Genomic DNA, 112,602 nt, shown 5'->3' with positions numbered 1-112,602 from the left:
CAGAGACGATGCATGCCACTCCAGAGGCGGGTGAACTCAGCGTCGACACAGAAACAGGGGTCTTACGAGAAGCGTCCCTGCGGTATCAGCTGACCAATGCGTCATCGTACGGGGAATCTCTGCTTCGATTAGGCGAAACAACGACGATAGACGTACGATACGAGTACGACCCCGATCCCACTATTGATGACATCGAGACGCCCGCGTGGGTAGATCAGTGTGTCGAGAACGATCGCTGTGAGTTCTAACCGAAACCGAATCGGCTCTCCCGACGGCAACGACTCTGGTTTAGAGGCCGAAACTGAACTCGTACCCAATAGCCACCTCCGGTTCAGACGGCCTCTGCCAAGCGGAGCGGGGTTGTGTAGATATCTCTCGCAAATATCTAAACGAAAAGCAGCGCGAGTTCCCCGCCCTTCCGAAAACCGCAGGTTTTCGGCTTTCGCAAATCTTTGATTTGCGTCAACACCGTGGGCGGGGTTGAAGCGCGTCACTCCGGCGCGTGTTCCGCCTCTTCGATATACCGTTCAACCACTTCCTCCGACACCGAACCTGTCGTTCCCACATAGTACCCAACCTTCCAAAATCCGCCACCCCAGAAATACGACTCCTGAATCTCGGGATACCGCTCCAGCAAGTGCTTACCCGAGTACGACTTGAACTGCCGGGCGAGGTCGGCTGGACTGTGTTTTGGGTCGCACTGGACGAACAGGTGTACGTGGTCGTCTGCAATCTCCAACGCCAGAATTTTGTGCCCGAAGTGGTCGGAAGTCTCATCAAACAACTCTCGTATATCGTCTTCAACCACGTTGAGAACCGGGTGTCGGTACTTGGGACACCAGACAAAATGATATTTACAGGAACTAACCGAATGTGCGTGACTGCGGTACTCTTCCATCCCTAATCCCTACATTTATGATAATCTGGGACGATTGTCAATGCATGGGTGAAGAAGCCACGAAGACGATCCAGACGCGGCTCCACATAGCGTCTGGTGAACGATCGTGGCTTCACGACGCCCGCCTCGCCTCACGCGAAATCTTCAACCAAACCATCCGCCTCAAACAACAAGGGGACAATCGCACCGAGATACAGAAGGAGGTTGACCGCGACGACTTCCTACGGAACAACAAGTGCGCGGTCGTCGGCAAAGCCCTCCAAACATGGGACTCCTACCAATCACTCAAAGACTGGTGGGAGAATCAAGACGACCCCGACCGAGGGAAGCCGACGCCGCCGAGTACGGACAAATCTAGTGCCTACCCGCTTGTGATGGCGCACACGGAAGGCTACCGCCTCACCGTGAACGACAACACGAACCGCGTCCAGTTCCGCATCAGCCCGAAACCCTACAAGAAGGTGAAGGGCCATCTTCGCGGTGAGCCGGACGCAATGGACGAACTTCGAGACGCCCTCACGTCGAATGAGGTGGATATAGGACAGGCCGAACTCCTGTCTCGAAAATCAAAGATTTTCGACGAGTCGTCGAAGTGCTCCCGCACTTCGAGATACCGCGATGGCGTGTACTACCTACACGTCACGGTTACACGCGAGTTCGACGTACCCGAACCCGACACCGCCGATACTGTGATCGGCGTGGACATCAACGAGCGCAACGTCGCACTCACCGCCCTTGACCGCGAGACGATGCAGACGAAAGGTACACTCGCCCTCGATTACGGACGAGTCAAGCAGGAACGCCAACGCTACCACACTATCACCACTCGCTGTCAAGAACACGGCAAAACGAGCATCCACCATAGACTCGGTGACAAGGAGGAGCGGTTCACCGAGTGGGTGTTGCATCGACTTTCCCGTGCTGTCGTGGAGTTCGCAGCGCAGTTCTCGAATCCGGTTATCGTGTTCGAGGATATGAGCGGCATCCGCGACGAAATCAAGTACGGGGCGTATATGAACCGCCGATTGCACAAACTGCCGTTTCACAAGTTCGAGACGTTCGTCTCGTACAAGGCGACATGGCGGGAGGTTCCTACGGACACGGTTGATGCCTACTACAACTCGAAGACGTGTTCGTGCTGTGGTGAGCGTGGGTATCGGCAAGGACGGCGGTTCCGCTGTACGAACGACAAGTGTAATCTGGCGCAAGATCACGCTGACCGGAATGCGTCGGTGAACATCGCGTGGCGCGAGAAGACGAAGCTCGACGGTAATACGACGAATTACCGGACTCACAAAACCCAACCGCAGGTGCGGGTGGTGCGTCTGTCCGGGTCGGGGCGCGTAAGCCGCCCAACCTCATCCCGTTTCCTCGCGGAACAGGGAGTGCTAGCGCACGGCTGAGGGAACCTAGAAAAGCCTCGGGCCACCGCGCCCGAGGTTGTTTACTTGGGGTACCGAATTGCGTTACTGATGAATCCTCGTAGGCACATCCGACAATCAGGGTTATCAGGGGCTTCAGTATCTCTATCAGTATTATATCGTCCCAGTACGCTCTGTACCGACCGACGTAATAGACGAACAGGTAACAGGTGGCTCGTCCGGCGGGCAGGCACATACAGGTGCCAGTGGCAAACGCGCGACAGCCGTAGCGGACGGTGTCCGACACAGAGTACTATGAACGAGAGATCACGGAACGAGACACTACGGGTACCGTCACCGGGTGGCCCTTCCACGCCAACTGTACCGGGTAGCCAAACAGATACGTCGCGACCGGGAACACCATGAAACCGGAGCTACGACCAATCTCGGAGCAGGTCATCGTCATTACCGGTGCCTCGTCCGGCATCGGACTGACGACGGCCCGCATGGCGGCCGACCGCGGCGCGCGACTGGTCCTCGCGGCACGGAGCGAAGACGCCCTGCAGGAACTCCACCAGGAGCTGACGGAGCAGGGTCACGACGTAGAATACGTCGTCGCCGACGTCCGCGAACCCGAAGACATCCGAACCATCTCACAGACTGCACAGGACGCCTACGGCGGCTACGATACGTGGATCAACGGCGCAGCCGTCTCCATCTACGGCAAACTGCGAGACGTTCCACTCGAGGACCTCAAGTCACAGTTCGACACCAACGTCTGGGGACTGCTCTACGGCTCCTTCGAGGCGGCCGAACACCTGCGGGACCGCGAGGGCGGCGGCGCGATCATCAACATCGGCAGCATCGCCTCCGAGCGCGCGTTTCTCATGCAGGGGAGCTACTCGGCGTCCAAACACGCCGTCAAGGGGTTCACCGACGCGCTGCGGATGGAACTCGAGGAGGAGGGTGCGCCGATTTCAGTCACACTGATCAAACCGGGCGCGATCGACACACCGTATCCGGAACACGCGAAGAACTACATGGACCAGGAGGCGACGGTTCCAGCACCCGTCTACGCGCCGGAGACAGTTGCGAGAGCGATTCTCCACGCGGCCGAAGAGCCACAGCGCGAGGTGACCGTCGGCGGCGGTGGCAAGGCCCTCACCGTCGCGAGCCAGTACGCACCACGGATCCTCGACCGCGTTATGGAGTCGCTGTTCATCGACCAGCAACAACGGGATCGACCGGCTAGCGAGGGGACCGAAGCCGAGTCGGACAGCGGCCTCGAGGAAGCCTCCGCGGGCGACGAACTCGCCGAACGCGGCGAGTACGAGGGCCACGTCGCCGAGACGAGTCTGTACACGAAACTCACCCAGCGGCGGTCGGTTCCGACCTCGGCGCTCGCCGGTCTGGGTGCAGTTGCTGGGTACGCGCTCTATAGAGCCATACGCGGCGTAACGTCGGCAGAAACGAACCCGGAATCGCCAGGAGAAGTCGCCGAAGCGGACGACGGCATCACCTCACGTCTCCGATCCCGTACTCGAGTCCGCGAGTAATCGCTCCATCGCCACGTGCGGAATCCCCGCCTCCTCGAATTCGTCGCCGTACGTCTCGTAGCCGAGTCGCTCGTAGAACCCTGCAGCGTGCGTCTGTGCGTGTAATTTGAGCGTCTCGAGTGACTGCTCGCGCGCTTCCGCTTCGAGTGCGTCCATGAGCGCACGGCCGACACCCGTGCCGCGGTGGGACTCGAGTACCGCGACGCGTTCGACCTTCCCGGTGGCCTGGTCGACGGTGCGGAGGCGGGCAGCGCCGATGGGGGTTGCTGTGCTCGAGTCGTCTTCGGACTCGTCATCGCTGTCGGCGTACGCGACGAAGTGCACCGCCGCCGCATCCGGTTCGTCGTGCTCGTCGTACTCGAGTTCCTCGTCGACGTCCTGTTCGTCGACGAAGACATCGTAGCGGACGTCGAAGGCGTCCTCGAGTTCGGTCTGTGCGGTAGCAACGCGGACAATTGGTGTTCCGTCGCTTTCTGCGTCTGTGTTCGACTCCATTGTGTTGCTGTTCCGCCTGTGATGTGGAGAGCGTTACGGGACGCTGTGGCTGGCTGGTGGGGACAACCGTGAGCGTGTCTCGAGCGAGAGACGTGACAAAAAATCGAGTTCCGAACGGTGGAGACGTTCTCCGAGAGCGTTGGAATGTGCTGACGGCTTCGCCGCCAGCGTCCGGGAAGCGAGCTTATGCGAGCTTCTCGAAAGCGTCAGACCGCTTCGCGGCCTGACTGTCCGAAAAACTGGCTTATGCCAGTTTTTCGATGTTGCTGACGACTTCGTCAGCGAACTCGCTCGTTGCGAGCTTCTCGGCGTCCTCGAGCTGGCGCTCTAAGTCGTACGTGACCTTGCCCGAGGAGATGGTCTCCTCGACGGCGTCGCGGACGAGGTCTGCGGCGTCGTTCCAGCCCATGTACTCGAGCATCATGCGGCCCGAGAGGATCATCGCGGTCGGGTTGACCTTGTCCTGGCCCTCGTACTTCGGTGCGGAGCCGTGGACGGGTTCGGCGAGCAGGCGACCGTCGCCGAAGTTGGCGCCGGGTGCGATACCGAGACCACCGATCTGTGCGCCGGCGGCGTCGGACATGTAGTCACCGTTCAGGTTCATGGTGGCGATGACGTCGTAGTTGTCCGTTCGGGTCAGTAGCTGCTGGAGCATGTTGTCCGCAATGCGGTCGTTGACGACGAGCGTGTCGTCGTCGGCTTCGCCGTCTTGCTCCTCCCAGAGGGTGTCCTCGGTGATGACTTCGTCGCCGTACTCCTCTTCTGCGACCTCGTAGCCCCAGTCACGGAACTGGCCTTCGGTGAACTTCATGATGTTACCCTTGTGGACGAGGGTAACGGAGTCACGGTCGTGTTCCAGAGCGTAGTCGATTGCACGGCGGACGAGGCGCTTCGTTCCGAATTCCGTGATCGGCTTGACGCCGATGCCGACGGGGCCGTCGTGGATGATGTCGGTTTCGCCCATCTCGTCCTCGACGAACTCCTTGACCTGCTCGACTTCGTCGGAGCCGGCTTCCCACTCGATGCCGGCGTAGACGTCTTCCGTGTTCTCACGGAAGGTGACCATGTCCATCTGCTCGGGTTCGGAGACAGGAGACGGAACGCCGTCGAGGTGGTAGGTCGGACGAACGTTCGCGTAGAGATCGAGAAGTTTGCGCAGACCGACGTTCAGCGAGCGGAAACCGGCGCCGACGGGCGTCGTGAGCGGGCCTTTGATGGCGACGCGGTGTTCTTTGATCGCCTCGACGGTCTCGTCCGGGAGGTTCTCGTCGTACATCTCGCGGGCGGACTCGCCGGCGTAGACGCGCATCCAGTTGATCTCGCGGCCGGTCGCCTCGGCGGCGGCCTCGAGGACCTGCTGTGCGGCTGGGCCGACGTCGCTACCGACGCCGTCGCCGTGGATGATCGGGATAATCGGGTTGTCAGGGACTTCGAGTTCGGTCTCGCTTCCCTCTTTCAGCGTGATCTTTTCTCCCTCGTCAGGGACCTCGATCTTGTCGTAGCTCATCTCGTCTGTACGGTTCTTCGACTGGGGTAAAAGGGCTACCATTTCTATCGGAGAACGGCAAATATTGCACAGGTCGGGCCGCTGCCGGGAGTCGGCCGACTTGGTCGTCTCGAGTACGATCGGAGCTGTCGGTACCGCTGACAGCCTGTCGTGTCAGAACCGCTTCGGCAGTCAGGATTGGAGATCGTCGGAGCCGCTGTCTCTCTCCCGGTCTCTGTCGTCGTGTTCCGGACGTGATCGGCCGCTGTTCGACCCGCGAATCGGCGTCGTATCGTGCCAGTACCGGGCGATCAGTCCACTACCGGCGGCGAGAGTTCCCAGCCCGAGTATGCCGAGCAGGAACTGAAACTCAGTCGAGAGCCACCCTTCCCGATACGTTGCCCAGAGCGTCGCGAGAATCGTAATTCCGCAGACGACGACAGTCGACCCGAGGTCGACACGGTCCGCCTCGTCGTCGAGCGCCAGCCGCCCGGCTGCGAGAAGCGACAGCAGCGCACAGAACCCGGCGAGCAACACGGCTGGCGTCATCGTCGTCATCCGTTCTCAGGCGTCGGCCGTAAGTGTGTGGGTTTCGGCCGGTCTGGGGATCCGATTCGGATCCGTGATGACCGGTCACCGGCCTGCCGTGCCTGGATCGCTGAAACCCAAAGGTCGTTATAATCCGTCTGTGAAAGCCCGCCTATGCAGGTACTCGTTCACGGTGGAGCCGGTAGCGACCCCGACGAACCAGCCCCGAGACAGGCCGTCCTCGACGAAGCGGCCGAAACCGGTGCAGCGACGAGCGACCCGGTCGACGCCGTCGAGGCTGCGATTCACGTCCTCGAGTCCTCGCCACGGTTCAACGCCGGCGTCGGCAGTGCCGTCCAGAGCGACGGCGCGATCCGCACGGATGCAGGCATCATGACCGACGACCGCGCCGTCGGCGCAGCCTGCTCGATGCCGAACGTCGAACACGCCGTTAGTGTCGCCCGCGTCGTCATGGAGGAAACCCCCCACGGGTTCATCTCCGGCGAGCACGCCGTCACACTCGCCGAGGCGTTCGACATCGAGACCGGCGTCGACCTCTGGTCCGAACGCACGCGCGAGAAGTGGGCCGAGACCGAGCAGGATCGGCCGACCGGTGGTGCGGCGAGCGAACTCGAGTGGATCCAGGATCAGTACGGACAGACGGATCCGGGTGGGCGTGACGAGGAGGCCGGCGAAGACGGTGGCGCAACTCGAACAGACCAGACGGAGACCGGCGCACGCGACGGCGATCTGGACCACGACACCGTCGGTGCGGTGGCGTTCGACGGTGAACACCTCGCCGCGGCGACCTCGACCGGCGGACGCTGGCTCGCGCTCGCGGGCCGGGTCGGCGACGTCCCACAGGTCGGCTCCGGCTTCTACTGCTCGCCCGCTGCTGCGGTCAGCGCGACCGGGGCCGGCGAGGACATTGCCCGCGTCACGCTCTCTCGGCGGGTCGCTCGTCACGTCGAACGCGGACTCGACGCCGACGCAGCGGCCGAACTCGCGATCGACGAGTTCGCCGAACTCACCGGATCGACGGCCGGCGTGATCGCAGTGGACTCGAGTGGAACGCTCGGATCGGCGTTCAACAGTTCGATGATGCAGACAGGGCGGGCGACGACGCGGTGACGGTCGATACCGCGGGTCGGGCACGGCGTGCTGAGTAGCTGTTTCCGGACGGCTACGGCGAGCCGAGGCGGAACCTCTTTTTGTCGACCGATCCAATCCGGAGGCATGGCCGAATCCGAGGACGTGGATCTCCAGTCCGAGCAGTACGAGAAGCACCGCGAAGCGGGCGACATTCTCGCCCAGGTGCGCGAAGAGACAGTCGACCGCGTCGAGGTTGGTGCGAGCCACCTCGAGGTCGCCGAGTACGCCGAAGACCGCATCCGCGAACTGGGTGGGAAGCCGGCGTTCCCGGTCAATATCTCGATCGACGAGGAGGCAGCTCACGCGACGCCCTCGATCGACGACGACTCGACGTTCGGCGAGGAGATGATCAACCTGGACATCGGCGTCCACGTCGATGGCTGGCTCGCGGACACTGCGATCACTGTCGACCTCTCCGGTAATCCCGAACTGGCCGAAGCCTCAGAGCAGGCCCTCGAGGCCGCCCTCGAGGTCGTCGAACCCGGCGTCGAGACCGGCGAAATCGGTGCGGAGATCGAGGACGTGATCAACGGCTACGGCTACAATCCGGTCGTCAACCTGACCGGTCACGGCCTTGGTCACTGGGAACAGCACACCAGTCCGAACATCCCGAACCGCGCGGTTTCGCAGGGAACGACGCTCGAAGTCGGCGACGTCGTCGCGATCGAACCGTTCGCGACCGACGGCGGCGGCAAGGTCACCGAGGGTGCGAGCGAGGAGATTTTCGCACTCGAGCGTGAGGGAACTGTCCGCAACCGACAGGCCCGCGAGGCGCTCGATCAGATCTCAGAGGAGTTCCGAACGTTGCCGTTTGCGACCCGCTGGCTCGAGACCGACCGCGCTGAGATGGCGCTGCGGCGACTCAAGCGAAACAACATCGTCCACGGCTACCCGGTATTGCAGGAAGACGAGGGCCATCTCGTCAGTCAGAAAGAACACACCCTGATCGTCACCGAGAACGGGTGTGAAGTAACGACGGAGTAGTCACTCACGTCCGGTTGCTGTACGTGTCAGTGGCGGGTTGCGGGTGGCGGAATTGGGAGGACAGCGGTGCGGTCGTCACGTCCAACGAAGGAGACATACCGCAGACGGGGAGCACTTCGGCAGCGATTCGCTCGGTCGAGTTCGAATCGACAGGTTAGGCGTTGTTCATCCGCTGGCTCGACCGATTGCCACAGCGCTGGCACTCACAGACGCGGTACGGTTCGCGGGAGAACTGTGCGTTTTCCTTTTTGACGCTTTCTGTGCGAATCTGTACGGAAACCTCATGAAGCGTATTCAGTTCGCATTCGTCGCAGTATTCGGTAAGCCCGTTTATAGAGTCGTCCGTCGTTGCCATTGAGGAAAGAGTAGCTACAGTGAACTCTTAAATGCGCGTCTCATTTCGAACGCTGAGTCATAACATCTGATATATCTAACGACGCCCTCAGAGAAGCGGAAACCGTTTATACGACGTCCAGCAACCTCCAATCGAATTCGAGCTACCCGTTACCAAGACAAGAGTCAACAACCATCTATAAAAGCGTTACTGATTTCCATTGCACACAGAAATATAGTAGCCACTGCAAGTCACTGCACACCTGATCGCACTTCCGCGGTTCTCACTCACTTCGTTCGCTCACGGGTCACGTTGCTCCCCGCTCGCTGTTCCGCGGTTCTCGCTCACTTCGTTCGCTCCGAACCGCGCTCGCTCCGAACCGCGCTGCGGTCGTGCGATCAGTGTGTACCTAGTTACAGTTGTTACTATCGCAGGTAACAGCGCTCGCGAGGCACAACCAGTAAGGAGTGTCACGCGCTAGCTCCGCCATGGAACAGGTGTTTGCCCCGTGGCGAATCGAGTGGATCAAACGGGACAAGGAAACCCCCGATGTCGACGGCTGTGTCTTCTGTGCGTTCCCCGAGCAGGACGACGACCGGGAGAACCGCATCGTCGCCCGCAGCGAACACGCGTTCGTCCTCCTGAACAACTACCCCTACAATCCAGGCCACGTCATGGTGATTCCGCACCGTCACACCGGCGACTACGCCGACCTCACTGACGAGGAACTGCTCGATCACGCCCGACTGAAACAGCGAACGTTCGATGCACTCGAGTCCGCCCTGCAGCCGGACGGGTTCAACGCCGGGCTCAACCTGGGGGAGGGTGCCGGCGGCTCGATCGGGGATCACCTCCACACGCACGTCGTCCCGCGCTGGCAGGGCGATACGAACTTCATGCCGGTGATCAGCGACACGACGGTGATCGTCGAAGCGCTCGCGGAGACGTACACACATCTGCACGAGGCGTTTGCCGACCAGGAGGGGGCGACCGTTCCGGACTCGAATCGAGCCGTTGTCTTCGAGTGAGATTGCGCTACGGGTCCCGTGGTCCGTACGTTTTTGCTCCAGTGTCTCGTGGTCACAGATAGCATGGAGTACGACGTAGTACACACCGACGACGTGCCGCTGACGGACCTCTCTGAGATCGACGAGGTGCCACCCGATCTCCAGATCAGGGCCATCGACGACTTCCTGCCGAGTGACCACCTCCAGCTCAAACTCTGGTACTTCCAGCCCGGCGAGGAGATCCAGTACCACGCCCACGCGGAACAAGAGGAGCTGTACTACGTCCTGGAGGGCGAGTTCTCGCTGAAGCTCGGCCGATCCGGCGAGGAGGAGTACGTCGAGGCCGGACCGGGCACGTTCTGGGTGGCGAAACCGGAAATTGGCCACGGCCATCGGAACGTCGGCGACGAGGAAGGTGTCGTGCTCGCGATCGGTGCGCCAGCGGTAGAGGACCCGGGGCTCGATCCGCACGAACTGGACGACGCTGACGACTGATCGGTACCGCGTCGTCGGACGGTATCGGCGGACGTATCCACCCACCTGCGCTCAGGCGTACGTCGACTCGAGGTACTCGAGTATCCGCTCGGATTCGGCCATCGTCACCCCGTACTCGTCGTCGACGACGACGGGAACCTGGCGCTGGCCCGAGACGCGCTTGACTTCGTTTCGCTTCGAGTGTAATCCCTCGACCCAGACGCTGTCGAATTCGATGTCGAGTGCCTCGAGTTCGTCGACGATGATCTCACAGAACGGACAGCCCTCGAGTCGGTAGAGTGTAACCATACGCCCGCGTTCGTGGCGCTGTCCTAAAAGCGTAGGTGGCGGTGCCAATCGTCTCCTGGCAGTTGCGAGTGATCGAATAGGGCGACCAGGGCTTTTTGTCACCCGCGGCCAACGTCAGGCCATGGCACCGACCGAGGGTGATGTCGTCCCGAACTTCGAGGCCCCGCTGTGTGACGGTGAAACGTTCCGCTCGACCCCGCTCTCCGAGGCGCTCGGCCCACGCGGCGGCGTCCTGGTCTGTACCGGCTTTGCGTTCAGCGCAATCGCTCGAAACTGGTGGACGCGCCTCGTCCGCGCCGGCTGGGCGGAGTTCGACGACGTGGCGGTCCTCGGCATCAGCCGCGACGGTCCCTACGCCCAGAACGAGTTCCTCCGCTGGCTCGGCAGCCCCGACGTTCGGTTCGTCGCCGATGTCGACGGCGCGGCGAGCGATGCACTCGAGTTACGCACGTCTCGGGACGGGATGGCGAACGTGTCGACGCCGTGGCGGGCAGCGGTTGTAATCGATTCGGAGCGACGAGTGCAGTATGCGTTCGTTGCGGATGACTGGATTTCGCCGTTGCCGCAGGAGGAGATTGAGGCGGCGATCGACTCGGTGGCGTGAGTGAAGAGTCGAGAGAGAGAAGCCGAGTGGGTGGTGAGCCGTCCGTTTGGCTGCAGTGCAGCGCATGGGGTGGTTGTGGATTTGGTTGCGATGTGGGAGACACAAACTCCCCACCGACGGCAGTCCTGAGCACAGATCGGTATGTATTTCTACACGACATTATAACGCGGAACACATGTCCCCTCCATCTTCACCGCCCTCCCCACCATCTGACGGCTCGTGGCCGACGGACGACTCGGGTTCCCGCTCTCGCTCGTCGTCGCGGTCGAACAACGGTGTTCCACTCGGACTGTGGATTATCGTCGGTATCGGCTTTCTCGGCGTTCTGGTCGGACTGTTCGGCTCGCTCGCACTCATCGGCGAGGGGGCAGGCGGTCTCGGCATGATAGTGCTCGTGCTGACCGTACTCGAAGCCGTCGTGCTCGTTGGGCTGCTCGGACTGCGCTACTGGGCACTTGTGGTCGCGCTCGTGGTCTACAGTTTCGGTGCACTGTTCGACCTGCTTACGGGTTCGTTGCTGGGGCTCATTATGAGTATCATCATCGTCGGCTACTTGCTCTCGATTTCGGGGCGATTCGAGTGAGTCTGGCTAGTATCGGTGTCTCAGTGCCTGCTGTCTAAAAAGAGGAAGTTCGCTGTGGTCTGGCCGCTCACCCCAACACGAACGACTGTAGCGAGTCGAGTGCGGAGTTGACGGCTGCGGAGATGCTCGATGCGTTCTCGTTTTCGTCGTCATCGTCGTCGCTGTCGTCCTCATCCGCCTCGTCTGCATCGTCTTCGTCAGCCTCGTCATCTGCATCCGAATCCGCTGCTGCGCCTGACTCGTCGTCGCCGTCCGAACTGGCATGGCCGCAGTTCGAGTCGTAGGACTCGACGAAGCTGCTCTCGTCGGACTCCGTCTGGAGCGTCGTGCGTTCGGAGTCAGCATCGGAGTCGCTGCGGGTGCTTTCCCGGTTGTCGACATCGCTCTCACTGTCGTGCTGATCGATGCTGTGCTCGCGTTCGCTGTCGTCGCTGCTCTCGCTGCGGTCGCTCTCGCTCAGGTCGCTGCTAGCGTCCTCGTCGCTGCTGGATTCGGTCTCGATATCGTTGTTCTCGACCGTATCGACGCCCGTATCGCTCTCGCTGGCGGTCTCGCTTTCGGACTCGCTGGATTCACTCAGGCTGCTTTCGGTGAGGTCGCTCTCGTCGCTGTGCGTACTCAGATCGCGCTCGCTCACGGTCCGGTCGCTCGAGACCTCGCTTTCGTCGAACTCGCTGCTCGATTGTTCGTTGTCGTTGTCCGTCGTCTCCAGACTGTTCTCATCCTGCGTGCGCTCACTGTCGGCGCTCGTGCTGTCACTTTCGTCGCTCGCGGACTCGCTGTGGCTCCGGTCGCTGTCGGCATCACTGGCGTCGCGCTCGCTCTCGTCGAAGGTGAGTTCGGCACCGTGGCGCTCGGTCTGACTCGCGTCGAACTCGAGGTCGCCTTCTTCGGAGTGGTCGTGCTCGCTGTCAGCGCTGGTGGCGTCCTGCTGGGAGACGTCGCGCTCGCTGGCGTCCCGTTCGGATTCGTCCGTGGAGTGCTCGCTTGCCTCGCTGTCACTCTCGCTTGCCTCGCTGTCGCTCTGCGTGTACTCCTCGGAGTCGCTGTCGCTGGTGCTTTCGATCCGGTCGAAGGTATCGCGGTCGTTTTCGCCGCGATCGGTCTCGTCGCGCTCGTCGTGGTCGGATTCGCTGTCGCTCTCAGAGTGTTCGCTCTCGTCGCTTGCACTCTCCTCGGACTCGCTGTCGTACTCGTCGAGTGACTGCTCGCTGAAGTCGCGGTCCGATGCGTCGAGGGTCTGCTCGTCGTGATCGCTTTCCTCGAGTTCACTCTCGATTTCGCTCGTATCGATCGAGTGGGAGTCGCGCTCGCTCACCTCGAGGTCGGCGTCGTCGTAGTCGATGTCGCTCTCGCTGCGGTCGCGTTCGCTCTCTTCGGATTCGCTGTCGCTCTCGTCAGTGGCGACGTCGCTGTCGCTCGCGCTCGACTCGCTCTCCTCGGACTCGCTATCGCTTGCACTCGCGTTCTCCTCGCTGTGCGTGCTGTCGCGGTCTGCCGTGCTGTCCTCGCGCTCGCTGACGGTGCGGTCCACGTCGCTCTCGCTTTCGTCGAGTTCGACATCAGCGTCGTCGATCTCGCTCTGGCTCTCCGAGCGCTCTTCCTCGTCGACGGTGCTGACGTCGTAGTCGCTGCTCGCGTCGCGCTGTTCGTCGCGATCGCTCACGTCGGAACTGCTCTGATCGGACTCGGTACTCGAGTCGCTCGCGCTGTCGCTGTCGCTCTGTTCGCGCTCGGACTCGTCGACGGTGGTCGAACTGTCGTTCTCGCTGTCGAGTTCACTCAGTTCGCTTTCGGTGCTCGATTCGCGCTGGTCGCTACTGGTTCGTTCTCGGTCACTACTGCTGTCGCTCTCGCTGTCTTCTGCCTCGTCGACGGTTGCCGTACTGTCGTCGACGGATTCGCCTTCGTCACAGCGGTCGTCAACCTGCATGGCCGCGCCGGGGCTTGCACCGGCGGCGCCGCTGACGGCAACGACGCTGGCAAGCAGCAGGAGACCGACTACCGTGATGACTGTCAGTTTTCGGGTCATGTGCTCTCGAAACCTATCCCGTAGGCCACTGCTGTCTTCGCCACTGGGTCTTAAGAACGGGAGACGAAGAACCGGGAAAGGACGGGCGCGTTGGGGGCTGGGGACGCCGATCTGACGACGAACGGATTGCCGAGATGGTGTGTTCGGGTGGCCATTGTGTCGTACTCGTTCGGGCGCTTGTGCTCGTGCAGGTGCCTCGTTGCTCGTACGGATGTCTTGCGTTGTACGCAGACGTACTGCACTTCCATCTGTCACCCAGTTTGGCGATGAAAAACAGTTGCAGCGTCGGACACCCACCGACCCGGTTCGTGGCCAGCCTCTACTCGAGTTCACTCACGTCGACGTCGAAGGTGCCGTCGTCGTTAGGTGTGATGATGCCCTTACGCTCGAGTTCCTGGATGCTGTCGCCGGTGACGATCAGCCGTTCGGAGATCGTCTCGCAGTCGGAGTCGGTCGTCTGTTCGCGCTCGGATTGATCGCGTTCGGTTTCGCTTTGTTCGCGCTCGGCGTCGCTGTCGGACTCGCTGCGGTCGCTGTCGCGGGTTTCGAGGTCGTGCTCGTGTTCGCGCTCGCTGCGTTCGTGTTCGCGTTCGGATTCGTCGGCACGCTCGCTGCGCTCGCGTTCGGATTCGTCGCGCTCGTGCTCACGGTCGCTGTTGCGCTCGCGTTCGGTATCCCGGTCCTCGTACTCGTCCCTGCCGCTGTCGCGTTCGCGTTCGGTGTCGCGCTCGGACGCGGTGGTCTCGCTGGCGTCGCGCTCGCTCTCGTCGAGGTCTGCGGCGTACCGGCTGCCGTCGCGTTCGCTCAGGGAGCGGTCGCTCGTTTCGTCGCGCTCGGTCCGCTCGCGCTGATCGTGCGCTGAGTCGTTGTCCGTGGTCTCGAGGCTGCGGTCGTGCTGATCACGTTCGGTCTCGCTGCGGTCGCCCGCGACCGATTCGCTATCGAACTCGCTGCGGGAACTGTCGCGTTCCGCTGCGCTCGCGTCGCGGTCCGACTCGTCGGTGGTCCGCTCCGCACCCTGCTGACTGCGCTCGGTGCTGTCGAGGCTCGAATCGAACTGCTCGCTGCGGATGAACTCGCTGTCGAACTCGTGGCGGTCGCGCTCACTGCTGACGTCGTCGCTCTCCGTCTGCTCGCTTTCTGCGCGCTCGCCGTCGGTGCGCTCTGTCTCGCGTTCGCTTTCCGTCTCGTCGCTCGATTCTTCGTGGTCGTCTTCACTCTCACGCTCACTCTCGCGGTCGCGCTGTTCGTCCGCACCTGCCGACTCACTCTCTCCACGCTCGAAGCGATCCGCATCGAACTGGATCGCGTCGCGATCACTCGTCGACGCCACGTGATCCGCGCTCGTACTCGAGTCCCGTTCGCTGTCGCGGTCCGTGGTGTTGCGCTCGGCGTCGGTGCGCTCGCGCTCTTCGGTCGACTGCTCGTCAGCGTCTGTGTCAGTCGACTCGGTTTCGCGGTCGTCACTTTCAGTGTCGTGCTGTACCTGTTCGGTCACCTCACGGTCCACATCGTCGGAGTCGACCTCGGCCTCGCTGCGGTCGCTCGTACGCTCGTCTGCGGCCCGTTCGCTCTCGTCGCTGTCGCTGCGTTGCTCAGCGTCGCGTTCGTCGCTCTCGTCCGCCGTGCGTTCGCGCTCGCCTGCGTCGTGCTCGCTGTGCGTGCTGTCGGCGTCCGACTCGCTCTCCTCGCGTTCGGCCGTCTCGCGCTCGGCGTCGGATTCGCGCTCGTCGGTCTCGACGTCCGTGTCGTCGACCTCGCGCTCGCTGCGGTCGCGGTCGCTTTCGTCGCGCTCCTCGGCGGTGCGCTCGCTGCTCGCGTCGCGCTCCTCGTCGCGGTCGTTCACTTCCGACTCGCTATTGTCGCGGTCGTACTCGCTGTCCTGACTGCTGTCGCGCTCACTTTCGTCGCGCTCGTGCTCGTCGAGTGCACTCGAGTTGTCACGGTCGTGCTCGCGCTCGCTTGTGTCGGACTCGCGTTCGTTCTCGCGATGATCGGCGTTCGATCGGTCGCGTTCGCTCTGGCTCTGGCTCTCACGCTCGTCGGTTTCGGTCGTGAGATCCATGGTTTCGTCGAGGTGTTCGCTCACGTCGCATCGCTCGTCGTCGAGACTGTAGACGACGGTTTGGTCGTCGCCGTTGGTGACGGAGCCGGTTGCGGCGACAACGCCGCCTAACACCAGCAAAGCGATCACCGCGAGGACACCCACGTGGTCTCTCATGGTTTTGGTCCCATCCTGATTCTGTGCGCTGATCTAGTGCGTTGCGCCCGTTCGGCGGTCGAGATGAAAGGGGGGAGCGGGTCTGAACTGAGAGGAGACGAGAGGGGCCAGCCGAACGGTGCAGACGGATCGCTAGACGGGACGTGTTTCGCCGCTTGCGGTCAAAAAGAGGCGATGAAGGGTGGGGAAGGATCGGGGTGAACGCCGCTCGTTCGGGCCGTCGCTGGGCGGTTCGCTCACGAGCAAGTCGGTCCTGACATTCCGAGCGAGTTGGGCGTGGGAAGCCGGCGCTCCGGCTCCGTGCTACATCTTTCCCTCACGGTTGTCGCCGGCCGGAATCGGACGGCAGTCGGTGCAGTAGTAGCCGTGGTACTCCTGCTGGCGTTCGTACGTCACCCCGCAGGCGATGCACAGCGAGCCGGTTCGATGGAAGCGATAGCTCATCATATCGGTCCGGACGCGGGCACCGGTCGTATAGAATCGGTGAACAATAGGGGTGAATCGGGCGTCTGCTCCCCGTCGGCGGTGTACCCACGCCAACACAGGTCCTGAAACTGCGACTCAGCCACCCGATTCGGCCACGATTTCGACGTTGTCACCCGCGCCAGCCTGCGCGTCAGCGACCGGGCCGGCACCCTCGAGGACGTACTCCTGTGGATCGACCTCGACGCCGTCGACGGTGACACTGACCGCGTCGCCATCGGCTTCGGCGTACTCCTGCTCGCCGATCGCGAACCGATCCGCGGTGACCTCCATCCCGAGCGTCTCGAGTGCGTACTCGATCGTCACGTCCTCGCAGTGGGCGTGCCAGACCGTCGCGTCGTCAGTCGCGTGGAAGTGGAAGCACTCGTCGGCCTCGATGTACTGCGGCTCGTCGAAGTCGACGACGGTGTCGTCGTACTGGACGGTTAGCTGCCCGTGCTCGTGGATCTGCGCCGTCGGATCGGGCTGGACGGCCGCCGCGCTGGCGGGATCATCGATGTCGAGAAAGACCAAACCGTAGCCGACCGCGACCAGCAGCAGGACGAGACCGACGCTGGCGTACACCGCCGCCGTTCGAATCCGAGGGGTACTCGAGTTCGAGTTCGAGTTCGAGTTCGAGTTCGAGTTCGAGTTCGCGTTCGCGCTCGTGCGTGCGCCAGACACCGACCCAGTTGGCTCGAGGCCGACGCGCCGCTGGTCGATTCGTGAGAGGCCGTCTGCGTGGGCTCGGAGGAGGTGGTCCTCGTACTCGTCGTCGGGGATGGTGGCCGCACAGTAGGAACACTGGGTTGGCATCGTGACAGCTCACTGCTGACTGTCGGGGGACGCAGGCGCATGAAGAGTGGTCGAAGAATCGGGTGGCACAGTCTGCCTGTCTTGGTCTGTCCGAGCCATGGACGTTCGTCACCAGTGGGTGCCGTCGTCCGCTTACCACCGGACATCATGGTCGGCTCACCACCGGACGCCCTGGTTCGCTCACCACCTGGCTTGTGGTCTGTTGGACCGTCGACGACTGGCACTCACCGAACCGTCGCACCATCGGCACCACCCGCTTTCCGTCCTCTCATCGGCACCACCCGTTCCCCATCCGCGGTCGATCTTCACCCACCGTACTTGCTGTGACGTGACCGCTCCTTCGTATGGAGCGACCCGACCGTCGAACGTACCTCGCTGCGGTCGCTAGCAGTGCGGTTGCCATCGCCGGCTGTTTCGGCGACGGCCCGGACGAGCCCTCCCCAGCCGACGCCGATGCGGAGAACGCGACCGACGATTCCGAGAGAGGTGCGTCCGGCCGAGACGAGGACGAGAACACGACGAACGGCGATGTTACTGACGACGCGGATGATACCGACGACACCGACGACACTGACGAAACAACAACCACACTCGAGTTCGAGCGCGGCCAGCAACTCGAGATCGGTGACCTCGCGGTCGTCGTCGCCGACAGCAACGTGACGGGCGATATCGTCGATGCTGACGGCGACGCCCTCGAAGTGGGAAGCGGCGCGGCGGTCGCGGTTGTCGATGTTGCGGCACAGTACACAGATACTGACACCGACACTGGAGCGACGGCCGTCGAAATCGTCAGCGATGTGCTCGAGATGACACTCCTGGCCGATGAGGAGCCTGTAGAGCCGCTTGCGACCCCACTGTCGCCACCGCCCGCCTTCGAGGCGGCCAGACTCGCACCCGGAGAGGTTATCCGTACGACGGCTGGCTACGCGGTCGACGCCGACGTGGATACCAACGCACTCGTGCTCGAACTCGAGCCGGTTGAGACAGGTGATACAGTGACGGACCCGAACGGCGATGCGGATTCGGGTAACGGCAGCGATGAGAACGGTGACGACGACAGCGACGACACCGACGAAAGCGCGTCTGCGCTCGTCGATCTCGGTACCGAGCGTGACGAGTCAGACATGACGGTCCTCGAGCAGGAGCTGCCCGACTCGCTCGGGTTCTCGGAAGCAGTCGAACACGACGGACTCACAGTCACCGTCGACGGCCTCCAGCACGGAAACAACCTCGGCGGGTTCATGCAGTCCGACGAGGGCCACGAAACCGTCGCCGTCAGTGCGACGGTCGAAAACACGAGTACTCGAGACCGCGACCTCACGCCAGCGCAGGTCAGACTCACGGACGAGTTCGGATGGAGCCAGGCGGCCGCGCCCGGCGTGTTGCGCGCGCTCGCCGATTTCGACGGTGTGACGATCGATGCCGGCGAGACGTACGAGGGGACGATCACCTACCAGATCGAGACCGGTATCGACGCGCTGTACTGGGTGTTCGACTTCGGCGAGTGGGGGACGGATCGACGCGAGAGTTGGCAGTTACGGTAGATAGCAACTCGAGTTCTCGGCGGATGATGGCCCGGTTTCGGGATCGGAAATCGGAGTCGGAATCGATAGCAAATCGCCGATTTCAGACCCTGTGTGGTGTCTCTACTCTAGCAGATCAGTTTACTCTGCTTCGTTCAGTTAGTGGTCATCCATAGCAGCAGTTTTGACTGTCTGTTCATGTGGGAGTTCCTCCCCGCAGTGCGGACAGTGGTTGTACTGCGTAATATCGTCCTCATCGAACTCAAATTCGTCACCGTCATTGTCAGCTTCAGTTGCTTCTTCGATGAAACCGCTGGCCAGTATTGAAGCAGGAAGTGCAAATAGTCCAATTCCGAGGAATGCGACGATTCCACCCAACAGTTGTCCCGCCTGCGTGACTGGTGTCACATCGCCGTATCCAACGGTAGTCATGGTCACAACTGCCCACCAGAACGCAGCAGGGATACTGCTGAACGCATCAGGCTGGGCCTCATGCTCAACATAGTAGATCCCACTCGATGCCAAGACTAAGAGGATCGCAGTCACGACGACGCTAATCACGAGGTCTGGCTTCTTCTTTCTCAAGACATGCCCCATCGTCTGAATTGAGGTCGAGTAGCGAGCGAGTTTGAATACCCGGAAGACCCTGAACAGACGAATGACACGCAAGAACCGAAGGTCAACGATGCCGCCCAAAAAGAACGGGATGATCGCCAAGAAGTCGATAACCATGTACGGGTTTCTCGCATACCGGAGACGTCCTCTAATACCGCTGTATCCTTCGTGACTCGTGATCGACCATAGTCGCAATGAGTACTCGATCGTGAAGATCGTCACAGATATCAGTTCAAAACCCCGGAATACACTCCCATACTGCTGTTCTATCGGGTCTACAGTTTCCAGGATAATGGCGATGACCGAGAGCATAATCAGTGCCATAATGAAGAGATCGATCGCCTGGCCTGCACGCCCTCCTTGGTCTGCATCTAGTAATTCGAAAACCCGTTTCCGAATCTCAAAGTACGGCATGGCTTCCACGAGACAGTATTGTTGTAAAGAATTATCGGCAATACACACAGATATTGAAGAGCGTATTTACCGGCTAAAAGCCACGTCTGTTGTGTGATAGGGTTAGATATTCTCTACAAAATTCTGATAACTATGCCTTTGACAGCGTGTACTAATTCCCCCAGTAGGGAGTGAACCGTATGGAAACGCGATATTTGTAATTGGAAGCGCTATTGTGGAACTAGGGAATCTTTGATGAACGGCCTTTCGTAACCGAGTCCTCAGTCGTCACGATCGGTGTTCATCGCATGCTAATTGCCGGTCGACAGCCATTGATTGCCCATCATCATTACAAATCAGCCACCACTCGAGTAGGTCTCCATCGCTGGACACAATACCGCGTCACAACAGTAGTAGTTGATTTGAACGGCGCTCTCGTCGACGAACACGAAGGTCTGCGTTGGGGGATTTCCCCGAAAGCACTACAGGAGCGCGTTATCGACGCGGAGCGCGTTCGTTTCATCGGTTTCGTAGGCCGCCATGATGAGGCCGACCACTTCTGGGTTCGACGGCTCGTATCCGAGTTGCTGTTCCATACTGGCTTTGATCTCCTCGAATCGATCGCTCTTCGATCCGTAGAGTTTGATGTGTGAGGTCATGGGAATCGCTTCCGTTGGCTTCCGTTGGGCAGAGTGTGATGGGCGTCTGTGGTGGAGTGGGGTCTGTGGACTCGAGTACACTCGACGAACACGAGGTGAGTGGGTATCCCTCGTGTGCGCTTGTGCGCTGGTAACGGCCAGTCGCAAACGTGGACTATGACTCCTTGCTACTGGCTTTGCTACCGTGTTCTTCGGCGCTCCGCGCTGCCGACATCACCGGCTGTTCCGTCTCGGTTCGCCGTGGGCGATCGATTACGTGGGAATCGACGGCACTGCCGGTTGGAGTCGCCACGCAGTCACGCAACAGCCTCGGACCCGGCACCACGACGCGATCGTGTGGGATAGCAGCATCCGCGTCTCGGTATGCAGCTACGCATTCGGACCGGTGTAGCGGTTTTGCGAGTAGTGCGCCGATGGAGCGGCGACAACCGGCACAGAACGACAACGGACCGTCACACACCACGGCGGATCGCTGCTATAGGTGCACAAACGACACGCTGTGGGGTGAGTTGTCTGCCTATGTGGTTGGATGCTGGCGGCCCTAGATCCGTCGGCTCCATCGCTTCGCGCCCCGCGAGTGCTCGCATCCGATCTCACCGATCCACGTGTATCACCCAGTTTCACCTTCCAGCACGCTCCTCGTCGCTGCCCTCGTCCCGAGCAAACACCAGCTCCAGCAGCTTCCGCTCTGCAACGCGGAGATGCGTGTTGAACGTCGGCTGCGTAATCTCTAGCATCTCGGCGACCGCCGCGCCACTCGTCTCCCGCGGAATGTCGAAGTAGCCGCTCACGAACGCCGTCTCGAGTGCCTCGTGCTGGCGCGCCGTTAGCACCGACTCGAGTTCCGCCCGGAACCCATAGCCGGGTCTGGCGTCGCCTTCTCGCTCGCGTCGCCGCACGAGCGTCGAATCGGGATAGAGCCGGCTGACGAACTCGACGAACTCCCGGACGTCCGTCTGTGCGGGCAGCGAAACGACCAGTCGGCCCGCCTCCTCGCTCGCCTCTTCGCCCGCCGAAATCCGCCGCGGGACGACGCCGTACTCGAGTAGCCGTGCGACGAGCGTCTCCTCGGTGAGCGTACACTCGAACAACTGTCTGTCGCCGTGGGTGGTGACGAGTTGAGCGTCCGACACCGACGGTGAGCGTGCGGCCAGTTCGAGGATCGTCTCCTCGGTGGCGTTCTCGACCGTGAAGAAGCCCCGGATCGAGCCATCCGGCCGTGAGACGGCCGTTTCGAACTCGACTGTCCCACCCGTCTCCCGCGCCCACTCGAGCAACTCGATGTCCGGTCCGCGGAGCCGGAACTCGAGTTCGACCTCGCTGTGTCCGACCAGTGCCGTGCGCGTTTCGATGGCGTTGCTCGCCTGGGCAACCCACATGCCGAGGTCGGCAATGAGTCGGCGCTCGTCCGTGTCGAAGGCGGTCGGTTGCTCGCTGTACACCGCCAGGCCACCGTAGGACCGCTCGCGAAAGACGAGCGGTACGGCGAGGACCGCGCGGATACCCTGGCTCACTGCGGTCTGTCGCCAGTGTTGGTCGATCGCCCCCGGATCTGACAGCAGTCGTCGGTGCGTGCACGGCTCGAGCGTTCGGAGCGTCGACGCCATCGGCTCGCCCTCGTCGACCAGCGCGTCCACGCTCGCGTCGGGGGACTCGAGTTCTTGCTGGGCACCTGCCCAGGCGCGGTCTCGAACCGTGACCGTTTCGCCGGCGCTGTCGAGGGCTGCGATTCGGGCGACGGTGTAGCGCTCGCTCGCAATGAGTGAGTCACAGACGCGCGTCTCGAGTTCGCCACGCGTCCAGGCGGTGCTGATCGCCCGGGCGACGGCGCACACGAGTTCGATCGTCTCGGTGAGCGAGTCGACCGATTCGGTCGCAGCGTCGAGGTCCGTCTCACAGGCGTCCAGGTCGCGCTTCGCAGCGACGCGATCCAGTACTGTCCCTGCAGTCGCGCCGACGAGACGAACGAACGCGCGATCGAGCGCCGTCAGCCGCGGTGTCTCATCCCCGTCGGGACCCGACGTTGACTGTGATCGTCTCTGGGCTGCGCTCTCGTGGACGCCGGCAATGAGCACGCCGTGTGACCCGATCGGTGTGACGAGCCCGCACGCACGTCTCGGATCCGTCACCGTCGTCGGAGTCCCGCGCTGGAGGCCGGCGACGAACACCGGTTCTCGGTCGAGAAAGGCACGACTGAGCGGGAGTGTCTGCGCTACGAGTGAGACGGTTCGGTCGAACTCGCCGGCGCGCGTTGTTGCCTGCCGGCGGAGTGCATCGCTCTCCTCGTCGTAGCAGTAGACTGCCGCGACAGTCGTCGTGGCCGTCGTGGCCGTCACCGACTGCCCCCTCCCGGGCCGACTGCCGCTCTCGACGGTGTCGACGATTGTCTCACAGAACTCCCTCGTTCCTGATTCATCCGGCCCGACACGCGTGTTTGCGAGCGATTCGATGCCGAGCAGCGCTCGCTCGATACCGTGTGTTGTCCTTCCCACCTCGCCGTCCGTGGGGCGGACTGTCTGTTCTCTAACTCTATCTCCATCTCCATCTCCATCCCCCTCTCCTTCTTCGCCCTCCCTCCTTTCCTCTCCCATCCCCCTGCCACCCTCGCGCCAACTCTGGTCGAAAACCGTACAGACGAACGCCGCCCGAACGCGAACGAGCGAGACGAGCGCTGGGAATCGCTGTGCGGAACGCAGGGCAGTCACCGACCCGACCGCCGACCCGCGCGTCCGTGCTCGCTGGGCAACGGACTCGAGTACCGTCGTTTCGTCGTCGGGAAAGACGCCGGTCCACGAGTGTCCGACCAGGGACGCTCGCCGTTTGTCGTGGAGAGCGGCGTGACTCGCGCTGACGGCGGTGAACGTGAGCGATTCGTCGAGGACGCTGCTGCCGACCAGGGCAGTGTCGGACGGACGGCCCGCGCGCGCCGTGTCCTCGTCTACTCGTTCGCTCCCGACGAGGGCGCTGATTCGGGCTCCGAGCGTCCAGTAGCCGGCGTCGTCCGCATCGATCCGCACGAAATCCGTCGCACCCGCCGACAGCGCGTGCTCGATGCGCTCCTCATCACGCACCGTCGAGAAGACGACGACGGGGAGGTCGGAATCGACCGCTCGAACCGCCCGGAGCGGCGACCGATCGGAACTCGTCGACGGGCTGTGGCCGGTGACGACGCAGTCGATCACCTCGAGACGCTCCGCGAACGCATCGTCGTCAGTCGAGGAAGCGACCTGTGCGTGGATACCGAACTCGGCGTCGAACACGGCCGTTGCGGCGCGGGCAGTCCGCTCGTCCGTGTCGACGAAGAGGACACGGATCGGTTCGGGCGAGTCGGGCGCGCGTCGCGTTGGTGTCGTGCTGTTCATCGGGAGTCACGCTCCGGGTGCGCTGGCCACGCAGATGGGGTCCGGTCGCCAGGTGAGGAGGGCCGAAGCGGTGTCCGGTGTGGGCGGTGGCCGTAGACCGTCGGCCGTGGACCGCGGATGGTGGACGGCGGATCGCGGATGGTGGACCGCATACCACAGACCGTGACTCGTGAACCAGAGCCGACCGTTGCTTTCACTCGCCACCCTGGCAGCGATTACGCCGACTGCCGGTCGCGCTAATTGCAAGGGCGAGACGAACCGGACGGTGTCGTACTAGCACTCCCTACAGCGAGAGAACTGCCGTGCCGATGCCCGTCACCAACCACAGCCGACGTACGTTACACGGCCGTCGGGCCAGCGACTCGCGGGCGTGTCCGGCGATACTGTCGGCTATCGGGCGGACCTACTCGAGTCCGGCCCGGTGACGATTCGCTGCCGCGATCGGGGTCGCTATTCATATCGACTCGAGTGTCGCCGACCCACGATTCAGATAGCGCCAGCCGTTTTGTCGATGTCTGCGCGAACCCCAGTCGACGAAGTCTATGATAGGACAGGGAGGAACTGCCCCATCCGACGACGAATCGACACCGTTCTCTCAACACACTCACGATGCCGACTCCCAGCAGCCCACGGCACGTACCGGGTGCGATCGCGACGAGCACTCGAGTTCACCCGCTGCAGATCGGGACTCGTCGGTGCGTCCGAGACTACGGCGATCCAGCGCTGTGATCGCCACGGCGTTCGACACGGTTTCGAGAGTCGTTCCGCCGCCGTGGCGGAGTCGCTTTCGGCTAGCGCGACTGTCGCGACTCCGTCGTTCGCGCTGGCGTCCCCTCGAAATCGCATCGTCGCTCCGCCTCCTCGTCACGCTGGCGATGGTGTGTGCTGGTCGCCCGATCACCCGTCGCACCTCGCTTGGCGCGCTCGCCGGCGCACTACTCACTGGATTCGGTGTTGCCTCCGGAGCAGCGACCGACTCGGACGAGACGGCCGAGAACAGTGGGGACGACGGCACAGACGATGCGTCGGCTGACGACCACCCTCGATATGTCGTCGGCCTCGAGCCCGGCACGGCAACCGAAAGCGTCGCCCGCACCGCCTCGACTGTTTACCGCTCGCTCGGACTCGCCTCGAGTGGCAGCGTCGTCGTCGGCGCGTTCGAGGAGGACGCACGCGAGGAACTCGAGTCCCGTTCGGACGTCAGGTACGTCGAACCGGATCACAAGCGGGTACAGGCGGTTCGAAGCAGTGACAACGGGACAAATCGCCAGCGCACCGGCGAACCCAACGAAACCGTCGACCTGACCGACGAACAGCGAACGCCCTGGGGCGTCGAACGAATCGGTGCCGCCGAGGTCCACGAACGCGGCACCGGCGAGGCAGATGCGACGGTCGCGATTCTCGACTCCGGTATCGACCCCGAACACGAGAGCCTCGAGGTTCCCGATGGGCGGGCGTTCGCCGACTGCGCCGGCAGCGACTGCGCCGCCGACTGGGACGACGAAACCGGTCACGGCACCCACTGTGCCGGCACCGTCGCCGCGCTGGACAACGACACCGGCGTCGTCGGCGTCGCACCCGAGGTCGAACTCTGTGCGCTCAAGGTGCTCGCTGGCGACGGTTCGGGCTACGACTCGGACATCGCCGCCGCCATCGAGTGGTGTGCCGACAACGATGTCGACGTCATCAACCTGAGTCTCGGTGGCAGCGACGAAGCGCAGGTACTCGAGGACGCCCTGCGTTACGCCTACGATCGTGACGTGTTGATCGTCGCCGCGGCGGGCAACGCGGGCGCGGCTGGCGGGGTCGATTACCCGGCCGCCTACGACGAGTGTATCGCCGTCGGCGCGACGAACGACCACGACGAGGTGCCGGACTGGTCGGCCCGCGGCGACACGATCGAGCTCGTCGCACCGGGTGAGGCCGTCCTCTCGACCAAGCCAGGGGACGAGTACGTCTATCTGGAGGGGACTTCCATGTCGACGCCGCACGTCGCCGCGATCGCGGCCCAGTTACTGGGACAGGGGCTCACCCACGCCGACGACACGGACGATGTCGACGAGCCGGGTGGCGTCCGCGGAATCCTCCGCGAGAGCGCCGACGACCTCGGCGCGGCCGACGACGAACAGGGGTTCGGACTCCTCAACGCCTTCGAGGCACTCGAGTCGGTCGACCCCGTGACGACTGGAGAGGTCACGGACGTACGGGCCAGCACCGCCACGCTCACCGGCGAGCTTCGATCGAACGCCGACGTAGAGTCAGCGGAGTGTTGCTTCGAGTGGCGGCAGGGTGGCGACGAGTGGACCAGAACGGAGCCCGAGTCGGTCGAGCCCGGCGACTCGTTCAGCGCCGCGCTTGACGAGTTGCAGCCCGAAACGGCGTACGACGTTCGGGCCGTCATGTTCGCCGATAGTGGAGCGAGCGGGAGTGCGGGCGGAGACGGGGACGGTGACGGTGAACCTGACGGAACTGACGACACTGACGACGAGACAACCGCGAGCATCGTCACCTTCGAAACCGGGCGCGACGAACTCGCCGTCGAAACCACCGTCGTCGAGGCGGGCGACCACCGGACACTCCAGGCGACCGGCTCGCTCGACGGAATCGGTGATGCCGACACCGACGCCAACGCCGACCCCGTCACAGCATCGTTCCGCGTCCGCCCAGAGGGCGAAGAGAACTGGGACACGACTGACGGGCAGGTACTCGAGTCGATCGGTTCCTACGAGGCGTCGATTTCGGGACTCGAGCCGGAGACGGTGTACGAGGTGGAGGCGGTCGTTGCTGCTGGCGATGGTGACGGTGATAGCGACGCCGGCACCGATGCAAGCGACGCCGACGAAACCACAGGCGGCATCGTTACGGCCGAAACGGATCCCGAACCAGGTCTGCCGTCGATCGACCGCTTCGAACTCACAGACGACAGCAACAGCCAGTTCGTCCGCTGTGCGGTCAACTGGGGTGTGAGCGTGTCGAACGGCGAACTCGAACTCGTCGAGACGGAGCTTCGGTACGCGACGGAGAGTGATGACGACGGCGATGGTGACGGCAGCGACGACGATACCGACGAAAGCATCGCTACCGGAGACACCAGCACCACCGACGACCCCCTCCACCACGTCGTCACCGAACTCGAGGACCAGAGCGAGGAAAGCGGCATCCACACGCTCAGACACAGCGACCGACTCGAGGGCGCCGGCGAATCGTACGCCGTCACGATCACCGTCACCGACACCGACGGCAACACGACCGACGCGACCGAACAGCTCACTCTCGACGAGCGCTCACCGCCACCGAGCATCGACCAGTTCGACGTCACGACGGACGATTTCCTCGGCACTCCCGAAGCCGTCGTCGATTGGGCCGTCTCCGACGAGGGCAGCGAACTCGACGGCGTCGTACTCGAGTTGCGCCGCGACGGCTCGCTCGTCGACGAGACGAGTTCGATGGCGCGAGACGAGGAGGCGTCGGGAACGGATTCGCTCAGGGCCGACGATGCGGAGGAGAGCGGAACGTACGAGGTGCTGATTCGGGCGACGGACTACTTCGAACAGGTGAGCGAGGAGCGTGAAACGGTCGAACTCGCGGCTGAGTGAGGACTCGTACAGCGACTGCGTGTTGTGGTTATGGGATGAACAGGCGCAAAACCTCGCCCTTCAGGGCGGGGAGGATGTCAACGCTTCGGTCGTCGCTCTGCCGGGAGCGTCTCCAGGTCGAGACCGGCCATCAGGAGGCCGAGTACTTCCGGATTGCTCAGTTCGTATCCCATTCGCTCGCTCAGTTCGGCTTTGACCTGCTCGAACCGCTCGGCCTTCGAGCCGTGGAGTTTGATGTGTGTCGTCATAGGCTGTGCCAGCGGGCCGATCTGGGCTCCGCCGCGTTCCTGCTCCTGCATCCGTTGGTGTCGGTGAAGTCGCCGTTCCAGTGTCGGTTCTGCGTCCGCGCGTCGGTGAGTCGTGTCCGGTATCTGTGTTGCATGGGTGGTCTCGGCTGGCTATCGGCTGGACACGATCCCGGTCGCTTCGCCGCGAGTCTGTTCGTGTCGTCAACGGAAACAAAAACGGGAACGGCGTACCTAAACCCCAGTCGAAGCAGTGGTGTCGATGGAGAAAGGTGGCACCCATCCGGCGTGGAAAACCGGCGGTTCCGTCCACGTCTGCGTCTCGGTTCGCCGCAGTTTCGGCCAGTCGCTTTGGTTCGTCCTACCGCCTACTCGGAGGCCACGACACCACCAGATGGCTCCGACACGACGACGAGACACCACCGGCGGTACAGTAGCCATGAGACGCCGGCGATGACGCACTCAGACGGCTCGCCGGAGTGAAACCGACACTGTGGATCGAATCCACGCTCGCTCTACTCGCTCATCGTAAATCGTAACACTGCCCGTGTGATCGACATCCGCGACGATCGTCGACGGAATCGACGGCTGTTCGGCGGTGGTGCGTGCGTCGCTTGAACGGTCCTCTGCTGGCATGGTTTCGTGGGCGGGCGACCGACGGATGGGCTTCCGCTTTGTCTCTGCGTCTCTGTGTCTCCCAAACGATCTCTCCGACCCTCCGTCGCTCTCCAACTCGTCTCTCCGCCTCCGACAACTCGCCCGGTCCTACGTGTACAAAGTCGTCCACTGATCAACCGTCGAGCGCCGACGCACTCCACTCTCGGGAACCCAGCCACGTCGGCTCGCGTTCAGTTCTCGTGGCTCTCGTCGCCGTCGAGAAACGCCCACAGCACGCTCCAGATCCCCTTCCGCAGGTGCTGGTGAAGCGTCGACGACGAAATCCCCATCGACGCCGCGAGCTCCTCCGCCGTAATCGCACGCGGCCAGTCGTAGTAGCCCGCCGCGTACGCCGACTCGAGTGCAGCCCGCTGTTTCTCGGTGAGTGTCGCGTCGACGGTCTGGTGGAACTCGGCTGCCGTCTCGACCGACCGGTCGCGTTCGCGTTTTGCCGTCAGTTCCACGCCATCGAACTCGGCGTCGAACAGGGACACGACCGTGCGAACGTCTGCCGTCTGTGGTGCCTCCAGGGTGATGCGAGCCTCGTCGGCGCTCGCGACGGCGTCGCGAACGGCTGCGCCGCTATCGAGTGCGACGTGGGCGAGGGAGTTCGTAGCGACTGTCTGGACGACGAGTTGCCGAGTGGGTTCGGTGTCGCTCTCAGTCGTGTGGTTGGCGGTTGTTCTGTCCTCGTCCGGACTTCCGGTGTCGGTCCCGGATCCGTCACTCCGGCGCTCGCTAATCACGCGCGCATCCGCTATCTGTGGGGCCGCCGCTGCCACCTCCAGCACGGCCGCCGGATCGCTTCCCGTGATCGTATAGTACGTGAGGATCTTTCCGCCTTCGACCGGTACCGACCGCTCGAACCGACACTCACAGTCGAGTTCGGACGCCACGGCGAGCGGGAACAGCGACGGATCAGCGATGCGGAACTCGAGTTCGACCACCGAATCGGCCAGGAGCAACAGCCGGTTCCGGATGGCGTTGATCGCGAAGCCGGTGACCCGGCCGAGCGATTCGAAGCCGGTGACGGTCTCCTCGCCGAAGATCCTGTCGCCCGTTCCGTTGACGACCAGCACACCGAGCAACCGATCGCCGTACATAAGCGGGATGGCTGCCGTCGAGACCACGTCAGTCGCGATCTCGGGGGCTGGATCCGAGTCAGATCTCGACGATTTCGATGTTGTTCCCGTCCCTGCGTCCGTATCCGCTGATTCCAGTCTCCCTCTATCTTTCCCCATTCCTATTCCTGTCTCCATCTCCATCCCCGTCCCTATCTCTCCCCCCTCACTCGGCACCTCGTAAGACCGGACGACCTCGACAGCCCTGCTCTCGAGTAACCGATCGACGGTTCCGTGGCCGATACTGGCAACCGACATCTCGTTGATCGCCTCCAGATCGCTGTCCGTGATGCCGTAGCCGACTCGGGTCGTGAGCCGGTCCGTACTCGCCTCGATCTCACCGATCCAGGCGCTGTGATACAGCTCCGAGGCAACCAGGCGCTCACAGATCGTCTCCTCGAGTTCCTCGCGTGTCGACGCCTCGATGAGCCGCCGGCCGATCTCCTGGATGAGCGTGTTGATCTGGTTGTGCGTCTCGAGTTGATCGCGCTGTGCACGCAACTCTCGCTCGTGCGCCTCGAGGAGTCGGATGCGCTCGGCACGACCGATCGCCGTTCTGGCGTTGACTGCGAGCATCTCGGCGAGTTGGACAACTCGACCGTCGAGATCCGGACCGTTCTCTGCCAGGATGGTCACTACGCCATCGCCACCGATCGGCACGTGAAGGCTCGGGTACCCGTACTCGTTTCCAACATCGGCCGCTCCGTTCTCACCCTCCGCAACGCCAGCCTGTCGGTTGACGACCGTCTCCCCCTCTCGGAAGGCGTGGCCCGCGAGCGTCGCCTCGAGATTGTACGCCGTTCGCGTCTCGAGGAGGTCGCTCGCTGCATCCGTGAGCGCAGTGCACTCGAGTCGGTTCGTGTCGGAATCGAACAGGCGGACGCAGGCGATGTCGAACTCGAGAACGGTCTCGACGGCCTTGGCCGTGAGTCGGGCGACCGATTCGGGGTCGTCCGCGGTGAGCAACTCTCGAAGGCCGTCGGTGAGGGTTTCGAGTTGGCGCTGGCGTGCGATCCGTTCGGTGGCGTCACGGACGACGCAGACGATGCCGTCGTCGAGCGCGGAGAGCGTGAGTTCGATGGGAATTGTCGAGCCGTCTTCCCGAGAACCGGTCGCATCACCCCGCCAGGAGCCGTGTTCGGCGACGATCGGGAGTACGTCGGCTTCGAATCGCTCGACTTCGTGGTCGGTGAACAGCCGTTTCCAGGAGTGGCCGACGATTGCGGCCGCCTCGTCGTAGCCGAACAGCGTCGCGTGAACGTCGTTCGAGTAGACAATGCTGCCGTCGTCGTCGGTGATCGCCATGCCGTCGTTTGCAGCGTCGATCGCTGCAGAGCGCTGGCGAATCAGTTGTTCGTGTGCTGCCTGCTCGTCGGCAGCCGTTGCGTGCCTGTGAACGACCGCGATAAACCGCTGGTCATCGTCCGTCGCCAATCGCAGCGTCAACGAAACGGGGTGCTCGCGCCCGCGTCGGTCGAGGAGCAGACAGGACGCGGTCGCCTCGCCCGTCTGTCGTGCGCGCTGTCTGAGTCGGTCCAGTGTCGCTGCGTGTTCGCCCGCGACGAACTCCTCGATCGCCCGGTCGAGGAGCGCTCCATCCGGGTAGCCGAGCCACTCCCCTGCGGCCCGATTTGCGAAGACGATGGCTCCCTCCGCGTCGAACCCGATGAGGGCATCACTGCTCGCCGTTGCGATCTCCTCGAGGAACCGCTCGTCAACACGTGAAGAAGCGGTATTCATTGTCGAATGTTACCACGTGTATGCACATAACTGTGCAATCCAATCTCGTCGCTCGACCTGCTTGCTGTAGTGAGAAACCGTGGTAACTTCTTGGCACGTGAGCGCCGATACTGGCGGTCTCGCCACCGTCGGCCGTCTAGCCGCCATCCTCGTCACCACCGTTCGTTTCACTGCCGCCCTCGTCATTCCCATCTGTACCAGTATCCTCGTCCTCGTCCTCATTCCTCCCATCATCACCACCCACACCACCCTCATCACTCCCACCATCACCACTTTCAGCCCCTCCACCGCTTTCCTCACCATCTCCGTTCGCTTCGACATCGTCCGCCTCCGACACTACCGACACGAACGTCTCCGCCACCCGCGTCAACAACTCGCGCCACTCGAGTCCACCCGAGAGATAGTCCTCAACCCACGACGCCTCGGCCGTGAAATAATCGAGCACCGCCCCGTCGTCCGGCCGATACGCCGTCGCCTCGAGCCGCGTCGATACCAGTTCCTCCTCGATCGTCGTCGTGTAGCCGTCCGTGACCAGTTCGATCTCGGCGGCAACGTCCGCCTCGGTCGCCCCCGTTGCATCGTATCCCAACTCGAGTACCGCTCCGTCATCGACCTGTTCGAGCGTTACCTGCTCGAAGTCGGCGGACTCGAGTGTCGCACGAAACGCTGTGAGGCTGTCATCGTCTGCCTGGTTGTTTGCTGTGTCGTCGTCAGCCGATTCGGATCTGGTGTCGGTTTCCTCGGTTTCCTCGGTTTCCTCGTTTTCCTCGTTTTCCGGGTTTTCTGCGGTCGAACAGCCGGCGACGATGAGGATGGCAGTTCCGCTCACTGCCGCTAACAGCGTTCGTCGTCTCATAGTAGATCCACACCTGGTGTCCTCGTGAAGAGACGCGGAAGGATGGGACCGAATCGGGTCGAATGTCGGACTGGGTGAGTGGTGTGATGATGGGGGTCGGCACTCAACCCCACTCACACTCCCTCATTCACTCACTTGCTCTCCTGAAACGCCAGGTGCAAACGCCGGTTCGTCGGCAGTCGTCAGCTCACCGTATGGTGCATCGTCGGCTGGCCCATCGTCGGCTGCCGAGCGGTAGATGCCGTCGATCACACGCTGTACCGCGAGCGCCTCCGTGACCGTGTTCCGTTTCGGTGGGGTTCCGCGCTCGATAGCACGCAGAAACGAGCGCGCCTGTCGTTCGTACGGGTCGACCGGATCAACGTGTACGACCGTTTTGCGGCCGGATTCGAAGAGTTCGAGTCGCTCTTCGCTCGGATGGAGCGTCGCCCCGCCCTCGGTCCCCTCGATCACGAACGACCGGTTGTCGGGACCGTTCGACTGCCATGCGACCTCCAGCGAAATCGTCGGTCCGTCCACACAGCGGATAAACGCACTCGCCGCGTCCTCGACATCGAACCCGTGCTCGGGCGCGCGCCGCGTCGTCCCGACGACGTCGTCGACCAGCGGATATCCCGCGAGATGCAGTGCGAGATCGATCGCGTGCACTCCGATGTCGATCACGGCACCGCCGCCGGCGATCGCCCGTTGGGTAAACCAACCACCCGCACCGCTGTCGGGTACCCCCCGCTGTCGCACGTAGTTCGCCTGCACGTGCGTCAGTGATCCAAATCTGCCGGCCTCCTGTAGCTGTTTGAACTGCTCGACGACCGGGCGAAATCGGTTGTGGAAGCCGACCATGCACACACCCTCCGCAGTCGCCGCACTGTCAGCGATCCGCGCCGCATTGGGTCCGCTGTCCGCCATCGGCTTTTCGAGGAACACGTCGAGACCGGACTCGAGTGCCGCGACGGCGTAGCGGTCGTGGTAGGCGTTAGGGACCGCGATGACGACGGCGTCGACGGTGTCGAAGAGGCTGCGGTGATCGTCGAAGACCGGACTGTCGTACCGGTTGGCGAAACGCTCCCGTGCTCTGGCCGTAGTGTCCATACCGGCGAGGCTCGCTCCGAGGGTCGCGTACCGGTCGGCGTGGAGCAAGCCGATGTTGCCGAGGCCGACGAGCCCGATCGTCGGTTGGTGGGTGGTGGTGGCCATACACGTTCAGAGTTACTCTGTAGACGCCGGAACTGCAAGCGACTGCAGCAGTCCGCGTGCAGTGTTTCCAGCGGACAGTACACAGTGTATAGTGCACCCAACGCAGTGCACACATCTCGCTGGAATCACTGCTCGTCAACTCGATTCGGCACCGACGACTGTCGCCAATCGACGCCGTTCAATTCCGCTTCACGATCAGTTGTAGGTGAGGCTGCGCAATTACGCCGCTGCCCAACTGTGTGTATGACCGAACCCTAGCCACATCGCTCCCACCCGCGGCTGTTCGCTCTCGATACAAGTCACTAGTCACTAGTCGCACGCTATCGGTCCCGGTCGGCTGTCGAACACTCAGAGCCGATTCGGAGGGGCAGTAACAGTCTCGGTCGAACCAGCTACTCGAGTTGGATGGCCCTACTGCGACTTACGCCGGGGACACCCACACACGTGCACAACACACACGCACTCACACACTCACTCGGGTTCGACCGTCCCGGTCGGTGCGTCCCCGCTCGCAGTGGTGTCACTCGAGTGATCCGTTGGTGACGCTGGCCGCGCGCTCGGTCCGGCGTCCGTCTCGGTAGCAGCGGTACGCTCTGACTCGCGCTTCTCGAGTGCGCTCGATTTCGGAATGTCGATGCGGAGGGTGCCGGTTTCGGAGAGTGTTGCGGTGCCGGCGTTCGGGTCGACGACTGCGTCGGGCGGGAGGTCGGCCTCGCCGCCGAGGTGCATTCCGCGGCCGGGGAAGCACATCGAGTACTCCTCGCGGAAGGGACGAAAGCGGTCGACCTTGATCTTGACGTTGCCCTCGATGTAGCGGACCTGAATGTCGTCGGTCTCTGCACCCGGAACGTCGAAGACGACGAGATACGACGTGTCGTCCTCGAGCACGTCGACGTCGAGGTTCCGGTGGTTCTGGATGCGGCCGCTCGCGCGACCGAGTTGGCGGTACAGCGCGTGCTTGATCGATGAGCCGAGTTCGTTTGCGGTCACGCTGACACCTCCGTTACAGAGCCGGGCGAGCGAGAGCAGTGATACTGGCACGAGCGGCGCGTGCTGCACGGAAGGGACGGCGGGGAGTGAGCGCGTAGCATGGCCGGATGTACGGTTACGTGATCCCCGTTGATATTGATTTTGGTACCGAGTAAATTAACGTCTGACACGTCACTGTGCGTGATGGGGAAACGGTATAGCGAGCGGCTATAGGCGCGCTCTGTCTCCCCGTCGCTGGGACCGACTTACAACTCGACTGGTTCGAGACAGTCGGTCCCCCCGCAGACGGGACAGGAGAGTTCGGAGACGCCGAACTCGTCCGGCACGTCGTAGGTGTAGTGATTTTCGAACAGGTCGAGGAAGCAGTCGCCGTCGGTGCAGACGATCTCTTCGGTTGGTGGCATGGGCGACAGTACCGGGACCAGGACCATCAACGCGGCGGTTGCGGCGGTCCGTGCGTCCCGCTCGCCTCGTCCCGCGCGTTAGTCACCGTTTTGTCGTTCCAGGCGCTATCCGACGGTATGACTGACTCCGGCCCCGGTTCCGCCGCTGGCTCCGGTCCCGCCTCCGGGACGGAGCGTGCGAGCGAGGGGCTCTCCGTGACGATCGTCGATGGCTACGTCGACGAGCCCGCCCACTTCGGGGTGCCGCCATACATCTCGACGTATCCACGGTACACGGCCGGCGCGCTCGTCGACGCGGGCGTTCCGCGCGAGCAGATTACCTACCACACGATCGACGGCCTGCGCGACGAGCCAGACCGCTGGCGAGACGTCGACGAAGCGGACCTCATGATCTACCTCGGGGGCATGACCGTCCCCGGCAAGTACGTCGGCGGGACGCCCGCCGAACCCGACGAAGTCCGCAAACTGGCGTGGACCGCGAACGGCACGAGCCTGATGGGCGGCCCCGTCAAGTTCGGCGTCGGCGACGAGAACGCCGGCGCAACCGAAACCGAACGCCAGGATCTCGACTTCGACTTCGTTGCCAAGGGGGACGTCGAGGCCGCCGTCCACGACCTGGTCGAGAGCGGTCTCGAAGGGTTCAACAACCGAATGCGAGACGTGGACGAGGTCTCCCGGTGGGCCCAGCAGGGCGCGTTCGTGGTCGAACAGCACCCGAATCATCCCGACTATCTGATCGCCGAACTCGAGACGTCCCGCGGCTGTGCCTACCGCTGTTCGTTCTGTACCGAGCCGCTGTACGGCAACCCGACGTTCCGGCCGCCGCCGACGGTCGTCGGCGAGGTCGATGCGCTCGCGGACTACGGCGTGAAACACTTCCGGATCGGCCGGCAGGCCGACATTCTCGCCTACGGCGGCGACGGCGAAGCGCCGAATCCCGACGCCCTCCGACAGCTCTACGGCGGCATCCGCGAGGTCGCACCCGATCTCGAAACGCTCCACCTCGACAACATGAACCCGATCACGATCGTCGAGTGGCCGGAGCAGAGCCGCGAGGGGATTCGGATTATCGCCGAGCACAACACGCCCGGCGACACGGCCGCGTTCGGACTCGAATCCGCCGATCCGCTGGTCCAAGAGGAGAACAACCTGAACGTCACCGCCGAGGAGTGCTTCGAGGCGGTCAAGATCGTCAACGAGGAGGCTGGCTGGCGACCTGGTGGACCGGACGATCCGACGGCCGATTCGTCGGCTGACGGCGGACCGACCGCAGGTACCGCCCCCCGCCACCTCCCGAAACTCCTCCCCGGAATCAACCTCCTGCACGGACTCAAGGGCGAGCGCGAGGAAACCTACCAGCACAACCGCGAGTTCCTCCAGCGCGTCTACGACGAGGGCTACATGCTCCGACGGATCAACATTCGGCAGGTCATGTCCTTCGACGGCACCGACATGTCCGACACCGGGGCGGAAATCGCAAACGAGCACAAAAAGCTGTTCAAACGCTACAAGCAGCAAGTCCGCGAGGAGATCGACAACCCGATGCTCGAACGCGTCGCCCCGCCCGGAACCGTACTCTCCGACGTCCATCTCGAGTACCACCAGGACGGCAGGACCTTCGGGCGACAGCTCGGGACCTACCCGCTGCTCGTCGGGATCCCGGGCGAACGAGAGCTCGGGCGCACGATCGACGTTGCGGTCGTCGATCACGGCTATCGCTCGGTAACGGGCGTTCCGTACCCGCTCGACCTGAACGGTGCGTCGATGGACGAACTCACGGCGATTCCGGGCGTCGGCGATCGGACGGCGGGCGACATCGTCGTCAACCGCCCCTACGACTCCGTGGCGGCGGCCGAACTCGAGACGACCATCGATCTCGACGAGTTCGTGACGACGCAACCGTTCGAGCCCGCGGATTGACGCCGAACCGGTGCCCGGTTGCTGTTAGATTGACAGGAGAGCCAGTGCACTGCTACTGGACTGACGGTACAGTCGTGTGTCACAGTCCGCTCGATCGTCGAACGAGTCCTAAAGGGACCCTCGAAACGACCGGTTGAAACCGGTGGTCTGCAAAAAATTCCCGACCATGGTCGGTAGTTCTAATACGGATGAGCGTTAGAGGTGGGATTGAGGGTCTACCTGTGGAAATATCTGAAAAACTCCTGTGTCTGTTCAGTACGGAGGTTTCGGCAGAGGAGGACCGATACGTCATCGAAGTACCACGTCAGGAAGTCGAGACCGGCGACATCGATCCCGACGAAATTTATCGCGTCGCGCTCATCTCTCGTGAGAGTGAGGACGGTGAGGCAGATGCGTCGACGGCACAGCCGCAGGCGCAAGCGCAGACGCAAACCCAGACGCAAACGGCTCCGTCGGAGCCACAGCCACCGGTCGATGTCGGCGAAACGCGCTACGTCGAAATCGAAGATATCGGCAAGCAGGGTGATGGGATCGCTCGCGTCGAACGCGGGTACGTCATTATCGTCCCGGGAGCCGACGTCGGCGAACGTGTCAAAATCGAAGTGACGGAAGTCAAGTCGAACTTCGCCGTCGGCGAAATCATCGAAGAGACGTTCTGACTCCCGTTCGGGAGTCGTCCGGTCTTTGTAGTCGTGCCGTGTCACACAGTCCGTGTCGCCCTCCAGCGGCTGTGATTCTGACCGCTCTCGTTTCGGATTGCAGAGTCAGGTAGACAGACAGACGGTACCGGAGTAATCGGGTGCATCGGTACCGGACTAATCGGCCGCGCGTTCTGAGACAACTACCGACCCGGAATCGTTCGCTGATACAGCGCCGAGTCGTCGTGATAACAGTCGCCGACGACGACTGCGTCCGCACCCGCCTCGAGTATCTCCATCGTCTTTGCGGCCGAGTCGATACCACCGCCGTAGAGCAACACCGTCTCGTCGAGGTATCGTGCCGCGGCTTTCACGTCTTCCGGGCCGCCGTAGGTGCCCGAGTACTCGACGTAAAAGATCGGGAAGTCGTAGAACATCTCGGTCGCGAGGGCCGCTCCGGCGACCTGCTCGGACGTATACGCCGTCTCGACGCCGGAAACGCCCGCGGCAGCCGAGTCGACGTGCTGGACGACGTACCCCTCACCGATCAGTTTCGTCGCCAGTCGCTCGACGGCGTCGACGCCCTTGGACGTGATCAGGTCCCCGACGATCGGCACGCTGCTACCGGTGAGTTCGTCCGGCTTGCGTGCGATTTCGGCGAAGAGATCGAGGTGCTTCCCGACGAAATTGTCGCGATCCCCGTTGTAGACGGCAGGCACGGACAGATAGTCAACTGCGTCGAGCGTGTCGGTCGAGACCTGCTCGGCGCTGTAGGGCTCCTGAAAGATTGGCACGTCAGGGGCGAGCCGCGAGATCGACTGGATTGCCTCTAGCGTGTTCGACTCCGTCACGTCGTCGGACCCGCCGACGATCACCAGATCGGTGTCCGCGATGACGCCAGCGTCGTCCGGAAGCGGCTTCGCGGGGTCGACTTTCGTCACGTGCCGGATGTCGGTCCACGGAATGTCCATACTGAGCTATTTGACGAGGTGTATAAATTTCCCGCTGGTTTCGTGTTGTCCGCCGGTCTCAGTCTTCGATCGGCGTCCCGTCCGGCTGCTTTGCCCCCTCGGAGTCGTGCACGACGACCTCGCCAGATTCGACCGGTGTGGGGTCGTACGAATCGCGAACGCCGATTGCCTCTTCGAGTTCCCGTACGGCGCGCTCCTTGAGCGCCGCGGCGAGGTCCTCGGCGTCCGACCGGGAGATATCACGACCGAGTCCTTCACACTCGTGAGCCCGGACGACACCCTCCTCGTCGGTTTCACCGTTGTCCCGTTGTGCTCCCAGCGCAACGCTGTCGACGACCTCTCCCATCGGCTGGCTGGTGCCGGCGAGTGCCACACTGAAGGGATACGTGCGACAGATCAGCGGCCGGTCGTCGTGTGCGACACACGCGCCGACACCGTCGTCGTCCTCCTCGTAAAAGGCACAGTCACCACAGCCGTCGGTCTGGAGCGCCCACTCGAAGGTCTCGCCCTCCGGACCGTCCTCGCCGTCGGCGAGCCCGTACGGCATCGGTCGGGCGACGTCGCGCCAGTCGCGCTCCGTCGACTCCTGAAGGTCGCGCACTTCGTCCGGGAACACCGTCGCCGTGTGGTCGTCTTCTGCCTCGCCGGTACAGCACGCGCCACAGCGCGTACACTCGAAGCCGATCGACTCGATGGCGTCGGCGAGCGCGTCGACCTCCAGGGCGCGGGCTTGCTCGAGTTCCGCCTCCAGTGATTGCACGTGTACGTCTGGTCATACGTGCCGAGCGGGAAAAGCGAGTCGCTCGTGATGCCGGTGTCTGTCGTCCCTATCCGCTCAGCTGACGGGCGGCCGAACCAAGATCAGGACAAACCGTTACGACCGCCCGCTCCGTATGGTACTGTATGACATCGTTGAACGAAGAGATGGCCGACGTCCAGACCGAGATCGATCACGTCCGCGACCGAATTCGGACGGACGTCCCCACCCTGTTCGAGTTCGACGTCACCGTCAGTCAGATCGAGTACAACGCGAACAACAACAGCGTCACCCTCACTGTCGAGCCGGGTTCCAACGCCCGTACGCAAATCTCGGACGAGTTCGGCGGCGTCAGAGTGAAAATGGAAGACCAGCTAACGTTCGAATTCCAGTTCAGTTCACAGGAGTAACCAGTTGTCGATGGGCAGCGTAGAGCGCCCGATAAAGAACAGGTCACCGCACTCGTGCGCGCTCCCCATCCCACTCGAGTACCCCCTCGGTATCGAGTTTCTGCAGATGTGCACGGACGGTCGCCCGCGCAAGGTCACGAACCCCGGTCAGGTCCTTCTCGTACGCGCCGTCGAGGGTTTCTGCGAGCGTCGTTGCACCGTCCTCCACGGCCCCGAGAACGCGCCGTTCGCGGCGCGCGCGGTGATCGAGCAGCCGTTCGGTCGTCTCCCGCGGCGCGTCGATGGTCGGCCCGTGACCCGGGTAGAGCGCCGGCGGGTCCATCGCCCAGAGCCGGCGCAGTGTCGTCACGTACGCACGCATGTCTCCCTCCGGTGCGCCGACGACGACGCTGCCCTCGCGGACCGCACAGTCGCCGCAGATGATCGGTCCGCCGCGGCCGTACTCGAGTACGACGTGGTCGGGCGCGTGGCCCGGCGCATCGAGGATGCGGAGGTCGGTGTCGTCCAGTTGGATTGTTGTGTCCGGCCCGAACTCGCGGTCGGGTGTCTGTCCCGTCGCTGCCGCAAACCGGTCGACGCGGCCGCGTCTGGCCCAAACGGTCGCGTCGGTGTCGTCGGCGTAGGCACCAACAGCGCCGACGTGATCCGGGTGCGTGTGGGTGACGACGATGTGTTCGACGGTGCGATTGGCGACGAGTTCGTCGAGTGTGTCGGTTCTGGCCGCCGGATCGACAAGGGCGGCTTGCTCCTCACCGATGATGTACGCGTTCGTCTCACCGCTCGGTGCGCGTGTTTCGACGGGAACGACACAGCGAGTAATAGCACTGCACTCAGACACGGCGGCGGTGTCGGGCGGAGACGCGACCATACTCCGACATCACGGGCGACGACAATGTGGTTATCGACAGAACAGCCCCTGCGATCGCGGTCAGTTCTTCAGGTAGTACACTTGCTTGCGCGCGTCACGGAAGCTGTACCGGGAGTCGACGAGGCCGACGTCCTCGAGACGGTTGAGTGCGTAGCGAACGGTGCGGTCTGGCAGCAGCGACTCTTCGGCGAGCTGTCCCTGCGAGAGCGGCGAATCGGTTTCGAGAACTTTCGCAACCAGTTTTGCGCTCGGTGGGAGGTCACGAAGGCGTTCGCGGTACTCGTCGGCTGAGAGAACCTCCTCGGCTGCTGCGGTGCCATCCTCTGCGGTACTCGTGCTCATACCATGTCGAGCGGAATCGGTGCTGGTAAAGCTTCCCTATATGTGGATACGAATAATCCAAGTTGTATAAGGAGTACACATGTGATATTAATACAGGAGCCAAATTGCATCGACTGTTTGTCCGACCCCACGCCGTGAGTCGATCGCAGACGAACCCGTTCGGGACTAGCCTGACTGGTGACCAGTCAGTTCCCCCGACCGACTCCAGTATCGTTTTATCCCACGGCTACTGTAGTTCCGCCCAGTGTGAAAGGACAGGAGTGGTACCAGGCCGACGACGTCGCCGAGGAATACGACGACAAACGCTTCTCGAAGGGCGGACAGCTGATCGACCGCCGCGAGAAGCAAGCCGTCCTCGAGGCGATCATGCCTGTCGAGGACCGGAATATCCTCGAGATCGCCTGTGGTACCGGGCGATTCACGGTGATGCTCGCCGAACAGGGCGCCGACGTCGTTGGACTCGACATCTCTGCAGCGATGCTCCAACAGGGACGAACAAAAGCACAGCGCGCCGATCTCGCGGGGACACTCGAGTTCCTGCGCGGTGACGCCGGGCGGTTGCCGTTCCCGGACGATCACTTCGATACGGTGATCGCGATGCGCTTTTTCCACCTCGCGGACGATCCGGAGGCGTTCTTGCGCGAAATGCGGCGCGTCTCGCGCGATCAGATCGTCTTCGATACGTTCAACCGCTTTAGCGCGCGCAGCGTCTACAACTGGGCGCTGCCGATGGGCTCGCGGCTGTACTCGAAGAGCGAGGTCAGCGAGTTGCTCGCGAAGGCGAACCTGACGCTGGTCGACGTTGAGGACGACTTCCTCGTACCGTACGGCCTCTATCGGTCGATTCCGAACGGGCTCGCCTCGCCGATTCGGACGGTCGATACCGCGATTGGTGGGAACGCAGTTACCGACCACTTCGCGTCGGTGTCGTACTGGAATACGCGGCTTCGGTGACTCACCGCTCGTCTGGTCGTCTGGTCGCTTGATTGCACGGTCGCCCAGTCGCACCACCGCACCAGTGCACCACCGCACACCGGGCACAATCCCATCGTATTTTTACTCCCGGGGTGTTCTACCAGAGCATATGGAGCTCTCGGTAGTCGTCTCGACGCTCAACGACCGGGAGCGATTGCTGTCCTCGCTCGATGCGCTCGCTGCGGTCGTCCCGCAGTCGACGGAGGTAATCGTCGTCAACGGCCCCTCCTCTGACGGAACGACTGGTGTCGTCCGCGACCGTCCCGATGTCGACGTCCTCGTCGAAATTTCGGAGCGAAACGAGAACGTCTCGCGCAACGCCGGCTGCAGCGTCGCAACGGGCGACGTGATCGCCTTCCTCGACGGCGCGCACGCAGTCGAGAGCGGCTGGATCGACGCCATCGAAACCGCGGTCGCGGACGGCGCGGACGTGGTTACCGGCCCGGTCACTGGCTCGGGGGCACTCGAGACGGTCGACGAAGAACGGACGGCGACCGTCGCCCGTCGGTCACTGACGCTGTTCGACGGGAGTAACGTCGCCTTCGACCGAACGGTGCTCGACGCGCTCGACGGGTTCGACGAGTATCTGCAGGGTGCCGGAGCGCGCGACTGTGCTCATCGGGTGGCCGGTCTCGGCTTCGACGTCCACTGGCAGGAAGCGATGGCCGTTCGCGCCGAGGTCGGAGCCGACGGCGGCCAGACCGAACACGACTGGGGGGCGACGTACCGAGCGCTTTCCTACCGGCTCGCGAAGAACTACGGCCCACGACCGACGGTCGTCGTCCGAACGATCGGCAGCGCGCTTCGCGACGGCGCTTCCGGCGTCCGCCGGATCGTTTCCGGTGAGGCGACGCCGACGGGTTGGGTGTCGGACGGCACCGACGTGGTTACTAACACCGCACGCGGATTCGTCGACGGTGTTCGTGCTCGAGTTGGTGATCGGTCGGCTCAGCGGAATCCGAACGGGATTTCGGTGCGCCACGATCGGGCGGTTCGAGTGTACGACCGCCGGTAGTCGGGTCCAGTTAGTCGAACTCTACTAGTCAGGCGCCGATAACCGAGAGCCCATAGTTGAGACCTGTCACATAGCGACCGTATCGATCGATATCGAGAGTCAGAACAGGGGAGTCAACCCCTTCGTTTCTACCCATTCGTGTCACGGCCTGCCCTCCGTCGCTAACCGAGTCATCGAATTCACCAAGTTACCAGGTCATCGAATCCGTCCGTCAGCCGCAGTCATGGCCGACTCAACGGTCGGCGTATGCTAGCAGAATCTCAGCATGAGACAGTTCACAGTCAACGAGTCCGCCGACGGTGTCAGTGCCGTCGACGACGATGAACTCGTCGGCCCCATCGGAGTTGGTGCCGTACCCGAGTCCGATCCCATAGAGGACGGGAATGTCAAATCGCGTTCCGAACACCGCCCAGGGAATACCAGCTGCAGAGAACGGCCACAGCGTCAGGTTGGTACCGTGATCCTCGAACACCTCCCTGGCGGCCACGACGAGGTCGGAGTCCGGATCGGTCTTACACCAGGTGTGTTTACCGAACACGTCGATGTCAACGTCCTCAAACCCCTGATTGTCGAGGTGGTCACGGAGTTGGCGATGGGCGATGTCCGGATCGAACCCGCGAGGCATCCGAAGGTCGAGTGTCGCGTGTCCCTCCCCCGGGAGGATGAACGGCTTGGTGCCGGTTCCGGAGCCGAGAAATCCCGTGTTGATTCCCTGGATGTTGCACGACTCGGGCCCGTAGAAGTGCTGGACGAACGCCTCCACAACATTATCCTGGAGGTCCGCTTTCAGCCGCGTCACTTCGCCGCCACCTAGAGAGAGGCCTGGAAGGTGTTGCCACAACTCGTCCCTGGGTGTCTCCGTCTGGGTGTCGAAGCGGTCGACGAACGCGCGAACCTCCGCGCGTTCGTCCTCAGTCGGCGGTTCGTACTGGTCGTAGAAGCCGTCGATCTCGATCTGGGTTCCGTTTTCAGCGGTTAACGACGAGAGGGCGTCCACGAGTCGCCAGGCAGGGCTGTCGACGGTCGCGTTACTCATCGCGTGGATATCGCCGCCGACAGGCCCCCGTCCCCACCGGTCGCCCGAAACCTGCAGGGTAAAATACAGCGCGGACTTGTAGCCGAGCGATCCCGTCACGTTTCCGTCTTCGCTCTGGCCAGCGAGCGGGCAGAGACAGGCGTCGGCGTCCCGGATGCGGTCGGCATACCGATCGAGCATCTCGTAGTAGTGCGGACTGCCGTTGATCTCCTCAGCCTCCAGCAGGAACATGACGTTCACCGGTAGCTCACCGAGCGCGTGTTTGGTCGCCTCGAGTGCGTTGAGCCAAGCCACGAATGCGCCTTTGACTTTGATCGCCCCGCGACCGTAGATGACTCGGCCGTACGCTTCGGTCTCGACGAGTTCACCGCCGAAGGGATCGTGAGTCCACTCGTCTTCGTCGCCGACGGGGCGGGTGTCTAGCATCCCGTAGTTGACGATCGTCTTCTCTGCGCCAGCGTCATAGTACCCCCAGACGCCCGGCGCGCCGTCGGTCTCGACCAGTTCCGCCTCGTCACACCCGATCTCTTCGAGGTAGTCACGAGCTAGTTCGGCGATTCCCCGGAGTCCGTTTCTGTCGACGCTAACACTCGGCTGGCGGATCGCCCGTTGAATCCGATCGATGTGGTCGTCCAGATCCGACTCGATCTGCTCGCGGAGTTGTTTGCTGTCTTGAGTGGACATTGCTAACATCTAACGTACTGTAGTACAAATTACTATGCACCGTAGAAACGGCACCTGGGGCTTAATTTCGGCACCTTCACGCAAACGTCTAGGAGTTAAAACTGAGATACTGTGGCCGCTTCTACCGACGACTCAGCATCTATTCAACACAGCAGATAGTTGGGAGCGACTAGCTGGGGCTGCTCACAAGAGGTCTTATTCTGGGTCGAAGCCGCCAGCCAGCGCATCGAGCGCGAACAACACGAGTGCCCCGAGTACCGCCCACGCGAGCGTGAACCCGATGACTTCACTCGTCCAGGCGTGTGCCTCGCCGATGTTGTGCAGCGGCGCAGGCACCGAGCCGGCGATCAGGCCGACCAGAAAGAGCAGCGTCAGGTCGCGCTGCCAGTCGAGGGCGGCCCGAACCACGCGGGCGATCGTGACCAATCCGACCAGGCCACCGATAACGAAGACGACGACGGACGTCCCCGGATCAAAGACGGCCTCAACCGAGCCAGCGCCAGAGACGAACTGCCCAATCGCGGTAATGAAGTCACTCAACTCGGTCATCATCACGACGTATTGACCGAGCAGGATCAGAATAAGCGAGCCCGAGACGCCGGGGAGGATCATCGCGCTGATCGCAAGCGCACCCGAGAGGAAGATGAGCACCAGTCCGGTCCCCGGTAGCTGGAGCACGTTACTCGCGACGAGCAACGCCAGCGCGGTCCCGGCCCCCGCAGCGAGTAGGTGTCTCGTCGTGCTGAACGGTAGACTCCGAAAGAGGACCACCGCCGAGGCGGCGATGAGCCCGATAAAGAAGCCAAAGAGCGCGATCGGCTGGGATTCGGAGAGTGCGGAGACCGCACTGCCGATGAGCGCGACCGCGGTTACCATCCCGATACCGAGCGGGAGCAGGAACTGCAAGTCCATCTCGAGTAGTGCCTCGCGCGCACGGTCGCGACGGTCGGGGTCGTAGCCGCGGAGGACCTCGAGTGCGCGGCCGGGTGTGAGAGCGGTGACGGCGGTGATGAGGCGGCTGTAGAAGCCAAGGAGGAGGGCGACGGTGCCGCCGGAGATGCCGGGGAGAGCATCGGCGATGCCCATACAGAGGCCGTAGCAGTAGGTCCGGAGGAGGGCGAGGCGGTCGCCGATTCCCTGGTCGACGTTATATCCCATTGGTTGGTGGTCGGTGGGTGTTCGGGGTGCTCAGAGTGTTCGGGATGTGCTGGATACGCTGGGTGCATCGGGTACACCGGGTGTTCGTCGAGTGTCGGGCAACCAGTGATCGCAGCCGAATCCATCCCGCGTCCATACGTGCCGGGTATTGGGGCACGACTATAAATCACTGCACTCGTCGCAGCAGTGGAGTATCGTTGTCAGGTCTGGGAATTCGACGGGAGACGGTCGTCGCGTTCGCCGTTCAACTCGCAGCCCTTAGTGACGAATCCGGAACTGTGCATCCGGCGACAGCGCCTCGATCACGCGACACGCATTCTTCGAAAACGCCCGCCAGAGCTTATCTTCGGAGACGTCGAGCGTGAGAATCTCCATCACCGCGACGTTCGGATGACAGGCCGGCGCACCGCTGCCGAAGAGGACGCGGTCGGGATGCTCGAGTAGCGCGCGCTCGAGTACGTCCCGATAGCGGACGAAGCTCGTCTCCACGTAGCAGTCGTCGAACTCGTCCAGTAAATCTACCATCTCGTGCATGTGGTCCCGGTCGAGCGGGTGGCCGCCGAAGTGGGCGACGACGACGGGGAACGAACGGCCGAAGACGGGTTCGGCGAGCGCGGCCGGTGGCGCGTCCGCCCCACCGCGGACGATCAACGGGAGGCCCACGTCGTCGAGCGTCTCAAGTACCTCTTCGTCCGGCAGGCCGTCGGTGAGTGGATCGAGGACGAAGCCGTGAAAACGGTCGTCGTAGGCGTACTTTTCGACGTCGCCGGGCGTCGTGTGGTACTCCTCTCGGCCGCGGCAGTTGACGACGTTGTGGAGGCGGCTCGTGGCGGTTGCGCCGGGCCGACGCGAGCCGTTGATCCGGGCGAACGCGACGAACGGTCGGTCGACGCTGCGTCTGGCGACGCCGTTGTTGGCCGCGACGTAGCTCGTCTCCGATTCGGCCGGTGGAAAGACGACCGATCTGGTGATTCCCGCTTGGTGCATCTCCCGTTCGAGGCGGTCGGGGGTGATCGTCCGACCGCGCGGTTCGCCGCGTCGTCCGGGGGCCAGCCGGGCGTAGCTGTCGACGACGCGAAACCCGTGTTCCAGCTCCAGCATCCCACGCGGTCGTTGTGCGTCGAACCATATTTTGCTACCGACTTTCACAACACCCGGCAGCACTCCGCTGTCGGTGTCAGAATCGCAAGACGGAGAAGGTGCAAGAGGGAAACTTTTATATAGAAGTGCTGACGACATAGTTAATGAGGATTCAATCATGGCACAACAGCGACGCATGGGCGGGCAGCCCATGTTCATTATGAGCGAGGACAGCCAGCGAACACAGGGCCGCGACGCACAGTCGTCTAACATCATGGCCGGCAAGGCAGTTGCCGAGGCCGTACGGACGACGCTCGGACCTCGCGGGATGGACAAGATGCTCGTCGACTCGAGTGGTGAGGTCGTCATCACCAACGACGGCGCGACCATCCTGAACGAGATGGACATCGAGCACCCTGCAGCCCAGATGATCGTCGAAGTCGCCGAGACCCAGGAGGAGGAAGTCGGCGACGGCACGACGACCGCGGGCGTCATCGCTGGAAACCTGCTCGGTGAGGCAGAAGACCTCATCGACCAGGACGTCCACGCCACGACCATCGTCGAGGGCTATCACGAGGCCGCCTCGATCGCACAGGACGCGATCGACGAACAGGTCGGTGACGCCACCGTCGACGACGAGATCCTGAAGCAGGTCGCCGAATCCAGCATGACTGGCAAGGGCACCGGCGGTCTCACCGCCGAATCGCTCGCCGAGACGGTCGTCGAGGCCGTCCGCCACGTCGAGAGCGACGCAGGCGTCGCCCGCGACAACGTCACTGTTCACACCCAGGTCGGTGCGTCCTCGAACGCGACTGAACTCGTCCCCGGTATCGTCATCGACGAGGAGCCGGCTCACGAGGGTATGCCCTCGGAGGTCGAGGACGCCTCGATTGCCGTCCTCGACGTCGAACTCGGCGTCCGCACCGGCGACGTCGACGCGGAGTACGCCATCGACTCCATCGACCAGCTCAACGCGGCCATCGACGCCGAAGAGAGCGAGGTGCAGGGCTACGCCGAAACCGTCGCTGAAAGCGGTGCTGACGTCGTCATCACCACGGATGACGTCGACGACCGCGTGAGCACGTTCCTCGCGAACGAGGGCATCCTCGTCTTCGAGAACGTCGGCAGCAGCGACACCAAGGACATCATCTCCGCAACCGGCGCAACCCGCGTCGGCGCACTCGACGACCTCGAGGAAGCCGACTTCGGACACGCCGACCGCATCAGCGCCGAAAACTACGGCGACGACGACCTCGCGTTCGTCGAAGGCGGCGCAGCCGCCGAGACCGTCACCGTCTTCGTCCGCGGCGGCACCGAACACGTCGTCGACGAACTCGAGCGCGCCATCGGTGACGCACTCGACGTCGTCTCCACCGCACTCGAGTCGGGCGAGGTCGTCCCCGGCGCAGGTGCCACCGAGATCGCCATCGCCGACAAGATCCGCCAGGAAGCCGCCGGGATCGAGGGTCGCAAACAGCTCGCTGTCACCGCCTTCGCGGACGCGCTCGACGTCGTGCCACGAACGCTCGCCGCGAACACCGGTCAGGACCCGATCGACGCACTCGTCGACCTCCGCGCCGCCCACGAATCCGAGGGCCGCGCCGGCCTGATCACCGACGGCGAAGACGTCACGATCGGCGACCCACTCGAGTCCGGTGTCGTCGACCCGGCCGACGTCAAGCGTGAAGCGGTCGAGAGCGCGACCGAAGCCGCGACGATGATCGTCCGCATCGACGACGTCATCGCCGCCGAGTAACGCGTTCGTCGCTGTCTTCCGTCGCGGTATAGCTGTACCGCGTTTCGATTTTTCTGCTCGTCAGTATTGCAAGCGTGGGAGTGGAAACTGTTCAGATACCGAGGACGAACCACATTCTGACCATCCGGGTACCACATTCTGGTGTTCGAACTGGTCACAGTGCCCGAATGGCCAATAGTGTTAAGTGTTAACATCTCTTCCCACTAGCTGTTATGTCCGGCATGGCTCCATCAGACCGCTTAACACCGGTCCACGAGGCGGTTGGCCAGACGGTCTACCACGACGATACTCGCGGCACCTACCACCTCTGGTGTGATGACAGCGAGTACGAGCCCGTGACGGTGGCGCTTCCACTCGCCATTTCGTCGATTTCGGGCATCGAGCCGGCCGAACTCGAACCGCTCGCTAACAGCATCGATCCGGACGCCCTGGACGCTTTGGTCACCGACTGGCGACGGCGTTCGACACACCGGATCGATGAGCGAACCGGTTCGATCTCGTTTCTGTTTGCCCAGCACGGGGTGACGATTCACGACGACGGCGAGATCGTGATTGATCCCGAACGGTCAGGCACCGGCAGCTAACAGCTGGTGTCCGTTTTTGTCCTGTCTACCCGTCCCACTCAGCCCCAGCGTTGGCGCTCACAACTGTTCCGTCACCAGTTAGTGTTGCCTCGCTTGTCGTCCAGCGCTACGACTCGACCGCGGGGAACTCGAGTACAACTGCATCACCAACCCCGAGGCCGAACGCCTCGTCGCCCCGTCCCTGGTTGACATCGAGTTCGACGTAGCCGTGGCTGCCGACGGTTGCGAGGCGCTCGCCGACGGGAACGGCAGCGAAGGTGTCCACAGCGGGAACGCGTTCGCCGTTCGCCAGTACCTGGTTGTAGTTGTGGTCGTGGCCGTTGTCGTGATCGTCGTCACCGCCATCTGTCGTCAGAAAATGCCCGGGAATGTTCGTAATAGCGTTGCCGAAATCGTCGACGACGAGCACCTCTCCCTCAGCGCGGTCGTCGTCGACAGTTGCACTTGGCAGTGTGCAGTCGACGACGGAGTCGGTCCGCTCGAGGAAGGGGAGTTCGATCAGGTCGTCGCGCCGTTCGAGGCCGAACTCGTGAACGTCGCCAGCAGCGGGTGCAAACACGTCGCGGCCGTGGAACGTGTTGCTTGCCGGACCAGCAGTCGCGTCCGCGCTCCGTTGGAACTCGCCCCGGCCCGCAACCGCCGGCGGCTCGAGTTCGGTTTCGTCGATGACGTAGTACTCGAGTGGTTGTGCCGACGATGTCGACGTGTCGCCGTCCGTGCCTGTGCCTGTTCCTCTACTTGTGTCTGCGCTTGCGCCCGCGAGTCGGCGGGCGGCGGGCAGCAGGACGCCGTTGTCCGGTCCGACGAGGATGTGTTCGCCCGCGCGGACGACGAGTGCGTCGCGGTCGGTGCCGACGCCGGGGTCGACGACCACAAGGTGGACTGCCGGTGGGTAGTACGGCAGGATTTCGCGCAGCCAGAAGGCGCTCGCCCGGATGTCCTGGCGCGGGAAGTCGTGGGCGATGTCGACCAGTCTGGTCTCGGCGGGTGAGTTGGTCCCAGCGCCGATTTCCGTACTGTTGCCGACACGCTGACAGAGCACGCCCTTCATCGCCGCCGGATACGGCGAGCCGAAGTCCGACGCGATCGTGATCATACCGTATCGAAGTCGCCGATTCAGGAAAGGTCGTTCGGAACCAAACTTGCGGTCGGAGAGCGGGCCACCGTCCGCTCAGGTCTCGCCACGGACTGCCGCAACCAGCCAGGCAACCGCCCAGCAGACCACCGCCAGCAGAAACAGGGCGACCGCCTCGTGGCCGGTTACGCCGGCGACGGACTCGAGTCCGAACGTCAGTGCGATCGACGCTGATTGGAACCCAGGCCCCAAGAATTCCGCAAAGATAACGACGAGCGGATAGCTCGCGACGGCGCTGACGAGCGCACAGCACTCGAGACAGAGTAGGACGAACGTGCCGGGTCCGAGTGCAAGCTCTGTTCCCGATCCTGCTGCGTCGATGACTCGTCGGAGCACGACAAAGCCCGGTGGCAGACCGGCGGTCAACGTCAGCGCGACTGCGTACATCGAAAGGCTCTGCAGCGTATTACTGAGTGCACCAAAGCCGCTCGTCGGTGTCGTCATCCCGGTGGCAACGGCGAGCGTTACGAGCATCCCACCGAGTGCAGCGACGCCGAGTATTGCTATCGTTGTCGCCACCCACGGCGAAGGAAATCGGGTTAGATCTCGTCCCTGTGAGCGGTCTGGAACCGGGATGTACACGCGCTACTCGCCGTTCGAATCCGAGCCGCTGACCATCTGAATGCGCTCGATACCGCCGATTTCGTCGACAACTTCGACGACCGGTTCCGGGACGAGCGACTCCCAGTCGCCGCCGTTGATCATGCGTTCGCGAACTTCGGAGCCCTCGAGTACGTCCCGGTTGAACATCGGGGACTGGCGGATTTCGATGTCGGCCTCGCGAAAGAGTTGGATGACGAGCGGGTTATTCGAGTAGGCGACGTCGAAGTCGGGGCTCATGCTCTGGACGTGGCTCACCCAGACGGAGTTGCGCTCTAAGTCCTCGATGGGGACCGCGTAGGTGACGAGGTCGGTGTCGACGAGCGACTTCGTGATCATCATGATTCGCTCGCCGGCGGTGAACGGGTTGCGAACGGTGTGAGAATTGTCGGCGCTGCCGATGCCGAGGACGAGTTCGTCGACGTCGGCGGCGATGCGTTCGACCATGTTGTAATGGCCGTTGTGGAAGGGCTGAAAGCGGCCGATGTAGAACCCCCGGGTCATGCCGGACATTGTTTTGGCATCGCGCTTAAGCGTGGCGAGTTGGTCGCGGGCAGCGTGATCCCACGTCGGGTTTCGCCCGTCGTTCCCCACTATTGGGGTTGACCACGACCACCCCCTTCTCTTTGCAGACAGATACGTCCAGTACTATATGAACCAGTCTCGAGTTCTCGGCAGAGAAACCGGTTTCTCCCCGTGAGTGTCTGTGTATGTAACGGGTAATTCGCTGTCACGTCCACACGGATCTAGGCCAGTACCGTTCCGATATAGGACGTGTCCGTTAGCCGCCCTATCCGCCGTTTTCGGCACTCGACACGATTCGACGCATGGAGAAAGTATATCAGTGGCAATCCCTTCGAAACAGGTACCGAACAGAGTTCTATGAGCAACGATACGAACGTTGACGACCCTCCCGAGGACGCCTCCGGAGCTGCGCCGGACGAGGAACAGGCGCAGGAGACGGAGCGGGAGCACGAGACCGAGCGCACGGAGGAGCGTTCGCAGTCTCAGGCTTCTGACTCTCAGTCTCAGTCGCAGTCACCGTCTCGCTCTTCGGAGACGGAGCGTCAGGGAGACCGGTCGCCGACCGACGAAACCGGTGACCCAGACGACGTCGACGGCGGAACTGATGTCACCAGCGACGATGCACAGGAGAGTCGGATCACCGTCGGTAGCGACGGTCTCGGAACTGACGATGCCGACCACGAGCAGGCCGAGAGCGGAGACGATCCCGTAACGAATAGCGTTACTGGAAGTGTCACGGACGACGATGGCGGTGACGACGAAATCGAAACCGTCGACGACCTCGGTAGTACGGTCGAAGTCGATCCGGGCGTCGAAGTAGACGAGGAGATTGCCGAAGACGACCTTCTCGGTGGCCTCCAGATCGAGTCGACCGAAGATATCGAGGTTCCCGACCGGCTCGTCGATCAGGTTATCGGACAGGACGAAGCGCGGGACATCATCATCAAGGCAGCAAAGCAGCGCCGACACGTGATGATGATCGGTTCCCCGGGGACCGGGAAGTCGATGCTGGCAAAGGCGATGAGTCAGCTCCTGCCACAGGAGGATCTGCAGGACGTTCTGGTCTATCACAACCCGGACGACGGCAACGAGCCAAAGGTCCGTACCGTCCCGGCTGGGAAGGGCGAACAGATTATCGACGCGCACAAGGAGGAAGCGCGAAAGCGCAACCAGATGCGCTCGATCCTGATGTGGATCATCATTGCGATCATTATCGGCTACACGATCCTCAGCCCGGCGAGCATCCTGATGGGGATCATCGCAGCCGGTGTCATCTGGCTCATCTTCCGCTACACCAGCCGCGGCACGGACGCGATGGTGCCGAACATGATCGTCAACAACGGCGAGCAGCGCCAGGCACCGTTCGAGGACGCAACCGGTGCACACGCCGGTGCGCTGCTGGGCGACGTTCGCCACGACCCGTTCCAGTCCGGTGGGATGGAGACGCCGTCTCACGACCGCGTCGAACCGGGCTCGATCCACAAGTCCAACAAGGGCGTGCTGTTCGTCGACGAGATCAACACGCTCGACGTGCGCACCCAGCAGAAGCTGATGACGGCGATCCAGGAGGGCGAGTTCGCCATCACGGGCCAGTCCGAGCGCTCCTCGGGCGCGATGGTCCAGACCGAACCCGTCCCCTGTGACTTCATCATGATCGCTGCAGGGAACCTGGACGCGATGGAGAACATGCACCCCGCACTCCGCAACCGTGTCAAGGGGTACGGGTACGAGGTCTACATGGACGACACCATCGAGTCCACGCCGGAGATGCGCCGGAAGTACGCCCGGTTCATCGCCCAGGAGGTCGAACGCGACGGCCGCCTGCCACACTTCACCCGCGACGCCGTCGAGGAACTGCTCCTCGAGGCCAAGCGTCGCTCGGGTCGGAAGAACCACCTGACGCTGCACTTCCGCAGCCTCGGTGGACTGGTCCGCGTCGCTGGCGACATCGCCCGCGCCGAGGACCGCGACCGCACGACTCGTGACGATGTGCTCCAGGCCAAGCAGCGCTCCCGGTCGATCGAACAGCAGCTGGCCGACGACTACATCGAGCGCCGCAAGGACTACGAACTGCAGGTCACCGACGATGGCGTCGAAGGCCGCGTCAACGGCCTCGCAGTCATGGGCGAAGACTCCGGGATCATGCTGCCCGTCATGGCAGAGATCGCACCCGCACAGGGTGGCGGACAGGTCATTGCCACCGGGAAGCTCAAGGAGATGGCCGAGGAGTCCGTCCAGAACGTCTCGGCGATCATCAAGAAGTTCTCCGACGTGGACCTCTCGGAGAAGGACATCCACATCCAGTTCGTCCAGGCCGGCCAGCAGGGTGTCGACGGCGACTCCGCCTCCATTACGGTGGCAACCGCCGTCATCTCCGCGCTGGAGGACATCCCGGTCGACCAGTCGGTCGCGATGACCGGCTCGCTGTCGGTCCGTGGCGACGTGCTCCCGGTCGGTGGGGTCACCCACAAGATCGAAGCCGCCGCCAAGGCCGGCTGTAGCAAGGTTATCATCCCGAAAGCCAACGAGCAGGACGTGATGATCGAAGACGAGTACGAGGAGATGGTCGAGATCATCCCGTGCTCGAACATCAGCGAAGTGCTCGACGTTGCACTCGAGGGCGAACCGAAGAAAGACTCGCTCGTCGACCGCCTGAAGTCGATCACCGGCTCGGCGTTCGATCAGCAGACGGTCGGCTCCGCAAGCGGGTCGAACCCGAGTCCACAGTAACGACAGGAGGGTCGATCGATGGTACAGTGGACGGCGTTCGCGGCGATCACGGGCGTCGTCCTCGTGTTGTTGCTCGTTCTTTCGCATCTGACGCAGTCGTCATTTGCTGACGCTGAGGGTGACGCTGACACCAGTACTGGCACTGACGCCGATACGACGACTCCTACCGACACGGACGCAGCAACTTCTTCCGAGTCTGACTCCGCATCAGCGAGCGCTGGGGAGTCTGCAGCGTCCGTGGAGTCCGTGACGGAAGATAGCCATCCTGTTCCAGAGTCAGCTACCGACGCCGGTACTGACACGGCTATTGACACTGGCACCGGTACTGGCACCAACACCGATACTGACACCAACACCAGCGTCGATATCGACATCGGCACCGACCTTAGCAACGCCAGCGCCAATACCAACGCTACCGAGACCAGCGACCGACCACACGACACAGCACGTTCTCCCCCCCGTGCCCAGCGCGACGAAATCGACCCGACCGACCTCTCGACGGGAATGCTCCTCGCGAACGTCGCCGTCTCACAGGGTCTGTTCCTCTTGCTCATCCTCGGCGCGATTCTCTACACCGGCATCCCAGCGTGGGCACTCGGCGTCGAGTTCAGCGCTGACTACCTCACGACCGGACTGCTCATCGGCACAGTCGCCGGTATCCTCCTCTACATCGGGAACGAGTTTGGCGCCGCGCTCGCGACACGATTCGGCTTCGACCACGACGAACGACTCCGGTCGATGCTCGCCCCCGACTCCGCACGCGGCTGGCTCGTCCTCCTGCTCGTCGTGCTCCCGATCATCGCCATCTTCGAGGAACTGCTCTTTCGCGCCGCGCTCATCGGCGTCCTCTCTGCCGGCTTCGACATCTCGCCGTGGCTCCTCGCCGTCCTCTCCTCGATCGCGTTCGCGCTCGGCCACGGCATGCAAGGCAGCGTCGGCGTCGCCGTCACCGGCGCGCTCGGGTTCGTCCTCGCCGCCCTGTTCATCGTCACCGGCAGCTTCCTCGTCGTCGTCGTCGCCCACTACCTGATCAACGCACTCGAGTTCGTCGTGCACGAAGCGATCGGACTCGAGTGGAGTGAGTCGCTGGTGGGTGCAGAGTCAGCGTCTACATCTCCCTCCGCGTCTGCGGCAGCCGATCCGGACCGAGAGGAGTAGCGTGGAATCCGAACGATAAAGCGGCCACACGAGTCAGTTCGGATATGAGTCGGAGCAACGATATCCCGGATGCAGCGTATCGTGCAATCTTTCTCGGTGTGATCCTCTACTTCGCGCTGGTCGTCTACAGTGCGATGACCGGAGACGTGATCGCGTCGCTTGCCGCCGAGTTCGTCTTTGGAACGATTGCGATCGGTGTCGGCGTCGTGTTGTTCGATCTGGCGGATGGGGAACTCTCGGCAGCGTTAGGCGGTGCCGTCTTTCTGATCGTCGGCGGGATCGCACAGTTTGGAGCGCTGTTCACACAGTCGCCGACACTCGATCAGGTGTCGTCGCTGCTGGTCTTCGTCGGGATCGGCCTCTATCTGTACGTAACGTGGACCGCAGAGTAAGAGTCGACTGACGCTCCCACTACAGCTCTTCGAGCGAGCGGAGTTTCTGCTCGACAGCCGGCGGCGCAGCACTCGGGCCGTCACGGACGCGGTGGTCGGGGATCAGAATTGGGGCCGGGTTCTCGTCGAGCGCGGTCCGAACCAGGATGACGTCGTCTTGATCGTCGGGGTCGAGGTCGGGTGTCATCTGCGTGAGCGTGGCGACGTCGACCTGATCGCCGTAGGGGATCGACTGTACTTGCTCGAGTACGGCGCGCTGGTCGGTCGGAATCGTCAGCGCGACCTGTACGTCGTCGAAGGTTACCGGTTCGAGGCCATCCAGGTACTCGAAGAGCTGATCGAGTACGGGGTGGTCGTCTTCGGCGTCGCCCTCGGGTACGTCCGGAAAGGAAACGGTCAACACGCGCCCGCTGGCCGCACCGAGCTGTACGTACCGGTCGAGATACGTCGACTCCCGCGCGTAGATTCCAGCGTCCGTAACGTCCTCCATACGCGGTCTGTAGGAAACACGGCCTTGAATAGTCGCCGGTCGTCGCTGTGAGTGGCGGCGGATGGCGCAACACTTTTGTACAGATGAGTACGTTGATGTACAACAATGACTTCTGGTACGGAGCTCGCACCACCGGTGCAATCCATTCTCGCAGCCGCCGCCGAGCGCACTGCTGCGGAACAGGACCGGGAGCGGGCACCGCTTGATGTCGATGCGCGGTCGTTTCCCGACGCGGTCGCGCAGACTGAACGAGACGGCCGGGTACCGGTTATCGCCGAGGTGAAACCGACGAGTCCGACGACGGACGGCACGCGCGAGGACGACCCCGCCGAACTGGCCGAAGCGATGGTTGCAGGCGGTGCGACGGCAATCTCAGTATTGACTGAACCAACCCACTTCGGCGGCTCGCCGGACGCCCTGCGGCAGGTTCGCGAGGCCGTCGACGTCCCCGTCCTCCGGAAGGACTTCATCCTCGAGGAGGCAAGTCTGGACGTGGTCGAATCCGACCTGGTCCTCTTGATCGCCCGATTCGTCGACAATCTCGCTGATCTCGTCGCGGCCGCTCGCGAGCGCGGCTTCCAGCCCCTCGTCGAGGTTCACGACCGCGACGAACTTGAGACCGCACTCGACGCCGGTGCGACACTCATCGGAGTGAACAACCGTGATCTCGGGAAGCTCGAGGTTGACCTCGGGACGTTCGAATCTGTTGCACCGCACGTGAGGCGACTCTGTCGCCTCGACGAGTCGAGCGGTGGAACCGCGAGACAGGACCCGGACGACGTGACGCTGATCGCCGAGAGCGGGATCTCTGAGCCGGCGGATGTCCGTCGGATGCGCGACGCGGGCGCGGACGCGTTACTGGTTGGTAGCGCCATCATGGACCACGGTGGCGACGGTGACGGTGACGTGACCGCCAACACGCGACGACTGGTAGAGGCAATGGAACCGACAGCAACGACGGAGACACGCACACAGACATGAGCGAAACCGAATCAAATCCACCTGCCGAGGACGAACCGAACCGCGAGCGCACGTTCGGCGACTACGGCGGCCAATACGTTCCAGAGGCACTGATGCCCGCCCTGCAGGAACTCGAGGACGCCTACCAGCGATACGTCCTCGACAACGAGGACGGGTTCATGGACGAGTTTCGCGAGCGCATGCGCGACTTCGGCGGCCGACCGACGCCGCTGCAGCGCGCGGATCGGCTCAGCAAGCGCTACGACCGCGAGATCTACCTCAAACGCGAGGATCTGGTCCACGGCGGCGCCCACAAGCTGAACAACGCGCTCGGCCAGGTGCTGCTCGCGAAATACATGGGCAAAGAGCGGATCATCGCCGAGACCGGCGCGGGCCAGCACGGGACGGCCACCGCGATGGCGGCGACCCACCTCGACATGCCCTGCGAAATCTACATGGGCCGGACCGACGTGAACCGCCAGCGGCCGAACGTCTACCGGATGCGGATGAACGGTGCCGAGGTCAACCCCGTCGACGCCGGCAGTGGCACCCTGAAGGAGGCGATCAACGAGACGATGCGCGACTGGGCGACCACCGTCGAGCGAACCCACTACGTCATCGGCTCCATCGTCGGCCCACACCCGTTCCCGCGGCTGGTGCGGGACTTCCAGTCCGTCATCAGCGCCGAGGCTCGCGACCAGATACAGGAGCAGGCCGGCCGACTCCCCGACAGCGTCGTCGCCTGCGCCGGCGGCGGCTCGAACACGATGGGGACGTTTCACGAGTTCGTACCGGACTCGAGTGTCGACCTCTATGCGGTCGAGGCCGGCGGCTCGAGTCTCGAGATCGATCAGGACGAGGGACTCGCGCCCAACTCCGCAACGCTCTCGACCGGCACCGACGGCGTGCTCCACGGCGCGATGACGAAGCTCCTCCAGACCACCGACGGCCAGATCGTCGAATCCCACAGCGTGAGCGCGGGGCTGGACTACGCCGGCGTCGGCCCGGAACTCTCACACCTCGTCGACACCGGCCGCGTGACACCGGCGAGTGTCGACGACGACGCCGCGCTCAACGCCTTCCACCGACTCTCGAATCTGGAGGGAATCATCCCGGCACTCGAGTCGAGTCACGCACTCGGATTCCTCGAGGAGGCACACGAGGAACTCGGCGACCTCGTGGTCGTCAACGTCTCCGGGCGCGGCGACAAGGATCTGGAGACGGTACTCGAGGAGACCGAGAACCGCGACCTCGATGCTGCGCCGGACGTGGAGGTGTTCGATACATGAGCGGTGAACAGACAGCGGCGATAGAGAGCGACATCGAGGCCGCCATCCGCGAGGACCACCCCGCGCTCATTACGTACATCACGGCGGGAGACCCGTCGCTCGAGGACACCAAGGAATACGTCGAGGCGCTCGACTGCGGCGGGTCGGACCTGATCGAACTCGGACTGCCATTCTCCGAACCGATCGCCGAGGGGCCGACCATCCAGGCCGCGATCAACCGCGCGCTCGACGCCGGGACGACGCCCGCGCGGTTCTTCGAACTCGTGGACGAACTCGAGACGGACGCGCCGTTGCTGGTGATGACGTACTACAACATGATCCTCCAGTACGGCTCTGAACCCGATGTCCGTCCGTTCGTGGAGCGAGCAGCCGACGCGGGCCTCTCGGGAATCATCGTCCCCGACCTCCCCGCGGAGGAGGCGGACCCGCTCCGTGACGCCTGCGACGAGCACGGCCTCGACCTCGTCTTCATCGTCGCGCCGACGACGGCCGGCGAGCGCTTGGACCGGATCATGTCCCAGGTCTCGGGCTTCGCCTACGTCCAGGCCCGACTCGGAACGACCGGCGCGCGGGCGGACGTCTCGAACGCGACCCACGACAGCCTGACGCGACTCTCGGCGTACGACGTCCCCAAGGCTGTCGGCTTCGGCGTCAGCGAGGGTGATCACGCCGCCGAAATCATCGAGGCCGGCGCGGACGGCGTCATCGTCGGCAGCGCGCTCGTCGACCTGATCGCCGAGCACGGCACGGGCGACGCGCCCGCGGCAGATGCACTCGAGTCCAAGGCGCGCGAACTCAAACGGGGCGCGCGTCGCGGCGGCGAGCAGCGGAACGGACACGAGCAGGGGCGGGAAGAAGCACCGGAACCAGAACAGCCATAACCGCAAGTTTGCTATACACTCGCAATGACTACAGCAGGACTCACAGCACGACTGAATCGGATCGGAACAGACGACTCGTACGTAATTATCCCGATGGACCACGGGCTCACGATGGGTGCCGTTCAGGGACTGAAGGATATCGAATCGACCATCGACGGCGTCACTCGCGGCGGCGCGGACGCCGTCCTCACGCAGAAGGGAATCGCCCCGCGTGTCCACGATAACACGAACGGGAAGGGCTACATCGTCCACCTCAACGGCTCGACGACGATCGGACCGGACGAACAGGATAAACGACTGACCGGGACCGTCGAAGAAGCGATTCGTGCCGGTGCGGACGCCGTCTCCTTCCATATCAACGTTGGCTCTGAGTACGAACCGGAACAGACCAGCCAGCTTGCAGACGTGACGCGAAAAGCCGAGCAGTTCGGGATTCCGGTACTCGCGATGGCCTACGCCCGCGGCCCGGGTGTCGACTCTGAGGATCCAGAGGCGCTCGGCCATGCGGTCCGCCTCGCCGAAGAGGTCGGCGCTGATATCGTCAAGACGGGCTACAGCGGCGACGCAGAGAGTTTCCAGCACGTCGTCGAGTCGACTCGCCTGCCGGTCGTCATCGCCGGCGGCTCGAAAGGCACCGACAGAGAGACGGTGGAGATGGTCCGTGGCGTCATGGACGCCGGCGGATCTGGCGTCTCGATGGGCCGGTCGATCTTCCAGCACGAGAACCCCGAAGCCATCACGCGCGCCGTCTCTGGCGTCGTTCACGACGACCTGTCGACGGAGGACGCGCTCGCAGCGGCCGGTCTCGCGATCGAAGTCGAACACTGAGCACTGGGAACTGAGCACTGACTCGGATCGTTTGCCCGCTTGCTACGGTTGGTTACTGTTCTTCTCTGACTTTTGGCGCTCTCGTCGCTCCTATCGTCCTCACCGTTCTCGTCACGCCCGTTGTGTTCGTCACGCCCGTCGTGCTCGTCACACTCGCCACTCAACCACCGTTTTCTGGCCTAGTCCCGAGTGGATCGCTCTCGACGAGGTCATTGACGATTGCACCGCCCACACGGGCCGCGTTGTCGAGCGCCAGCGCCAGACTGGCCTCGTTCCCGTCGAAACTCTCCTCGACGGACTGGCCGGGCGCTGCGCGGTCGTAGTTGGCAACGGCGCGCACGCTTAGATACCGATCGCCGAGGTCGAAGCGCTCGAGTGCCGTCGCCGTCGCGGCATCTTCCATCTGGGTCGTCAGATACGGCGAGACGCCGTAGGCATCACAGAGCCACTCGACCTCACGGGCGTAGCGCGGGCCGTGCCAGAACTCGTCGCCGCAGACGGTCGGGCCGCGTTCGACGGCGGGCCCCTCCTCCGGTGCGTCCGGGTAGCTGTCCTGGTACGCCTCCGCGTCGGCATCCGTTCGGAGCGATGCGTCGTCGGCAGCCTCGCAGGCGGCATCGACGAGCGCGTCCTCGAGATGGTGGACGTAGTCGTGCGGTCGGTAGGTGAGGAGGTCGAGCCCGGTGCCAGGGTTGTTGCTCCCCTCGGTGGGTTCGGGATGAGGCGCGTGATCCGCTTGTGTCTCGTGATCCGCCTGCACCTCGTGACTCCCGTCCGTTGTCCGATCCCAGCGGTGCTTTCGATCCCAGTCGACCACTGCGTCAGCGATGGCGACAGAGCCGAGCGCGATCCGTTCGGGCGGTCCGCCTGCGATGCCCGCCGAGACGACGTAGGTTGACGAGAGGTCGAGTCCGGGGGAGGCGATCAACGCCGTCACCGTTGTCGCCGCGTCGCTCTTGCCGATGCCGGTCGTCGTGATCGCGACGCCGTCGGCCGTCAGGTAGACCGGCGTTTTCGCACCGCTAATCGAGAAAGCGTCGACGATATCGGCGCGCTCGAGCCAGGGCCGGCGCTCGGTCAGCGGCGGCTCCGCGACGGCAGGGAGCACCAGTGCTGCGGGACTGATTGACTCCTCCGGATCCGGCTCCCGCGGTTCCGGAACTGCGAGGTCGTTCATGCTGTGGCGGTTGCAGCGAACGGGCAAAGGCGCACCGACCGCGGCCAGAATCTGCAACTGATCACGTTCGCCGGAGACGCCAAAATCGCTGCAACGTCGTCTTCTGAACCGGAAGAATTTCAATCTCCGTCTGCGTTCCCAGCCCCTAGACGTGACCGACGGCGAACAGCTCACGATCGACGACGAGATCATCGCCCGCGCGCGGATCCACGCCCGCGAAGTCGTTGCCGACACCGAACTGAATATTGACCTGTCCGCACTCGAGTGGGACGTCTCTGCGCGGGCAAAGCGTCGGGCGGGGCTGTGTCGCTGGCGGGCGAATCGCGAGGAGGCGACGATCGTGTTGGCGCGGCGGGCGTACGAGCGCTACGAGTGGCCGGAGTTCGCCGCGGTCGTCAGGCACGAACTCGTCCACGCCTGGGAGTACCAGCAGTTCGGTGAGTCGGGACACGGGCCGCGATTTCGCGAGCGCGCGGCTGACCTGGATGCGCCGCGACACTGTCGGTCGTTTTCGGAGCCGCGGTACGTGCTGCGCTGTCTCGGAAGTGACTGCGAATGGTCGGCCAAACGGCATCAGGCGTCGAAACCGGTTCGTGCGCCGGACGGCTACCGCTGTGGCGTCTGTGGCAGCGAGTACGAGGTCGAGCACGTCGAGAGCGGTCGGACGTGGTCGTCTGCGAGCGGCTACGGTGGGGTGAAGGCGGCGCTGGGTGAGGAGTGGTAGTGTGTTCGTCTGACTGGTTGTTGCCTGGTGTCCGCTATCCGTTGTCCGCCGCCTACATCCCGTAAGCCGAAACCGGAGCGCGGAACACTTATTCGGCGCTGTGGACCTGTTCTAGACATGGGACTATTCGATCTAATGCTCGGCTCGTCCGGTCCAGGCGAGCAGGGCGTCGAGGGGAAATCGTACACGCTCCCGAAGGAGACACACGACTTCGTCTATCCCGTTGCCGTCCGGCGCGAGGAGGTAGACGCCGTCGCACAACTGATCGAGGCCGAAGCGGACGCGCCGTACGTCGAGGAAGAAACCGAGGAACTGCAGGATGTCTTCGACGACGTGCTCGGCGACGCCGGCATCGACGCCGCGGACCTGGCCGAACAGAAGCGCCAGACGCGACTCGCGGTCGAGCCAGTCATCGACCACTGGCGCGAGCAGGTCGGCAACGACACGACCGAGAGCGATCAGTCAGACATGTCAGATCAGTCGGATGATTCCGAAACCGGTGGTGAGACGGGTGGTACCGACATCACCACCGTCTACGCCCGCCCCGGCACCGACGAGCAGCTACTCGCGTTCACCAAACTGTGCAAGCAACGCGACGAGCAGCCAGACGACCCGTTCGAGCTCCCCGCATCGTTTCCCGACGCAGCTGCCCTGCTGACCCGCCTGCGGGACGCAACCGACAGCCAGTACCGGGCAGTCGTCCACACGGATCTTCTCGAGTAGGCCCGTCCGCAGACTACGCGACCCGCCGAAACGCCCTGCCTAGAGAATCGTCTCGAACGACTCCAGCGTCCCGAGCTCGTACGTCGGCTGGTGCACCGTCGGATCGCCGTGTTGGACCTGATTCTCGAGTTCGATCCAGGCCGAGTCGAGTCCCATCGCGTTCGCGCCGCCCACGTCCGCGTGCAACGAGTCCCCGATGTGGACCGCCGTCTCCGGCGTCGCCTCGAGTGCCTGCAGTGCGTACTCGAACGGTGCGGTGTCGGGTTTCGGGAAGATACCCGCTTGTGGATCCGTGAAGACGCGAACGTCGAACGCGTCCTCGATGTCGAGCGCACGGAGCTTCTGTGTCTGGGTCTCGCGGCCGCCGTTCGTGATCAGACCAACCGGTCCCTGCTCGCGGGCGGACTCGAGTGCAGCCTTCGCGCCGGGACGAAACTCGACGGCGGTCGGGTCCTCGCGCTCGAGGTAGGCCGCGGCGAGTTCCGCTGCGCCGTCGGAGCCGAGCTGGTCCTGGACGTGTGGGTCGGCCTGTGTAGCGACGGTCGAGAAGAGTACTTCGTAGAACTCGCGGGCGGTCTCGACCGTCGGGAGGTCGGGAATCGTGGCTCGCAGGTCGGACGGCGTGCAGAACGGCTCGATACCGGCGTCGTCGAACGTCCCGGCGAGGAGGGTGTCCGGATCCTGGATGGGTTCGCAGAGAGTGCTGTCGAGATCGAAATAGATCGCGTCGTAGGCAGCCATTGGGTCGTCGTACGAACGCGATGGTTCTGAACGTTTCGTCGCACGGTTGGTGGACGGCGTCGAGACTCGTGAGTGTCCACTGATTCGACAGGTGTTATTTCGGGGGCGATCGTTGTCCGGGTATGGACGTCGTCAAACGAGTACACATCGTGCCGCTGGGCTACGAGTACGACCGGATCATCGAACCGATTCGGCGCCAGCGCGCCGACCTCGTCTATCTCCTCGAACACGACGGTGGAGACTCCGAAACGGACGCCAAGACGAGTGGATCACCGGTTCCGGGCCCGGACTCGACGCCGTCCGGAACCCACGCCAACCCCGGCGCCAGCGATTCGTCCGACACCGCGAGCGCCGCCGACGGCAACGGCCCACCAGCCGCGTATCACGACGAGTTGCGCGAGGAACTCGAGTCAATCGTGCCGGACGTCCAGAGGTGGTCCTGCGACCTCACGGATGTCTACGCCGTCCTCGGTGCCGTGACGACGATCGCCTCGAAGCACGCCGACGACGACGTCTCGGTCAACGTCTCCGGCGGCGGGACCATCGCCGCGATCGGGGCAACGATGGCCTGTATGGACGTCTCGACCGACGCACGGGCGTTCTACGTCGAACCGGAGTCTTACGCCCACGACGGGACGAGCGAGCCCTCCTCGACCGGGATTGACGAAGTCGACGGACTGCCGACGTACCCGATCGATTCCCCGACGGCAGATCAGGTCGCAATCATGGGATTCCTCCGCGATCCGGCCTCGTGGGACGGCTACCACGACGACCGGACCGCACCGCCGAAAAAGAAGGATCTCATCGAGTTCGCCCGCGACCGCGGCCTCTCGTTCATGGCTGACCGCCAGTCGCCCGACGAGCGAGCCGGTGAGGACAAAGGGGCGTTTCGCGTCCTCGATACGCACGTGTTGGACCCGCTCGAAGCCGACGGCTACGTCACGATCGAATCCGTCGGCCGCCGCAGAGTCGTCTCGCTCACTGAACAGGGTGCAAACGCGTATCGGGCATTCACGCACAAACTCTCAGACCTCGAATAGAACAGCTACTTACACTGCATCCGGCGGCGTGCAACCACCGTTGCGAGCGTCGTCCCGAGTCGGGCGAACTCGAGATCCCCACGCAGTCGGTCGGCGTGAGCCTGCAAGCCATCTTCGTCGAGTCCGAACGGGGTGGCATCTTCACAGTGGGTTGCAGCAGCTTCCACACGGCCGAGCAGCCAGGGCGCTGCGTCGGCAACCGCCGGGCGAAACCGCTGGGTATGGTGGCGGGCGGGCGACGACGATCCGGCAGCACGCGCTGCGGCCAGCAACTCCTCGACAACGATGAGTCGCCGGCGGAGGGTTCGAATCGTCGATGCGTCAGCGGGTGGGGTCAGCGTACTCGCAATGGCTGCGTCGGCTCCCGACACCGCGTCGGAGTCCGCGTCGTACACAGCCGCGAGTCGCTCGCACTCGAGTGTCGCGTGCCGACTGCGCCGACTCGCGAGACGGATCGCCCCCAGGACGGCAGCGGGGCGGCCGTACTCGAGTGTTGCCAGTTCGCCCGCGTGGGCGAACGCTGCGTGGGCGACCGGGCCGAGTGCATCGGCGTCCAGCCGGTCGATGGCCTCACCGACCGTACTGACGGAGTTAGATGGGTCTGCAGCATCCGTGGTGTCCGTCTCGGCTGAATCGGTCGTCGCGTCTGCGTCGTCGGGTTCGAACTGGCGCTGACCCATAGTTGAACTGTCTCGCGATAGAATATTAGTTACTTCTACGATGGTATCGATACTATCGATACTATCCTTACTATTCATACTATTCATGACATTGTTGCCTTTGGATGACGGGGCCGACAGTGCCCCTTCCGATGGCTCGTCTCCCCTCGAATCGAGACGTCGCTCACCGACATCGCCTGCCAGATCCGCCACGTTCAAGCCGGTTCCCTCCGACCGTCGAGTCATGACACGATCCGTCTGGATCAAAGCCGACGACACCGTCGGTGACTGGGACGACCGCCGTGCGCGCATCACGGCCGCACTCGAGGCCGGCGCGGACTGGGTACTGGTCGACGAGAAGGACGTCGAACGCGTACGCGAACTCGGCGATATCAACGTTGCCGCCTTCCGTACTGACGGCGACGTGACGCTGGTCGACGACGCCGAAGCGGACAGCAGTGAGTCAGACGTCGACGAACTCGAGGAGATCGACAACGTCGACGACGCTGAGTCCCTCGACGTCGATGTCGCTGCCTCAAACTCCCAAACTGACAACGGGACGCCGGACGCCGTCATCGTCGGCAAGGACGGCGAGGGCGATGCCACGATCGACCTGCCGAACGACTTCTCCGGCTCAGCCGACCTCTCGACACTGCGTCGCGACGGCGATGAGGGCATCGAGCGCGGTGCGTACGTCCGCATCCTCGACACCGAGTACGAGGCGTTCGCCGAAGCCGCAGCCGAGGAGGGCGAGTACACCATCGTCATCGGCGAGGACTGGACGATCATCCCACTCGAGAACCTGATCGCTCGCATCGGTGAGGAGACCGATCTCATCGCGGGCGTCACCAGCGCCGAGGAGGCCAAGACCGCCTTCGAAACGCTCGAACTCGGCTCCGACGCGGTTCTTCTCGACTCCGATAACCCCGACGAGATCAGACGGACGGTCGAGGTCCGCGACGAGGCAGAACGCGAGTCGCTCGACCTCCAGTACGCCGAGGTGACCGATGTCGAGCAGATCGGCAGCGCGGATCGGGTCTGTGTCGACACCGGGAGCCTCCTCGAGCACGATGAGGGAATGCTCGTCGGGTCGATGAGTCGCGGCCTCGTCTTCGTCCACGCCGAGACGGCCGAGTCACCATATGTGGCCTCGCGCCCGTTCCGGGTCAACGCGGGTGCGGTTCACGCCTACGTGCGGACGCCAGAGGGCGGAACGAAGTACCTCTCGGAACTCCAGAGCGGCGACGAGGTGCAGGTCGTCGATACGAACGGTAACACGCGCGAAGCGATCGTCGGCCGGGTCAAAATCGAGAAGCGGCCGATGTTCCGTGTCGCCCTTGAAACCGACGACGGCGACCACATCGAGACACTTCTCCAGAACGCCGAGACGATCAAGGTCGCAACCGGTGACGGCCGGAAAGCCGTCACTGATCTCGCGGCGGGCGACGAACTCCTACTGTACTACGAGGATACGGCGCGTCACTTCGGAGAAGCGGTCGAGGAGAGTATTATTGAGAAGTAACGAATTCGGGGAACTGCTGTACTGACCGGGCAGCTCACTGCTGGGCTGTGTGATCTACTTCGCGTTCACGTCCGCCTCTGCTTCTGCCTCTGCATCCCCAACTGGTTCGAGTCGCGTCGTACACCAGTGACAGAACGTCAGGTCCTCGTCCAGTTCCTTGCCACACTCCGGACAGGACGGTCCACCCTCACCGTCCGCGTTGGCGTTCGACCCCGGCGGGAAGCCGAGTCCGCGAAAGGTCGCGTCGATCGCGGCAAACAGAGCGATAAAGGAAAAGAGGAACTGCGTAATCGTATCCGTCTCGTTGGCGACCGCCGTCATGCTATCGGAGACCGAATCAGCCGCGGCGATCTCTCCGGTCGGGAGAAAGACCACCGCTGCCCCAATGAACAGTCCGCCAAAAACGAGCGCACGAATCCAGTCACGGATCAGTGCGTGGCCGGCGCCGGGGAGGAACAGAGAGATGCCGCCGGCAACGAGGGCACGAAGCCATGTCATCGTGTGTAATGATATGAGAGGCGACTCCTTAACATTCCGATTCTGTTTGCTGTTCACTCGAGTCCCTCGGCTATCCGTCCCGGTCGCTGTGAGACGGGGCGACCTCAGTCGGCTGCCGACTCTAGCTGTGTTACCAGCTGTGAGAGCGTCTCGAGGTCGTACTGGCCCGGCGCTGTCGCCTTCGCCGGATCGACCGGTGCGTAACCGATTCGCGAACCGTATACCGGCGCGACGGCCCGCGTGTGGCTCCCGGCAGCGCCCATCGCCATCGTGGCGATGGTGTGTCCTCCTTCTCGTTGTTCCCCCTCTCGTGCGAGTTGGTGTGTAACGGTCAACAGCGCCAGCGCATCGCTTCGGTCCGTTGCCGTCACGGCGAGTTTGCCCACATCGCCGTACCGACAGGCATCGGTGAGTGTTTCGCTCATCGCTGCGACGTTCGGTGTCTCCTCGAAATCGTGTGCGGAGGCCACGACAGTCACGTCGCGCGCTGCAGCCGTCTCGCGAAGCGTTGTGGCTGTCCCATCGCGCAGCGACGCGAGTTCGATGTCGATCGCCTGCACCGCATCCAGTTTCGTTACCTCCTCAAGCGCCTGCAGACGCTCCTCATCGTCCACTGCCTCGCCGCCTTCCCAGTCAGCGCGGTTCGTCGCCAGCACCGGCAGTGCGTCGACCGTCTCTTCGTACGCAGCGTCGTACGACTCGAGTGCGGCGACTGGCTCGCTGGCCAGGTCCATCCGAAACTCGACCACGTCGGCGTGGCTGCGTGCGGCTGATTCCTCGCTGAGATCGGCTGTCGACGCGGCGAGCGTGAACGACTCGAACTCGAGACCCATTCGTGTGCGTGGTGGGGAAGTGATCGAAAAACGGTGTCGGTTGGTGCAGAGTGTGTCGCTGCCGAGATAAAGCCGAGAACGAAAGAAGCCGAATTCAGGCCAGTCCGAGCGTCTCCTCGGCTTCGAGGAGTTCGTGGTAGCGGTTTCGGATCGTCACTTCGGAGATGTCGGCGACGTCCGAAACGGCGGCCTGGGTCGTCTTCTCGTTGGTCAGCAGGGCTGCGGCGTAGACGGCTGCGGCTGCGAGGCCGACCGGCGACTTGCCGCTGTGGACGCCCTTCTCCTTCGCGTTCTGGAGGAGTGCACGGGCGCGGTGTTCGGCTTCGTCGGAAAGATCGAGACCGGAGGCAAAGCGTGGCACGTAGCTCTCTGGGTCTGCGGGCTGGACTTCGAGACCGAGTTCGCGGACGACGTAGCGGTAGGTGCGTGCAATTTCGTTCTTCTCGACACGGGAGACGTCTGCAATCTCATCGAGCGAGCGGGGAACGCCGGCCTGGCGGGCAGCAGCGTAGACACAGGCAGTGGAAACACCTTCGATCGAGCGTCCGGGGAGCAGATCCTCGTCGAGTGCGCGTCGGTAGATGACAGATGCGGTCTCACGAACGTTGGTTGGCAGGCCGAGCGCGGAGGCCATGCGGTCGATCTCACCGAGGGCTTGCTTCAGGTTGCGCTCCTTCGAGTCACGGGTACGGAAGCGCTCGTTCCACTTGCGCAGGCGCTGCATCTTCTCGCGCTGGCGGGAACCAAGCGAGTTGCCGTAGGCGTCCTTGTTTCGCCAGTCGATGTTCGTCGACAGCCCCTTGTCGTGCATCGTGTTCGTCGTCGGCGCGCCGACGCGGGACTTTTCGTTCTTCTCGGCGGCGTCGAACGCGCGCCACTCGGGGCCGCGGTCGACGGAGTCCTCCTCGACGACGAGGCCACAGTCCTCACAGACCGTTTCGCCGTGTTCGTCGTCGACGACGAGGTTACCCGCACACTCGGGACAGGCGAGGTCGTTCTGTTCGCTTTCCGTCTCCTCTTCGTCCGTTCGTTGTTCGCTACGTCGTACTCTCGTGTTTGATGGTGCGTTGGTCATACGATGGCAAATACTGCCCGGACAGACGACTGCAAAAGCCCGGACGGATTCGTTACCTACTTCGTTCCGAGACACACGGGTTAAGGATTTCGGAATCCGCCTTCGACACCCCGCGAAAACGCGTAATTCGTGGGAACTGGTATGAACAATGACGATAAAATCCGCGACCCCGAACCGGCGAATCCAAGTGTGAACCGCGCTCACCGTCGAACATGGAGATTGCGGTTGGCAGCACGAACCCGGTCAAGGTCGACGCCGTCGAACGTGTACTCGAGTCCCACAACTGTGCGTGTAACGCTGATTCTGACTGCGACCACGGCTCTGAGACCGACTGCAGTTGCGACTGCCCGGCGCTAGATCCACCAGCCACCCCCGTCGCAGTCGACTCCGGCGTTCCCGAACAGCCCTGGTCGGTCGAAGAGACGATTACGGGGGCACGAAATCGCGCCCGACGAGCGTACGATACAACGATGGCCGACTACGCCGTCGGACTCGAGGGCGGCGTCGCACGGTTCGACGGCGTCGACGGCCTCTCACTGGTCATGTGGGCCGCCGTCACTGACGGCACTCGTGTCGAAGTCGGCAGCGGCCCGACGCTCCGCCTGCCGGACGAAATTGCGGCCCGACTCGAGAACGGCGAGGAACTCGGACCGGTGATGGACGACGTCCTCGACACGACCGGTATCGCGGAGGCGGAGGGCGCTGCTGGCGTGCTTACGGACGGTCTCACTGACCGAACGCGAGCACTCAGTGAGGCTGTCGCCTGCGCGTTCGGTCCGTTTCTTACCTCGTACTACGACACTCCATAGCCAGATACGTGCCGCAACCTGCCGGACGCTCCTGGAGAAGTCGGCTGCGGCCAGTCTAACAGTCATCCCGCCGTGAGAGTCTCCCCCGTGAACCCATTAACTGGCCGTACCAACTTTCCCTTTCCAGCCGATTATTCATCGATTACTACCCCTGAAAATCGCAAGACGGCGTCCTATTAACCGCACGTACCAAACCCCCTAAGGGTGACCCCGTCGTTTCAGCTAGTATGAGCACCGCAATGGCCACCGACCTCACGAGCAAACAACGTCAGATCCTGCAGTACTTTCGGGAGCACGCTGCAACGAAGACGTACTTCAAGTCCCGGCTCATCGGGCAGGAACTCGGGATGACGGCGAAAGAGGTCGGCTCGAACATCAGCGCACTCCAGGAGGGCGACTACGACGTCGAAATCGAAAAGTGGGGCTACTCCTCGAGTACCACCTGGAAGGTTAGCTGCTGAGACTCGGTTCCGGCATCATCCTGGCTCCGGACCACGGAACGTCCGGACGGATCTGGACCCGATTCCACCCCTGTTTTGAGCTGTCTGCCACACTGTTCGTTCGACCGACAGCGAGCAAACGCCGCAGTCGCTGCCCCCTCCTTTATCCACCTCTCTGCGCAACTACGAACCAACGAATGACGATACCGATCCTCTTCGACATGGACGGGATCATTCTCGAGGGTCCCCGCACCGAACCGCAGGTGTACGCCGACGCGGCCGACGCCGCACTCTCCGATTTCGGCGTCTCGCCAACACCCGACCAACGTCGCGACCTCCGACGACACGGCACCGACGCAGTCGAGCGTCGCTGTGCCGAACTCGAGATCGATCCCGAGCGCTTCTGGAAGCGAAAGGAACGGTACGCCTCCGAGGGCACACACGAGCGCCTCCGAACCGGCGAGCGCGGCCGCTACGACGACACCGACGTGCTCGCCGACCTCGCCGAGCGCACGACGATCGGACTCGTCACCAACAACCGCCACCAAACCGCCGAGTTCGTCGCCAACCACTACGACTTTGCCTTCGATGTCGTTCGGGGACGCGACCCGACGTTCGCGGGCTACCACCGGCGCAAGCCGGATCCGTACTACATCGAGGACGCACTCGCCTCGCTCGATCTGGATCACGACGACACCACGGACGGCCGACGAGGCCTCTACGTCGGCGATTTCGAAAAAGACGTTACCGCCGGCACCGCCGCCGGTCTCGACACCGCGTTCGTCCGCCGCGAGCACAACCGCGGACTGGAACGCCCCGCCGACGCGACGTACGAACTCGAGTCCCTCTCGGAACTACTCGATGTGCTCGACGAGCGAACGGCTGCAGAGTGACTCTGTCCGTGTCCAGAACGGATCACCCACAGCGCCGGACTCAGACCGTGTCCGGATCGGCGTCGGTCTCCGACTCGTAACTCAGATACTGGTCCGCGTTGCGTGCGACCTGCGTGGCACGCTCATCGAACGAATCCGCGTGGCGAACGACGAGCAACAGCACCGTCGTCGGCCGTTCGACCGTATAGCCGCCCTCCCGGGAGAGCAGCCCCGCCTCCTCGAGTTCACCCGCGTACTTGCTCACCGTCGGCGCGGACACCGAGAGCGCCTCGGCGAGGTCGCCCGCCGTTGCGTCGGGAGTCGAGAGCAGTTCGACCAGCATGCCTCGCGGCGTGTCCCGGCGGAGGTAGCCGAGCGCTTGCTTTTCGAACTCGTCGAAGCGGTCGGCGAGTACGAACCGTTTGTAATCGCCGTCGCTGTATCGCTCGATCGTGTCCGCATCCTCGAGTCGCCGGAGATGGTGTTGGGTTTCGCCGGTACCGAGCTGAAGATCGTCCCGGATCTTCGAGAAGTGTGCGCCCGGCGTCGTCGAGAGGTAGCCCGTGATCGCGTCGCGAGCGTCGCTATCGCCGGACTCAGCCGACGCTGTCGTGGAGAGGCCAGCAAGCGGGGTAGACGCGCCGACGGCGGCGAATCGGCGCAGGGTCGCTCGTTTCTCGTCGTCGACCCCATCGGACGATGTCATGTCTGTCTACCATCCGAAAGAACGCCGACCGTAAAACCGGTTTCGCTCCGTTTCGTTCAGCAGGACGTGACCGTCAGGGATGCTAACGACTGGTTAGTATGTCGTTACGCCCGCAAAAAAGGTGAGACGAAGCGCGAAACTGCGGTCGACTGTGCGACCTAGTTCGAGCTGTCGGTGTTGGCGTCGTCGACAGGTGAGCCACCGTCAGTTTGGCCCTGTCCCTGGAACTCCTGATCCATCTCCTCGATGACTTCGTCAGGATCGGATATTTCTGCAGGGTCTTCTCCTTCCTTGATCGCCTGGGCCTCCTGTTCCATCGCTTCGACGTCCATGTCGGCTTCCTGGTCGATCTCGCCGATGATCTCGCTGATGTCGTCGAGGCCGATCAGTTCGCGCGTCTCTTCGTCGAACCCGAGACTCTCGAGTTCGGTGCCGTCTTCCTGGACGTCGCTGCCGGAGAGGTGCTTGCCGTAGCGGCCGACGAGTGACGAGAGCTCCTGTGGGAGGACGAAGGTCGTGGACTCGCCCTGGCCGATCTCGGCGAGCGTCTCCATGCCTTTGTCGATGACGGCGCGTTCGCCCATCGATTCGGCCGAACGGGCACGGAGGACGGTCGAGATGGAGTCACCCTGTGCTTCGAGGATCTGGCTCTGCTTTTCACCCTGTGCACGGATGATCTCACTCTGCTTTTCACCCTCTGCCTTCTCGACGGCACTGCGGCGTTCACCCTGTGCCTCGAGAATCATGGCACGGCGTTTGCGCTCTGCGGAGGTCTGTTGCTCCATCGCGCGCTGGACATCTTTCGATGGGTTGACCTCGCGGACCTCGACGGACTCGACACGGATACCCCACTCGTCGGTGGGTTCGTCGAGTTCCTGGCGGATGCGAGCGTTGATCTCCTGGCGCTTGTTGAGCGTGTCGTCCAGTTCCATGTCACCCAGCACGGCACGGAGGGTAGTCTGAGCGAGGTTAGAGACTGCCTTTTTGTAGTTATCGACCTCGAGGAAGGCCTTCTTGGCGTCCATCACCTTGATGTAGACGACGGCGTCGGCGGTGACGGGCGAGTTGTCACGGGTGATTGCTTCCTGACGGGGAACGTCCAGTGTCTGCGTTCGCATGTCGAACCGGTAGGTGTTCGAGACGAACGGCGGGACGAAGTTGATACCCGGCTCCAGGAGCTTGCGGTACTCGCCGAAGACGGTGAGGGCACGTTTCTCGTACGCGTCGACGATTTCGATCGCGCTGAGCAGTGCAGCGACGACCACGACGAGCACGAGGGCACCGAGGAATAACACGGCGCCACCAGTGGTTTGTAGGGGGATCAGTTCTGCGACCATATTCCCCTCTTGCGGCGGTGACGGGAAAAATGTTCCCTTGTTTAACCAATTTTTGCTACAGGTGTGAGTGGCGAAAAGGTGACACGCTCGAGTTACTTACCCGCCTCGAGAGAGGCCAACCGACAGTTAGCCGGACTTCTCCGTTTCCGTCACCGACTCGTCGATACTGTTGGTGGGATCGGTTCCCGTCTGTGGTTCCGTATCCGCCGCTTGCGAGGTCGTACTCGAGTCCGGTTCCGAGTCCGCTGGCTCGGTTTCTTCATCGGTACCTGTCTCCGCCTCCGTCTCGCTCGCGTTCGACGCGAGCGCGCGGTCAATTTCGTCTTCGCCGATCGCACCGAGCGATTCGACGGTCAGAATGTTCCCGCCACCGGGGTCGAGGACGATGACTTCCTCGCCCTCTTCGATTGAACCGCTGGTCGTGCGAGCGCTGTAGAACGGTGCGAAGCCGCCGTCGTCGAGTTTGACCTCGCCGCCGCGGGTCGTGACCGTCTCGGTTACGTACCCCGTCGAGCCGGCGAGTGTGTCCGAATCCGAGGTCTGGGCGGTCCCCTTCCCGCCGTAGAAGTCGAACTCGTTGTAGATGTAGGCCGCGACAACGCCGATGAGCAGCGTTAGCCCCGCCAGAATGAACGGGCTACCGACCGGAAACAGGACACCGATCAATCCCGCACCGACCAGTGCAATCCCGATCACGATGAGATGGGCTCCGGGCGAGAGGGCCTCGAGCGCCATCAGTACGAGACCCGCCGAGAGGAGCAAGAGCGCCACGTTCCCAAAGAGGGCGTCGAGCATACCTGACGGTAAGGGCTCAGCCCGATTAAATGTTTACTGCCCCACTTTTCTCCGCTGGTTGTCGCAATTTCTCTCCAGACAGGCTGTTCGCGCCCGAGTTAGCGTCTGTGCCGGCCACGTCTCGATCAGACGGTCTGTTGTAGTTCGGTGCCGGCGATCGTTCCGCCCGGTCAGAACGACACCGGAGAACGCTACACCGATCCCTCTCAATCGTCCGACGGCGATCCGTTCGTGATCGTCGTATGCGCTCCAATGAGCGCGCCCGCGAGATCCAGGTTCTCGATGTGGGTCCCCTCGTCGATAATCGACCGGCGAATATCGCCGTTCTGGACCGTCGCATCCGGGAAGATCACCGCATGGTCGAGGTTCGTTCCTTCGAGTGTCGCACCCTCCATCACGTGGACGTTGTCGCCGATGGAGGTGTTCTCGAGTGTCGCCGAGTCGGCGATCAGTGACTCCCCGTCGAGATGCCAGGAGACGGCGTCGAGGTAGCTCTCGGGCGTTCCGATGTCGAACCACGCGCCCTCGAATGTGTAGGCGTACGTCGGCTCGCGGTTCTGGAGCCACTGGACGAACCAGCCGGGTTCGTCGGGGTTGTTTCCCTCCTCGAGGTACGTCGGCAGGAGCGACAGCGAATCCTGCGGGAACGCATAGCAGGCGATCGAGACCAGCGTCGAGTTCGGCTCGTCCGGCTTCTCCTGGAAGTCGACCACGCGGTCGTCCTCGAGTTCGACCAGCCCGTAGGATTTCGCCTTCTCGCGGGAGCCAACGTCGTAGGCGGCGAGCGTTGGTGCGTCCTGTTGTTCGAAGTAATCGACGAACTCCGAGACGTCGAAGCTGATCAGGTTGTCGCCGGCGATGATCAGCAGGTCGTCGTCGACGTTCTCGCGGTCGATGAGCTGGGCAAGCGCGCCGACGACCCCGAACTTGTCGTCTTCCTCGGTCGTGTCTTCGACGGAGAGCTGTGGTTTTTCGAACTCGCTTTCGGCGAGGTGGGCCTCGAAGTCGGCCGCAAAGCGCTCGTTCGTGCTCACGTAGACCTCGTCGATTCGCTCGTCCGCCTCGAGTTCGGCGAAGATACGATCGATGACGGTCGACTCACCGATCGGGAGGAACATCTTGGGCCGATGCTTCGTGATCGGCCACATCCGGGTCGCATAGCCACCTGCAAGGACGACGGCCTTCATGGCCCGTGATTCACCAGCAGGATGTAAGTCACTTGCCCTTTCACAGGTCTTTCTTGCGGCGAGCAGAGCGCCAGACCAATAACGGTCGCGGTGATACACCCGGACATGCGAGAAGCCGACGAAACGACGCGCCAGCGTCTCGCCGATGCGCTGCGCGCCGACCCGGCGACGCCGAGTGAACTCGCAGTCGAACTCGATCTCACCCCGCAAGCGGTGTTGCGCCACGTCGAACACGTCTCCCGATCGGTGGACGCGGCGGACGATGAGCAGCTCCTTGTCGCCCCACCGCAGTGTCGCGACTGCGGCTTCGAAGCGTTTGACGACCTCGTGAATCGCCCCTCACGATGTCCATCCTGCAAGAGCGAGTCCGTCGCGGAACCGACGTTTACGATCGAGTAAGGCACTCAACTGCTGTCATCTCCGCCCCACACAGGACGTCACGAACAGGTAAGAAAGCGTGACAAAACTGAGATGGTTTCGACACTAATATTTATCGTGCCCCCGAGAAACCGGTACGTACCCGCAGGTGGCGACGGCCGCAAACAGGACTTCAGGCCAGGGTGATGGCTCCGGTCCGGACACTGCGTCCACCCAGATTCGGACACCCTTCCGCCACGCCACGTTCACCCCACCACTCTCACCCCCACCACGATGACTGCGACCTCACACACGACGACCGACCACGCCGCGTTCGTTCTCGCGGCACTCGAGTGGCTTGACCAGCGCGAACAGCGCCCCGATCCGGAGGGAGTCGATGCGGCGTTCGACCTCCTCGCGAGCGAGCGCCGTCGGCAGTTCCTCGCTGTCATGACGACCCACGAGGAGGCGCTGACCCTCCCTGACGTTGCCGAGGAGGTCGCCGTCCGCGAGACGGGCGAACCCGTCACCGACCTCTCGGCCGAGTGCGTCGCGGACGTCTACATTTCGTTGTATCACGATCATCTCCCGCGACTCGTCGATGCGGGGCTCGTTGCGTACGATCAGGAGCGCGACCTTGTTCAGCCGACGGCGGTTCGCGAGCACTAATGATTCACTCGGCTGCGGTTTCTGTGCCACTCCCACCTCAGAACTCGACGTTCGACGTCGACGTCAGATCGTCGTCCGTCTCAATCGGTCCACGACCGACGAACACGTACTTATCGTCTGTCAGATAGACGTCGCCGTCGACGACGGTCGTCTCGAGTGCGGCGAGCGTTGCGCCCTCACAGGGGCCGTACGTACACAGGCCGGAGTCGGCTTCGAAGTACGCGCCGTGGTTCTCGCAGATGAGTTCGTCGTTTCGCATGGCTGCTCCCGATCCTTTGTCGAGTTTGATGTGCGTGAAGTGCTGGCAGAAGTTGAGCCAGGAGGAGACGGCGGTCGGGGTGTCTGTGTCGTCGGTTTCGGTGGCGACGAGGATCGCCTCGCGTTCGTCTGCGCAGTCGACACCGCCGTCGCTACAGGTCGTCGTCCTTTCCTCACTGTCGTCACTGTCACGTTCATCAAGTTGCTCCCGTTCTGCAACTCGAAACAGGAGCGTCGAGTCAGTCGGCACGGCAGAAAGCGGTGCAATCCGTCGAGCGGCGTCTATCCCCATCGCCACGCAGTTTTGAGTCGCGACTGGTCAACGTTTCGACTGCGCTGTCGGTGTGTGACGACGACCCGCCATCCAAGCGATGTACAACTACAACCGATCCGGCCGCTAACCGCTGCTCACAAATCGCAGCTCACAAACGCCGCTCACAAACTGCCGCTCACAACCAGTCACCCGTCCGCGAATAACACGTCCGCTCGACCAACTCGTCGTACAGCCCCGACAACTGCGCCGTGATCGGCCCCCCGCCGATCGGCGTCCCGTCCAGACTCGCCACCGGCCGCAACTCCCACGTCCTGTTCGTCAGAAACGCCTCGTCCGCCCCCGCGACGAACTCGAGTTCGTACGATCCCTCGCGGACTGGCACGTCCGTTTCGGCAGCCAACTCGAGTACGAACTCGCGCGTAATGCCCGGAAGCAGGGAGCCGTCGGCTGCGGGGGTGTAGAGCGTCTCGTCGCGGACGAAAAACAGGTTGCTCGTCGTCCCTTCGGCGACGATACCGTCGGTGTCGCACATGAGCGCCTCGTCGGCGGCCTGGCCGAGTTCGGTACGGGCCAGAATACCGTTGAGGTAGTTGTGCGTCTTCGCGCCCGCGGGCAACGCTTCGTCGGGGATTCGCCGCGTTTCGACGCTCTGGAGGACGGCAGGGCGGTCCCAGACGGTCTCGCCCTGGAAGCCGCCGCGGGGGAGCGGCTTGACGTAGATGACGACAGTCGGGTCGTCTGCGGGCTGGGGTGTGAGTTTGCCGGACTGAACCCCGCGCGTGATCGAGAGACGAACGTAGGCGTCCTCGATGTCGTTCGCCGCGAGCGTCTCGTCGACTCGCTGGTGGAGGTCGTCCGGCGAGAGTCCGTGGTCGATCGAGAGCGCCTCGCAGGTTTCTTCGAGCCGGTGCATGTGGCGGTTCCAGCCGAAGATGGTGCCGCCGTAGGCGCGAAGCGTTTCGAACGCGCCATCGCCGTAGCGAAAGCCGCGGTCGTCGACGCTGACGGTGGCCTCGCTCGCGGGGACGAGGTTACCGTTGACGTGGTAGCGCAGTTCGCTGTCGGTCGACCCGATAGGTTCGTCCGCTCTGTCGATGCCGTTCGTCATCGCCGCTCACCATCCGACCGAGTCGTGTCCGTTCCGGTTGTATCCGTTTCGGTCGTATTCGTTCGGGTCGTATTCGTTCGGGTCGTATCCGTTTCGGTCGTGCCCGCCTCGGTAGCGCCCGTCTGCGTGGTGTCCGCGGCGAACTCGCAGAAGTTTTCGATCATCTGTTTGCCCAGTGTAAGTTCGATGCCGTCTGTGTCGTCCGTGCCGTCCGTCTCGTCCGTCGCTGTAGCCCCTGTTTCATCGTGCCCTCTCAGTTCCTGCTCCGAATCGAGTGCCCGCGTCAGAATACTTTCCGGATGAAACTGGACGCCGATGTGTGGGTTCTCGCGATGGCGAACCGCCATCGAAATCTCTCGGTCGTCCGTCGTCCGCGCCGTTTCGACGATCGAGTCCGGTAGATCGTCGCGTTCGACCGCGAGCGAGTGGTACCGCCCGACCTGGAAGTGGTCAGGGAGGCCGGCGAACACGCCCTCGCCGTCGTGGCTGATCGTCGACGGTTTTCCGTGGACGACATCTGGCGCGTGGCCGACCGGCGAACCGTTTGCGGCACAGAGTGCCTGGTGGCCGAGACAGACGCCGAGGATCGGATACTCGGTCTCGGCGAACAACGGAATCGAAACGCCGGCCTCTTCGGGTGTTCCCGGTCCCGGCGAGACGACGATACCGGTCGGATCGAGCTCCCGAACTGCGCTCAGGTCGAGTTCGTCGTTCCGGCGGACGATCACCTCGTCTGCAACCTCGCCGACGTACTGAACCAGGTTGTAGACGAACGAGTCGTAGTTATCCACGACGAGCAACCGCGTCGGCTCCTGGTTACTCATCGGGACCACCTCCGTTCATCTCGTTGCCCTCCCCGCTCGCTCCGTCACGTTCTCTGTTCCCGCTCGTCCCATCACGTTCTCCGTCCTCAGTCATGCCATCACGGTCTCCGTCCCCACTCACGCCATCACGTTCCCCGTCTCCGTCGACACCCATCTCAGCCCGCTCACCCAGCGCATCGTCGACCGCGTTCACCAACGCACGCGCCTTGGCCAGCGTCTCGTCGTACTCGAGTGCCGGCTCCGAATCGTGGACGATCCCGGCACCGACCCGGAGGTGGTACTCCGCGTCCTGACGGACCAAGGTTCGGATCACGATGTTGAGCGTTGCCCGCCCGTCGAAGCCGAAGATCCCGACGCTGCCCGTATACGGCCCGCGCCGGGTGGACTCGAGTTCGTCGATGATCTCCATCGTCCGCGGCTTGGGCGCGCCGGTGATCGTCCCGCCGGGGAACACGGCCGCGATGGCGTCGGCGAGCGTCTCGTCGGCTCGAAGCCGGCCGGTCACGTCCGAGACGAGGTGCATCACCTCGGCGTAGCGGTCGACTCGGCGATATTCCGAGACTTCGACGGAGCCGTATTCACAGACCTTGCCGAGGTCGTTGCGCTCGAGATCGACCAGCATCGCGTGCTCGGCGCGTTCCTTCTCGTCTGCCAGCAGGTCGGCCTCGAGTTCGGCGTCCTGTTCTGGCGTCTCACCGCGTGGCCGGGTGCCCGCGATGGGTTCGGTTCTGACGTAATCGGTGGGACGCTCTCGCGACCCGTGGCCGCGATCGGCTGTCGAAGTGTGTGCCACCTCGCGCTCGAGTAGCAACTCCGGACTCGCGCTCACCAGATCCGCCGCCCCGAACTCGAGTAGGCACGAGTACGGCGCGGGATTCACCCGCCGGAGCGCGTCGTAGGCCGCGACGGGGTGGACCGCCGCGGGCGCGACCAGTCGCTGAGAGATGTTCGCCTGGAAGGTGTCGCCGTCGCGGATGTACTCTTTGACTCGCTGAACGCGCTCGGCGAACGCCTCACGGCCACAGTCGCTCTCGAACGTGGCTTCCGTGGTGTCGACCGGTGGCTCACCGATGGCGGTGTCGCCCTCGTGAACGCGCCGGGCTAACTCGAGTGCGCGGTCGCGGCCGTGTTCGTAGGCGGCTTCGAGCTCGTCCCGACTGTAGACGGGGTCGGCGGCGAGTGCTGCGGGTGAGGTAGGCGATTTGGACGACGGTGCATCACCAACCCGCGGACACGCCGTAATTCGCAGCGTCACCTCGTCGTCCTCGATCGGTTCCTCCCACGACACCAGCCGGTCGTACGTCGCGACCTCGAGCTGTGGGAGCCCCCGGTCGTCGACCGCCGACTCGGGGAGCTCCTCGAGTTCCCGTGCCACGTCGTAGGAGAGCCACCCGATCACGCCACACGGGTACGGGACCGTACAGTCGCCACGGGCGAGAGCGTCTGTTTCGAGGAGCCCTTCGAGCGCGGCGAGTGTCGGTGCGCTGGAGCCGTCGGTGCCGTCTGGATCGTTCGAACGCTGGCGCGTAACTGCGTCGGGGGTGACTCGCAGGCGGTCGACCGGCTCGACGCCGAAGTACCCCCAGCCGGGCTGGCCGCCGGTCGTCTCGAGAAATGCGCCGTTCGTGTCGGGCCCGTCCGTATGCTCGCCCGTGATCGGGCCTGGCGACCGCCCTACTCGAACGCGGCGGTACGCCAGAAACGGATCGGTAACTGTTGTGGTGACCTCGACCGGGACGCGAACCGGTCCGCGCGCCGTCCCGTCCGAGCGCCCAGATTCAGTGTCGGCTGACTCGAGGGCGGCTCGGAACGATTCGAACGATGTGACGACGCGCGGCTCGCTCATAGCCGTCGAGAGGAGCCAGTTCCCTAATCATGTTATGGTTTTGGGGCTGTGCTCATCGCCCTCGTTAAAAAAAACAGCGTGGATTATCGTACTTCTGCGCGGTCGATCCAGCCCTGAATGCGGGTTTCGGAGATATCCGTTCCCTCGGCGAGCTCGGCCGCATCGGCGTCGGCGAGTTCGGCGACGGTTTCGACGCCAGCGCCCGCGAGGCGGTCGGCGTAGGCCGGTCCGATTCCCTTGATTTCGGAGACTGGTTCGGAGTCGGACTCTACCTCGGTCTCAGTCTCGGAGTCGGACTCGACTGCCGCCTCGTCGCCATCCTCCGCTGCTTCATCGCTGGCGGCTTCGTCACCCTCGCCAGCGTCGGTCTCGTCCGCCTCATCGTCCGGCTCGGTCGCTGGCTCGACGTGCGCTTGCTCGTCGATATCCGGCGTCTTCTCTTCGGTCGGTGCGGCGTCAGCTTCCGACGGCCCGGTTGCTTCGGCAGGCTCTGCTGCATCTTCTGGGCCGTCGCTCGTCTCGGTCATCGATCCGGTCGACCCGGCTGCGCTGGTACCCGCTGCGGCAGCGTCAGCCTCGGGTTCCGCCTCTTCGATCGTCGTTTCGTCGTCTGAGTCGGTTGTATCCGTCGCGTCTCGGTCTTGGTCTTGCTCTTGCTCCTGTTTCTGGTCCGCTCCCTGATCTTGATCTTGGTCGTGGTCGTGGTCGTGGTCTTGTTCCTGCGACGAGGTCGCCGACGCAGGTGCCGGCGTGTCCTGTGCCGACGACTGCTCGTCGGTAGCCGCCTCACCCTGGTCGCCGTCCGACCGTTCGCGTTCGACTGTCACACCAACGTCCCGAGACCCCCGGCGCTCCGAACTCGAGTCGTCGAGTCCCAACAACGACTTCAGCTTGTCGAGGATTGCCATTGCTCCGACATAGTCGTCTCTGTCACTTAAATTCGCCTGATACGATGGCCCTGAAACCGAGTTTTCGTCCGCACTCTCGATGGAGATAGCCAGTAGATACGCCGTCGTCGCTCACCTGTCTCGTTTGTCACCACCGATCTGACCCCTGGCAAGGCACTCCAGTTCTGGCAGAACCGTTACAACTGCGCCCGCAACGCCTCGTTCATCACGTCGACCGGCGCATCGCGGCCGGTCCACAGCTCGAACGCCTCGACACCCTGATACAGCAACATCCACGCGCCGTCGACCGTCGTCGCCCCAGCGTCGGCCGCATCACGTAACAATCGCGTCTCCAGCGGCTGATAGACGGCATCCATCACCGCCAGGTCGGCGTGGAGCGCGTCCGCCGGCACCGGCGTCGCGTCCTCCTCCATCCCGACGCTCGTCGCGTTGACCAGCACGTCCGCTTCGGCCAGCAGGGACTCGAGTACCCCCTCGTCCAGTCCGTGCCCCGTCGCGACCGGGACGTCCGCCGCGAGTTCGTGTGCGGTCGATTCCGTCCGGTTCGCAATGGCGACGGTTGCGCCCGCGTCGGCGAGCGCGAACGAGATAGCACGGCCGGCACCGCCGGCACCGACGACGACGGCCTCAGCATCCGAAATGGTCACGTCGTGCTCGCGCAGCGCGCGCAGCGCGCCGGCGGCGTCGGTGTTGTGACCGGTGACCTGTCCTGAGGAATTCGGGGGACTCGAGTCCGGTTCGAAATCGATGGTGTTCACCGCGCCGATCCGGGTGGCCAGCTCGTCGGGCTCGACGAGGTCCAGGTCGAGCACGTCCTGTTTGAACGGGATCGTCACGTTCAGCCCCGCGATGCCGAGGGCGTCAGCGCCGGCGACTGCGGCCTCGAGATCGGACGGGTCGGGTTCGAAGGTGACGTAGCGCGCGTCGTATGCGAGTTCGCCGTAGGCGGCCTCGTGCATCGGCGGCGAGCGGGAGTGTCCGACGGGGTTGCCGAGCAGTCCGAAGACGTCCATAGCCATGGTGGCTCGTAGTCGACGCGGGGGCGACATAACGGGTGTGACTCCGGCAGGGTTTCCGGTCGGTGCTGGTCCACTAGCGTCCGCTCTGTTCCTCGTCCTCGCGTGCTCGTTCCGCGTCGCTTATACGACGATTCCGAGTATCGACGTGTATGGCCGCCGACTTCGGACTCGGATTTGCCGTCCTCCTCCTCGTTGCCGGCGTCGTCGCCCTCTACGCCGGTGCTGAACTCCTCGTAGCCGGCGCCGGTCGGCTCGCACTCGGCATCGGGCTCCGGGCGGCAACCGTCGGCGTCACGGTGATCGCGTTCGCGACGACCGCGCCAGAGCTGTTCGTCGCGACCATCGGCGCGCTCGACGTCTCGACGGATATCGGACTCGGCGCGGTCCTCGGCTCGAATATCGCGAACATCGGCCTCGTGCTCGGTATCGCCGCGCTCATCCGCCCGCTGCCGGTCGGTGGGCTCGTCATGCGCCGCCACGTTCCGACGATGGTGCTCGCCGCGGTCTTGCTCGTCGTCCTCGGCGCCGACGGCACGCTCGGGCGACTCGAGGGCGTCGTCTTCCTCCTCGTACTCACCGCCTTTACCGGCTACCTGCTGTATGCGGCCAGTGCGGACTCGCTACCGTTGGATGACACTCCAGAAACTGATGAGAACAGCCGTGACGGCGTTTCTCCCCGAGACATCGGTCTCGTTCTCGCCGGTCTCCTCGCGCTCGTCATCGGCTCACGTTGGCTCATTTCCGGCGGCACCGACCTTCTCTCCGCACTCGGCGTCTCTGATCTCATTATCGGACTCACAGTGCTCGCACTCGGTACCTCGCTGCCCGAACTCGCAGCCTCCGCCGTCGGCGCGATCCGCAACGAAACCGGTTTCGCCGTCGGCAACGTCGTCGGCTCGAACATCTACAACATCCTCGCCGTCCTCGGCGTCGTCGCCATCATCACGCCGATTCAGGTCGCGCCGGAGACGCTCCGACTCGAGTTCCCCTACTTGCTCGGATTCACGCTGCTGCTGGTCGGCCTGATGGCCCACGGCCGGCGGCTGAGCCGGCTCGACGGCGCGATCTTGCTCGCCGGCTATGCAGGGTTCATCTACCTCCTGTTGTAGCTGGCCGAAAACGAACGAGTTCTCCTGTCGAACAGCACTACTCGACGGTCGATCGTACTTTTCGATCGACATCTCGTTGACCGCTGTTCGACAGCATTAACGACGCCCAGCACGCCAGCACGGATATGACCGAGACGGACGTTGCGATCGTCGAGAGCCGCGCCGATCGGGCGTCGGTGCACATCTGCGACCAGCTTCGCGAACTTGCAGACTGGACCGAACGCCGGGACGAAACCCGTCCCGACGCCGACGGTGGCGGTACCTTCTACACCCTCGCTGGCTTCGACGGCGTCGAACTCCGATCCTTCGAGACGCTGCACATCGAACTCGAGTCCCCCGCCGACGCGTTCGACTGCGACCCGGACCTGCTCGTCTTCGCCTCCCGCCACTCTGGCGACACGGGCGCGCTGCTGACCGGCCACTTCACGGGCAACTTCGGCCCGGCCGAGTACGGCGGTGACGAGGACGCAGTCGCCGAGGCCTGTCCGAACGCGCTCGCGGAACTGCTCGCGGCGTTCGACGAGTTCGCGCCCGAGGGGTACGACGTCGGGATGGAGTGTACCCACCACGGCCCGACCAACGTTGGCTGTCCGTCGCTGTTCGCCGAACTCGGCAGCGACGACGAACAGTGGGACGATCCCGAAGGCGCACGCGCCGTCGCCCGCGGAATTCTCGAAATCGCACGCGACGGCGTTGCGCCCCACCGAGACCGGCAACTCGTCGGCTTCGGCGGCAACCACTACGCGCCGCGCTTCGAGCGCGTCGTCCGCGAAACACCCTGGGCCGTGGGCCACATCGCGGCCGACTGGGCGCTCGAGTCCATGGGCCATCCGACGGCCCACCGGGAGGTCATCGACGCCGCCTTCGACGCCAGCCAGGCGGACGTCGCGCTGCTCGACGGCGAGTGGCCGGTACTCGAGTCCACCCTGGACGAGGCGGGCCACCGCGTGGTCAGCGAGACGTGGCTCCGAGAGGTCGGCGACCGGCCGTTCGACCTCATCGATGCGGTCGAATCGGATCTCGGGACGGTCGATGAGGGCATCCGCTTCGGCGAGCACCACGAGCCGTCGTTCGCCGTCGTCGACCTGCCGGGAGACCTGATCGACACCGCGGAGGGAATCGACCCCGAGCGCGTCCGAGCCATCATCGAGGCCCACACCGTCGCGTTCACGACGGAAAACGGCGGCAGCCGCGTCGGTACCCAGTTCGCGCTGCCGGAGGGAGCGACGCGACTCGAACTCGTCGAGGAACTGGCGAGGGTACTCGAGTCCGCGTACGAGACGGTGACGGTCGAGACATCGGAGATGATCGCGGGAGAGGCGGACGCGGGCGCAGACACAGGCGCGGAAACGGACATGGACACAGACGCAGACGCGAACGCGAACGTGGACACAGCCGTGAACGCAGTCGTCGCCGAAAAAACAGCGTTCGACCCCGCGCTCGCCCAGGAAGCGGGCGTCCCGGAGGGGCCGAAGTTCGGCGCACTCGCGAACGGCGAACCGGTGACGGTCGACGGCGAGGAGATCGCGCCCGACCGCGTGGAGCGCCGCCAGATCGATCGGTTCGAAATCTGAGTGGTTTGTGAGCTGAGCGTAAGTAGTAATTACCCGTTCGTGGCGGTTGGTTGTCACGCAATCGAGGGCCGACAGGTAATATTCCAGTAACATGTCAGCCAGGTGGCTGACGTGTAGGGGAAAGGTAATTATGCTCCATCGTTTAGAAGGGGCCAAGAATGGACTCACTCATCGACGACGCCATCGACGAGGCCGAGGAGGGGGAGCCGGCCGACGCCCCCGCGGACGGTCAGTCGGCAGACGGGTCAGAGAGTAGACAAACCGGGACGATGACAGACGACGAGCTGGAGGATGTACTGCAGGACCTCCAGACTGACATCACCGTCGTCGGCTGCGGCGGTGCCGGCGGGAACACCATCAACCGGATGCACGAGGAGGGTATCCACGGCGCGAAGCTCGTCGCCGCGAACACTGACGTCCAGCACCTCGTGGAAATCGAAGCCGACACCAAGATCCTCATGGGCGAGGAGAAGACCGGCGGGCGCGGCGCGGGCTCGCTCCCCCAGGTCGGCGAGGAGGCCGCACTCGAGAGCCAGCAGGATATCTACGACGCCATCGACGGCTCAGACATGGTCTTCGTCACCGCCGGACTCGGCGGCGGCACCGGGACTGGCTCGGCACCTGTCGTCGCGAAGGCAGCCCGCGAGTCGGGCGCGCTGACGATTTCGATCGTGACGACGCCGTTCACCGCGGAGGGAGAGGTTCGCCGAACCAACGCCGAGGCGGGACTCGAGCGCCTGCGCGACGTTTCTGACACCGTCATCGTCGTTCCGAACGACCGGCTGCTCGACTCCGTCGGCAAGCTCCCCGTCCGCCAGGCGTTCAAGGTCAGCGACGAGGTGCTGATGCGCTCGGTGAAGGGCATTACGGAACTCATCACGAAGCCGGGCCTCGTCAATCTGGACTTCGCCGACGTTCGCACCGTCATGGAACGCGGCGGCGTCGCGATGATCGGTCTCGGCGAGTCCGATTCGGAAGCGAAGGCCGAGGACTCGGTCAAGACCGCCCTGCGCTCGCCGCTGCTCGACGTCGACATCTCCGGTGCCAGCTCCGCGCTGGTCAACGTCACCGGCGGCAACGACATGTCCATCGAGGAAGCCGAGGGCGTCGTCGAAGAGATCTACGACCGGATCGACCCCGACGCGCGCATCATCTGGGGGACCTCGATCGACGAGACACTCGAGGGCAGCATGCGGACGATGATCGTCGTCACGGGCGTCCAGTCGCCGCAGATCTACGGGCGACCGGAGGGTGAGACGGTCCAGCCCGAGATGGACGCCGACGACATCGACTTTGTTGACTGATCGGATCGGCGCTCATCGTGTGGTTTGCGGGCAATAGTCTGCAGTTACGACATAGTCGCAAACTCCCTGTTTGCTCGGTATCTGTTGTTTCTCGCTGTACACCGATCTACTGGAGACGCTGTTCGTCATCTCGCTTCGTACTGTAGCGCCCTGGCATCACAACTCGAATCATGTGCTGCGTTGCTGGTCGCGCGCGACAATAGCTGCAGTGCTGCTGTTGTTGCTGTTCCATGGTTGCAGTGCTGTCGCTGGTCCATGTGCAGCGCCGCGTCAAAATCAAACTACCAGACTCAGTCGTCGGCTGCCGCAGTGTCGCCGCCTGCGTTCCCGGCCTCGCCCGCCTCGAGATCCGATTCGATGCTCGGCGGATACTTGCCGCGCTCGAGTTTGAGGTCGGACTGCGGGCGCGCCATGCAGGTCAGGGCGTACGCCTCGGCTTCCTCCTCGGTGAACCCGCGGGCCGCTGGCTGGGTGACCTCGCCCTCGATGATCTCGGCGGAACAGGCCAGACACATACCGACGCGGCAGGAGTACTCCTGGGCGATTCCCTCCTCGAGACAGCGGCTCAGAATGGTCTCCTTGTCCGAGCAGGTGATCGTCTCGCCCGTGCCGACGAATTCGATCGTGTATTCGGTCATACAGGGTGCTACGAAGAACGACACTAAAACTCTTTATTACAGATCTGTCCTCGAGGATAGGACGAAACTCACGCCTGAGAACGTGTCCCGGAGCAAACCACTCCGATCTGCGGCAGTTCGCGGGGATAGAGCGTTGCCCGCGTCCGTTCTGTCCTCCCGATGAGGACGAAGTGACCATAAAACGTTTTCTTACCACGGTGTCCACACTGTTGGTATGAGTACACAGGAACAGTCGGCTGCCGGGTCGACGCCCGAGGCCGAAACCCGATCACCCGACGTGGTCGTCGTCGGCGCGGGAACGTCGGGTTGTTACGCGGCAGCGACGATCGCGAACGCGGGCTACGAGGCCGTCGTCCTCGAGCGCAAGACCGAGGAGGAGGCGGGCCACATCGCCTGCGGTGACGCCCTGAAGGGAGCCGACGCGTTCCCCGACGCGATTCCGAAGTCCAAACTCGAACCCGCGTTCACCAACACCGGCGTCGATCACGGCCGCTTCGAGATTCCACAGGAAGACACCGTCCTCGAAATCCCGGTTCCCGGCGAACTCGCCGTCATCGACCGCTGGGAGTACGGTCGACGCATTATCGAGGGAGCAACTGAAGCAGGCGCGGACTTCCATTACGACACTGTCGTTCAGAATGTCACCCAGAAAGACGACGGCGGACAGGTCACCGGCGTCGAGGCGATCAGGAAGGGCCAGCCGCTCACCTACGAGGCCGACCTCGTTATCGACGCTGCGGGCGCGCTCTCGGTGCTGCAGGACAACGTCGACTTCTCAAATTCGACGTTCGATACCAACGTCAACTACTCGCACTTCTGTTCGGCCTACCGCGAGGTCGTCCACGTCGAGGAACCGGTCGAGTGGTCGGACGCGCTCGTCTTCAAGCCGACCGAGCGCGCCGCGGGCTATCTCTGGTACTTCCCGCGCACGGAAACCGAGATCAACGCGGGCCTCGGCTTCCAGATGACCGAGGAGCCGATGAAACTCGTCGACGACCTCAAACACGATCTCGAGAACCGCGCCGAGTTCGACGGTGCCGAGGTCGACGACAAACTCGGCGCTGCACTCCCGACTCGCCGGCCGTACGACTCGGCCGTCCACCCCGGCTACATGGCCGTCGGCGACGCTGCGGGTCACGTCAACCCCACCACCGGCGGCGGTATCGCGGGTGCAGCCTACGCGGGCAAGTACGCCGCCGAGCAGGCTATCGAGGGACTCGAGACGGGCGACGTCAGCGAGAAGGCACTCTGGGAGTACAACCAGCGCGTGATGGACCACTTCGGCGCTCGCTACGCCGCACTCGACGTCTACAACATCCTCTCGACGGCCATCGATGTCGACGACCTGATGGGGCTGCTCGCCGCGATGCCCGGCGAGAAACTCGCCGAGGCCCTCTACGAGGGCAGCACCAGCGTCGGCCCGAAGCTCGCGTTTGAGAGCCTACTCAACAGCCGCGGTCACTGGGGCACCATCTGGACACTCTTCCAGGCGAAACGCTGTGCCGACGACCTGCTCGACCTCTACGAACACTACCCGGAGCATCCCGCCGCACTCGAACACTGGCAGCAGCGCCGCGACGACGTGATGGACGAAGTCTACGAGGCGACCGGCGCAGATCCGAAGTACTAGAAGCGCTACGGACGGTGCTGTACAGTTAGGTATGCTATCGGCACGCTACCTGTCGAACACGCTGCACTCTCACGGCACTCTATTCACAGTTCACCACCCAGCACCCGCTCCACTCGATGCCAGGACTCGGCTCAAGTAGTCACCGCACTCATCGAACATAACTCGAGTACCCGTCACTCATGAGCAGAAGCGAACACCGACGCAAAACAGCACGTCGGTGACCCGTCGTATCTACACCTTGTGACCAGAAGCACTTAAAGAAACGAGCGAGCACTGGATGTGAGAGGTGTACTCGAGTTCCCACTGTCGATAGTGGTTGTCTCGCTGAATCTCGTCGACTCTGTCTGCCGTTAAACGGTTCTACGTCCTTTCGCCTGGCCATCTATAATCTGTAGGCGGCCAGTCAGACGTTCTCCCGAAGCCGTTCGATCCGTTTCTCGGTCGATGGATGTGTCCCGAGCAGCGTCCGTGCAACGAACCGCCGCGTGCGGTCGAAAAAGCGGTGTTCCTCCCACGGCGGCGGCACGATGGAAAAGGCCGCCGTCGAGTGATGCGTACGGAGGTCACTCGAGGGCCGACGAGTGAGGTCCTGATCCAGTTTTTCGAGGGCGCTCGCGAGGGCAGCCGGATCGCCCGTGAGTGCAACAGCCCCGCGGTCGGCGACGTACTCACGGTATCTGGTGACGAGGATCACCGACGCTCGCGTGAACGCAACGATCGGAAGCGCAGCCAGCAAGGTCATCGGATGGGCCTGTATCGGGGTTGTCGCGTCGTCTTGGGGGTCCGCGAGTGCTGTCTCGAGCATCGTCTCGAACTTCGCGTTGGGCAGGGCCAGCGCGGTCAGAACCGCTGCATCCCGATTGACCGCGTGGGCGAGTTCGTGTGCGAGCACGGCCTCGAGTTCGCGGGTCGAGAGTGCGCTACAGAGGCCAGTGGAAACGATGATCGTCGAGGTGCCTGGCCGGAAGCCAACCGTCGCCGCAAACGGCACTCGTTCACGGCCGAGCCGAACGGTTGGTGCGGGGGCACCCGCCTGCGCCGCGAGGCGATCGACGCGCGCCTGAAGCTCCGCGAGGCTGTACTCGGCTTCGCCGGCTAGTTCATCGTTAGCAGCCGCAGTGGTCTCGAGAACGTCGATATCGTCTTCGAGTTGTGCTTCGACGACGCCGCCGCGGCCCCGCTCTTCGGCGATCGTTTTGCCCGTATAGTATGTTGCGCTGCCGACACCGATGACCGTGCTGACCACGAGGAGTGCGTCAAACGTCGAGATCAGTGTGGTGGATTCGTCGAGCACGACTCCGACGACCCAGACGACGAGCGCGCAAAGCATGAGCACGAGTGGCCGCCTCTCGAGGCCGTCCCTGGGATTTGTGACCTGGCGTGCGACCTGCTCGAGTTCGTCCAACCACTTGTTCGAAATGCGACCAACGACCAGCGAGGTCGGCATCAGTCGGCGGTAGAGTTCCGCGATGACCACCCAGAGACCGATAAAAAGCAACAACATGGCGACTGCAAACGGGGCCAGCACGAGCATGACCATCGACATCAGCGTGATGGCTGCGATCTCGATGAGAAACAAAAGGACGAACCCGAGTATGGCGATCGAACCGGCGGCTACTATTCGAAGCCAAAGACCAAGTCGTACTCGAGTCCGTTGCAGTGTTTCGCTCGTCATCGTCATTGTCAGACTGCGCAGGGCTATCCCTATCAGTTATTTCAACACTTCTATGTGATATAGAAAAATGTTTGCATGTCTCGATGCCGGCGGTACGAGACCAGCCTGGGTAGCAGGGTAGTCTAGCCTACAGCTACCAGTCGCGGCTGATCTGTTCGACCGCGCCAGTGAGCACGTCGACGCCGTGCTGGAGACTCTCCTCGTCCACATCGAACGTCGCGGTGTGGTGACCGCCGGGGTGGTCCGTGCCGACGCCGATGTAGCAGGCGGAGCCGCCGTTGTCCTGGACTGTCTGCATCAGGAAGGTTGCGTCCTCGCTGCCGCCGAGTTTGTCGCGTTCCATGACGTTTTCGACGCCTGCCGTCTCGCCTGCGACTTCGCTGACGATCGAGACGAGGTCCTGGTCGCTGGTCGCACTCGGTGCCTCCGCACCGAGTTCGATCTCGACCTCGCAGTCGTGCATCTCGGCGGCGTTCCGGATCACTCGGCGCGCGTTCGAGCGCATGTACTCCATCAGTTCGGTCGTCTTGCCCCGGACTTCGGCCTCGATGTGGGCTTCCTCGGGGATGACGTTCGCCGCAGTGCCGCCCTCGACGACGCCGGCGTTGATCCGCGTCGGACCGTCGCTGTGTCGCGGGATGCTGTAGAGGTTCTGGACGGCCGTCGCCATCGCCTGCACGGCGTTGCGTCCCTCCTCGGGGTGACCGCCCGCGTGAGAGGGCGCACCGGTGAACGTCGCATCCAGGTGGGAGACGGCGAGGAAGCCGTCGATGCCGGCGACGATCTCGCCGGTCGGATGATCGAGGCCGATGTGGGCCGCGAGCAGCGCGTCGACATCCTGGATGTGCTCGCTCGTCGCCATCGACTTCCCGCCGCCGATGACCTCCTCTGCGGGCTGGAAGAACACCTTGAACGTCCCCGAAAAGTCGCTTTCGGCGATTGCTTCGAGCACGCCGACGCCGATCGTTGCGTGGGCGTCGTGTCCGCAGGCGTGCATCGCGTCGTCGTGTTCCGACCGGAACCCCTCGGTGACGGGTGCGTGCTCGTCATCCTCGGATTCGGGCTGTGGCAGGCCGTCGATGTCGACGCGCAGGCCGACCGTCGGTCCCTCGCCGCGCTCGAGGACCGCGACGGCTCCCGTGTAGCCGCCCTCGAGTTGGGACAGAATCGACTCGTCGATGTCGTACTCGCTTGCTTGCTCGTACCACTCGGTGATTTCCGCGTCGTCGGGGACGGCCAGTCGGTGTTCGCCGACGATGGCGTCGGGGCCAACGTGGAGTTCGTCCAGTTCGACGCGGGACTGGATTTCCTCGACGATGCGCGCGGTAGTGTAGAATTCGCGCCAGGCTGGTTCGGGCTTGCGGTGCAGGTCTCGACGGAGTGTGACGAGGTCGCTCGTGACCATAGGTATGTATTGTCGAGGGGTGTCAAAGACGTGCCGGCTTGAGAGAGTGTCACACTGTTGTGTGTTGTTCGACGAGAACGGGTAGAAAAGAGCCCGCAAGAACAGGACCGCCCGTCAGTTCCCGCGACCTGCGCCGTGGATCTGTTCGACCTCGGCCTCGATGTGCACCGAGTCGGGGAAGTTCTGCGAGGCGATGTTGCGCGCGAGATTGTCGTGGCCGTGGATCTCGAGTTCGCGGGTGAAGACGGTGTACTCCCAGGAGTCGAAGTGGCGGTCGTCGTCGGTGTGTAGCCGACACGGCTGGGGAACCGAGATTTTCTTCGGCGGATGGGAGTGGGGGCCCTTGAGGGCAGCACCCTTTCGCTCGGCAGTGGTTTTGATGTCAGAAACGATACCGTCGAGGGCGGCGCGATCGCCGCTCTGGAGCGTGAGACGGGTGACGAAGGTCATAGCGGTGTTGTTCATTCTTCCACGGTCGTCGCGTAAAAACCTGCTGAGATACGTCTACGCGCGACGAACAGTCCGATATTCTCTTAACGTCTCATCTATTAGCCCTGTTAATGGCAGTCGAAGCTACGAGCGCAGGCGCGATCCTCTTCCGCGACACGCGGGGCCGGCGCGAGTATCTTCTACTCAAGAGCCGCCCGGGCGACTGGGAGTTTCCGAAGGGCGGTGTCGAAGGAGATGAAGAGCTACAACAGACGGCGATCCGCGAAATAAAGGAAGAGGCAGGTATCGATCAGTTCAGACTACTCGATGGCTTTCGTGAGGACTACGACTACGTCTTCGAGGCCAACGGCAAGACGATCCACAAGACCGTTCATCTCTTCGTGGCGAAGTCGTTCGAGGCGAGCGCCGAACTCTCGAACGAGCATCGAGACCTCCAGTGGCGCGACTACGAACAGGCGGTCAACACCGTCACGCAGGACGGCCCCCGAGAGATCCTCGAGGACGCCCACGAGTTCCTCGACGAACTCGAGTCGGTCTGAGTGGGGACAAACCCAAGCCACCGTACCGCCGGCACACCCGAACAGTAGGGACACCGGCACACCAGACGCATCTACTCCACTCACACACTCTACTCTGACCCAGCCACATGACTCCTGACTCCGAGTTCGCCTTCGAACTCCGATCCTGTCGCTGGGCCGAACGCGAGTGGCAACCAGACCGAGGCCATGACGACAACCACCACATCGTCGCCCGCCAACTCGGCACCAAACGCCGCCGCTGGGACACCATCGTACTCGAGTGCGACCCCACTGGCCTCCGAAACCGAGCACGATTCGGTGCGGAGCGTCTGGACAGCGACCTCTTGCATATCGTCCGTAACGCGCCCGCCGAGTGGGCGTACTACCGCGACGCGCTGCCCCACCCTGGCTACCCGTGGCGCTACGTACGCGAAGCGATCCATCAGGCCGACGACCGCGGGATTCTGGACACGAGAAAGCAGGGCAACCGCATCCAGATCCGCCGCAAGTGGCCCTATCCCGACTGGGTCGAGCGCATTATCGCCATCGAGAACAAGCCCGACCTCGACGCGAGCGCCGCCCGCGCGCTCGGGCCGCAACTCGAGTTCGACGTGGCGCTGTCGCTGGCGGACGAGGTCTGGGTGGCGACCCAGGCGACGGACGAGACGATCACACCGGCGCTGTTCGAGGGGCTACCGGTAGCAGCGGGCATTCTCACGCTCGATCCAGATGTACTCGCGGCCGAGGTAGCCTGGCATCCCAGACAACTCGCAGTCGACGAGCCGGGGACGCGGATACTCGAGCGACCCAAGGGCGGCGAGCGCGACGGTTCGGCGGCGCGATTCGAGTACGTCGAGCCGGAGACGAAAGCCGAGAAACGACTCGCACTCGCGGAACGTGCCTACGAGCGCGGCTGGCGGTCGTTCGTCGAGACGATGCGCCCGGACTGCCGTCACTTCGAACTGCGCACACGGGAGGGGCCACAGCTCGTGCCGTACTGTAGCGCCAAGTCGTGTCAGCCGACGGCAGCCGAGTGTTCGGGTTCCTGTTCGTCGTTCGAACCGGAACCGCCGGTCTGGCGGACGAAGGGGTGGCCGATCGAGGGCGGGCCGGGGAAACGGTTGCAGCGTCTCCTCGCGAAACGACGGCGGCGACGGCGGCCAGGTCAGAACGCGGGAGGCCGTGACTGACGGGAACTCAGCCAGTGCTGTACGTGTCTCGTTCGACGGCGACGACCAACCTGTAAAGCAAGTAGCTGGCGTACAGTCCGATACTGAGCCACACGACGGAGGTCCCAAGGATCTGTCGGGACGACTCGATGCTCCCGTACACGACTGGTCCCCAGACAAGGATGGACACTGCTTCCTGGAAGTACCTGTTGTCCGCACGGTACATTTCACCTGTGCGCCGCTCGACCGCGAGCACTAGCCGGTGACACAGAAACACCACGTAGAGACTCACACCGAGCCAGACGGGCGAGACGCCGAGGATGGTGTCGAAGAGCGCGCCACCGACAACGGCAACGGAACTCGCACCGAGGAGGGCCATCGCGTCGACGATGGGGACATCGAGGCGGACGACTGTGTCGGACATACTACACACCTGTTAGTACGTTTCTAATAGTGTTCTGTTGATGAGTGTACCAAAACGGAGTCCAACTGTGGCCCCGGCAGGTCACGAATCCCTCGTGAGAAACAATCGCTACTGTGGCGACGAATGCGACGGAAGCGATACGCTTTCAGCGAGTCACTCCGGACTCAGTGAGTCGATTCTGTCTCAGTGCGTCGCTTCGGCTTAGTTCGCCGCCTCAACCTCGATTTCGTCTCGTGGTGCTGCCAGTCGGAACGTCGGAACCGTCCGGTACTCCACCTCGACGACACCCTTCCGGCGCAGACTCTGGAGACCGGAGCGAACGTCCTCCGCGTCTGGATCGACGTCGAACTCGTCTCGGAGTGCGTGTAACACCGAGACCACGCTCTCCGATTCCTCGTCGGGACCGGCGAGCACGCTGACGATCTGTACCTGCAGTTCTGGCACGCGGACGCGGGAGGGCGCACCCTCCGCGTCGGGGTCGCTCTCGATCCCCGGCTCGACGTCGACCAGATCCGCGGCCTCGGCGGTCGCCCGAATCAGGCTGTTGTCGTCGCGAAAGTAGTAGTCGCCGAGTTCGTTCTCCAAGTACTGGTGGACCTCGCTGCCGCTTTCCATCTCCCACCGGTCTTGCAACTCGGAATTTTTCGTCGGCTGTAGCTCCACCACGTCGGCTAGCCGTTCCGTGGCCTCCTCCGAGAGCGTCATCGTCGCATCGTACGGGCATGTGGTACTTTTGCGTTGCGTCACGTCTCGTCTGGCGGATTCATGCCTACCGGTCCCCAGGGTCGTCGTTCCGACGTGTCAGCAGCGTCACGGCGATGTCCTTTCCTTTACCTGCCCTCACTTGCCCTCACCCACTCCCGACGAACGGTATTGGCTGAGTTTGCTCGACGGTTTCCTCGATCTGCGTGTAGACGAGAATCGTGCCGATCACGGCGAGCGCGGTGCCGAAGATGAACGGCACCTCGAACCCGTAGCCGACCAACGCACCCGAGGAGAGCGGTCCAATGGCGATCCCGAAGCCGAAGGCCATCGTGAGAACCGAGAGCTTCGATCCGGACTCTCCCTCGCCCGCGAGGTCTCCTGCGAGCGCGAGCGATGGCGCGAACACCATTGCGCCAGCGATCCCTTGCAGAAGCCGCGCGATGAACATCGTTTCGGAGGTCGGGACGTACCCCTGTGCGAGCGTCGTCGGAATCAACAGCACCATTCCGACGACAATGAACGGCCGCCGGCCGTAGCGATCGCAGGCACGCCCGATCGGCGTCTGCAGGAGAATCTGAGCGACGATGAACGCTGCGAACTGGAGGCCGAACCAGGTCGCACCCTGCTCCAGGTGGGCGTTGACCTGCGGCTGGATCGTCGCGAAGAGCGCGATTGCGGTCGCCATGAACAGCGACGCGACACCGAGCGTGAAGATCGGATCGAGCAGGTTCGGCCCCGTTCGGTCCCACACTGGAATGGCGAGATCCGCGCTCGCGTTCGCCCGCGTCGACTCGGGATCGGTGATCAGCACGGTTACGAGCAGGAAGCTGATGATCGCCGTGATCGCCGCGATGTAGAACGCGGCATCGAAGCCGGAGATGGATAGCTCACCGATCGGAAGCGTATAGGGGCCTGCGTTGACCACCGCGCCCGCGACAACCGGGCCGGCACCAAAGCCGATCAGTCGGAACGTGTTGTAGACGCCCATGTTCCCGCCGCGGTCGTCCGTCGTCGCGAGTTCGTTGACCAGCGCAACCGATGCGGGGATGATGAACGCGACGCTGATCCCCTGCAGGCCGCGGATGACGAGCAGCGACAGGTAGGACTCGGCGAAGAGGTACGCCACGTTCATCGTCGCGAGTCCGGCGAGTCCGATCAGGACGAACAGCTTCCGCTTCCCGGCACGATCCGAGAACCGCCCCGTCAGCGGCTGAAAGCTGCTGTTGAGAAAGCCGAAAATCGAGAGGATGATCCCGATGATCATCGACTCCGCCAGCCCGAACGTCGGCCCGCCGACGACGTCACTGGCCACGTACAGCGGGATCACGATCACCAGAAACGAGTTCCCGATCCCGTCTGCCATCCGCGCGAACGCGAGCGCCAGTACCCGCCGGTCGACGGCGAACTGCGCAGCGACACGTCGTCCCAGATTCCGCATCGATATACGTCTGCGGCGTCGCGCCCGATTAACATTTCGAAACGAAGTATTGTCGAAATTGACTGTTTCGAACCCCGATACGACGATATACACCTACAAGCCCTCGCGTCGCGTTTACTCCTGTATGGACCGCACACTGAAACTGAACGAACTCGAGTCCGCCTTCGAGGAACTCGAGTACCCCGTCACGAAAGCCGAGGCAGCGGGCGCGTTCGAGGCAACGACGCTGGTGCTTGCAGACGGCGAGCGGAATCTGGGGTCGCTTCTCGGAGAGACACAGGAGGAGCGATACGAGTCGGCGGGTGAACTCGAGGCGGCGTTGCACAACGTGTTGCCGCGGGAGGCTGTGGGCGAGCCGTTTCAGTCGGAGGGAGAGGGGTGAGCCGCTGCGTCAGCACGAACGGTGAGAGCGTCGCCGAATCCAAACGGGTCGCTTAAGTCGCTCGACCGACGTAGCCCGGACAACGATGGAATTCTGCGACGAATGCGGTTCGATGATGAAAGCCGACGATGGGCTGTGGGAGTGCGGCAGCTGTGGCTATACGAAACCCAAGGGCGACGCTGAGGAGTACGTCGTCACGGACAGTCAGGAGGCGACCGAGGTTATCGAATCCTCCGAGGAGACCTCGCTGCCCGAGACCGACGCCCACTGTCCCGAGTGTGGCCACGACCGCGCGTACTGGTACATGCAGCAGATTCGGTCGGCCGACGAGTCCGAGACGCGCTTTTTCATCTGTTCTGAGTGTGAGCACAAGTGGCGCGAAGACGATAACTAGAACCGAACTTTTTCTCTGTCGTTCGGAAGACGCTTCGCGTCTTCCGTGACTGAGCGAATCGGAGATTCGCGAGGTCCGCGAAACCGGAGGTTTCGCTCGATGACGAGACGCCTTCGGTGTCTCGAACCATGTACGGTCGCTTCGCGACCACACTCGGAAAAATCTCGAGAGAGCGAAGCTCTCTCGGACCTCGCGGGATCGAAGATCCCGCTTAGCTTCGATGAAAAGCACTCCTCCTTCCGTTCCGACTCGCTTCGCGAGTCTCCACATCAGTCGTCGGCCCGCGCGCTCACTCCGTTCACACGCGGTGAACAGCCGTGATGGTCGGAGTCCACCCCGGCTAATGCAGTTCGGAATGGGACGTGAGGGAGAGACGGAGAATTACTCGTTCCGAGCGATCGTCAGATACCCCGTATGCCCCACGGGTGCCGTCGACGGCCGCGAGCCGCGGTCGTCGAACTGCATCTCACGCTGAATCGTCTCTCGCGTCCGGATATTCGCCAACCCGGCCTCACGGGCCGCCTCGACGACGTCGCGCGTCGATTCGATGAACGGGCTGTAGACCGCGACGAAGCCACCCTCGACCAGCAGTTCCGGTGCGTGCGTGACAATTTCGGCCGCGTCACCCGTATCGAGGGTGAGTACGTCGAACAGTGCGGACTCGAGTGCCCCCGCTTCCAGTTCTTCGGTCAGGTCGCCGGTCCGGACATCGACGGCGTCTGCGATGCCACCGAGTTCCATGTTCTCGCGGGCGACATCGGCGAAGTCGGGGTCTCGTTCGTACGTTACCACTGTCGCACCGGCGCGGGCCATCGTGGCCGAGAGGACGCCGGTGCCGGTGCCGGTGTCGAGGACGCGGTCGCCGCGAGCGATGCCGGTCTCGCCGATGATGAGTCCGATATCGCGGGGGACCATCGGTGCGCCCGTGCGCTCGAAGTGGTGAAAGAGATCTGGACCGCGGAGTCGTCGGACGTGGAACGCCTCGTCCAGGTGGGTCTCGACGGTGTCGCCCGGTTCGACATCTGCGGGGACCTCGAGGATGCCGAGGTCGGTTCCCATCTCCTCGCCGGGCTGGACGAGGAACTCGCGGTCGTCGCGAACGAGCAGGACGGGTGGCTGATCCACCGACTCGTCGCTATCGCCGTCGCTCACGGGCGCTCACTCCGTTCGTGTTGCTGGTCTCGACACTGACTCTGTCTTCGCCCGTCTCCGCATCGATGCACGACTCGAGTCACTCGAGTTCCTCGACCGCTGCAGCCAGGTCGCCGTCGTTGGCCTCGAGTGCGGCGCGGGCTTCGTCCTCGCTAGCGCCGGTTCGCGTCGCGACCATTTCGATGTCGCCTGCAGGGATTTCGGGTTCCGAGCCGCCTGCACCGGCGTCAGCGCTGCCACCAGCGGAACCGGACTCGACCTGTTCGGGCGAGCCGATGATCTGGTAGGTTTCTTGGCCGCGAGCGTCCATCTTCGTGACTTCGGCGTCGTTGAAGACGAGGTCGTACTCGTCGGTGCGGATAATGACTTCCTCGGCGTCGACATCCTCGACGTCGATACCCATCTGCTGCATCATCTGTTCCATCTTGCGCGGATTGAGTCCGCCGCCTCCTCCAAACATACCCGACACGTCGCCTCCCGCGACCTTTTACTTTGTCGTTCGTCGGCTCCGTGCTGGATCAGTCCGCAGTTCCTGCGTCCGTGGTCCCTGTCTCCGTGGATGCAATCCGCTCGGCGTCCGCTCTGAGTTCCGGCGGGAGCGGATGTGGCTCCGGCGTTTCGTACGCCATCGTTTCGAAGTCGATGGGATACGTCTCCGAGACGAACGGTGGTGCAAAGTAGACGCCCGGCCCGAGTACGTCGCGAACCTCACCAGAGACCACGAGCAACCGCCCTTCCCCGTTCGGGACGTACTGGAGTGACGACCAGACGACGCCCAGGAGTACGACGGGCAGCAAGATGAGTGTGAGAAGAAGTGTCGAAACCATACGGACAAACTCGAGCGATTAGTCAAAAAGAATACGAATATCGGCTGGCGTAACACCTACTCTGGCGCGGGCGCACCCTCGCGTACGTTCACTGCCATCCCCGTCTCGAAATCCGCGATCGACGCCGCGTCCAACTCCGCACGACCGACCGCGAGCAATTCGCCGCGCTCGTGGACCACCAGTACCTCGTCGCCCGGGCGAATCTCCTCGCCCGCATCGAGTACGAACTTCGTGAAGACGTTCTTTTCGTCGCGCACGAACGGCTCGCTCTCGTCGTCGACGATCACGCGATAGGCGGGTGACTCGAGTACCTCCGCCAATCGGCGGCCGCCCTCGAGTCCGAGGGTGAACCGGCCGTCGATGCCGAAGGAGACGATGCGGCCGGCTTCGGCGTGGACCTGCTGGGGGCGACCGGAGGAGGTTCGTTTGATGGTGAGTTCGTCGGTGTTGGTGTTGGTGTCGGTGTCGATATCTGTGGCGGCCGCAGAATCGGTTGTATCGGGAAAGAGCGCCGCGCCTGCACCCGCACCGAACTGGTAGTCCGCAATCGTCCGCAGCGTGGAGAGGCCCGCGTTTCCGTCGACTGACTCGCTCATTGGGCGTGGTTTCGTCCGCTGGGTCGAAAGGCCTTCGATGCCCCGTTGCGTGTGAATTGTAGCCTGCGAGTGCGTCTCCAGGAACGCAGGCAGACGACCGCCAGCGGCCGCCGATCACGACTGTTATATACTCCGACTCGGTAATAGCGCCTGAATGGACGTCGTTCAGATTGCGCTCGGAACGATGCTGCTTGCGGTGAGTGGGCTCGTTCTCGCCGGCCCATCGATTCTTCAGACGACCGCAGGCGGCTACCCCGTCACCGGTGTCGTCGCAGGGGCGGCGCTCGCCATCGGCGCGATCGCTGTCGTGCTCGACCTCGCACGATCGACGCCGTCGTAAGCGTCGGTAGCGACGGCCCCGGAAGTCACTGTGGGGACTCGAACTCGAGTGCACGTCTACTCGAGTTGTCGTACCACGTCGAGAGTCGGACGCGAGACGTGAGAAGTACGGAGTGGCCGCTCAGAGCAGGAACGTCTCCGGGCGTTCGTCGAGGTCGAGGAACGTATCCGTCGCGTCGATGAGTTCGTCGGCCGTCGAGGACTCGAACGCCATTACTTCGACGCGCACGCCCTCGTGACGGAGGTGTGAACAGAGTCGCGAGAAGTCGCCGTCGCCGGTGCAGAGGACGACGGTATCGACGTGGTTCGCGAGCGTCACTGCGTCGAGGCTCATACCGACGTCCCAGTCTGCCTTTTTGGTGCCGTCGGAGAACGTCTTGATGTCCTTGATCTTGGTCTCGAAGCCGATATCGACCAGTGCGTCGAAGAAACTCTCCTCTTCGGGGGCGTCCGCGCGAATAACGTACGCGATTGCGCGCGTGAGCTGGCGATCCTGGACGGCCTTCGAGAGGAGGGCCGAATAATCGATGTTGCGGCTGTGGAGACTCTGTGCCGAGTGATACAGGTTCTGCGCGTCGACGAGAACGGCGACGCGCTGACCGGGGTGAATTTCCGTCATGTGTTAGCTTGGGCTGGGTACGCATAAAAAGAACCCCGTTCACGAAGGGCTTGCGGGGTGAACCGACGGTGTGGCTCTGGATCGGTGCATCGCCGTCACCAGTTTCGACTTGGTGGTGGTATCCCGGTGTTCCAGATTCATTCCCGTCTGCTGGTATTCTCGCGCAAACGCGCTCTCAGAGAAGCAACACAAACGCGATCGGCCTGTGTTTGTTCGTCTTCGGAGTCGCGGTACAGTCGCAGTACAGCCGCAATCGCAGTCGATCCAAATCGATCCCAGCCGACAACCGCGATCAGTGACGCAGCTTCTCGATACGCTTCTCGGTCGGCGGGTGGCTCGCGAACAGCTTCTGCATGAGGCTGCGGTCGGTGTTCAGGATGCACAGCGCGCTGACCGTCTCGTCGACCTGCGATTCGCGACCCTCGGCGCCGCGAGAAATCTTCTCGAGTGCGCGGGCGAGCGGGTCGCCGGTGCCGATGTACTGGCGCGCGTCGTCGTCGGCGACGTACTCGCGGTAGCGCGAGATAGCCATGACGAGGATCGTCGTGAGCAGCTGGGCGACCATCATCGCGGCGTAGGCGACGAGGAAGTTGTTGTCGTCACGGACGAAGAAGAACACCGCGTAGCTGACGATCATCCCGACCGACTGGCCGAGGATCATCGTAATGGTGTCGCGGTTGTTCAGGTGGGCGAGTTCGTGTGCGATGACGCCCTCGAGTTCGTCGCGCTCGAGGAGCTGGATGAGTTCGTTCGAGACGCAGACGACGCCGGCACCCTTCCGGCCGGTCGCGAACGCGTTCGGGACGCCCATGTCCTGGACGACGAGCTTCGGCTTGTCGAGGCCCATATCCCGCGAGAGGGATTCGGTCATCTGGTGGATTTCGCGGTACTGGCCCTCGTTGGGCATTTCCTCGGTGCCACGAAGCGCCATCCACTTACCGAACTTGTACTGGGCTGCGGGGAGCACGACGATGCTGAGCGCCAGTATCGGCAGGAGACCGATACTGGGGAACATCGCCGAAAAGAACAGCGCAGCGGCGAAGTACAGGGCGAACAGGACGAACCCGACGAACGCCATTCGGAGTTTTAACTGTGTGTTTCGCATAGCCGGTGGTTAGCAATCACGAAGTATAAAGGAAGCGGGACTCGGCGAGCGAACCGCGTTCCGAGGCCATGCCAATAGATGGCACCATGCTGGTGAGTCGACGAACCGCCGAGCTACCAGTCACGTACCCTGCGCAGGCAGGGAAGCGAACTCCACCGATCGAGGGAAGTCACAACGGCTAAGTTCGTCCGGATCACCGTATCGGGTATGCGTCGCGTCACTCATCGGATCGGCGACCTCGTCGTGAGTGGCGTCTTTTCTCGCTTTCCGAAACGTAAACGCGTCTGAGAGTGCTCGTTGCGAGCGTAGCGAACTCGTTTCGGGCACGCTTCGACCGCGATACCACCTTACCGACCAATTGCCGACAGTCCCGACTCGCAACGGCCAGTGATCCGGTAACGACGGCCATCATGCGAGTCACGCTACACAACACACAGACACAGATCAGATCACCATGACACCAGAACTCGACCTTACCGGCGTCTTTCCCGCAATGTGTACGCCGTTCGACGAAGACGAACGCATCGACTTCGAAACACTCCAGCAGGACGCACAGCGCCTCGAGGCCGCTGGCGTCGACGGCCTCGTTCCCGTCGGCTCCACCGGTGAATCCGCGACCCTGACCCACGACGAACACGTCCGCGTCGTCGAGGCCGTCATCGACGCCGTCGACGACGTCCCCGTCATCGCTGGCTCCGGATCCAACAACACGCGCGAAGCCCTGGAACTCTCGGAGCGCTCGGCCGACGCGGGCGCGGACGGCCTGCTGCTGATCTCGCCGTACTACAACAAGCCCGAACAGCGTGGGCTGGTCGACCACTATCGGACGATCGCTGACGCAGTCGACCTCCCCCAGATCGTCTACAACGTCCCCTCGCGGACGGGACAGACGATCGAACCCGACACCGCCGTCGAACTCGCGAGCCACGAGAACATCGCGGGCTACAAGGCTGCAAGCGGCGACCTCGGCGTGATCGGTGAGATCGCAGAGCGCACGATCGACGAGGAGTTCGCCGTCCTCTCGGGCGACGACGCGATGACGCTGCCGATCATCTCGGTCGGCGGCACCGGGACGATCAGCGTCGCCGCGAACATCGAGCCCGAACGGACGTGTGCAATGGTCGGCGCAGCGCTTGACGGCGACTACGCACGCGCACAGAACCTTCACCACGAACTCGGGCCGCTCTTCCGCGAACTGTTCGTCGAGACGAACCCGATCCCGGTCAAGGAAGCCATGCAGATCCGCGGCTACGGACCGGCCCGGATGCGGCCGCCGCTCTCCCGACTCGCCGAGGAGTACCACGACGACCTCGAGGCCGTCCTCGACGACCTCGAGCGTGAGACGACCGACGTGGCAAACGCCGAACCAGAGAGCGATCGATGACAGAGCCGACCCGCATCGGCGTCACCGGTGCAACCGGCCGCATGGGCCGCGAGGTAATCACCGCTATCGCGGACCGCGAGGACTGTACGGTCGGGTTCGCGGTTAACCGCGAGCCCGACGGAGAGACCGTCGACGGCGTCGAGATCGAGCCCGCATCCGAGTTCGCGTCATTGCTCGCAGAGCGCGAGCCAGACGCCGTCATCGACTTCACCGGCCCCGAATCGGCCACCGAGTACGTGCGAGCGTGCACGGATGCGGCTGCGAACGTCGCCTTCGTCACCGGCACCACCGGCTTCGACGACGACCAGCTCGCCGTACTCGAGTCCGCTGCCGAGTCGATTCCGGTTCTCCACGCACCCAACTTCGCGCGCGGCGTGCAGGCGCTGGTGAACGTCGTCGGCGACGCGGTCCAGAATTTGCCGGGTTACGACGTCGAACTCGTCGAGACCCATCACAACGCGAAGCGGGACGCACCGAGCGGGACGGCGAACCGGCTGCTCGAGGAGATTGAGGCGAACGGGGAATTCAGCGATCGGACCCATGGCCGCGAGGGCGAGGCCCCACGCGAAGACGACGAGATCGGCGTGCACGCGATCCGCGCGGGCAACATCACCGGCGAGCACGAGATCATCCTCGCAGGGAACCACGAGGAGGTTCGCCTGACCCACCGCGCCGAGGACCGGGGCGTTTTCGCCGCGGGCGCGGTCGACGCGGCGGTCTGGATCGCAGGAGCAAAGGCAGGAAGCTACGACTTTGCGGACGTGATCGACGCATGAGTACGAGTACACTCGAAACTGAAATCGACGAGTTGTGGGAACGGAAACAGAACGGCGAGATCGACGCCGACTCGGCGGGCGAGGACGCCTTCGATACGCTCGAGGCATTCCTTTCGGCGCTGGAGGACGGCGAGATCCGTGCCGCAGCAAAGACCGATGGTGAGTGGGAGGCCAACCAGTGGGTCAAACAGGGAATCCTGCTCAACTTCGGCCTCCGGGAAAATCAGGCCTACGACTACGGCGGTGTCGACCACTACGACGTCCTGCCGCTGCGCGAGACCGACGACCTCGGCGCGCGCGGCACCCGCAACACGCCGGACGGGACGACGATCCGCCGCGGGGCCTACCTCGGCTCGGACTGCATCATGATGAGCCCGAGCTTCGTCAACATCGGCGCACACATCGGCGACGGAACGCTCGTCGACTCCTGTGACACCGTCGGCTCGTGCGCCCAGATCGGCGAGGACGTCAAGCTCGGCGCGAACACACTCATCGGTGGCGTACTGGAGCCTGTCGAGAGCGCGCCGGTCATCGTCGAGGACAACGTCTCGCTCGGTGCCGGCTGTCGCGTCACCAGCGGCTTCGTCGTCGGCGAGAACAGCGTCGTCGGCGAGAACACGCTCCTGACGCCGCGGATCCCAGTCTACGACCTCGTTGAAGAGGAGGTCCTGTACGGCGAACTGCCCGCGAACCGCCGCGCGTTCACCCGATTCGTCGAATCCTCGGTCAGCGACCACGACCTCTTCGAGGGCGGCGCGTACAAGCCCGCCGTCGTCGCCACAGACCTCGAGACGGGGACCCTCGAGGCAACCGAGCGCGAGGACGCACTGCGCGAATAATCCGAGAGCCGACCCGTTTCAACGACACATTCTCTCGTCGGAGTTCACTTCCCCACGCGCCGTGAACAGTATCTATGACACGGCCACAGCCTACCCTGCCGCCCGTGGGCCTCGGTACGATGGGGATCGACGATTCCGGCGTAATCGAGACGGCACTCGAGTACGGCTACAGACATCTCGATACGGCGCAGATATACGGCAACGAGGCCGTCGTTGGCGACGGACTGTCCCAGAGTTCGGTCCCGCGTGCGGACGTGACCGTCGCGACGAAGGTCTGGGCTGACAATCTCGCACCGGACGACGTGCACCGCACGACTGCGGAAAGTCTCGACAGACTGGGACTCGACGCGCTCGACCTGTTGTACGTGCACCGTCCGATCGAGGCGTACGATCCCGAGGCGACGCTGCCGGCGTTCGACGAGCTGTACGAAGAGCGGACGATCGGTGGCGTGGGACTGAGCAACTTTTCGCGCGAGGAACTCGAGACGGCCCAGTCCGTTCTCGACGCACCCATCGCGGCACATCAGGTCGAGTTCCACCCGCTGTTCCAGCCTGACGAGTTGCTCGCCCACGCCCGCGAGCACGGCTATCCGCTCGTGGCGTACTCGCCGCTGGCGAACGGTCGGGCGCAGGAGATCGACGCGGTGGTTGACATCGCTGAGGACCACGACACGACGGCCGAAGCGGTCTGTCTCGCATGGCTGCTGGCGAAAGACGGGGTCGTGACGATTCCGAAATCGAGCAGTCCCGACCACCTGCGGGCGAATCTCGAGGCACAGGCGCTCGAGCTCTCGCCTGCCGAGTGCGACCGAATCGACGCAATCGAACGAACTGAAGAGCTGTTTCCGGAGTGAGCGGGAGCCACGGCTGCCCGAATCCAAACCCTTGACTGCTCCCGGTCACTTGTAGTGACCAATGACCGATCTCGCGGATTCGCCGGCCGTTCGCCGGCTCGCAGACTGGGATCACGACCGACTCGCATCCCTCGCCGAGGAGTACGACACGCCGCTGTACGTGACCGACCTCGACCGGGTCAAGGAGAACTACACCCGCTTCGCGTCGGCGTTCCCCGACGCCGAGGTCATGTACGCCGCGAAGGCGCACACGGGGAAGGCGGTTCTCGAGGCCGTCCTCGAGGCCGGCGGGGAAATCGAGTGTGCGGCCTGGGGCGAACTACAGCGCTCGATCGACGCCGGCGCGGACCCGAACGCGCTCCAGTACACCGCCGTCAACCCGCCGGATCACGATCTGGACTACGCGACCGAGTTGGCCGCCGAGAACCCGGGCCTCACGATCACCATCGGCGCGACTGACACCCTCGACCGCCTGGCCGAACGGGGCTACGACGGCCGGATCGCCATCCGAATCAACCCCGGTATCGGCACGGGTCACCACGAGAAGGTCGCCACCGGCGCGGACGCGAAGTTCGGCATCCCCTACGAGCGCGTCCCCGAGGTCGCAGACCGCGTCCGCGAGGAGTTCGACCTCGTTGGCCTCCACGCCCACGCTGGCAGCGGCGTTCTGACGGAGGGACTCGAGGAGCACTGCCGCGCAATCGAACGCGTCGGCGAGATGGCCCGCCGCGTCGGCGACGAGGACCTGGAGTTCGTCGACGTCGGCGGCGGCTACGGTGTCCCCTACCGCGAGGACGACGAACCGCTCGACCTCGAGAAAACCTCGAACATGGTCCGCGACGCCGTGGGCGAGCTCGAGGCCACGCTCAAACTCGAGCCGGGTCGCTACGTCGTCGCCGACGCCTCGGTCATTCTGAGCGAGGTGAACACGATCAAGGAGGCACCGGACACCACGGTCGTCGGTATCGACGCCAGCCTGGCGACACTGATCCGACCCGCGATGTTCGGCTCCTACCACCCGATGTACAACGTCAGTGCGCCCGACCGCGAGCGCCACGAAGTCACCGTCGGCGGCCCGGTCTGTACCAGCGCGGACGTCTTCGCCCACGACCGACCGATCGCCCGCCCGGAGCGCGAGGACATCATCGCTATCGGGAACGCGGGCTCCTACGGCTACGAACTCGCGAGCCAGTTCCACTCCCAGCCCCGGCCAGCAGAGGTTGCACTCGAGAACGGCGAGGCGCGCGTCGTGCGCCGGCGGGAGACGCTCGGCGACGTGACCCGCGTCGAGCAGAATTGAGATGGCGACCGTGTTCGACATTGCTTCGTTCCACGCCGACGCGGTGCAGATTCCGTCCCACGAGGACGTCGACGAGATGCGCGAGTACCTCCTCGAAACGCTTCGGGACGCCGGTCTCGAGCCGGAGGTAGACGACCTCGGGAACGTGCTGGCGACGCGCGGGGATGGTGCAGACGCGGATGCCGAGGGTGACGAGCGCCAGCAGCGCCCGCACATCGTCCTCAACACTCACATCGACACCGTCCCGCCACACGTCCCCTACGAGCGCGACGGCGACATCGTCCGCGGACGCGGGGCCTGCGACGCGAAAGGGCCACTCGCCGCACTGCTCGCCGCCTTCCTGCGAACCGAACCCGAAACCGGGACGCTCACGCTGGCGATCACCACCGACGAGGAAACACTGATGACCGGCGCTGAGGGGCTCCAAGAGCGCCTCTCGGCGGACGGCTACATCGTCGGCGAGCCCACCGACCTCGACGTCTGTATCGCCGCCCGCGGGCAGTGCGAGGGGACGATCACGCTCGAGGGAGAGAGCGGCCACGCCGCGAGCGTCCCCGCCGAACGAAACCCCGTCTTCGGCCTCGAGCACGTACTCGAGTCCCTTCGCGAGTACGACGACGCCGCGGGTCCCGGCGCGGACGACGTGCTCGGCGAGCCGAAGCTGACGCCGACCGTCCTCGCGGGCGGCGAGGCGTCGAATCGCGTTCCAGAGCGCTGTCGGCTCACGTTCGATCGCCGGAGCGTCCCGCCGGAGACCAGCGAGTCCTTCTGTGCGGATCTGGAGATGTTTCTCGTGGATCGGCTACCGAGCGATCACGCAGTCGATGTCTCGGTGGATCTCATCCGCCCCGATACGCCGTTCCCGCAGGCGTTCGTGACCGAGGAGGAGACAGAGCTGGTGCGAACGCTGCAGGACGCAAGCGGCGGCGAAGTGCGCCCGTTCGGGGCGGCAACCGAAGCTGGCTTCTTCGCCGCCGACGCGCCGACGGTCGTCTTCGGTCCGGGTGTCCTCGCCGACGAAGAAGGTGCTGTTGCACACGCCGAGCGCGAATACGTGCGACTCTCAGCTGTCGAGGCTGCGGCTGACGCAGTCGAGGAGACGCTGGCTAGACTCGTCGGCTGAGCGGTAGCGGTACCGCAGAACGCTGCTCACCACCGCGTCGAAATGTACAACAGCGCGATCATGCACAGGATCGCGATAAGAAAGAGGATCGCGGTGGCAATTTCGGGGAAGAGACGCTCGACCATAGTCGAGCGTTGGCAGTCGAGCGTCAAATCGGTACTGATTCTCAGTTTTCGATGTCTTCGATATCGTCGACCAGCCCAGCCGCAATACCGGTGTATCCCGCCGGCGTCAGCGCGGCGAGTTCCTCGCGCACGTCCTCGTCCACGTCGAGATCCGCAAACAGCTCCTGGAAATCGTCGAGCGTCACGTCCTTCCCGCGGGTGAGCGCCTTCACCTGTTCGTAGGCATCTTCCTGGCCCTCGCGGCGGAGAATCGTCTGGACCGCCTCGCCGATAATTTCTGGCGTGGACTCGAGTGCCTCGCGCATGACGTGCTCGTTGGGGACGACCTTCTCGAGGCCGGCGGCGGTCTTCGAGTAGCCGATCAGGCAGTGAGCGAAGGCAGCGCCGATGTTGCGCTTGACGGTCGAATCGGAGAGGTCACGCTGGAGCCGCGAGGTGGTGACGTAGTCGCCGAGGAACGTGAGGTCGGAGTTGGCCTTCGAGAGGTTGCCCTCGCTGTTCTCGAAGTCGATCGGATTGACCTTGTGAGGCATCGTCGACGACCCCGTCTCGCCTGCGACGGCCTCCTGGCCGAGGTAGCGATCCGAGACGTACAGCCACATATCCAGGTCGAGGTCGAGCAACACGCTGTTCGCGCGCCCGAACGCGTCGAACAACGCCGCGAGGTCGTCACAGGGGTTGACCTGCGTCGTGAGTTCGGTGAACTCGAGTCCGAGTCGCTCGACGAAGTCGGCGGCGAAAGACTGCCAGTCGACGTCGGGGTAGGCCGCAACGTGGGCCGCGTAGGTTCCCGACGCGCCGCCGAGTTTGCCCGAGAGGTCGTCTGTCGCCGTGCGGATCTGGCCGGTCGCCTTCCCGAGTCGGGCGGCGTAGACGGCCAGTTCCTTGCCAAAGGTCGTCGGCGTCGCGGGCTGGCCGTGGGTACGGGCGAGCATCGGCAGGTCGCGGTACGCTCTGGCCATGTCGGCGAGCGTATCCTGCACGTCGTACAGTGCCGGCAGCAGTACTTCCTCGACGGCGTCGCGGACGAGCAGCCGGTGGGCGAGGTTGTTCACGTCCTCGCTGGTCAGTCCGAAGTGGATCCACGCGGAGGCGTCGCTGCCCTCGGGCAGTCGGTGACGGACGAAGTACTCGACGGCTTTCACGTCGTGATTCGTCGCTTCGAACTCCTCGTGGCCCGTGGTTTCGAGTTTCTTGATCAGCCGGGCGTCCTCTTCCGCGAAGTGCTTGTACAGCCCGCGTAGCTCCTCGCGCTCGTCGAGGTCGAGTTCGAGCGGCGTCGCCTCGAGGTCGGCCAGGGCGATCAGGTACTCGACTTCGACGCGGACGCGGGCGCGCATGAGCGCGGCCTCGCTGGCGTACGGCGAGAGCCGTTCTGTTCGGTTGCCGTAGCGCCCGTCGAGCGGGGAGACCGCGTACAGTGCGTCGGTGTCGGTCATTGTCCGAGAGTTTCCAGCGCCGTGCAAAAGAGTGTCGAAACGCGAGTGCGGTTCGGCCACGACTATGTATACCTCCTCGAGCAAAATCCGATATAGGTGACTTTTAATGCACGTATGTGCACACATTGCGGATGAAGACCGCAACCACTTTCCCCCTCGCGGGCGGCCGTACACCCATGACGCGAATCGCCGGGATGGCCGGCAACCGAGGGCGCAACCTGTTGAACATCGCCGACCGCCGACCGGGCGGTGCCGAACTGGCCGTCGTGCTCGCGACCAGCGCAGACGCACCGGTACTCGAGTCCGCCGAAGAGCGCGGGATTCCGACCGAAGTCGTCCCGCTCGCAGACGACATGAGCCGAACGGAACACGAGGAGGCAGTCCTCGAGGCCCTTTCCGACTACGAGTTCGACCTTGTCTGTCTCGACGGCTACATGCGCATCCTCTCGAGTACGTTCCTCGAGGCGGCACCGACGACGCTGAACGTCCACCCGTCGCTGCTGCCGTCGTTCCCGGGGATGGACGCCTGGGGCGATGCGCTCGAGGCGGGCGTCTCGGTGACGGGCTGTACGGTCCACGTGGTTACCGACGCGACCGACGGGGACGGCAAGGTCGTCGAGAGCGAGGTTGACGGCGGGCCGATCGTTACCCAGGAACCGATTCCGATCTACGAAGGCGACGATTCGGAGAGTCTGAAGGAGCGCGTGCTCTACGAGGGCGAGTTCCGCGCGTACCCGCGAGCGGTGCAGTGGTTCGCGGAGGGTGCAGTGGACGTGGACGCGGAGGCGGGTTCGGTCACCGTCGACGCCGACGTGGCGACGGGAGGCGACGACGATCACGGCGGGCTGCCGTCGCGCCGGCTCGTCTCGGACGACCGACTCGACACCCTCCGCTACGGAGAGAACCCACACCAGGACGCCGCCGTCTACGCGGACTACACCTGCGACGAGGCCAGCGTTGTCCACGCCGACCAGTTGAACGAGGGCGCGAAGGCCCTCTCGTACAACAACTACAACGACGCCGACGGCGCGCTCAACCTGATCAAAGAGTTCGACGAGCCCGCCGCCGCGGTGATCAAGCACACGAACCCGGCCGGCTGCGCCACGGCCGACTCCCTCGCTGCAGCCTACGAAAAGGCCCTCTCCACGGACCCGATGAGCGCCTTCGGCGGCATCGTCGCGCTCAACCGCGAGTGCGACGCCGCCACCGCCGAGCAGATCATCGACTCGTTCAAAGAGGTCGTCGTCGCACCGGGTTACACCGACGACGCACTCGACGTGCTCTTCGAGAAGGAGAACCTGCGCGTTCTGGACGTTGGCGAATTGGGTGAGCGCACGGAGCGATTCACCGAGAAACCGCTCGTCGGTGGCCGACTCGTCCAGGAACGGGACCTGCAGTCGATCTCGACCGACGACCTCGAGGTCGTGACTGAGCGTGAGCCAACTGAGGACGAACTCGAGTCCATGGTGTTCGCGTGGCAGACGCTGAAGCACGTGAAGTCGAACGGGATTCTCTTCGCGGACGGCACGGAGACGGTCGGCATCGGGATGGGACAGGTCTCCCGCGTCGACGCAGTCCGCCTCGCGGCGATGAAGGCGGACGAGCACGCCGAAGGCAAGGACGCCGAGGGCGCGGTCATGGCCTCGGATGCGTTCTTCCCGTTCCCGGATGGGATCGAGGAAGCGGCCGAGGCGGGCATCGAGGCGGTCGTCCAGCCCGGCGGCTCGGTCAACGACGACGATGTGATCGAGGCGGCAGACGAGCACGGAATCGCGATGGCGTTTACGGGGCAGCGGTCGTTCCGACACGACTGACTCCTGACCCTGCCGAAATTTCGAGTAGCGCGTTCTGGAAGGCTATTGTCCGTTCTTTCTGTGTTTCGCCAGCCGCTACCGGAGCTGGTCACGAACCCGCCGCCACACCGTCTTCGACACACCCTGGTAGCGTTTCGCCATGATGACCGCGCTCTCGGCCTCTCGACCCACCGTCTCGGGTACGTCACCGACGAGCACGCTCCTCAGAAGGCCGTTCTCCGCAGCACCGATAACCACCGCGTCGTGTGCCGTCGCTTGCTCCAGAATCGTCTCGGTCACGTCGCCCTCGAGTACCGTCTCCGTCACCGAGTCGACGACGCCGAGTGACGGACTCGTTTCCGTGAGCATCCCGCGCGCATCGGTCAGTTGCTCGTCGTCTCGCGTTGGCACTACCGTCAGCAGTTCGACTCGTGCATCGTAGGCGCGAGCGAGCGCGCCGGCGGTTTCGGCCGCAAATTCGGTGTTCGGGCCGCCGGCGACGGGAACGAGGATCGATTCGATGTCGGTCACGGTTCGGTCGATCCGCTTCACCAGCACGTCACACGGCGCGTTGGCCAGTACCGTGTCGATGTGACTCCCGAGCACGACGTCGCGACGCCGCGGTCGGCCGCGCCAGCCGACCAGTACCGCGACGGCGTCGAGCTCCGCGGCGACGTGGCAGATTCCGTCCGCGATATCGCGACCGAATCGAATCCGACCGGTTGCCTCCACGCCGTAGCCGCGTGCCCGTTCGACCACGTCCGCGAGCAGTGCCTCCTCGTCTTCGATGTCGAGCGTATCGCGGGCGTGCTCGAGTGACAACTGCATCGGGACAGTGACGACCGACAGGACGACGAGTTCGAGGTCGCGGTCGTGTGCGAGGTCGACGGCGGTATCGAGCAGTCGGTCGGCGGTTTCGGGGTTCGCGATGGGAACGAGCAGCCTGTCAGCCATACGGTCGAGTCGACACTCACCGTCGACCGGTAAGAACGCTCGGCGGCGTTCCAGTTCGTGCGAGACGGCGGTAATCGCCATCTGTGGTGCCCGAACACCCACACCACGCTGAAAGAGCGGTTTGACCTTGACGAATCATTATTTGAGTGGCACGTGTCGGGAGCGTATGGATCGACGACAGTTCCTCGCGGCATCGACCGTCGGTGTCGCAGCGACGACGGCAGGGTGTCTCGGCAACGTGCTCTCGAGTACGGACGATCCCGAGCAGGCGGGGGAAGGCACGTCCACGACGAACGCAGACAACACGATCACCGTCACCGCC

Annotated in this window: 113 protein-coding genes (2 of these 113 running past the window's edge); 51 read left to right on the top strand and 62 right to left on the bottom strand. The window is 63.5% G+C overall.

From position 1 onward, the window contains the following. A protein-coding gene (locus BBD46_RS08900; protein ID WP_253184531.1) for a hypothetical protein crosses the window boundary here: on the top strand, positions 1–248 show its end. It extends 574 nt beyond the left edge of the window; the window shows 248 of its 822 coding nt (coding positions 575–822); the start codon falls outside the window, past its left edge; it ends in the stop codon at positions 246–248. 242 nt (positions 249–490) lie between these two features. Here BBD46_RS08900 and tnpA read toward each other — a convergent pair whose 3' ends face one another. Next, entirely contained in the window at positions 491–898 is a 408-nt protein-coding gene (tnpA, locus tag BBD46_RS08895; RefSeq protein ID WP_071401362.1) for an IS200/IS605 family transposase, read from the bottom strand. Between the two features lie 44 nt (positions 899–942). Here tnpA and BBD46_RS08890 point away from each other — a divergent pair, with 44 nt between their 5' ends. Beyond that, positions 943–2,301: an RNA-guided endonuclease TnpB family protein gene (locus tag BBD46_RS08890; RefSeq protein ID WP_071401361.1), complete on the top strand. Its 1,359-nt coding sequence runs from the start codon at positions 943–945 to the stop codon at positions 2,299–2,301. Positions 2,302–2,681: 380 nt separating this feature from the next. Next, a complete protein-coding gene (locus tag BBD46_RS08885) occupies positions 2,682–3,815 on the top strand; it encodes an SDR family oxidoreductase (protein ID WP_253184530.1) in 1,134 nt (377 codons plus the stop codon). Here the strand turns inward: BBD46_RS08885 and BBD46_RS08880 are convergent. The 3 genes from BBD46_RS08880 to BBD46_RS08870 form a co-directional block, all read right to left on the bottom strand. Next, positions 3,780–4,310, bottom strand: coding sequence for a GNAT family N-acetyltransferase (locus BBD46_RS08880; RefSeq protein WP_071401360.1), 531 nt, complete (start codon positions 4,308–4,310; stop codon positions 3,780–3,782). The two genes, BBD46_RS08885 and BBD46_RS08880, sit on opposite strands and share 36 nt — an antisense overlap. A gap of 244 nt (positions 4,311–4,554) precedes the next feature. Then, positions 4,555–5,817 (bottom strand): isocitrate dehydrogenase (NADP(+)), encoded by a 1,263-nt coding sequence (gene icd, locus BBD46_RS08875; protein WP_071401359.1) that lies wholly within the window; start codon positions 5,815–5,817, stop codon positions 4,555–4,557. Positions 5,818–5,988: 171 nt separating this feature from the next. Further along, the gene (locus BBD46_RS08870; protein ID WP_071401358.1) at positions 5,989–6,354 is read right to left on the bottom strand and encodes a hypothetical protein; all 366 of its coding nucleotides are present in this window, start codon (positions 6,352–6,354) and stop codon (positions 5,989–5,991) included. A 144-nt stretch (positions 6,355–6,498) separates the two neighbouring features. Between BBD46_RS08870 and BBD46_RS08865 the strand changes: the two genes are divergently transcribed. Together BBD46_RS08865 and map are read left to right on the top strand one after the other, a co-directional pair. Continuing rightward, the gene (locus BBD46_RS08865) at positions 6,499–7,455 is read left to right on the top strand and encodes an isoaspartyl peptidase/L-asparaginase (protein ID WP_071401357.1); all 957 of its coding nucleotides are present in this window, start codon (positions 6,499–6,501) and stop codon (positions 7,453–7,455) included. Positions 7,456–7,560: 105 nt separating this feature from the next. Next, positions 7,561–8,460 (top strand): type II methionyl aminopeptidase, encoded by a 900-nt coding sequence (map, locus tag BBD46_RS08860; RefSeq protein WP_071401356.1) that lies wholly within the window; start codon positions 7,561–7,563, stop codon positions 8,458–8,460. 154 nt (positions 8,461–8,614) lie between these two features. Here the strand turns inward: map and BBD46_RS08855 are convergent, their stop codons facing one another. Next, positions 8,615–8,815 carry a hypothetical protein gene (locus BBD46_RS08855; RefSeq protein WP_071401355.1) on the bottom strand — a complete coding sequence of 67 codons (201 nt, stop codon included), beginning with the start codon at positions 8,813–8,815 and terminating at the stop codon, positions 8,615–8,617. 467 nt (positions 8,816–9,282) lie between these two features. On the opposite strand from BBD46_RS08855, the gene BBD46_RS08850 reads away from it, so the two are divergent. Both BBD46_RS08850 and BBD46_RS08845 read left to right on the top strand, forming a co-directional pair. Further along, positions 9,283–9,822 carry an HIT family protein gene (locus BBD46_RS08850; RefSeq protein ID WP_071401354.1) on the top strand — a complete coding sequence of 180 codons (540 nt, stop codon included), beginning with the start codon at positions 9,283–9,285 and terminating at the stop codon, positions 9,820–9,822. A 63-nt stretch (positions 9,823–9,885) separates the two neighbouring features. After that, positions 9,886–10,296: a cupin domain-containing protein gene (locus BBD46_RS08845; RefSeq protein ID WP_071401353.1), complete on the top strand. Its 411-nt coding sequence runs from the start codon at positions 9,886–9,888 to the stop codon at positions 10,294–10,296. A gap of 51 nt (positions 10,297–10,347) precedes the next feature. On the opposite strand, the gene BBD46_RS08840 is transcribed toward BBD46_RS08845, so the two are convergent. After that, entirely contained in the window at positions 10,348–10,584 is a 237-nt protein-coding gene (locus BBD46_RS08840; RefSeq protein ID WP_071401352.1) for a glutaredoxin family protein, read from the bottom strand. Between the two features lie 121 nt (positions 10,585–10,705). Between BBD46_RS08840 and BBD46_RS08835 the strand changes: the two genes are divergently transcribed. Further along, complete coding sequence (locus BBD46_RS08835) at positions 10,706–11,188, top strand: redoxin domain-containing protein (RefSeq protein ID WP_071401351.1); 483 nt, start codon at positions 10,706–10,708, stop codon at positions 11,186–11,188. Positions 11,189–11,363: 175 nt separating this feature from the next. Continuing rightward, positions 11,364–11,771 carry a hypothetical protein gene (locus tag BBD46_RS08830; RefSeq protein ID WP_071401350.1) on the top strand — a complete coding sequence of 136 codons (408 nt, stop codon included), beginning with the start codon at positions 11,364–11,366 and terminating at the stop codon, positions 11,769–11,771. Positions 11,772–11,838: 67 nt separating this feature from the next. Here the strand turns inward: BBD46_RS08830 and BBD46_RS08825 are convergent, their stop codons facing one another. From BBD46_RS08825 to BBD46_RS08815, 4 genes are all read right to left on the bottom strand, one after another. Continuing rightward, a complete protein-coding gene (locus tag BBD46_RS08825; RefSeq protein WP_071401349.1) occupies positions 11,839–13,803 on the bottom strand; it encodes a hypothetical protein in 1,965 nt (654 codons plus the stop codon). Positions 13,804–14,122: 319 nt separating this feature from the next. Then, a complete protein-coding gene (locus tag BBD46_RS08820) occupies positions 14,123–16,024 on the bottom strand; it encodes a hypothetical protein (RefSeq protein WP_071401348.1) in 1,902 nt (633 codons plus the stop codon). A gap of 303 nt (positions 16,025–16,327) precedes the next feature. After that, positions 16,328–16,471, bottom strand: a complete 144-nt coding sequence (locus tag BBD46_RS22620; RefSeq protein ID WP_171908178.1) for a DUF7564 family protein — start codon at positions 16,469–16,471, stop codon at positions 16,328–16,330. A 114-nt stretch (positions 16,472–16,585) separates the two neighbouring features. Next, complete coding sequence (locus tag BBD46_RS08815) at positions 16,586–17,302, bottom strand: hypothetical protein (RefSeq protein ID WP_071401347.1); 717 nt, start codon at positions 17,300–17,302, stop codon at positions 16,586–16,588. Positions 17,303–17,646: 344 nt separating this feature from the next. Between BBD46_RS08815 and BBD46_RS08810 the strand changes: the two genes are divergently transcribed. Next, complete coding sequence (locus tag BBD46_RS08810; RefSeq protein WP_071401346.1) at positions 17,647–18,846, top strand: DUF4352 domain-containing protein; 1,200 nt, start codon at positions 17,647–17,649, stop codon at positions 18,844–18,846. Positions 18,847–18,984: 138 nt separating this feature from the next. On the opposite strand, the gene BBD46_RS08805 is transcribed toward BBD46_RS08810, so the two are convergent. The 3 genes from BBD46_RS08805 to BBD46_RS08800 form a co-directional block, all read right to left on the bottom strand. Then, positions 18,985–19,854, bottom strand: coding sequence for an ion transporter (locus BBD46_RS08805; protein ID WP_084777717.1), 870 nt, complete (start codon positions 19,852–19,854; stop codon positions 18,985–18,987). 461 nt (positions 19,855–20,315) lie between these two features. Further along, complete coding sequence (locus BBD46_RS22615; RefSeq protein WP_169331427.1) at positions 20,316–20,492, bottom strand: hypothetical protein; 177 nt, start codon at positions 20,490–20,492, stop codon at positions 20,316–20,318. A gap of 620 nt (positions 20,493–21,112) precedes the next feature. After that, on the bottom strand, positions 21,113–23,854 hold the full coding sequence (locus tag BBD46_RS08800) for a bacterio-opsin activator domain-containing protein (protein ID WP_071401345.1): 2,742 nt from the start codon (positions 23,852–23,854) through the stop codon (positions 21,113–21,115). A gap of 875 nt (positions 23,855–24,729) precedes the next feature. Between BBD46_RS08800 and BBD46_RS08795 the strand changes: the two genes are divergently transcribed. Continuing rightward, positions 24,730–27,450 carry a S8 family peptidase gene (locus BBD46_RS08795; RefSeq protein ID WP_253184529.1) on the top strand — a complete coding sequence of 907 codons (2,721 nt, stop codon included), beginning with the start codon at positions 24,730–24,732 and terminating at the stop codon, positions 27,448–27,450. A 77-nt stretch (positions 27,451–27,527) separates the two neighbouring features. Here BBD46_RS08795 and BBD46_RS08790 read toward each other — a convergent pair whose 3' ends face one another. The 7 genes from BBD46_RS08790 to BBD46_RS22605 form a co-directional block, all read right to left on the bottom strand. Beyond that, entirely contained in the window at positions 27,528–27,749 is a 222-nt protein-coding gene (locus BBD46_RS08790; protein ID WP_071401344.1) for a hypothetical protein, read from the bottom strand. Between the two features lie 408 nt (positions 27,750–28,157). Beyond that, entirely contained in the window at positions 28,158–28,331 is a 174-nt protein-coding gene (locus BBD46_RS22610; protein WP_171908177.1) for a hypothetical protein, read from the bottom strand. 212 nt (positions 28,332–28,543) lie between these two features. Beyond that, positions 28,544–31,213, bottom strand: a complete 2,670-nt coding sequence (locus BBD46_RS08785; protein ID WP_071401343.1) for a bacterio-opsin activator domain-containing protein — start codon at positions 31,211–31,213, stop codon at positions 28,544–28,546. Between the two features lie 136 nt (positions 31,214–31,349). After that, positions 31,350–32,069: a hypothetical protein gene (locus BBD46_RS08780; protein ID WP_253184528.1), complete on the bottom strand. Its 720-nt coding sequence runs from the start codon at positions 32,067–32,069 to the stop codon at positions 31,350–31,352. Positions 32,070–32,192: 123 nt separating this feature from the next. Next, positions 32,193–33,263 carry a Gfo/Idh/MocA family protein gene (locus BBD46_RS08775; RefSeq protein WP_071401341.1) on the bottom strand — a complete coding sequence of 357 codons (1,071 nt, stop codon included), beginning with the start codon at positions 33,261–33,263 and terminating at the stop codon, positions 32,193–32,195. Between the two features lie 471 nt (positions 33,264–33,734). Further along, on the bottom strand, positions 33,735–34,253 hold the full coding sequence (locus BBD46_RS08770) for an Hsp20/alpha crystallin family protein (RefSeq protein ID WP_071401600.1): 519 nt from the start codon (positions 34,251–34,253) through the stop codon (positions 33,735–33,737). A gap of 245 nt (positions 34,254–34,498) precedes the next feature. Continuing rightward, the gene (locus tag BBD46_RS22605) at positions 34,499–34,657 is read right to left on the bottom strand and encodes a DUF7559 family protein (protein ID WP_171908176.1); all 159 of its coding nucleotides are present in this window, start codon (positions 34,655–34,657) and stop codon (positions 34,499–34,501) included. A 117-nt stretch (positions 34,658–34,774) separates the two neighbouring features. Here BBD46_RS22605 and BBD46_RS08765 point away from each other — a divergent pair, with 117 nt between their 5' ends. Next, positions 34,775–36,577 carry a radical SAM protein gene (locus BBD46_RS08765; protein WP_071401340.1) on the top strand — a complete coding sequence of 601 codons (1,803 nt, stop codon included), beginning with the start codon at positions 34,775–34,777 and terminating at the stop codon, positions 36,575–36,577. A gap of 221 nt (positions 36,578–36,798) precedes the next feature. After that, positions 36,799–37,236 carry a TRAM domain-containing protein gene (locus BBD46_RS08760; protein WP_071401339.1) on the top strand — a complete coding sequence of 146 codons (438 nt, stop codon included), beginning with the start codon at positions 36,799–36,801 and terminating at the stop codon, positions 37,234–37,236. Between the two features lie 182 nt (positions 37,237–37,418). Here BBD46_RS08760 and BBD46_RS08755 read toward each other — a convergent pair whose 3' ends face one another. Together BBD46_RS08755 and BBD46_RS08750 are read right to left on the bottom strand one after the other, a co-directional pair. After that, positions 37,419–38,186, bottom strand: a complete 768-nt coding sequence (locus BBD46_RS08755) for a heptaprenylglyceryl phosphate synthase (RefSeq protein ID WP_071401338.1) — start codon at positions 38,184–38,186, stop codon at positions 37,419–37,421. Between the two features lie 58 nt (positions 38,187–38,244). Continuing rightward, on the bottom strand, positions 38,245–38,946 hold the full coding sequence (locus BBD46_RS08750) for a YkgJ family cysteine cluster protein (protein ID WP_071401337.1): 702 nt from the start codon (positions 38,944–38,946) through the stop codon (positions 38,245–38,247). 143 nt (positions 38,947–39,089) lie between these two features. On the opposite strand from BBD46_RS08750, the gene BBD46_RS08745 reads away from it, so the two are divergent. Next, complete coding sequence (locus BBD46_RS08745) at positions 39,090–39,353, top strand: hypothetical protein (protein ID WP_071401336.1); 264 nt, start codon at positions 39,090–39,092, stop codon at positions 39,351–39,353. A gap of 43 nt (positions 39,354–39,396) precedes the next feature. Here BBD46_RS08745 and BBD46_RS08740 read toward each other — a convergent pair whose 3' ends face one another. Together BBD46_RS08740 and BBD46_RS08735 are read right to left on the bottom strand one after the other, a co-directional pair. Beyond that, entirely contained in the window at positions 39,397–40,221 is an 825-nt protein-coding gene (locus BBD46_RS08740) for an MBL fold metallo-hydrolase (protein ID WP_071401335.1), read from the bottom strand. 60 nt (positions 40,222–40,281) lie between these two features. Further along, positions 40,282–40,563, bottom strand: coding sequence for a helix-turn-helix domain-containing protein (locus tag BBD46_RS08735; protein ID WP_006653868.1), 282 nt, complete (start codon positions 40,561–40,563; stop codon positions 40,282–40,284). Positions 40,564–40,809: 246 nt separating this feature from the next. Between BBD46_RS08735 and BBD46_RS08730 the strand changes: the two genes are divergently transcribed. Next, complete coding sequence (locus BBD46_RS08730; protein WP_006653869.1) at positions 40,810–41,517, top strand: class I SAM-dependent methyltransferase; 708 nt, start codon at positions 40,810–40,812, stop codon at positions 41,515–41,517. Positions 41,518–41,647: 130 nt separating this feature from the next. Beyond that, the gene (locus tag BBD46_RS08725; protein WP_071401334.1) at positions 41,648–42,553 is read left to right on the top strand and encodes a glycosyltransferase family 2 protein; all 906 of its coding nucleotides are present in this window, start codon (positions 41,648–41,650) and stop codon (positions 42,551–42,553) included. 232 nt (positions 42,554–42,785) lie between these two features. Here BBD46_RS08725 and BBD46_RS08720 read toward each other — a convergent pair whose 3' ends face one another. The 3 genes from BBD46_RS08720 to BBD46_RS08710 all read right to left on the bottom strand — a co-directional run bounded on the left by BBD46_RS08720 (position 42,786) and on the right by BBD46_RS08710 (position 46,532). Further along, the gene (locus BBD46_RS08720) at positions 42,786–44,273 is read right to left on the bottom strand and encodes a M20/M25/M40 family metallo-hydrolase (protein ID WP_071401333.1); all 1,488 of its coding nucleotides are present in this window, start codon (positions 44,271–44,273) and stop codon (positions 42,786–42,788) included. A gap of 195 nt (positions 44,274–44,468) precedes the next feature. Next, positions 44,469–45,431 carry a DUF368 domain-containing protein gene (locus tag BBD46_RS08715; RefSeq protein WP_071401332.1) on the bottom strand — a complete coding sequence of 321 codons (963 nt, stop codon included), beginning with the start codon at positions 45,429–45,431 and terminating at the stop codon, positions 44,469–44,471. Positions 45,432–45,689: 258 nt separating this feature from the next. Continuing rightward, positions 45,690–46,532 (bottom strand): amidohydrolase family protein, encoded by an 843-nt coding sequence (locus tag BBD46_RS08710; protein WP_071401331.1) that lies wholly within the window; start codon positions 46,530–46,532, stop codon positions 45,690–45,692. Positions 46,533–46,722: 190 nt separating this feature from the next. On the opposite strand from BBD46_RS08710, the gene thsA reads away from it, so the two are divergent. Both thsA and BBD46_RS08700 read left to right on the top strand, forming a co-directional pair. Next, entirely contained in the window at positions 46,723–48,267 is a 1,545-nt protein-coding gene (gene thsA, locus BBD46_RS08705; protein ID WP_071401330.1) for a thermosome subunit alpha, read from the top strand. Between the two features lie 212 nt (positions 48,268–48,479). Beyond that, entirely contained in the window at positions 48,480–48,851 is a 372-nt protein-coding gene (locus BBD46_RS08700; RefSeq protein WP_071401329.1) for a HalOD1 output domain-containing protein, read from the top strand. A 106-nt stretch (positions 48,852–48,957) separates the two neighbouring features. Here BBD46_RS08700 and BBD46_RS08695 read toward each other — a convergent pair whose 3' ends face one another. From BBD46_RS08695 to BBD46_RS08685, 3 genes are all read right to left on the bottom strand, one after another. Beyond that, the gene (locus tag BBD46_RS08695; RefSeq protein WP_071401328.1) at positions 48,958–49,947 is read right to left on the bottom strand and encodes an SAM hydrolase/SAM-dependent halogenase family protein; all 990 of its coding nucleotides are present in this window, start codon (positions 49,945–49,947) and stop codon (positions 48,958–48,960) included. A gap of 75 nt (positions 49,948–50,022) precedes the next feature. Continuing rightward, positions 50,023–50,460 (bottom strand): hypothetical protein, encoded by a 438-nt coding sequence (locus BBD46_RS08690; RefSeq protein WP_071401599.1) that lies wholly within the window; start codon positions 50,458–50,460, stop codon positions 50,023–50,025. Between the two features lie 111 nt (positions 50,461–50,571). Next, complete coding sequence (locus tag BBD46_RS08685) at positions 50,572–51,090, bottom strand: nicotinamide-nucleotide adenylyltransferase (RefSeq protein ID WP_006653878.1); 519 nt, start codon at positions 51,088–51,090, stop codon at positions 50,572–50,574. 378 nt (positions 51,091–51,468) lie between these two features. On the opposite strand from BBD46_RS08685, the gene lonB reads away from it, so the two are divergent. Genes lonB through BBD46_RS08670 form a run of 3 tightly spaced genes read left to right on the top strand, consistent with a single transcriptional unit; the run spans position 51,469 to position 55,391 of the window. Further along, complete coding sequence (gene lonB / locus BBD46_RS08680; RefSeq protein WP_071401327.1) at positions 51,469–53,841, top strand: ATP-dependent protease LonB; 2,373 nt, start codon at positions 51,469–51,471, stop codon at positions 53,839–53,841. Between the two features lie 18 nt (positions 53,842–53,859). Continuing rightward, positions 53,860–54,999, top strand: a complete 1,140-nt coding sequence (locus tag BBD46_RS08675; RefSeq protein WP_071401326.1) for a CPBP family intramembrane glutamic endopeptidase — start codon at positions 53,860–53,862, stop codon at positions 54,997–54,999. A gap of 44 nt (positions 55,000–55,043) precedes the next feature. After that, positions 55,044–55,391, top strand: coding sequence for a hypothetical protein (locus BBD46_RS08670; protein ID WP_071401325.1), 348 nt, complete (start codon positions 55,044–55,046; stop codon positions 55,389–55,391). 19 nt (positions 55,392–55,410) lie between these two features. Here BBD46_RS08670 and BBD46_RS08665 read toward each other — a convergent pair whose 3' ends face one another. Continuing rightward, positions 55,411–55,881 carry an MGMT family protein gene (locus tag BBD46_RS08665; RefSeq protein WP_071401324.1) on the bottom strand — a complete coding sequence of 157 codons (471 nt, stop codon included), beginning with the start codon at positions 55,879–55,881 and terminating at the stop codon, positions 55,411–55,413. 105 nt (positions 55,882–55,986) lie between these two features. Between BBD46_RS08665 and trpC the strand changes: the two genes are divergently transcribed. Genes trpC through BBD46_RS08645 form a run of 4 tightly spaced genes read left to right on the top strand, consistent with a single transcriptional unit; the run spans position 55,987 to position 59,839 of the window. Next, positions 55,987–56,862, top strand: coding sequence for an indole-3-glycerol phosphate synthase (gene trpC / locus BBD46_RS08660; RefSeq protein ID WP_071401323.1), 876 nt, complete (start codon positions 55,987–55,989; stop codon positions 56,860–56,862). Continuing rightward, positions 56,859–58,130 (top strand): tryptophan synthase subunit beta, encoded by a 1,272-nt coding sequence (gene trpB / locus BBD46_RS08655; protein ID WP_071401322.1) that lies wholly within the window; start codon positions 56,859–56,861, stop codon positions 58,128–58,130. Before trpC ends, trpB begins: the two co-directional genes overlap by 4 nt. Next, on the top strand, positions 58,127–59,011 hold the full coding sequence (gene trpA / locus BBD46_RS08650; RefSeq protein ID WP_071401321.1) for a tryptophan synthase subunit alpha: 885 nt from the start codon (positions 58,127–58,129) through the stop codon (positions 59,009–59,011). Before trpB ends, trpA begins: the two co-directional genes overlap by 4 nt. Positions 59,012–59,035: 24 nt before the next feature. Beyond that, on the top strand, positions 59,036–59,839 hold the full coding sequence (locus BBD46_RS08645; RefSeq protein ID WP_071401320.1) for a 2-amino-3,7-dideoxy-D-threo-hept-6-ulosonate synthase: 804 nt from the start codon (positions 59,036–59,038) through the stop codon (positions 59,837–59,839). A 160-nt stretch (positions 59,840–59,999) separates the two neighbouring features. Here BBD46_RS08645 and BBD46_RS08640 read toward each other — a convergent pair whose 3' ends face one another. Then, complete coding sequence (locus BBD46_RS08640) at positions 60,000–61,016, bottom strand: phosphorylase (RefSeq protein ID WP_071401319.1); 1,017 nt, start codon at positions 61,014–61,016, stop codon at positions 60,000–60,002. A gap of 151 nt (positions 61,017–61,167) precedes the next feature. On the opposite strand from BBD46_RS08640, the gene BBD46_RS08635 reads away from it, so the two are divergent. After that, positions 61,168–61,740 (top strand): SprT-like domain-containing protein, encoded by a 573-nt coding sequence (locus tag BBD46_RS08635; RefSeq protein ID WP_071401318.1) that lies wholly within the window; start codon positions 61,168–61,170, stop codon positions 61,738–61,740. Between the two features lie 117 nt (positions 61,741–61,857). After that, positions 61,858–62,463 carry a hypothetical protein gene (locus BBD46_RS08630; protein WP_071401317.1) on the top strand — a complete coding sequence of 202 codons (606 nt, stop codon included), beginning with the start codon at positions 61,858–61,860 and terminating at the stop codon, positions 62,461–62,463. Positions 62,464–62,502: 39 nt separating this feature from the next. On the opposite strand, the gene BBD46_RS08625 is transcribed toward BBD46_RS08630, so the two are convergent. Continuing rightward, complete coding sequence (locus BBD46_RS08625; protein ID WP_071401316.1) at positions 62,503–63,204, bottom strand: HAD family hydrolase; 702 nt, start codon at positions 63,202–63,204, stop codon at positions 62,503–62,505. A 122-nt stretch (positions 63,205–63,326) separates the two neighbouring features. On the opposite strand from BBD46_RS08625, the gene BBD46_RS08620 reads away from it, so the two are divergent. Then, on the top strand, positions 63,327–64,244 hold the full coding sequence (locus tag BBD46_RS08620) for a DUF6293 family protein (RefSeq protein ID WP_071401315.1): 918 nt from the start codon (positions 63,327–63,329) through the stop codon (positions 64,242–64,244). A 5-nt stretch (positions 64,245–64,249) separates the two neighbouring features. On the opposite strand, the gene BBD46_RS08615 is transcribed toward BBD46_RS08620, so the two are convergent. Beyond that, positions 64,250–64,924 carry a hypothetical protein gene (locus BBD46_RS08615; RefSeq protein ID WP_071401314.1) on the bottom strand — a complete coding sequence of 225 codons (675 nt, stop codon included), beginning with the start codon at positions 64,922–64,924 and terminating at the stop codon, positions 64,250–64,252. A 223-nt stretch (positions 64,925–65,147) separates the two neighbouring features. Here BBD46_RS08615 and BBD46_RS08610 point away from each other — a divergent pair, with 223 nt between their 5' ends. Beyond that, entirely contained in the window at positions 65,148–66,425 is a 1,278-nt protein-coding gene (locus BBD46_RS08610) for a 3-dehydroquinate synthase II (RefSeq protein ID WP_071401313.1), read from the top strand. Between the two features lie 54 nt (positions 66,426–66,479). Here BBD46_RS08610 and BBD46_RS08605 read toward each other — a convergent pair whose 3' ends face one another. The 3 genes from BBD46_RS08605 to BBD46_RS08595 form a co-directional block, all read right to left on the bottom strand. After that, entirely contained in the window at positions 66,480–66,923 is a 444-nt protein-coding gene (locus BBD46_RS08605; protein WP_071401312.1) for a zinc ribbon domain-containing protein, read from the bottom strand. 104 nt (positions 66,924–67,027) lie between these two features. Further along, positions 67,028–67,756, bottom strand: a complete 729-nt coding sequence (locus BBD46_RS08600; protein WP_071401311.1) for a type I 3-dehydroquinate dehydratase — start codon at positions 67,754–67,756, stop codon at positions 67,028–67,030. Between the two features lie 94 nt (positions 67,757–67,850). Further along, positions 67,851–68,831 carry a transcription initiation factor IIB gene (locus BBD46_RS08595; RefSeq protein WP_071401310.1) on the bottom strand — a complete coding sequence of 327 codons (981 nt, stop codon included), beginning with the start codon at positions 68,829–68,831 and terminating at the stop codon, positions 67,851–67,853. Between the two features lie 212 nt (positions 68,832–69,043). Between BBD46_RS08595 and BBD46_RS08590 the strand changes: the two genes are divergently transcribed. From BBD46_RS08590 to BBD46_RS08580, 3 genes are all read left to right on the top strand, one after another. Continuing rightward, entirely contained in the window at positions 69,044–69,640 is a 597-nt protein-coding gene (locus BBD46_RS08590; RefSeq protein ID WP_071401309.1) for a DUF84 family protein, read from the top strand. A gap of 227 nt (positions 69,641–69,867) precedes the next feature. Further along, a complete protein-coding gene (locus BBD46_RS08585) occupies positions 69,868–70,101 on the top strand; it encodes a DUF7123 family protein (protein ID WP_253184527.1) in 234 nt (77 codons plus the stop codon). Between the two features lie 176 nt (positions 70,102–70,277). Continuing rightward, positions 70,278–70,973, top strand: a complete 696-nt coding sequence (locus BBD46_RS08580; RefSeq protein WP_071401307.1) for an HAD family hydrolase — start codon at positions 70,278–70,280, stop codon at positions 70,971–70,973. 40 nt (positions 70,974–71,013) lie between these two features. Here BBD46_RS08580 and BBD46_RS08575 read toward each other — a convergent pair whose 3' ends face one another. The 4 genes from BBD46_RS08575 to BBD46_RS08560 all read right to left on the bottom strand — a co-directional run bounded on the left by BBD46_RS08575 (position 71,014) and on the right by BBD46_RS08560 (position 74,977). After that, complete coding sequence (locus tag BBD46_RS08575) at positions 71,014–71,658, bottom strand: winged helix-turn-helix transcriptional regulator (RefSeq protein ID WP_006653899.1); 645 nt, start codon at positions 71,656–71,658, stop codon at positions 71,014–71,016. A 158-nt stretch (positions 71,659–71,816) separates the two neighbouring features. Next, positions 71,817–72,995 carry an SPFH domain-containing protein gene (locus BBD46_RS08570; protein ID WP_071401306.1) on the bottom strand — a complete coding sequence of 393 codons (1,179 nt, stop codon included), beginning with the start codon at positions 72,993–72,995 and terminating at the stop codon, positions 71,817–71,819. 126 nt (positions 72,996–73,121) lie between these two features. Then, positions 73,122–73,790, bottom strand: coding sequence for an NfeD family protein (locus BBD46_RS08565; protein WP_071401305.1), 669 nt, complete (start codon positions 73,788–73,790; stop codon positions 73,122–73,124). A 206-nt stretch (positions 73,791–73,996) separates the two neighbouring features. Beyond that, the gene (locus BBD46_RS08560; RefSeq protein ID WP_071401304.1) at positions 73,997–74,977 is read right to left on the bottom strand and encodes a sugar phosphate nucleotidyltransferase; all 981 of its coding nucleotides are present in this window, start codon (positions 74,975–74,977) and stop codon (positions 73,997–73,999) included. Between the two features lie 105 nt (positions 74,978–75,082). Here BBD46_RS08560 and BBD46_RS08555 point away from each other — a divergent pair, with 105 nt between their 5' ends. Then, positions 75,083–75,376, top strand: a complete 294-nt coding sequence (locus BBD46_RS08555; RefSeq protein WP_071401303.1) for a transcriptional regulator — start codon at positions 75,083–75,085, stop codon at positions 75,374–75,376. Between the two features lie 252 nt (positions 75,377–75,628). Further along, entirely contained in the window at positions 75,629–76,003 is a 375-nt protein-coding gene (locus BBD46_RS08550) for a DUF7344 domain-containing protein (RefSeq protein WP_071401302.1), read from the top strand. 37 nt (positions 76,004–76,040) lie between these two features. On the opposite strand, the gene BBD46_RS08545 is transcribed toward BBD46_RS08550, so the two are convergent. The 6 genes from BBD46_RS08545 to BBD46_RS08520 form a co-directional block, all read right to left on the bottom strand. Next, positions 76,041–76,553 carry a Rieske (2Fe-2S) protein gene (locus tag BBD46_RS08545; protein ID WP_071401301.1) on the bottom strand — a complete coding sequence of 171 codons (513 nt, stop codon included), beginning with the start codon at positions 76,551–76,553 and terminating at the stop codon, positions 76,041–76,043. Positions 76,554–76,710: 157 nt separating this feature from the next. Then, positions 76,711–77,643 carry an aminotransferase class IV gene (locus tag BBD46_RS08540; protein WP_071401300.1) on the bottom strand — a complete coding sequence of 311 codons (933 nt, stop codon included), beginning with the start codon at positions 77,641–77,643 and terminating at the stop codon, positions 76,711–76,713. Then, positions 77,640–78,467, bottom strand: a complete 828-nt coding sequence (locus BBD46_RS08535) for an anthranilate synthase component II (protein WP_071401299.1) — start codon at positions 78,465–78,467, stop codon at positions 77,640–77,642. The genes BBD46_RS08540 and BBD46_RS08535 overlap by 4 nt, the downstream gene beginning before the upstream one ends. Then, complete coding sequence (locus BBD46_RS08530; RefSeq protein WP_071401298.1) at positions 78,460–80,313, bottom strand: anthranilate synthase component I family protein; 1,854 nt, start codon at positions 80,311–80,313, stop codon at positions 78,460–78,462. The genes BBD46_RS08535 and BBD46_RS08530 overlap by 8 nt, the downstream gene beginning before the upstream one ends. A gap of 83 nt (positions 80,314–80,396) precedes the next feature. After that, positions 80,397–81,221, bottom strand: coding sequence for a helix-hairpin-helix domain-containing protein (locus tag BBD46_RS08525; RefSeq protein ID WP_071401297.1), 825 nt, complete (start codon positions 81,219–81,221; stop codon positions 80,397–80,399). A 176-nt stretch (positions 81,222–81,397) separates the two neighbouring features. Continuing rightward, complete coding sequence (locus BBD46_RS08520; RefSeq protein ID WP_071401296.1) at positions 81,398–82,234, bottom strand: shikimate dehydrogenase; 837 nt, start codon at positions 82,232–82,234, stop codon at positions 81,398–81,400. 155 nt (positions 82,235–82,389) lie between these two features. Between BBD46_RS08520 and BBD46_RS08515 the strand changes: the two genes are divergently transcribed. From BBD46_RS08515 to ftsZ, 3 genes are all read left to right on the top strand, one after another. Next, on the top strand, positions 82,390–83,349 hold the full coding sequence (locus tag BBD46_RS08515; RefSeq protein WP_071401295.1) for a calcium/sodium antiporter: 960 nt from the start codon (positions 82,390–82,392) through the stop codon (positions 83,347–83,349). A gap of 125 nt (positions 83,350–83,474) precedes the next feature. Further along, the gene (locus tag BBD46_RS08510; protein ID WP_071401294.1) at positions 83,475–84,923 is read left to right on the top strand and encodes a D-aminoacyl-tRNA deacylase; all 1,449 of its coding nucleotides are present in this window, start codon (positions 83,475–83,477) and stop codon (positions 84,921–84,923) included. A gap of 158 nt (positions 84,924–85,081) precedes the next feature. Beyond that, positions 85,082–86,227, top strand: a complete 1,146-nt coding sequence (gene ftsZ / locus BBD46_RS08505; protein WP_071401293.1) for a cell division protein FtsZ — start codon at positions 85,082–85,084, stop codon at positions 86,225–86,227. 290 nt (positions 86,228–86,517) lie between these two features. Here ftsZ and BBD46_RS08500 read toward each other — a convergent pair whose 3' ends face one another. Then, complete coding sequence (locus BBD46_RS08500; RefSeq protein WP_004214934.1) at positions 86,518–86,865, bottom strand: 2Fe-2S iron-sulfur cluster-binding protein; 348 nt, start codon at positions 86,863–86,865, stop codon at positions 86,518–86,520. Between the two features lie 214 nt (positions 86,866–87,079). Between BBD46_RS08500 and BBD46_RS08495 the strand changes: the two genes are divergently transcribed. After that, the gene (locus BBD46_RS08495; protein ID WP_071401292.1) at positions 87,080–88,495 is read left to right on the top strand and encodes a geranylgeranyl reductase family protein; all 1,416 of its coding nucleotides are present in this window, start codon (positions 87,080–87,082) and stop codon (positions 88,493–88,495) included. 403 nt (positions 88,496–88,898) lie between these two features. Here the strand turns inward: BBD46_RS08495 and BBD46_RS08490 are convergent, their stop codons facing one another. The 3 genes from BBD46_RS08490 to BBD46_RS08480 form a co-directional block, all read right to left on the bottom strand. Beyond that, a complete protein-coding gene (locus tag BBD46_RS08490; protein WP_253184526.1) occupies positions 88,899–90,170 on the bottom strand; it encodes a M48 family metallopeptidase in 1,272 nt (423 codons plus the stop codon). Between the two features lie 133 nt (positions 90,171–90,303). Further along, positions 90,304–91,575, bottom strand: coding sequence for an amidohydrolase (locus BBD46_RS08485; RefSeq protein WP_071401290.1), 1,272 nt, complete (start codon positions 91,573–91,575; stop codon positions 90,304–90,306). Positions 91,576–91,689: 114 nt separating this feature from the next. After that, entirely contained in the window at positions 91,690–92,025 is a 336-nt protein-coding gene (locus tag BBD46_RS08480; RefSeq protein WP_071401598.1) for an uS10/mL48 family ribosomal protein, read from the bottom strand. A gap of 110 nt (positions 92,026–92,135) precedes the next feature. Here BBD46_RS08480 and BBD46_RS08475 point away from each other — a divergent pair, with 110 nt between their 5' ends. After that, on the top strand, positions 92,136–92,564 hold the full coding sequence (locus BBD46_RS08475; RefSeq protein WP_004214958.1) for a bis(5'-nucleosyl)-tetraphosphatase: 429 nt from the start codon (positions 92,136–92,138) through the stop codon (positions 92,562–92,564). A gap of 107 nt (positions 92,565–92,671) precedes the next feature. After that, the gene (locus BBD46_RS08470) at positions 92,672–93,733 is read left to right on the top strand and encodes a DUF5787 family protein (RefSeq protein ID WP_071401289.1); all 1,062 of its coding nucleotides are present in this window, start codon (positions 92,672–92,674) and stop codon (positions 93,731–93,733) included. A gap of 7 nt (positions 93,734–93,740) precedes the next feature. On the opposite strand, the gene BBD46_RS08465 is transcribed toward BBD46_RS08470, so the two are convergent. From BBD46_RS08465 to BBD46_RS08455, 3 genes are all read right to left on the bottom strand, one after another. After that, positions 93,741–94,136: a hypothetical protein gene (locus BBD46_RS08465; protein ID WP_071401288.1), complete on the bottom strand. Its 396-nt coding sequence runs from the start codon at positions 94,134–94,136 to the stop codon at positions 93,741–93,743. 201 nt (positions 94,137–94,337) lie between these two features. Further along, positions 94,338–94,841: a DUF5797 family protein gene (locus tag BBD46_RS08460; RefSeq protein ID WP_071401287.1), complete on the bottom strand. Its 504-nt coding sequence runs from the start codon at positions 94,839–94,841 to the stop codon at positions 94,338–94,340. 145 nt (positions 94,842–94,986) lie between these two features. Further along, a complete protein-coding gene (locus tag BBD46_RS08455; protein WP_071401286.1) occupies positions 94,987–96,279 on the bottom strand; it encodes an MFS transporter in 1,293 nt (430 codons plus the stop codon). Between the two features lie 124 nt (positions 96,280–96,403). Between BBD46_RS08455 and BBD46_RS08450 the strand changes: the two genes are divergently transcribed. Both BBD46_RS08450 and BBD46_RS08445 read left to right on the top strand, forming a co-directional pair. Further along, complete coding sequence (locus BBD46_RS08450) at positions 96,404–96,661, top strand: DUF5789 family protein (RefSeq protein WP_071401285.1); 258 nt, start codon at positions 96,404–96,406, stop codon at positions 96,659–96,661. Between the two features lie 85 nt (positions 96,662–96,746). Beyond that, the gene (locus BBD46_RS08445; RefSeq protein ID WP_071401284.1) at positions 96,747–97,055 is read left to right on the top strand and encodes a transcription factor S; all 309 of its coding nucleotides are present in this window, start codon (positions 96,747–96,749) and stop codon (positions 97,053–97,055) included. Positions 97,056–97,436: 381 nt separating this feature from the next. Here the strand turns inward: BBD46_RS08445 and BBD46_RS08440 are convergent, their stop codons facing one another. The 4 genes from BBD46_RS08440 to BBD46_RS08425 form a co-directional block, all read right to left on the bottom strand. Further along, positions 97,437–98,207, bottom strand: coding sequence for a methyltransferase domain-containing protein (locus BBD46_RS08440; protein ID WP_071401283.1), 771 nt, complete (start codon positions 98,205–98,207; stop codon positions 97,437–97,439). Positions 98,208–98,286: 79 nt separating this feature from the next. Beyond that, the gene (locus BBD46_RS08435; protein WP_084777716.1) at positions 98,287–98,667 is read right to left on the bottom strand and encodes a nascent polypeptide-associated complex protein; all 381 of its coding nucleotides are present in this window, start codon (positions 98,665–98,667) and stop codon (positions 98,287–98,289) included. Positions 98,668–98,725: 58 nt separating this feature from the next. Continuing rightward, on the bottom strand, positions 98,726–99,034 hold the full coding sequence (locus BBD46_RS08430) for an SPFH domain-containing protein (protein WP_071401281.1): 309 nt from the start codon (positions 99,032–99,034) through the stop codon (positions 98,726–98,728). Between the two features lie 56 nt (positions 99,035–99,090). Then, on the bottom strand, positions 99,091–99,630 hold the full coding sequence (locus BBD46_RS08425) for a PUA domain-containing protein (protein WP_071401280.1): 540 nt from the start codon (positions 99,628–99,630) through the stop codon (positions 99,091–99,093). Positions 99,631–99,784: 154 nt separating this feature from the next. On the opposite strand from BBD46_RS08425, the gene BBD46_RS08420 reads away from it, so the two are divergent. Next, complete coding sequence (locus tag BBD46_RS08420; protein ID WP_006653932.1) at positions 99,785–99,970, top strand: hypothetical protein; 186 nt, start codon at positions 99,785–99,787, stop codon at positions 99,968–99,970. Positions 99,971–100,090: 120 nt separating this feature from the next. On the opposite strand, the gene BBD46_RS08415 is transcribed toward BBD46_RS08420, so the two are convergent. Together BBD46_RS08415 and BBD46_RS08410 are read right to left on the bottom strand one after the other, a co-directional pair. Beyond that, on the bottom strand, positions 100,091–100,588 hold the full coding sequence (locus BBD46_RS08415; RefSeq protein ID WP_004214977.1) for an NYN domain-containing protein: 498 nt from the start codon (positions 100,586–100,588) through the stop codon (positions 100,091–100,093). Positions 100,589–100,880: 292 nt separating this feature from the next. Next, the gene (locus tag BBD46_RS08410; protein ID WP_071401279.1) at positions 100,881–101,693 is read right to left on the bottom strand and encodes a M48 family metallopeptidase; all 813 of its coding nucleotides are present in this window, start codon (positions 101,691–101,693) and stop codon (positions 100,881–100,883) included. Positions 101,694–102,147: 454 nt separating this feature from the next. Between BBD46_RS08410 and dapA the strand changes: the two genes are divergently transcribed. From dapA to BBD46_RS08380, 6 genes are all read left to right on the top strand, one after another. Continuing rightward, positions 102,148–103,077, top strand: a complete 930-nt coding sequence (gene dapA, locus BBD46_RS08405; protein ID WP_071401278.1) for a 4-hydroxy-tetrahydrodipicolinate synthase — start codon at positions 102,148–102,150, stop codon at positions 103,075–103,077. Next, on the top strand, positions 103,074–103,853 hold the full coding sequence (gene dapB, locus BBD46_RS08400) for a 4-hydroxy-tetrahydrodipicolinate reductase (RefSeq protein ID WP_071401277.1): 780 nt from the start codon (positions 103,074–103,076) through the stop codon (positions 103,851–103,853). Before dapA ends, dapB begins: the two co-directional genes overlap by 4 nt. Further along, a complete protein-coding gene (locus BBD46_RS08395; RefSeq protein ID WP_071401276.1) occupies positions 103,850–104,692 on the top strand; it encodes a 2,3,4,5-tetrahydropyridine-2,6-dicarboxylate N-succinyltransferase in 843 nt (280 codons plus the stop codon). Before dapB ends, BBD46_RS08395 begins: the two co-directional genes overlap by 4 nt. A gap of 74 nt (positions 104,693–104,766) precedes the next feature. Next, the gene (locus BBD46_RS08390; RefSeq protein ID WP_071401275.1) at positions 104,767–105,546 is read left to right on the top strand and encodes an aldo/keto reductase; all 780 of its coding nucleotides are present in this window, start codon (positions 104,767–104,769) and stop codon (positions 105,544–105,546) included. A gap of 61 nt (positions 105,547–105,607) precedes the next feature. Beyond that, on the top strand, positions 105,608–106,846 hold the full coding sequence (gene lysA / locus BBD46_RS08385; protein WP_071401274.1) for a diaminopimelate decarboxylase: 1,239 nt from the start codon (positions 105,608–105,610) through the stop codon (positions 106,844–106,846). Between the two features lies 1 nt (position 106,847). Continuing rightward, positions 106,848–107,969, top strand: a complete 1,122-nt coding sequence (locus tag BBD46_RS08380) for a M20/M25/M40 family metallo-hydrolase (protein WP_071401273.1) — start codon at positions 106,848–106,850, stop codon at positions 107,967–107,969. A gap of 166 nt (positions 107,970–108,135) precedes the next feature. Here the strand turns inward: BBD46_RS08380 and purB are convergent, their stop codons facing one another. Beyond that, positions 108,136–109,533 carry an adenylosuccinate lyase gene (gene purB / locus BBD46_RS08375; protein ID WP_071401272.1) on the bottom strand — a complete coding sequence of 466 codons (1,398 nt, stop codon included), beginning with the start codon at positions 109,531–109,533 and terminating at the stop codon, positions 108,136–108,138. Between the two features lie 176 nt (positions 109,534–109,709). Here purB and purH point away from each other — a divergent pair, with 176 nt between their 5' ends. Then, positions 109,710–111,347 (top strand): bifunctional phosphoribosylaminoimidazolecarboxamide formyltransferase/IMP cyclohydrolase, encoded by a 1,638-nt coding sequence (gene purH / locus BBD46_RS08370; protein ID WP_071401271.1) that lies wholly within the window; start codon positions 109,710–109,712, stop codon positions 111,345–111,347. Positions 111,348–111,422: 75 nt separating this feature from the next. Here the strand turns inward: purH and BBD46_RS08365 are convergent, their stop codons facing one another. Next, complete coding sequence (locus tag BBD46_RS08365) at positions 111,423–112,361, bottom strand: universal stress protein (RefSeq protein ID WP_253184525.1); 939 nt, start codon at positions 112,359–112,361, stop codon at positions 111,423–111,425. 85 nt (positions 112,362–112,446) lie between these two features. Between BBD46_RS08365 and BBD46_RS08360 the strand changes: the two genes are divergently transcribed. Next, positions 112,447–112,602 carry the beginning of an SIMPL domain-containing protein gene (locus tag BBD46_RS08360; protein WP_071401269.1) on the top strand. It continues 609 nt past the right edge of the window, so only the first 156 of its 765 coding nucleotides appear in the window; it begins with the start codon at positions 112,447–112,449; its stop codon lies off the right edge, out of view.

The organism is Natrialba sp. SSL1 (genome assembly GCF_001861355.1).
Lineage (GTDB): Archaea > Halobacteriota > Halobacteria > Halobacteriales > Natrialbaceae > Natrialba.
The sequence above is the reverse complement of the archived record's forward strand: the minus strand, read 5'-3'. Positions and strand labels throughout refer to the sequence as shown.

Coding starts and splice junctions, on each gene's coding strand:
- BBD46_RS08485 (WP_071401290.1), bottom strand. CDS start 91,575: ATGGTCACGAGCGACCTCGTCACACTCCGTCGAGACCTGCACCGCAAG.
- BBD46_RS08670 (WP_071401325.1), top strand. CDS start 55,044: ATGAGTCGGAGCAACGATATCCCGGATGCAGCGTATCGTGCAATCTTT.
- BBD46_RS08490 (WP_253184526.1), bottom strand. CDS start 90,170: ATGACGAGCGAAACACTGCAACGGACTCGAGTACGACTTGGTCTTTGG.
- BBD46_RS08890 (WP_071401361.1), top strand. CDS start 943: ATGGGTGAAGAAGCCACGAAGACGATCCAGACGCGGCTCCACATAGCG.
- BBD46_RS08740 (WP_071401335.1), bottom strand. CDS start 40,221: ATGGTCGCGTCTCCGCCCGACACCGCCGCCGTGTCTGAGTGCAGTGCT.
- BBD46_RS08530 (WP_071401298.1), bottom strand. CDS start 80,313: ATGAGCGAGCCGCGCGTCGTCACATCGTTCGAATCGTTCCGAGCCGCC.
- BBD46_RS08810 (WP_071401346.1), top strand. CDS start 17,647: ATGGAGCGACCCGACCGTCGAACGTACCTCGCTGCGGTCGCTAGCAGT.
- BBD46_RS08515 (WP_071401295.1), top strand. CDS start 82,390: ATGGCCGCCGACTTCGGACTCGGATTTGCCGTCCTCCTCCTCGTTGCC.
- BBD46_RS08495 (WP_071401292.1), top strand. CDS start 87,080: ATGAGTACACAGGAACAGTCGGCTGCCGGGTCGACGCCCGAGGCCGAA.
- lysA (WP_071401274.1), top strand. CDS start 105,608: ATGACCGATCTCGCGGATTCGCCGGCCGTTCGCCGGCTCGCAGACTGG.
- BBD46_RS08560 (WP_071401304.1), bottom strand. CDS start 74,977: ATGAAGGCCGTCGTCCTTGCAGGTGGCTATGCGACCCGGATGTGGCCG.
- BBD46_RS08550 (WP_071401302.1), top strand. CDS start 75,629: ATGACTGCGACCTCACACACGACGACCGACCACGCCGCGTTCGTTCTC.
- BBD46_RS08780 (WP_253184528.1), bottom strand. CDS start 32,069: ATGAGACGACGAACGCTGTTAGCGGCAGTGAGCGGAACTGCCATCCTC.
- BBD46_RS08565 (WP_071401305.1), bottom strand. CDS start 73,790: ATGCTCGACGCCCTCTTTGGGAACGTGGCGCTCTTGCTCCTCTCGGCG.
- BBD46_RS08380 (WP_071401273.1), top strand. CDS start 106,848: ATGGCGACCGTGTTCGACATTGCTTCGTTCCACGCCGACGCGGTGCAG.
- BBD46_RS08390 (WP_071401275.1), top strand. CDS start 104,767: ATGACACGGCCACAGCCTACCCTGCCGCCCGTGGGCCTCGGTACGATG.
- BBD46_RS08850 (WP_071401354.1), top strand. CDS start 9,283: ATGGAACAGGTGTTTGCCCCGTGGCGAATCGAGTGGATCAAACGGGAC.
- BBD46_RS08820 (WP_071401348.1), bottom strand. CDS start 16,024: ATGAGAGACCACGTGGGTGTCCTCGCGGTGATCGCTTTGCTGGTGTTA.
- BBD46_RS08595 (WP_071401310.1), bottom strand. CDS start 68,831: ATGACCAACGCACCATCAAACACGAGAGTACGACGTAGCGAACAACGA.
- BBD46_RS08715 (WP_071401332.1), bottom strand. CDS start 45,431: ATGGGATATAACGTCGACCAGGGAATCGGCGACCGCCTCGCCCTCCTC.
- BBD46_RS08865 (WP_071401357.1), top strand. CDS start 6,499: ATGCAGGTACTCGTTCACGGTGGAGCCGGTAGCGACCCCGACGAACCA.
- BBD46_RS08395 (WP_071401276.1), top strand. CDS start 103,850: ATGAGTACGAGTACACTCGAAACTGAAATCGACGAGTTGTGGGAACGG.
- trpC (WP_071401323.1), top strand. CDS start 55,987: ATGACTTCTGGTACGGAGCTCGCACCACCGGTGCAATCCATTCTCGCA.
- BBD46_RS08880 (WP_071401360.1), bottom strand. CDS start 4,310: ATGGAGTCGAACACAGACGCAGAAAGCGACGGAACACCAATTGTCCGC.
- BBD46_RS08830 (WP_071401350.1), top strand. CDS start 11,364: ATGTCCCCTCCATCTTCACCGCCCTCCCCACCATCTGACGGCTCGTGG.
- ftsZ (WP_071401293.1), top strand. CDS start 85,082: ATGGACTCACTCATCGACGACGCCATCGACGAGGCCGAGGAGGGGGAG.
- BBD46_RS08675 (WP_071401326.1), top strand. CDS start 53,860: ATGGTACAGTGGACGGCGTTCGCGGCGATCACGGGCGTCGTCCTCGTG.
- BBD46_RS08570 (WP_071401306.1), bottom strand. CDS start 72,995: ATGGTCGCAGAACTGATCCCCCTACAAACCACTGGTGGCGCCGTGTTA.
- BBD46_RS08630 (WP_071401317.1), top strand. CDS start 61,858: ATGGGACTATTCGATCTAATGCTCGGCTCGTCCGGTCCAGGCGAGCAG.
- BBD46_RS08540 (WP_071401300.1), bottom strand. CDS start 77,643: ATGACGAACGGCATCGACAGAGCGGACGAACCTATCGGGTCGACCGAC.
- BBD46_RS08600 (WP_071401311.1), bottom strand. CDS start 67,756: ATGGGTCTCGAGTTCGAGTCGTTCACGCTCGCCGCGTCGACAGCCGAT.
- BBD46_RS08415 (WP_004214977.1), bottom strand. CDS start 100,588: ATGACGGAAATTCACCCCGGTCAGCGCGTCGCCGTTCTCGTCGACGCG.
- BBD46_RS08410 (WP_071401279.1), bottom strand. CDS start 101,693: ATGCGAAACACACAGTTAAAACTCCGAATGGCGTTCGTCGGGTTCGTC.
- BBD46_RS08520 (WP_071401296.1), bottom strand. CDS start 82,234: ATGGACGTCTTCGGACTGCTCGGCAACCCCGTCGGACACTCCCGCTCG.
- BBD46_RS08700 (WP_071401329.1), top strand. CDS start 48,480: ATGTCCGGCATGGCTCCATCAGACCGCTTAACACCGGTCCACGAGGCG.
- BBD46_RS08535 (WP_071401299.1), bottom strand. CDS start 78,467: ATGAGTAACCAGGAGCCGACGCGGTTGCTCGTCGTGGATAACTACGAC.
- BBD46_RS08470 (WP_071401289.1), top strand. CDS start 92,672: ATGACTCCTGACTCCGAGTTCGCCTTCGAACTCCGATCCTGTCGCTGG.
- BBD46_RS08575 (WP_006653899.1), bottom strand. CDS start 71,658: ATGACATCGTCCGATGGGGTCGACGACGAGAAACGAGCGACCCTGCGC.
- thsA (WP_071401330.1), top strand. CDS start 46,723: ATGTTCATTATGAGCGAGGACAGCCAGCGAACACAGGGCCGCGACGCA.
- BBD46_RS08640 (WP_071401319.1), bottom strand. CDS start 61,016: ATGAACGACCTCGCAGTTCCGGAACCGCGGGAGCCGGATCCGGAGGAG.
- BBD46_RS08795 (WP_253184529.1), top strand. CDS start 24,730: ATGGTGTGTGCTGGTCGCCCGATCACCCGTCGCACCTCGCTTGGCGCG.
- BBD46_RS08420 (WP_006653932.1), top strand. CDS start 99,785: ATGGACGTCGTTCAGATTGCGCTCGGAACGATGCTGCTTGCGGTGAGT.
- BBD46_RS08465 (WP_071401288.1), bottom strand. CDS start 94,136: ATGTCCGACACAGTCGTCCGCCTCGATGTCCCCATCGTCGACGCGATG.
- BBD46_RS08590 (WP_071401309.1), top strand. CDS start 69,044: ATGGAGATTGCGGTTGGCAGCACGAACCCGGTCAAGGTCGACGCCGTC.
- BBD46_RS08545 (WP_071401301.1), bottom strand. CDS start 76,553: ATGGGGATAGACGCCGCTCGACGGATTGCACCGCTTTCTGCCGTGCCG.
- BBD46_RS08775 (WP_071401341.1), bottom strand. CDS start 33,263: ATGGCCACCACCACCCACCAACCGACGATCGGGCTCGTCGGCCTCGGC.
- BBD46_RS08725 (WP_071401334.1), top strand. CDS start 41,648: ATGGAGCTCTCGGTAGTCGTCTCGACGCTCAACGACCGGGAGCGATTG.
- BBD46_RS22605 (WP_171908176.1), bottom strand. CDS start 34,657: ATGCCACCAACCGAAGAGATCGTCTGCACCGACGGCGACTGCTTCCTC.
- BBD46_RS22615 (WP_169331427.1), bottom strand. CDS start 20,492: ATGACCTCACACATCAAACTCTACGGATCGAAGAGCGATCGATTCGAG.
- BBD46_RS08610 (WP_071401313.1), top strand. CDS start 65,148: ATGACACGATCCGTCTGGATCAAAGCCGACGACACCGTCGGTGACTGG.
- BBD46_RS08765 (WP_071401340.1), top strand. CDS start 34,775: ATGACTGACTCCGGCCCCGGTTCCGCCGCTGGCTCCGGTCCCGCCTCC.
- BBD46_RS08605 (WP_071401312.1), bottom strand. CDS start 66,923: ATGACATGGCTTCGTGCCCTCGTTGCCGGCGGCATCTCTCTGTTCCTC.
- BBD46_RS22620 (WP_171908178.1), bottom strand. CDS start 16,471: ATGATGAGCTATCGCTTCCATCGAACCGGCTCGCTGTGCATCGCCTGC.
- BBD46_RS08625 (WP_071401316.1), bottom strand. CDS start 63,204: ATGGCTGCCTACGACGCGATCTATTTCGATCTCGACAGCACTCTCTGC.
- BBD46_RS22610 (WP_171908177.1), bottom strand. CDS start 28,331: ATGCCAGCAGAGGACCGTTCAAGCGACGCACGCACCACCGCCGAACAG.
- BBD46_RS08460 (WP_071401287.1), bottom strand. CDS start 94,841: ATGACGCTCTCGGAGGAGGCCACGGAACGGCTAGCCGACGTGGTGGAG.
- BBD46_RS08720 (WP_071401333.1), bottom strand. CDS start 44,273: ATGTCCACTCAAGACAGCAAACAACTCCGCGAGCAGATCGAGTCGGAT.
- BBD46_RS08500 (WP_004214934.1), bottom strand. CDS start 86,865: ATGACCGAATACACGATCGAATTCGTCGGCACGGGCGAGACGATCACC.
- BBD46_RS08825 (WP_071401349.1), bottom strand. CDS start 13,803: ATGACCCGAAAACTGACAGTCATCACGGTAGTCGGTCTCCTGCTGCTT.
- BBD46_RS08580 (WP_071401307.1), top strand. CDS start 70,278: ATGACGATACCGATCCTCTTCGACATGGACGGGATCATTCTCGAGGGT.
- BBD46_RS08840 (WP_071401352.1), bottom strand. CDS start 10,584: ATGGTTACACTCTACCGACTCGAGGGCTGTCCGTTCTGTGAGATCATC.
- BBD46_RS08845 (WP_071401353.1), top strand. CDS start 9,886: ATGGAGTACGACGTAGTACACACCGACGACGTGCCGCTGACGGACCTC.
- BBD46_RS08690 (WP_071401599.1), bottom strand. CDS start 50,460: ATGCTCGTAACGCTCGCCGTTGCCACCGGGATGACGACACCGACGAGC.
- BBD46_RS08695 (WP_071401328.1), bottom strand. CDS start 49,947: ATGATCACGATCGCGTCGGACTTCGGCTCGCCGTATCCGGCGGCGATG.
- BBD46_RS08615 (WP_071401314.1), bottom strand. CDS start 64,924: ATGGGTCAGCGCCAGTTCGAACCCGACGACGCAGACGCGACGACCGAT.
- BBD46_RS08430 (WP_071401281.1), bottom strand. CDS start 99,034: ATGGTTTCGACACTTCTTCTCACACTCATCTTGCTGCCCGTCGTACTC.
- trpB (WP_071401322.1), top strand. CDS start 56,859: ATGAGCGAAACCGAATCAAATCCACCTGCCGAGGACGAACCGAACCGC.
- BBD46_RS08855 (WP_071401355.1), bottom strand. CDS start 8,815: ATGGCAACGACGGACGACTCTATAAACGGGCTTACCGAATACTGCGAC.
- BBD46_RS08435 (WP_084777716.1), bottom strand. CDS start 98,667: ATGTTTGGAGGAGGCGGCGGACTCAATCCGCGCAAGATGGAACAGATG.
- BBD46_RS08815 (WP_071401347.1), bottom strand. CDS start 17,302: ATGCCAACCCAGTGTTCCTACTGTGCGGCCACCATCCCCGACGACGAG.
- BBD46_RS08455 (WP_071401286.1), bottom strand. CDS start 96,279: ATGCGGAATCTGGGACGACGTGTCGCTGCGCAGTTCGCCGTCGACCGG.
- BBD46_RS08790 (WP_071401344.1), bottom strand. CDS start 27,749: ATGCAGGAGCAGGAACGCGGCGGAGCCCAGATCGGCCCGCTGGCACAG.
- BBD46_RS08710 (WP_071401331.1), bottom strand. CDS start 46,532: ATGCTGGAGCTGGAACACGGGTTTCGCGTCGTCGACAGCTACGCCCGG.
- BBD46_RS08745 (WP_071401336.1), top strand. CDS start 39,090: ATGACATCGTTGAACGAAGAGATGGCCGACGTCCAGACCGAGATCGAT.
- map (WP_071401356.1), top strand. CDS start 7,561: ATGGCCGAATCCGAGGACGTGGATCTCCAGTCCGAGCAGTACGAGAAG.
- BBD46_RS08585 (WP_253184527.1), top strand. CDS start 69,868: ATGAGCACCGCAATGGCCACCGACCTCACGAGCAAACAACGTCAGATC.
- BBD46_RS08425 (WP_071401280.1), bottom strand. CDS start 99,630: ATGAGCGAGTCAGTCGACGGAAACGCGGGCCTCTCCACGCTGCGGACG.
- BBD46_RS08365 (WP_253184525.1), bottom strand. CDS start 112,361: ATGGCGATTACCGCCGTCTCGCACGAACTGGAACGCCGCCGAGCGTTC.
- BBD46_RS08685 (WP_006653878.1), bottom strand. CDS start 51,090: ATGACCCGGGGGTTCTACATCGGCCGCTTTCAGCCCTTCCACAACGGC.
- BBD46_RS08555 (WP_071401303.1), top strand. CDS start 75,083: ATGCGAGAAGCCGACGAAACGACGCGCCAGCGTCTCGCCGATGCGCTG.
- BBD46_RS08785 (WP_071401343.1), bottom strand. CDS start 31,213: ATGAATACCGCTTCTTCACGTGTTGACGAGCGGTTCCTCGAGGAGATC.
- BBD46_RS08735 (WP_006653868.1), bottom strand. CDS start 40,563: ATGAGCACGAGTACCGCAGAGGATGGCACCGCAGCAGCCGAGGAGGTT.
- icd (WP_071401359.1), bottom strand. CDS start 5,817: ATGAGCTACGACAAGATCGAGGTCCCTGACGAGGGAGAAAAGATCACG.
- BBD46_RS08450 (WP_071401285.1), top strand. CDS start 96,404: ATGGACCGCACACTGAAACTGAACGAACTCGAGTCCGCCTTCGAGGAA.
- BBD46_RS08525 (WP_071401297.1), bottom strand. CDS start 81,221: ATGGCAATCCTCGACAAGCTGAAGTCGTTGTTGGGACTCGACGACTCG.
- purH (WP_071401271.1), top strand. CDS start 109,710: ATGACGCGAATCGCCGGGATGGCCGGCAACCGAGGGCGCAACCTGTTG.
- BBD46_RS08510 (WP_071401294.1), top strand. CDS start 83,475: ATGACCGAGACGGACGTTGCGATCGTCGAGAGCCGCGCCGATCGGGCG.
- BBD46_RS08645 (WP_071401320.1), top strand. CDS start 59,036: ATGACTACAGCAGGACTCACAGCACGACTGAATCGGATCGGAACAGAC.
- BBD46_RS08835 (WP_071401351.1), top strand. CDS start 10,706: ATGGCACCGACCGAGGGTGATGTCGTCCCGAACTTCGAGGCCCCGCTG.
- BBD46_RS08665 (WP_071401324.1), bottom strand. CDS start 55,881: ATGGAGGACGTTACGGACGCTGGAATCTACGCGCGGGAGTCGACGTAT.
- tnpA (WP_071401362.1), bottom strand. CDS start 898: ATGGAAGAGTACCGCAGTCACGCACATTCGGTTAGTTCCTGTAAATAT.
- dapB (WP_071401277.1), top strand. CDS start 103,074: ATGACAGAGCCGACCCGCATCGGCGTCACCGGTGCAACCGGCCGCATG.
- BBD46_RS08800 (WP_071401345.1), bottom strand. CDS start 23,854: ATGAACAGCACGACACCAACGCGACGCGCGCCCGACTCGCCCGAACCG.
- purB (WP_071401272.1), bottom strand. CDS start 109,533: ATGACCGACACCGACGCACTGTACGCGGTCTCCCCGCTCGACGGGCGC.
- lonB (WP_071401327.1), top strand. CDS start 51,469: ATGAGCAACGATACGAACGTTGACGACCCTCCCGAGGACGCCTCCGGA.
- BBD46_RS08480 (WP_071401598.1), bottom strand. CDS start 92,025: ATGACCTTCGTCACCCGTCTCACGCTCCAGAGCGGCGATCGCGCCGCC.
- dapA (WP_071401278.1), top strand. CDS start 102,148: ATGACACCAGAACTCGACCTTACCGGCGTCTTTCCCGCAATGTGTACG.
- BBD46_RS08870 (WP_071401358.1), bottom strand. CDS start 6,354: ATGACGACGATGACGCCAGCCGTGTTGCTCGCCGGGTTCTGTGCGCTG.
- BBD46_RS08885 (WP_253184530.1), top strand. CDS start 2,682: ATGAAACCGGAGCTACGACCAATCTCGGAGCAGGTCATCGTCATTACC.
- BBD46_RS08475 (WP_004214958.1), top strand. CDS start 92,136: ATGGCAGTCGAAGCTACGAGCGCAGGCGCGATCCTCTTCCGCGACACG.
- BBD46_RS08620 (WP_071401315.1), top strand. CDS start 63,327: ATGGACGTCGTCAAACGAGTACACATCGTGCCGCTGGGCTACGAGTAC.
- BBD46_RS08445 (WP_071401284.1), top strand. CDS start 96,747: ATGGAATTCTGCGACGAATGCGGTTCGATGATGAAAGCCGACGATGGG.
- BBD46_RS08755 (WP_071401338.1), bottom strand. CDS start 38,186: ATGGACATTCCGTGGACCGACATCCGGCACGTGACGAAAGTCGACCCC.
- BBD46_RS08805 (WP_084777717.1), bottom strand. CDS start 19,854: ATGCCGTACTTTGAGATTCGGAAACGGGTTTTCGAATTACTAGATGCA.
- trpA (WP_071401321.1), top strand. CDS start 58,127: ATGAGCGGTGAACAGACAGCGGCGATAGAGAGCGACATCGAGGCCGCC.